98 protein-coding genes and 3 tRNA genes (2 of these 101 cut by a window edge) are annotated in these 112453 nt (G+C 62.5%); 35 read left to right on the forward strand and 66 right to left on the reverse strand.

Annotated elements, in window-relative coordinates:
• A protein-coding gene (recJ, locus tag MTP16_RS06260) for a single-stranded-DNA-specific exonuclease RecJ (RefSeq protein WP_243516872.1) crosses the window boundary here: on the forward strand, positions 1 to 1275 show its 3' portion. 465 nt of this gene lie to the left of the window's left edge; the window shows 1275 of its 1740 coding nt (coding positions 466-1740); its start codon lies off the left edge, out of view; its stop codon occupies positions 1273 to 1275.
• 86 nt (positions 1276 to 1361) lie between these two features.
• Here the strand turns inward: recJ and MTP16_RS06265 are convergent, their stop codons facing one another.
• Positions 1362 to 1721 (reverse strand): DoxX family protein, encoded by a 360-nt coding sequence (locus MTP16_RS06265; RefSeq protein WP_243516875.1) that lies wholly within the window; start codon positions 1719 to 1721, stop codon positions 1362 to 1364.
• Between the two features lie 192 nt (positions 1722 to 1913).
• Here MTP16_RS06265 and MTP16_RS06270 point away from each other — a divergent pair, with 192 nt between their 5' ends.
• Together MTP16_RS06270 and MTP16_RS06275 are read left to right on the forward strand one after the other, a co-directional pair.
• The gene (locus tag MTP16_RS06270; protein WP_243516878.1) at positions 1914 to 3074 is read left to right on the forward strand and encodes an acyl-CoA dehydrogenase; all 1161 of its coding nucleotides are present in this window, start codon (positions 1914 to 1916) and stop codon (positions 3072 to 3074) included.
• A gap of 158 nt (positions 3075 to 3232) precedes the next feature.
• On the forward strand, positions 3233 to 4159 hold the full coding sequence (locus tag MTP16_RS06275; RefSeq protein WP_243516879.1) for a helix-turn-helix domain-containing protein: 927 nt from the start codon (positions 3233 to 3235) through the stop codon (positions 4157 to 4159).
• A gap of 74 nt (positions 4160 to 4233) precedes the next feature.
• Here MTP16_RS06275 and MTP16_RS06280 read toward each other — a convergent pair whose 3' ends face one another.
• Together MTP16_RS06280 and MTP16_RS06285 are read right to left on the reverse strand one after the other, a co-directional pair.
• On the reverse strand, positions 4234 to 5067 hold the full coding sequence (locus MTP16_RS06280; RefSeq protein ID WP_243516882.1) for a hypothetical protein: 834 nt from the start codon (positions 5065 to 5067) through the stop codon (positions 4234 to 4236).
• A gap of 203 nt (positions 5068 to 5270) precedes the next feature.
• A complete protein-coding gene (locus MTP16_RS06285; RefSeq protein WP_243516885.1) occupies positions 5271 to 5624 on the reverse strand; it encodes a hypothetical protein in 354 nt (117 codons plus the stop codon).
• A gap of 333 nt (positions 5625 to 5957) precedes the next feature.
• Between MTP16_RS06285 and MTP16_RS06290 the strand changes: the two genes are divergently transcribed.
• From MTP16_RS06290 to MTP16_RS06305, 4 genes are all read left to right on the forward strand, one after another.
• On the forward strand, positions 5958 to 6674 hold the full coding sequence (locus tag MTP16_RS06290; protein ID WP_243516887.1) for a C40 family peptidase: 717 nt from the start codon (positions 5958 to 5960) through the stop codon (positions 6672 to 6674).
• A gap of 240 nt (positions 6675 to 6914) precedes the next feature.
• Complete coding sequence (locus MTP16_RS06295; RefSeq protein ID WP_243516890.1) at positions 6915 to 8639, forward strand: DUF1800 domain-containing protein; 1725 nt, start codon at positions 6915 to 6917, stop codon at positions 8637 to 8639.
• Positions 8640 to 8828: 189 nt separating this feature from the next.
• On the forward strand, positions 8829 to 10403 hold the full coding sequence (locus MTP16_RS06300) for a DUF1501 domain-containing protein (protein WP_243516892.1): 1575 nt from the start codon (positions 8829 to 8831) through the stop codon (positions 10401 to 10403).
• A 190-nt stretch (positions 10404 to 10593) separates the two neighbouring features.
• Positions 10594 to 10899, forward strand: a complete 306-nt coding sequence (locus MTP16_RS06305; RefSeq protein ID WP_243516895.1) for a hypothetical protein — start codon at positions 10594 to 10596, stop codon at positions 10897 to 10899.
• 73 nt (positions 10900 to 10972) lie between these two features.
• Here MTP16_RS06305 and MTP16_RS06310 read toward each other — a convergent pair whose 3' ends face one another.
• From MTP16_RS06310 to MTP16_RS06325, 4 genes are all read right to left on the reverse strand, one after another.
• A complete protein-coding gene (locus MTP16_RS06310; protein WP_243516898.1) occupies positions 10973 to 12103 on the reverse strand; it encodes a TonB family protein in 1131 nt (376 codons plus the stop codon).
• Positions 12104 to 12141: 38 nt separating this feature from the next.
• Positions 12142 to 13074, reverse strand: coding sequence for a TonB family protein (locus MTP16_RS06315; RefSeq protein WP_243516901.1), 933 nt, complete (start codon positions 13072 to 13074; stop codon positions 12142 to 12144).
• Positions 13019 to 15454 (reverse strand): penicillin acylase family protein, encoded by a 2436-nt coding sequence (locus MTP16_RS06320; RefSeq protein ID WP_243516903.1) that lies wholly within the window; start codon positions 15452 to 15454, stop codon positions 13019 to 13021. Before MTP16_RS06320 ends, MTP16_RS06315 begins: the two co-directional genes overlap by 56 nt.
• A 147-nt stretch (positions 15455 to 15601) precedes the next feature.
• Complete coding sequence (locus MTP16_RS06325; RefSeq protein WP_243516905.1) at positions 15602 to 16483, reverse strand: septal ring lytic transglycosylase RlpA family protein; 882 nt, start codon at positions 16481 to 16483, stop codon at positions 15602 to 15604.
• A 347-nt stretch (positions 16484 to 16830) separates the two neighbouring features.
• Between MTP16_RS06325 and MTP16_RS06330 the strand changes: the two genes are divergently transcribed.
• Complete coding sequence (locus MTP16_RS06330) at positions 16831 to 17748, forward strand: DUF72 domain-containing protein (protein WP_243516907.1); 918 nt, start codon at positions 16831 to 16833, stop codon at positions 17746 to 17748.
• 88 nt (positions 17749 to 17836) lie between these two features.
• Here the strand turns inward: MTP16_RS06330 and MTP16_RS06335 are convergent, their stop codons facing one another.
• From MTP16_RS06335 to MTP16_RS06350, 4 genes are all read right to left on the reverse strand, one after another.
• The gene (locus tag MTP16_RS06335) at positions 17837 to 18427 is read right to left on the reverse strand and encodes an arylesterase (RefSeq protein WP_243516909.1); all 591 of its coding nucleotides are present in this window, start codon (positions 18425 to 18427) and stop codon (positions 17837 to 17839) included.
• A gap of 171 nt (positions 18428 to 18598) precedes the next feature.
• Complete coding sequence (locus tag MTP16_RS06340; RefSeq protein ID WP_243516911.1) at positions 18599 to 18901, reverse strand: DUF4286 family protein; 303 nt, start codon at positions 18899 to 18901, stop codon at positions 18599 to 18601.
• A 112-nt stretch (positions 18902 to 19013) separates the two neighbouring features.
• Positions 19014 to 19460 carry a DUF6526 family protein gene (locus MTP16_RS06345; RefSeq protein WP_243516913.1) on the reverse strand — a complete coding sequence of 149 codons (447 nt, stop codon included), beginning with the start codon at positions 19458 to 19460 and terminating at the stop codon, positions 19014 to 19016.
• A 115-nt stretch (positions 19461 to 19575) separates the two neighbouring features.
• Positions 19576 to 19980: a hypothetical protein gene (locus tag MTP16_RS06350; RefSeq protein ID WP_243516915.1), complete on the reverse strand. Its 405-nt coding sequence runs from the start codon at positions 19978 to 19980 to the stop codon at positions 19576 to 19578.
• Positions 19981 to 20289: 309 nt separating this feature from the next.
• Between MTP16_RS06350 and MTP16_RS06355 the strand changes: the two genes are divergently transcribed.
• A complete protein-coding gene (locus MTP16_RS06355) occupies positions 20290 to 22809 on the forward strand; it encodes a carboxypeptidase regulatory-like domain-containing protein (protein ID WP_243516918.1) in 2520 nt (839 codons plus the stop codon).
• A gap of 40 nt (positions 22810 to 22849) precedes the next feature.
• Here the strand turns inward: MTP16_RS06355 and MTP16_RS06360 are convergent, their stop codons facing one another.
• The 11 genes from MTP16_RS06360 to MTP16_RS06410 form a co-directional block, all read right to left on the reverse strand.
• Positions 22850 to 24100: an MFS transporter gene (locus MTP16_RS06360; protein WP_243516922.1), complete on the reverse strand. Its 1251-nt coding sequence runs from the start codon at positions 24098 to 24100 to the stop codon at positions 22850 to 22852.
• Positions 24101 to 24178: 78 nt separating this feature from the next.
• Entirely contained in the window at positions 24179 to 25129 is a 951-nt protein-coding gene (locus tag MTP16_RS06365; protein WP_243516925.1) for a cation diffusion facilitator family transporter, read from the reverse strand.
• Positions 25130 to 25218: 89 nt separating this feature from the next.
• A complete protein-coding gene (locus MTP16_RS06370) occupies positions 25219 to 26046 on the reverse strand; it encodes a hypothetical protein (protein ID WP_243516928.1) in 828 nt (275 codons plus the stop codon).
• A gap of 83 nt (positions 26047 to 26129) precedes the next feature.
• Complete coding sequence (locus MTP16_RS06375) at positions 26130 to 26822, reverse strand: ClpP family protease (protein ID WP_262922661.1); 693 nt, start codon at positions 26820 to 26822, stop codon at positions 26130 to 26132.
• 115 nt (positions 26823 to 26937) lie between these two features.
• Positions 26938 to 27204 carry a hypothetical protein gene (locus MTP16_RS06380; RefSeq protein ID WP_243516931.1) on the reverse strand — a complete coding sequence of 89 codons (267 nt, stop codon included), beginning with the start codon at positions 27202 to 27204 and terminating at the stop codon, positions 26938 to 26940.
• Positions 27205 to 27207: 3 nt separating this feature from the next.
• Entirely contained in the window at positions 27208 to 27783 is a 576-nt protein-coding gene (locus MTP16_RS06385; RefSeq protein WP_243516936.1) for an RNA polymerase sigma factor, read from the reverse strand.
• 117 nt (positions 27784 to 27900) lie between these two features.
• A complete protein-coding gene (locus tag MTP16_RS06390; RefSeq protein ID WP_243516949.1) occupies positions 27901 to 30540 on the reverse strand; it encodes a T9SS type A sorting domain-containing protein in 2640 nt (879 codons plus the stop codon).
• A gap of 154 nt (positions 30541 to 30694) precedes the next feature.
• Positions 30695 to 33160 (reverse strand): TonB-dependent receptor, encoded by a 2466-nt coding sequence (locus tag MTP16_RS06395; protein ID WP_243516952.1) that lies wholly within the window; start codon positions 33158 to 33160, stop codon positions 30695 to 30697.
• 195 nt (positions 33161 to 33355) lie between these two features.
• On the reverse strand, positions 33356 to 33913 hold the full coding sequence (locus MTP16_RS06400) for a hypothetical protein (RefSeq protein ID WP_243516954.1): 558 nt from the start codon (positions 33911 to 33913) through the stop codon (positions 33356 to 33358).
• 82 nt (positions 33914 to 33995) lie between these two features.
• On the reverse strand, positions 33996 to 36410 hold the full coding sequence (locus MTP16_RS06405; protein ID WP_243516957.1) for a TonB-dependent receptor: 2415 nt from the start codon (positions 36408 to 36410) through the stop codon (positions 33996 to 33998).
• A 107-nt stretch (positions 36411 to 36517) separates the two neighbouring features.
• Entirely contained in the window at positions 36518 to 36862 is a 345-nt protein-coding gene (locus tag MTP16_RS06410; RefSeq protein ID WP_243516959.1) for a hypothetical protein, read from the reverse strand.
• Between the two features lie 142 nt (positions 36863 to 37004).
• Between MTP16_RS06410 and MTP16_RS06415 the strand changes: the two genes are divergently transcribed.
• Complete coding sequence (locus MTP16_RS06415; RefSeq protein ID WP_243516960.1) at positions 37005 to 37502, forward strand: hypothetical protein; 498 nt, start codon at positions 37005 to 37007, stop codon at positions 37500 to 37502.
• Positions 37503 to 37664: 162 nt separating this feature from the next.
• The gene (htpG, locus tag MTP16_RS06420; protein WP_243516961.1) at positions 37665 to 39494 is read left to right on the forward strand and encodes a molecular chaperone HtpG; all 1830 of its coding nucleotides are present in this window, start codon (positions 37665 to 37667) and stop codon (positions 39492 to 39494) included.
• Positions 39495 to 39587: 93 nt separating this feature from the next.
• On the opposite strand, the gene MTP16_RS06425 is transcribed toward htpG, so the two are convergent.
• The 3 genes from MTP16_RS06425 to MTP16_RS06435 all read right to left on the reverse strand — a co-directional run bounded on the left by MTP16_RS06425 (position 39588) and on the right by MTP16_RS06435 (position 44216).
• The gene (locus MTP16_RS06425; RefSeq protein WP_243516962.1) at positions 39588 to 41492 is read right to left on the reverse strand and encodes a cytochrome-c peroxidase; all 1905 of its coding nucleotides are present in this window, start codon (positions 41490 to 41492) and stop codon (positions 39588 to 39590) included.
• A 219-nt stretch (positions 41493 to 41711) separates the two neighbouring features.
• A complete protein-coding gene (locus MTP16_RS06430; RefSeq protein ID WP_243516963.1) occupies positions 41712 to 43196 on the reverse strand; it encodes an alkaline phosphatase PhoX in 1485 nt (494 codons plus the stop codon).
• Between the two features lie 99 nt (positions 43197 to 43295).
• A complete protein-coding gene (locus MTP16_RS06435; protein WP_243516964.1) occupies positions 43296 to 44216 on the reverse strand; it encodes a class I SAM-dependent methyltransferase in 921 nt (306 codons plus the stop codon).
• A gap of 106 nt (positions 44217 to 44322) precedes the next feature.
• Between MTP16_RS06435 and MTP16_RS06440 the strand changes: the two genes are divergently transcribed.
• Entirely contained in the window at positions 44323 to 45291 is a 969-nt protein-coding gene (locus MTP16_RS06440) for a YpdA family putative bacillithiol disulfide reductase (protein WP_243516966.1), read from the forward strand.
• Here MTP16_RS06440 and MTP16_RS06445 read toward each other — a convergent pair.
• The 3 genes from MTP16_RS06445 to MTP16_RS06455 form a co-directional block, all read right to left on the reverse strand.
• Positions 45288 to 45758 (reverse strand): hypothetical protein, encoded by a 471-nt coding sequence (locus tag MTP16_RS06445; protein WP_243516968.1) that lies wholly within the window; start codon positions 45756 to 45758, stop codon positions 45288 to 45290. The genes MTP16_RS06440 and MTP16_RS06445 overlap by 4 nt on opposite strands.
• A 173-nt stretch (positions 45759 to 45931) precedes the next feature.
• Entirely contained in the window at positions 45932 to 47395 is a 1464-nt protein-coding gene (locus tag MTP16_RS06450; RefSeq protein WP_243516971.1) for an SGNH/GDSL hydrolase family protein, read from the reverse strand.
• Between the two features lie 30 nt (positions 47396 to 47425).
• Positions 47426 to 48754, reverse strand: coding sequence for an OmpP1/FadL family transporter (locus MTP16_RS06455; protein ID WP_243516974.1), 1329 nt, complete (start codon positions 48752 to 48754; stop codon positions 47426 to 47428).
• Between the two features lie 151 nt (positions 48755 to 48905).
• Between MTP16_RS06455 and lptB the strand changes: the two genes are divergently transcribed.
• The 3 genes from lptB (at position 48906) to MTP16_RS06470 (ending at position 51700) form a co-directional block, all read left to right on the forward strand.
• Positions 48906 to 49637: an LPS export ABC transporter ATP-binding protein gene (lptB, locus tag MTP16_RS06460; protein ID WP_243516977.1), complete on the forward strand. Its 732-nt coding sequence runs from the start codon at positions 48906 to 48908 to the stop codon at positions 49635 to 49637.
• Positions 49638 to 49793: 156 nt separating this feature from the next.
• Entirely contained in the window at positions 49794 to 51338 is a 1545-nt protein-coding gene (locus MTP16_RS06465) for a GH3 auxin-responsive promoter family protein (protein WP_243516980.1), read from the forward strand.
• 152 nt (positions 51339 to 51490) lie between these two features.
• Positions 51491 to 51700 (forward strand): hypothetical protein, encoded by a 210-nt coding sequence (locus MTP16_RS06470; protein ID WP_243516981.1) that lies wholly within the window; start codon positions 51491 to 51493, stop codon positions 51698 to 51700.
• Positions 51701 to 51733: 33 nt separating this feature from the next.
• On the opposite strand, the gene MTP16_RS06475 is transcribed toward MTP16_RS06470, so the two are convergent.
• A complete protein-coding gene (locus MTP16_RS06475; protein WP_243516983.1) occupies positions 51734 to 52531 on the reverse strand; it encodes a TIGR00266 family protein in 798 nt (265 codons plus the stop codon).
• Between the two features lie 153 nt (positions 52532 to 52684).
• On the opposite strand from MTP16_RS06475, the gene MTP16_RS06480 reads away from it, so the two are divergent.
• The gene (locus tag MTP16_RS06480; protein WP_243516985.1) at positions 52685 to 53293 is read left to right on the forward strand and encodes a toxin-antitoxin system YwqK family antitoxin; all 609 of its coding nucleotides are present in this window, start codon (positions 52685 to 52687) and stop codon (positions 53291 to 53293) included.
• A gap of 10 nt (positions 53294 to 53303) precedes the next feature.
• Here MTP16_RS06480 and MTP16_RS06485 read toward each other — a convergent pair whose 3' ends face one another.
• From MTP16_RS06485 to MTP16_RS06520, 8 genes are all read right to left on the reverse strand, one after another.
• Positions 53304 to 53699, reverse strand: a complete 396-nt coding sequence (locus tag MTP16_RS06485) for a hypothetical protein (RefSeq protein WP_243516986.1) — start codon at positions 53697 to 53699, stop codon at positions 53304 to 53306.
• Between the two features lie 156 nt (positions 53700 to 53855).
• Complete coding sequence (gltX, locus tag MTP16_RS06490) at positions 53856 to 55412, reverse strand: glutamate--tRNA ligase (RefSeq protein ID WP_243516987.1); 1557 nt, start codon at positions 55410 to 55412, stop codon at positions 53856 to 53858.
• A 148-nt stretch (positions 55413 to 55560) separates the two neighbouring features.
• Positions 55561 to 56856, reverse strand: a complete 1296-nt coding sequence (locus tag MTP16_RS06495; RefSeq protein ID WP_243516988.1) for an erythromycin esterase family protein — start codon at positions 56854 to 56856, stop codon at positions 55561 to 55563.
• A gap of 109 nt (positions 56857 to 56965) precedes the next feature.
• Complete coding sequence (locus MTP16_RS06500; protein ID WP_243516989.1) at positions 56966 to 57157, reverse strand: hypothetical protein; 192 nt, start codon at positions 57155 to 57157, stop codon at positions 56966 to 56968.
• Between the two features lie 61 nt (positions 57158 to 57218).
• Positions 57219 to 57602, reverse strand: a complete 384-nt coding sequence (locus tag MTP16_RS06505; RefSeq protein WP_243516991.1) for a RidA family protein — start codon at positions 57600 to 57602, stop codon at positions 57219 to 57221.
• A 123-nt stretch (positions 57603 to 57725) separates the two neighbouring features.
• On the reverse strand, positions 57726 to 59561 hold the full coding sequence (gene glmS, locus MTP16_RS06510) for a glutamine--fructose-6-phosphate transaminase (isomerizing) (RefSeq protein WP_243516993.1): 1836 nt from the start codon (positions 59559 to 59561) through the stop codon (positions 57726 to 57728).
• A 77-nt stretch (positions 59562 to 59638) separates the two neighbouring features.
• Positions 59639 to 61189: a DUF4270 family protein gene (locus tag MTP16_RS06515; protein ID WP_243516996.1), complete on the reverse strand. Its 1551-nt coding sequence runs from the start codon at positions 61187 to 61189 to the stop codon at positions 59639 to 59641.
• Positions 61173 to 61985, reverse strand: a complete 813-nt coding sequence (locus MTP16_RS06520; RefSeq protein WP_196287255.1) for a glycogen/starch synthase — start codon at positions 61983 to 61985, stop codon at positions 61173 to 61175. Before MTP16_RS06520 ends, MTP16_RS06515 begins: the two co-directional genes overlap by 17 nt.
• Positions 61986 to 62086: 101 nt before the next feature.
• Between MTP16_RS06520 and panC the strand changes: the two genes are divergently transcribed.
• The 4 genes from panC to MTP16_RS06540 all read left to right on the forward strand — a co-directional run bounded on the left by panC (position 62087) and on the right by MTP16_RS06540 (position 65357).
• Positions 62087 to 62947 (forward strand): pantoate--beta-alanine ligase, encoded by an 861-nt coding sequence (gene panC / locus MTP16_RS06525; RefSeq protein ID WP_243517000.1) that lies wholly within the window; start codon positions 62087 to 62089, stop codon positions 62945 to 62947.
• Between the two features lie 93 nt (positions 62948 to 63040).
• Positions 63041 to 64087 (forward strand): lysylphosphatidylglycerol synthase transmembrane domain-containing protein, encoded by a 1047-nt coding sequence (locus MTP16_RS06530; protein WP_243517003.1) that lies wholly within the window; start codon positions 63041 to 63043, stop codon positions 64085 to 64087.
• Between the two features lie 84 nt (positions 64088 to 64171).
• A complete protein-coding gene (gene rfaE2, locus MTP16_RS06535; RefSeq protein WP_243517005.1) occupies positions 64172 to 64651 on the forward strand; it encodes a D-glycero-beta-D-manno-heptose 1-phosphate adenylyltransferase in 480 nt (159 codons plus the stop codon).
• Between the two features lie 28 nt (positions 64652 to 64679).
• Positions 64680 to 65357, forward strand: a complete 678-nt coding sequence (locus MTP16_RS06540; RefSeq protein WP_243517009.1) for a zinc metallopeptidase — start codon at positions 64680 to 64682, stop codon at positions 65355 to 65357.
• 121 nt (positions 65358 to 65478) lie between these two features.
• Here the strand turns inward: MTP16_RS06540 and MTP16_RS06545 are convergent, their stop codons facing one another.
• Both MTP16_RS06545 and ettA read right to left on the reverse strand, forming a co-directional pair.
• Positions 65479 to 67365, reverse strand: a complete 1887-nt coding sequence (locus MTP16_RS06545) for a T9SS type B sorting domain-containing protein (protein ID WP_243517011.1) — start codon at positions 67363 to 67365, stop codon at positions 65479 to 65481.
• A 147-nt stretch (positions 67366 to 67512) separates the two neighbouring features.
• Complete coding sequence (gene ettA, locus MTP16_RS06550) at positions 67513 to 69177, reverse strand: energy-dependent translational throttle protein EttA (protein WP_243517013.1); 1665 nt, start codon at positions 69175 to 69177, stop codon at positions 67513 to 67515.
• A gap of 274 nt (positions 69178 to 69451) precedes the next feature.
• Between ettA and MTP16_RS06555 the strand changes: the two genes are divergently transcribed.
• From MTP16_RS06555 to MTP16_RS06565, 3 genes are all read left to right on the forward strand, one after another.
• A complete protein-coding gene (locus tag MTP16_RS06555) occupies positions 69452 to 70768 on the forward strand; it encodes a DUF349 domain-containing protein (protein WP_243517015.1) in 1317 nt (438 codons plus the stop codon).
• Positions 70769 to 70871: 103 nt separating this feature from the next.
• Positions 70872 to 71093 (forward strand): DUF2795 domain-containing protein, encoded by a 222-nt coding sequence (locus tag MTP16_RS06560; RefSeq protein ID WP_035561220.1) that lies wholly within the window; start codon positions 70872 to 70874, stop codon positions 71091 to 71093.
• Positions 71094 to 71221: 128 nt separating this feature from the next.
• On the forward strand, positions 71222 to 71899 hold the full coding sequence (locus MTP16_RS06565; RefSeq protein ID WP_243517017.1) for an ABC transporter ATP-binding protein: 678 nt from the start codon (positions 71222 to 71224) through the stop codon (positions 71897 to 71899).
• Between the two features lie 27 nt (positions 71900 to 71926).
• Here the strand turns inward: MTP16_RS06565 and MTP16_RS06570 are convergent, their stop codons facing one another.
• From MTP16_RS06570 to MTP16_RS06580, 3 genes are all read right to left on the reverse strand, one after another.
• Entirely contained in the window at positions 71927 to 73123 is a 1197-nt protein-coding gene (locus MTP16_RS06570; protein ID WP_243517020.1) for a lycopene cyclase family protein, read from the reverse strand.
• Positions 73124 to 73268: 145 nt separating this feature from the next.
• Positions 73269 to 73982, reverse strand: a complete 714-nt coding sequence (locus MTP16_RS06575) for an LOG family protein (RefSeq protein WP_380286578.1) — start codon at positions 73980 to 73982, stop codon at positions 73269 to 73271.
• 391 nt (positions 73983 to 74373) lie between these two features.
• Complete coding sequence (locus tag MTP16_RS06580; protein ID WP_243517023.1) at positions 74374 to 75603, reverse strand: Glu/Leu/Phe/Val dehydrogenase dimerization domain-containing protein; 1230 nt, start codon at positions 75601 to 75603, stop codon at positions 74374 to 74376.
• A 242-nt stretch (positions 75604 to 75845) separates the two neighbouring features.
• Here MTP16_RS06580 and MTP16_RS06585 point away from each other — a divergent pair, with 242 nt between their 5' ends.
• The gene (locus MTP16_RS06585) at positions 75846 to 76166 is read left to right on the forward strand and encodes an ArsR/SmtB family transcription factor (protein ID WP_190926467.1); all 321 of its coding nucleotides are present in this window, start codon (positions 75846 to 75848) and stop codon (positions 76164 to 76166) included.
• A 51-nt stretch (positions 76167 to 76217) separates the two neighbouring features.
• Here the strand turns inward: MTP16_RS06585 and coaE are convergent, their stop codons facing one another.
• The 8 genes from coaE to MTP16_RS06625 form a co-directional block, all read right to left on the reverse strand.
• Complete coding sequence (gene coaE, locus MTP16_RS06590) at positions 76218 to 76823, reverse strand: dephospho-CoA kinase (RefSeq protein WP_243517025.1); 606 nt, start codon at positions 76821 to 76823, stop codon at positions 76218 to 76220.
• A 2-nt stretch (positions 76824 to 76825) separates the two neighbouring features.
• Positions 76826 to 77542, reverse strand: coding sequence for a YbbR-like domain-containing protein (locus MTP16_RS06595; protein ID WP_243517035.1), 717 nt, complete (start codon positions 77540 to 77542; stop codon positions 76826 to 76828).
• A 2-nt stretch (positions 77543 to 77544) separates the two neighbouring features.
• Positions 77545 to 77877: a preprotein translocase subunit YajC gene (yajC, locus tag MTP16_RS06600; protein WP_317244093.1), complete on the reverse strand. Its 333-nt coding sequence runs from the start codon at positions 77875 to 77877 to the stop codon at positions 77545 to 77547.
• Between the two features lie 24 nt (positions 77878 to 77901).
• A complete protein-coding gene (locus MTP16_RS06605) occupies positions 77902 to 78408 on the reverse strand; it encodes a DUF1573 domain-containing protein (RefSeq protein ID WP_243517037.1) in 507 nt (168 codons plus the stop codon).
• A 91-nt stretch (positions 78409 to 78499) separates the two neighbouring features.
• Positions 78500 to 79498: an isocitrate/isopropylmalate dehydrogenase family protein gene (locus MTP16_RS06610; protein WP_243517039.1), complete on the reverse strand. Its 999-nt coding sequence runs from the start codon at positions 79496 to 79498 to the stop codon at positions 78500 to 78502.
• Between the two features lie 125 nt (positions 79499 to 79623).
• On the reverse strand, positions 79624 to 79935 hold the full coding sequence (locus tag MTP16_RS06615; protein ID WP_243517041.1) for a YtxH domain-containing protein: 312 nt from the start codon (positions 79933 to 79935) through the stop codon (positions 79624 to 79626).
• Between the two features lie 147 nt (positions 79936 to 80082).
• The gene (nusB, locus tag MTP16_RS06620; protein WP_243517043.1) at positions 80083 to 81279 is read right to left on the reverse strand and encodes a transcription antitermination factor NusB; all 1197 of its coding nucleotides are present in this window, start codon (positions 81277 to 81279) and stop codon (positions 80083 to 80085) included.
• Between the two features lie 123 nt (positions 81280 to 81402).
• Positions 81403 to 82494 carry a Glu/Leu/Phe/Val family dehydrogenase gene (locus MTP16_RS06625; protein ID WP_243517045.1) on the reverse strand — a complete coding sequence of 364 codons (1092 nt, stop codon included), beginning with the start codon at positions 82492 to 82494 and terminating at the stop codon, positions 81403 to 81405.
• Between the two features lie 275 nt (positions 82495 to 82769).
• On the opposite strand from MTP16_RS06625, the gene MTP16_RS06630 reads away from it, so the two are divergent.
• Both MTP16_RS06630 and MTP16_RS06635 read left to right on the forward strand, forming a co-directional pair.
• On the forward strand, positions 82770 to 84554 hold the full coding sequence (locus MTP16_RS06630; protein ID WP_243519991.1) for an ABC transporter ATP-binding protein: 1785 nt from the start codon (positions 82770 to 82772) through the stop codon (positions 84552 to 84554).
• Positions 84555 to 84662: 108 nt separating this feature from the next.
• Positions 84663 to 85058 carry a VOC family protein gene (locus MTP16_RS06635; RefSeq protein WP_243517046.1) on the forward strand — a complete coding sequence of 132 codons (396 nt, stop codon included), beginning with the start codon at positions 84663 to 84665 and terminating at the stop codon, positions 85056 to 85058.
• 69 nt (positions 85059 to 85127) lie between these two features.
• Here the strand turns inward: MTP16_RS06635 and MTP16_RS06640 are convergent, their stop codons facing one another.
• Positions 85128 to 85595: a T9SS type A sorting domain-containing protein gene (locus tag MTP16_RS06640; protein ID WP_243517048.1), complete on the reverse strand. Its 468-nt coding sequence runs from the start codon at positions 85593 to 85595 to the stop codon at positions 85128 to 85130.
• 189 nt (positions 85596 to 85784) lie between these two features.
• Here MTP16_RS06640 and MTP16_RS06645 point away from each other — a divergent pair.
• The 4 genes from MTP16_RS06645 (at position 85785) to MTP16_RS06660 (ending at position 87774) form a co-directional block, all read left to right on the forward strand.
• A tRNA-Pro gene (locus MTP16_RS06645) sits at positions 85785 to 85858 on the forward strand.
• A gap of 103 nt (positions 85859 to 85961) precedes the next feature.
• A tRNA-Pro gene (locus tag MTP16_RS06650) sits at positions 85962 to 86038 on the forward strand.
• Positions 86039 to 86224: 186 nt separating this feature from the next.
• A complete protein-coding gene (locus MTP16_RS06655) occupies positions 86225 to 86932 on the forward strand; it encodes a hypothetical protein (protein WP_243517052.1) in 708 nt (235 codons plus the stop codon).
• A gap of 122 nt (positions 86933 to 87054) precedes the next feature.
• Entirely contained in the window at positions 87055 to 87774 is a 720-nt protein-coding gene (locus MTP16_RS06660) for a hypothetical protein (protein WP_243517055.1), read from the forward strand.
• Positions 87775 to 87783: 9 nt separating this feature from the next.
• Here MTP16_RS06660 and MTP16_RS06665 read toward each other — a convergent pair whose 3' ends face one another.
• Positions 87784 to 88302 carry a GyrI-like domain-containing protein gene (locus MTP16_RS06665; RefSeq protein WP_243517058.1) on the reverse strand — a complete coding sequence of 173 codons (519 nt, stop codon included), beginning with the start codon at positions 88300 to 88302 and terminating at the stop codon, positions 87784 to 87786.
• A 95-nt stretch (positions 88303 to 88397) separates the two neighbouring features.
• Complete coding sequence (locus tag MTP16_RS06670; protein ID WP_243517062.1) at positions 88398 to 90173, reverse strand: ABC transporter ATP-binding protein; 1776 nt, start codon at positions 90171 to 90173, stop codon at positions 88398 to 88400.
• A gap of 237 nt (positions 90174 to 90410) precedes the next feature.
• On the opposite strand from MTP16_RS06670, the gene MTP16_RS06675 reads away from it, so the two are divergent.
• Positions 90411 to 91415: a DUF5700 domain-containing putative Zn-dependent protease gene (locus MTP16_RS06675; RefSeq protein ID WP_243517064.1), complete on the forward strand. Its 1005-nt coding sequence runs from the start codon at positions 90411 to 90413 to the stop codon at positions 91413 to 91415.
• 43 nt (positions 91416 to 91458) lie between these two features.
• On the opposite strand, the gene MTP16_RS06680 is transcribed toward MTP16_RS06675, so the two are convergent.
• The 4 genes from MTP16_RS06680 to MTP16_RS06695 form a co-directional block, all read right to left on the reverse strand.
• On the reverse strand, positions 91459 to 95907 hold the full coding sequence (locus MTP16_RS06680; protein WP_243517075.1) for a DUF7948 domain-containing protein: 4449 nt from the start codon (positions 95905 to 95907) through the stop codon (positions 91459 to 91461).
• Between the two features lie 111 nt (positions 95908 to 96018).
• Entirely contained in the window at positions 96019 to 96780 is a 762-nt protein-coding gene (gene truA / locus MTP16_RS06685) for a tRNA pseudouridine(38-40) synthase TruA (protein WP_243517086.1), read from the reverse strand.
• A 102-nt stretch (positions 96781 to 96882) separates the two neighbouring features.
• The gene (locus MTP16_RS06690; RefSeq protein WP_243517089.1) at positions 96883 to 97098 is read right to left on the reverse strand and encodes a PID-CTERM protein-sorting domain-containing protein; all 216 of its coding nucleotides are present in this window, start codon (positions 97096 to 97098) and stop codon (positions 96883 to 96885) included.
• A gap of 73 nt (positions 97099 to 97171) precedes the next feature.
• Positions 97172 to 100387 (reverse strand): FG-GAP-like repeat-containing protein, encoded by a 3216-nt coding sequence (locus MTP16_RS06695; RefSeq protein ID WP_243517091.1) that lies wholly within the window; start codon positions 100385 to 100387, stop codon positions 97172 to 97174.
• Positions 100388 to 101096: 709 nt separating this feature from the next.
• On the opposite strand from MTP16_RS06695, the gene MTP16_RS06700 reads away from it, so the two are divergent.
• Both MTP16_RS06700 and MTP16_RS25865 read left to right on the forward strand, forming a co-directional pair.
• Positions 101097 to 101357, forward strand: a complete 261-nt coding sequence (locus MTP16_RS06700) for a hypothetical protein (RefSeq protein WP_243517094.1) — start codon at positions 101097 to 101099, stop codon at positions 101355 to 101357.
• Positions 101358 to 101436: 79 nt separating this feature from the next.
• The gene (locus MTP16_RS25865; protein ID WP_262922662.1) at positions 101437 to 101562 is read left to right on the forward strand and encodes a hypothetical protein; all 126 of its coding nucleotides are present in this window, start codon (positions 101437 to 101439) and stop codon (positions 101560 to 101562) included.
• Between the two features lie 78 nt (positions 101563 to 101640).
• On the opposite strand, the gene MTP16_RS06705 is transcribed toward MTP16_RS25865, so the two are convergent.
• The 3 genes from MTP16_RS06705 to MTP16_RS06715 form a co-directional block, all read right to left on the reverse strand.
• The gene (locus MTP16_RS06705; protein ID WP_317244094.1) at positions 101641 to 102723 is read right to left on the reverse strand and encodes a T9SS type A sorting domain-containing protein; all 1083 of its coding nucleotides are present in this window, start codon (positions 102721 to 102723) and stop codon (positions 101641 to 101643) included.
• Positions 102605 to 103102: an FG-GAP repeat domain-containing protein gene (locus MTP16_RS06710; RefSeq protein ID WP_243517096.1), complete on the reverse strand. Its 498-nt coding sequence runs from the start codon at positions 103100 to 103102 to the stop codon at positions 102605 to 102607. The genes MTP16_RS06705 and MTP16_RS06710 overlap by 119 nt, the downstream gene beginning before the upstream one ends.
• A gap of 61 nt (positions 103103 to 103163) precedes the next feature.
• Entirely contained in the window at positions 103164 to 104369 is a 1206-nt protein-coding gene (locus MTP16_RS06715; protein WP_243517099.1) for a thiolase family protein, read from the reverse strand.
• Positions 104370 to 104458: 89 nt separating this feature from the next.
• Here MTP16_RS06715 and MTP16_RS06720 point away from each other — a divergent pair, with 89 nt between their 5' ends.
• Positions 104459 to 104932 (forward strand): DUF4293 family protein, encoded by a 474-nt coding sequence (locus tag MTP16_RS06720; protein WP_243517102.1) that lies wholly within the window; start codon positions 104459 to 104461, stop codon positions 104930 to 104932.
• Between the two features lie 150 nt (positions 104933 to 105082).
• Here MTP16_RS06720 and MTP16_RS06725 read toward each other — a convergent pair whose 3' ends face one another.
• The 5 genes from MTP16_RS06725 to MTP16_RS06745 all read right to left on the reverse strand — a co-directional run bounded on the left by MTP16_RS06725 (position 105083) and on the right by MTP16_RS06745 (position 111441).
• The gene (locus tag MTP16_RS06725) at positions 105083 to 106078 is read right to left on the reverse strand and encodes a DUF4476 domain-containing protein (RefSeq protein WP_243517105.1); all 996 of its coding nucleotides are present in this window, start codon (positions 106076 to 106078) and stop codon (positions 105083 to 105085) included.
• A gap of 238 nt (positions 106079 to 106316) precedes the next feature.
• The gene (locus tag MTP16_RS06730; protein WP_243517108.1) at positions 106317 to 108227 is read right to left on the reverse strand and encodes an OmpA family protein; all 1911 of its coding nucleotides are present in this window, start codon (positions 108225 to 108227) and stop codon (positions 106317 to 106319) included.
• Between the two features lie 169 nt (positions 108228 to 108396).
• Positions 108397 to 108882: a hypothetical protein gene (locus MTP16_RS06735; protein WP_243517110.1), complete on the reverse strand. Its 486-nt coding sequence runs from the start codon at positions 108880 to 108882 to the stop codon at positions 108397 to 108399.
• A 118-nt stretch (positions 108883 to 109000) separates the two neighbouring features.
• On the reverse strand, positions 109001 to 109852 hold the full coding sequence (locus tag MTP16_RS06740; RefSeq protein WP_243519994.1) for a (Fe-S)-binding protein: 852 nt from the start codon (positions 109850 to 109852) through the stop codon (positions 109001 to 109003).
• Between the two features lie 185 nt (positions 109853 to 110037).
• Positions 110038 to 111441, reverse strand: coding sequence for a (Fe-S)-binding protein (locus tag MTP16_RS06745; protein ID WP_243517112.1), 1404 nt, complete (start codon positions 111439 to 111441; stop codon positions 110038 to 110040).
• A gap of 172 nt (positions 111442 to 111613) precedes the next feature.
• Between MTP16_RS06745 and MTP16_RS06750 the strand changes: the two genes are divergently transcribed.
• A tRNA-Phe gene (locus tag MTP16_RS06750) sits at positions 111614 to 111686 on the forward strand.
• A 284-nt stretch (positions 111687 to 111970) separates the two neighbouring features.
• Here MTP16_RS06750 and MTP16_RS06755 read toward each other — a convergent pair.
• On the reverse strand, positions 111971 to 112453 hold the 3' end of the coding sequence (locus tag MTP16_RS06755) for a P-loop ATPase, Sll1717 family (protein WP_243517113.1). 1149 nt of this gene lie beyond the right edge of the window; 483 of the gene's 1632 nt are visible here — the last part of the coding sequence; its start codon lies beyond the right edge, outside the window; it ends in the stop codon at positions 111971 to 111973.

The following is a 112453-nucleotide window of genomic DNA, read 5'->3' on the forward strand; positions in this document are numbered from 1 at the left end:
GAGCAGGTAGCCTACGCCAGCAGCCGCGGCGTCGATTTCATCATCTGCGACCACCACTTGCCCGGCGAGGAGTTGCCCGCCGCCGTGGCCGTGCTCGACCCCAAGCGGGCCGATTGCCCGTACCCCTACAAAGAGCTGTCGGGTTGCGGCGTAGGCTTCAAGCTGATGCAGGCGCTGGGCGAGCACCTGGGTTTGCCCGTGGAGCCGCTGCACGATTTGCTGGATTTGGTGACGGTGAGCATTGCGGCCGACATCGTGCCCATTACCGGCGAAAACCGCATTCTGGCCTCCTACGGCCTGCGCCGCTTCAACGAGGACATTGCCCTGCTGCGCCCCGGCCTGGCCGCCCTGCGCGAGCTGGCCACCCTGCGCGAGGGCCCATTGGGCATCAGTAGCCTGATATTCGGTTTTGCGCCCCGCATCAACGCCGCCGGCCGCATGGGCGACGCCCGCCGCGCCGTGGCCATGCTGCTGGCCCCCGACCAGCAGGAAGCCCGCTACACTGCCGAAGTGGTGGACCAAATGAACCAACAGCGCCGCGGCTCCGACCAGCACACCACCCAGGAGGCGCTGGACATGATTGCCGGCGACCCGCTGCTGCAAAACGCCCGCGCCACCGTGCTTTACAAGGCCGACTGGCACCAGGGGGTGCTTGGCATCGTGGCCTCACGCTGCCTCGACCAATACTACCGGCCCACCGTCATCCTGACGCAGCGCGACGGCAAGGCCACCGGCTCGGCTCGCTCCGTAGCTGGGTTTGATGTACACGAGGCCCTAGAAGCCTGCGCGCCGCTGCTCGACCAGTTTGGCGGGCACCGCGCCGCCGCCGGCCTCACGCTGAAGGTGGAAAACGTGCCCGCTTTCCAGCGCCGCTTCGAGGAAGTGGTGGCCGATACCCTGACCACCGAGCACCTGGTGCGGCCCGTGGAAGTGGCCGCCGTGCTGCCCATCGGCCGCATCACCGAAGAATTCTTTGCCGAGCTGCGCCGCATGGAGCCCTTCGGCCCCGGAAACCCCAACCCGGTGTTTGCCTCGCAGCGTCTCATTGCCGTGCCCCACAGCGCCCGTGTGGTGGGGCAGGGCCACCTCAAGCTGCGCCTGGCCTCGGCCGATACTCAGGGCCCAGCCGTGGACGCCATTGGCTTCGGCTTGGCCGACTACCTGCCGCAGATTGAGGAAGGCCAGCCCTTCAGTGCCTGCTACACGGTGGAGCTGAACGAGTACCGCGGCCAGCGCGCCGTGCAGCTGCGCCTGCTGGACGTGCGTTGGGAGTAGTTTGAAGGGTTGAGTTTTGAGGGTTGAATGTTGAGTTAAAAAAGTCGCAAACTGATTTTCTCAACTCAACATTCAACCCTCAAAACTCAACCTTTCATCACCTTCCACACCCACCACAGCAGCGGCAGCTGCAAGGGCAGTCGGCCCCAGGCCGCCCAGCCGGGAATGCCCAGCTTTTCGTGAATCAGGGCCATGTACACATTGGCTGGAAATACCGCTACCAGCAAGGCCAGCAAGCCCCAGCCCGCCAGGCGGCGCGTCGGCTTTAACAGTAAACCAATACCGCCCAGAATTTCGAAAAAACCACTCACGTACACCAACGCGGGCGGCTGTGGAAACTGGGGCGGCATGATGGCCAGGTAAGTGGCGGGGTGCACAAAGTGCCAAAGGCCGGCCAGCACAAAAAGCAAGGCCAGCGCATAGCGGCTGAGCAGGCGAAGGAACATAGAGCCGCAAAAGTGCGCCAGGAAAGTTGCCCCGAAGCTGTAGCGGTTTATACTGAAAATGCAGTTGGGTGCTAGAATCTTTTGCCCCGTTTTGGTTGTCGTAGGAAAGGTCGGATGCCTCTGCGGACCGCCTTGCCTAACGCCCGTTAGGGCGTACTTTTGTGCCAACTAATAAACTTTCCCACCACACCCATGCAAACCGCCACATCCTCTAGTATTTACCAACTTACCGAAGAACAACTGGCCGTGCGCGACGCCGCCCGCGACTTTGCCCAGAGTGAGCTGTGGGCCGGCGTAATTGAGCGCGACGAGCACCAGAAATTCCCCGCCGAGCAAATCAAGAAGATGGGCGAGTTGGGTTTCATGGGCATGATGGTGAGCCCCGAGTACGGCGGTTCGGGCCTCGATACCGTGAGCTACGTGCTGGCCATGGAGGAAATCTCGAAGGTTGACGCCTCGTGCTCCGTGATTATGAGCGTGAACAACTCGCTGGTGTGCTGGGGCCTGGAGAAATACGGCACCGAGGAACAGAAGCGCAAGTACCTGCCGCGCCTGTGCTCGGGCGAAATCATCGGCGCCTTCGCTCTGAGCGAGCCCGAAGCCGGCTCCGACGCCACCAGCCAGCGCACCACCGCCGAAGACAAAGGCGACCATTACCTGCTGAACGGCACCAAAAACTGGATTACCAACGGCACCACCGCTTCGGTTTACCTCGTCATCGCCCAAACCAACCCCGAGCTGAAGTCGCGCGGCATCAACGTCCTCATCGTGGACAAGGACATGCCGGGCTTCGTGCAGGGCCCGAAAGAGAACAAGCTCGGCATCCGCGGCTCCGACACCTGCTCGCTGATGTTCACCGACGTGAAAGTGCCCAAGGAAAACCGCATCGGCGAAGACGGCTTCGGCTTCAAATTCGCCATGCAGGTACTGGCCGGCGGCCGCATCGGCATCGCCTCGCAGGCCTTGGGCATTGCATCCGGCTCGCTCGAACTGAGCTTGAAGTACGCCAAGGAGCGGAAGGCTTTCGGCGTGGAAATCGCCAAGCACCAGGCCATCCAGTTCAAGCTGGCCGACATGGCCACCAACGTGGATGCTGCCCGCCTGCTCTGCCTGCAAGCGGCTGCCGATAAAGACGCCGGCAACGACTACGGCAAGTCGGGTGCCATGGCCAAGCTCTTCGCTTCGAAGGTGGCTATGGAAGCGGCCGTGGAGGCCGTGCAGATTCACGGCGGCTACGGCTTCGTGAAGGAATACCACGTGGAACGCTTCATGCGCGACGCCAAAATTACCCAGATTTACGAGGGTACTTCGGAAATTCAGAAAATTGTGATTTCGCGGGATATCCTCAAATAAGGCGCGAATTGCCTAAAATTCAGATTCATTGCACAAAACCCAGCCACTTTTTGGCTGGGTTTTTAGTTTTTGTGAATTTCAAGGTGTTATATTGCACTGCGATTTGTACCTATCCATGTAGGTCGCATTTATAAACCGCCTTTTTGGCATCTTGAATTATGGAAGATTACAATAAAGTCATTGAATCGTTGGGCGTCCGCTACATCAAGGCGAAGAATCTGGTGCTGCACCAGCCCTTCACTGTGCGCAACTCCTACGACGTTGGTAATAACCTTATCCTGCTGCACAAAGGCCACCTTACTTTCGGCGAAGAATCGATGGTAGTGGAGGAGGGTGAGATGCTCTTTATTCCCGGCGGCCGGCCCACCCGCGTGAGCTACGGCGTCGACCAGAAAAACCGCGTCATCACCAACGATGACCTCATTACCAATAAGGACAAGTTCTTTCACTCCAACGACAACCTCGACCTCATCGGCGAAGACGAGGAAAGCCACAGCTTTGTGAGCTTCGAGGCAAAGGTGTTCGACTCGGTGAACTTCTTCGCCTCGCTCGACGTGCCGGCCTTCCTCATCTCGGGGCAGCCCAAGCTGGCCAACCTCGTGATTAAAGTGGTGGAAGAAAGCATTCAGGACCTGCCCGGCCGCGAGCGGCTCATCAACATCTACACCGAGAACATTGTGGTAGAAGTGGTGCGCTACGTGCTGCGCAACAACATGTTTGTGGAGCAGCTGGCCACCAACAGCACCTACTTCAAAGACCCGCGCCTGATTGACCTGTTCAACTACATCAAGGAAAACCTGGGCGGCGACCTGTCGAACAAAGTACTCTCGGGCGTAGCCAACGTGAGCGAGGACTACGTGGGCCAGTATTTCAAGATGCTGACCAACATCAACCCGCAGGACTATATTGAGTACCAGCGCATGGAGCGCGCCGTGTTCCTGCTGCGCACCACCAAGAAAAGCATCCGCGACATCGGCAAAGAGGTGGGCTACAAAGACACTGCTTACTTCTGCCGCCGCTTCAAGATGATGTTCGGCATCCCGGCCGGCAAGATGCGTCGCCGTGAGTCGGCCATGAACATCTAAATCACCCTATTGATAGCAACGAAAAAGCCCCGCTTCACATATGAGGCGGGGCTTTTTTGTCTATTTAACGCAGGCTATTCAATGCTGCGGAAATCGTCATTTTTGCCGTGGCTGCTTTCCGAGGTGCGGGCGCCATGGTCGTCGGAAGAAGAACCGTAGCTGCTAGCGGAACGGCCGCTGCCCGAGTTGATGCCCGTGTTGCTGGACGAACTGCCGGAGGCGCCGCTGTTGTAGCTGGAGCCGCTGTTATAGCTGCTGCCGCTGGTGCTGCCGTAGCTCGAACCGCTACCGCCGTAGCGGCTGCCGCTGTTGCCATAAGCCGAGCCGCTGTCGGAACGACTGGAGGTACCCGAGGCCGACTTGCGGCTCGTAGAAGCATCGGGAGCTTGGTAGCCGTAGCTGCGGCGGCCGTAGCTGCCGGTGTCGCGCTGCTTGCCGTAGTTGTAGCTGGCGCTGTCCGACGACGAGGAAGACTTGCCTTTGCGCAGGGCCAGCCAGCCCAGGCCGGCGGCCAGAATGGCACCGCCCACTACTTTCTGGGTGGTGCTGAGCTCATTTACGCGCGAGAGGGCACGCGAGCCCCAGTCTTTCACGCCTTGCGGCAACTGGTTCACGTTGTCGAGCACGCCCGAGTCTTCAATCCATTTTTTGCCGCTGTTCAGGGCCGTGTCGAGCAAGTTGCCCTCCTGGTCGTTGGTTTGCTGGCCTTCGCCTTGGCGGTTGGTGCCGGCGTTGGCGGTAGTTTGGCTGCTAGCATCCGGGGTAGAGGACGAGCTTTGCGCGCTGGGGTTAGATGCTGATTTGCGCGAAGCGGCCGAAGCCCCGCTGGCCGTGGCCGAAGGATTTTGCGAAGTGCGGTTAGTGTCGTTCGTGTTCGACGTGCCGAACTGGTCTTGCTGGTTATCCATGATAATGAGACGGAAAGGAATGTGAGAAGAAAGGAAGAAGGTGCCCTGCCGAAGCAGGAAAGCGTGGGTTTTATTCGTAATCGACCGGTGGGAAGTTGCATGAAGCCGGCTTTATTTTGGATAAGGCCCGAATTCCATTGGCGCAAAAAAGCCTTCCTGTTTTTGGCGGGAAGGCTTCTGGTAGGAAACAAATAGTTAGAAACTTAGGCGGGCGGGCTGGCGTGGCGGGGCAAGGGCCGCAGCACGTGGTTGGGGTTGGCCAACACCACGCGGCGGGCTTCTTCGCGGGCTTCCACTTCATACTTGTTGTGGTAATAGCCCACGCGAGCCGACTCGACCAGGTATTTCCAGAGGAAAGGCAGCAGGCCGTGCTCGCGGTATTGACGCAGGTGCACGGCTTCGTGCGCCACCCACTCGGCATCGGCCAGAAACTCCTCGCGGGAGGTGCCGCTCAGGTGCACGGTTTGGCCCACCACCATGGCCACCCGCGGGGCCTTCAACACCATGCGGGCAATGCGGGCCAGGGGCGAATTAATCCAGGTGCGGAGAGTTTGCATAAAGCAAGATAGAGAAATAGCGGAACCGCGTATTTACGAACAGAATTCGGGCATGGTTGCAAGTGCAAGTAAGATTATAAGCTAATTAAGTATGATTTTATAAATAAAATTAGAATTTTTCTTCTAAAAAGTGCGGAGCTTATCGAAAGTTTAACTTAGCTTTACCCAACGACCCAGACCATCGGGAATATAAATTTCCCGATTCAACTTCTTTTTCTCTTCTCTTCACCCGGCCCATTACGGCTCTGCCTATCGCATAAGAAATCTACTAGCCCGGCTCTTCTCACTCGTTGCGAGAATCCGGATTTGTGCTTCCTCACCTAACGACGGACAATGAAAAATACGATTCTGTATTGCCTCGCCGCTGGCTCCCTTGCTCTCTCCTTCTTCTTTGAACGCGCCCCCGATGCTTCGGCAACGGCCCGTGCCACGGCGGCACCGGTCGTAGCCGAAGCATCGATGCTTCCGGCCCTGACGATGGACGAGCCCACCCTGGTAGCCCCCGCCGGCGATGGCGACCCAATCGCAAAGCCCACCGCCGCCGAACTGGCCGCCTCGCGCGACTCGCTGGCCTACCACTACTACGCCCAAACGCTGGGCCTGCACTTGGCTTTCAACGAGAACAAGGACCTGCTCCGCACCGTAACCGATTGGATTGGGGCGCCTTATTCGTACGGCAGCAATTCGCGCCGCGGCACCGACTGCTCGGGTTTCGTGACCCGCGTATTCCGTGAAGTGTACGGCATCAACCTGATTCACTCCTCGCGCGCCATGTTCAGCACCACCAAGCGCGTGGCCAAGAGTGAGATGGAAACCGGCGACTTGGTGTTTTTCCGTCGGGGCAAGGGCCCGATTTACCACGTGGGCATCTACCTGAAAGACGGCAAGTTTGCCCACTCGGCCACCAACGGCGGCGTGATGGTTAGCTCGCTAAACCAGCCTTATTACCACCGCAACTTCTACGCTGCCGGCCGCGTGCGCGCCGCCAAAGCCGCCGACGAAGCGCTGGTAGCAGCTGCTGCCGTAGCGGCCGCACCTACCGAGGAATAAGCTTTATATGCTCAATGCAAGGCAATGCGCCCGGCCCACAAGGCCGGGCGTTTTTTTTGGCCCGTTCACCAAGTAATTGGCGCCGTTGGCGGGGAAATTCATCTTGGGCTTATGTGGAAACAGCCATATTGTGATTAAACCCCGGATGCCCTTTTAAGTCTAGGGTAAGCCATTGGCTCAGAAGCAAAAGGCAGCTAGCTGCGGCGATGGTTCTGGGCTTCATTTTTCATGCGCTTGCTTATGAATCGTAGACATTTCCTCCACCGAAACGCCGCCGTACGCAGCGCCCCGGTTGCGGCCGGTCGGGAGGCGCCCGCCACCATGGTGCAAGACCCGCCCGAAACCGTGAGCCGCTACGCCAATAAGGTGCTGCCCACGTTTGCTTCGCGCCTCACCAGCACGCTCACGCCCTACACCGGCACCTGGGGCGAGGCGCAGGCCGCGCACCTGCTGCGCCGCTGCTTGTTCGGGCCCACCCGCTCCGAGATTCAAACGGCCGCTGCCTCCAACCTCACGGCCGCGCTCAATGGCCTGCTCACAGCCCCCGCCACGGCGCCCGACCCGCCCCTAAACGTGAGCACCACCGATACCAGCGTGGCAATTGGCACGACCTGGACCGGGCAGGTATTCGACCAGAATTTTGAGGGCGTGCGCCGCACCTCGCTGCGCGATTGGTGGCTGGGCCAGCTGCTGACGCAGAGCACTTCGCTGGTGGAGAAAATGACGCTGTTCTGGCACAACCACTTCGTGGTGGAATTTGGCGACATAAATGACGCCCGCATGGGCTATGAATACTGCCGCCTGCTGCGCCAGTACGCCCTCGGCAACGTGAAGCAGCTGGCCAAGGACGTGACCGTAACTCCGGCCATGCTGCGCTACCTCAACGGCAACCAGAGTACGGTGGGCGCCCCCAACGAGAACTACGGCCGCGAACTGCTGGAACTCTTCACGGTGGGCAAGGGGCCGCTCATCGCGGCAGGCAACTACACCAACTACACCGAGGCCGACGTGCAAGCTGCCGCCAAAGTCCTCACCGGCTGGCGCGACCAGAATGCGCCGGTGGGCAGCTACTTCACCGCCAGCCGCCACGACACCACCACAAAGACGTTCTCGGCGGCTTTTGGCAACGCTACCATTGCGAATAGCGGCGCTACTGAATACCAAAACCTCATCAACCTCATTTTCCAGCAGGCCGAAACGGCGCGCTTCATCGTGCGCAAGCTCTACCGCTGGTTTGTGTACTATGTGATTGACGCGCAGGTCGAAACGGATATCATTCGGCCACTGGCTACGCTGTTGATTTCCAATAACTTCGAGGTAGCGCCGGTGCTGCGCACGCTGCTCAGTTCCGAGCACTTCTTTGATGTGCTGAACATGGGCTGCCTCATCAAGAGCCCGCTCGATTTCACGGTGGGGCTGTGCCGGCAAATGCAGGTGGTATTTCCGCCCGCCTCTGGCCCGGTGGCGCAGTACGGCATGTGGAACTACCTGAACGCGGTGACGTCGCTGCAGCAGCAGGTCATCGGCGACCCGCCCAACGTGGCGGGCTGGGCGGCTTACTACCAAACACCGCAGTTCCACGAGCTGTGGATAAACGCCGTGACGCTGCCCCGCCGCAACCAGATTACCGACTTGCTTATCGGCGCGGGCTATACGCGCAACGGCGTACGGATTGTGATTGATGTGCTGGCGCTTACGCAGTCGTTCCCGGCCGCCACGGCCTCGGACTGCAACCTACTCATTGCTGAATATGTGAAACTGATGGTGCCCATCACACTCACGGCCAACCAGCTGGCGTTCCTGAAAGCGGCGCTGCTGCCCGGCTTGCCCGATTTTGAGTGGACCGTGGAGTGGCAACAGTACCTGGCCGCGCCCACCAACACGGCCAAAAAAGCGGCCGTGACCACCAAGCTGCAAGCCATGCTGCGCGCCCTGATGGGGCTGGCGGAATACCACTTGAGTTAGCGAGTAGCCGGGGCTGTCATTGCGAGGAGGCACGACGAAGCAATCCGTCCTGTCAAAACCAGACACGCTCTTTCGTGACAAAGCCCAATCCGGAAACGGTGGGCAGATACTTCATCACTTCTTAAAAGTGTCTGAGTGCTAGAGGACGGATTGCTTCGTCGTGCCTCCTCGCAATGACAATTTATCCCCATGAAACGTCGCGAATTTCTCCAAACCACGGCTGCGGCCGCTGCCAGCACGGCTTTCCTGAGCGGCTTGCCGGTGGGCGCCTACGGCTACTCACCCGAGCTGGCGGCCCTCACCAACGCCACCACGCAATCGGATAAGGTGCTCGTCATCATTCAGCTGCAGGGCGGCAACGATGGCCTGAACATGATTATCCCGCTCGACCAATACTCGGCGCTGATGGCGGCGCGCTCCAATATTGCGCTGCCTCAAAACCAGGTGCTGTCGCTCACCACGGCCACGGGCATTCACCCGGCCATGGCCTCGCTGCAGAACCTGTACCAGAACGGGAAGCTGGGCGTAGTGCAGAGCGTGGGCTACCCCAGCCCCAACTTCTCGCACTTCCGGGCCACCGATATCTGGACCTCGGGCTCCGACTCGAACGTGACCTGGAACACCGGCTGGGCCGGCCGCTACCTCGACGGCGAGTACCCCGGCTTCCCCACTGGCTACCCCAATACCCAGAACCCCGACCCGCTGGCCATTAGCATCGGCTCGGTGGTGAGCAACTGCGCGCAGGGCCCCAGCGTGAACATGGGCATGGCCATTGCCAGCACGTCGTCTTTCTATCAGCTACTTAGCGGTGGGGTGGACGCGGCCCCGAACACGCCTGCCGGCCACGAGTTGACGTTTATCCGGCAGGTGGTGAGCCAGACGCAAGTATACACCACCACCATTCAGGCGGCGGCCCGTCGGGCCCAGAACCTCTCGCCGCTTTACCCCACGGCTGGCCAGAATTCGCTGGCCGACCAGCTCAAAATCGTGGCCCAGCTGGTGGCCGGGGGCCTGCAAACGCGCATCTATGTGTGCAACCTGGGCGGCTTTGATACGCACACCCTGCAGGTGCCCGCCACGGGCGGCACCACCACCGGCGCCCACGCCACCTTGCTGGGCAAAATTGCCGAAGCCGTGAATGCCTTCCAGGACGACCTGCGCCGCCTTGCGGTGCAAGACCGGGTGGTGGGCATGACGTTCTCGGAGTTTGGCCGGCGCATCAAGTCCAACTCGGGCCTGGGCACCGACCACGGGGCGGCCGCGCCGCTGTTCGTGTTCGGCACCAAGGTGAACCCCATGGTGCACGGCGCCAACCCTACGCTGCCCGCCAACGCCGGCGTGAACGACAACGTCAACATGCTGTACGACTTCCGCAGCATCTACACCAGCATCCTGCAGGACTGGTTCCGGGTGACGCCGGCTACGCTCACGCAGCTTTTCGGCCGCAGCTTCCCCTACGTGCCCGTGCTACGGCCCGGCGCGCTGGCCACCACCAAGGCTGCAGAAGTGGCCGACTTCACGGTGTATCCGAACCCGGTGGCACGCGACGGCCGCACCACCGTGGCCTACGAATGCGCTGGCGGCCACGTGCAGGTGGCGTTGCTCGACGCCCTGGGCCGCGAAGTGCGCCGCGCCGTGGACCGCGTGCTGGCCATCGGCCCGCAGTTCCTGCCGGTCGATTTGAGCGGCCTGGCCCTTGGCGCCTACCACTGCCAGGTGCGCGAAGCCAGGCGCACGGGTTCGCGCCTGGTAGTGGTAGAGTAGTTTGGCGAGTATAAACAAATAACCGGCAATTGATTTGGCTGTATGATAAATGGTTAGCTCAATCAATTGCCGGTTGTTCTAGGGAAAAGTGGCTGGAAAGCTAGACGTAGGCAACGGTTTTGCGTAGAGGATTTTCCGGGGCCCGCGCCCTGCTTTCCTTTCATTCCCTTCTCCAATCACACTTTCTTATATGGAAGCGCAAATCGAACAACAACTGGAAAAAATTCTGCCCGAAGACCTCGCCCGGACTTTTGAGAGCGCCTACCACGTATTCCAGGGCGACCACGAGCGCATGGACGACCTGCTGAAAAACGGCGGTGTGCTGCTGCGCAAAGTGGCCCGCAAACTGTCGCCCACCCAAACCATTCTCGGCATCGCCGCCATTGCCGCGGTAGCCGTGGTGCTCATCAACCGCGCCACCGACGATGACCACGAAGGCGAAGCCCACGACGTGAGCAAGCCTAAAATTGGCGGCAAAGACCAAGACAAGAAATAGATTCGGTACCGAGCCACGAGAAGGCGACGCCCACGAAGGCGTCGCCTTTTTTGTGCCCAAACGCGGAAACTGGCTAGCGGATGTCGACCAGCACGGGCACCACCAGCCGCACGGCCACGGCCTGCCCGCGCTGCCGCCCCGGCTCGAACCGGGGCAGGCGCAGCGCCGCGGCCATAATGGCTTCATCCACGGGGCCACTAATGCTTTTGAGCATCATGGGTCGCGTCACGCGGCCGTCGGGCTCCACCACGAAACTGACTTGGCCTTCGCCGTTGGTGACGCGCTCGGGATAGTTAATTAGCTCTTGTAAAGCGGTTTGTGCGGCCGTGGGGCCGGTGCGCCCGGGCAAAGTAGGCATTTGCTCGACTTGGCTGTATACCTGGTTTTCGGGCACTGGCGGCGCGACTCCGGCCGCCGGGGCGGGCGGCCGGAACCAGATGTTGAGCGTTTGGTATACGGCCACGGGCTGGTCGTCGTAGCCCAAGGCAGGCTGCCAGCGCGGCATGGCGCGCACGAGGCGCAGGGCTTCCTCGTCGCAGCTGGCGCAGAGCGACTTCTGCACCTCGCAGGCGCCCACGCGGCCGTCGGCTTTCAGCACGGCCCGCACGGCCACATGGCCCTGGAGGTCGCGCTGGCGCACCTCGGCGGGCACGGCCAGGTTCTTCTGAATGTATTGCTCCAGCGCCGCTTCGCCGCCCGGAAACTGGGCGGCTCGGGTCACTTCATTGGCGGCAAACACGTGGCGCGGCGACAGAAACATGACCGGCAGTGTGAGCAGGGTGGCCACGGGCTGCCCGCCGTAGTAGCCCGGCACGAGGCGGGGCAGGCGCTTCACGGCGGCCAGCGCGGCGGCGTCGCAGGCGGGATTGAGCGACTGCACCACGGCGGCCTGCCGGCCCACGCCGCTCACGCCCACCACGAGGCGCACAAACACCCGGCCTTCGGTGCGGCCTTCGCCCACTTCGGCGGGCAGCTGCACCAGCTTCTGCACGGCTTTCACCAGGGCCAGGTTGCCGCCCCCGCCGGGCAGCGTAGGCATCTGTTCCACGTAGCTGAATACCTGCGTGGTATCGAATGCATACGGGCTGTAGTACTGCGCGGCGGTGGGGCGGGCAAGATGGGTGAGGAGCAGGAAAAACAACCCGCCCAATAGCCACGGTCGGCGGTGCGGTGGGCGCATTCGCTTCAGTTGGTCGGTATTCATGCGGCAAATTTATAGCCGACGTAATCAGCGGCTAGCCATTAATGAGCTGCTGAAGGTTTTTGCGGCAGCCGTCCAAACAGAATGGGCACGGTCATGCTCACCGACGCGGGAAGTCCGTTGAGCTTGCCTCCAACAAAGCGCGGCAGCTGCTTCACGGCGGCCAGGGCGGCGGCGTCGCAGCTGGCGCTTAGCCCCCGAACCACCTTCACGTCACGAATCACCCCGCTGGGGCCAACAATAAAACTCACAAACACTTTGCGCACCAACGTGTCGTTCGCCGCTTCTGCTGGCATTACCAAAGCCCGTTGAATGGCTTGGGCAATGCTGGTGCTGCTTTGGCTTTCCGGCAAGTGAGGCATCTGGTTTACCAGCGGATACACGCGTTTCAGCGTGTCGAGCAAGTCGGCCTTTGAGTCTTGCATCCGAAACGTGACGGGTACGGTCATGCCCACGTCAACCGGCTTGCCCTGCTGGGTGCCCGGAACGAAGCGGGGCAGGTCCCGCACTGCAAGCAGAACGGCTTCCTCGCAGCCGCCGCCAATCTTGCGCACAATTTTGGTATCACGAACTTCCCCGGTTTTGGTCACCATAAAGTACACCATCACAACCCCTTCGATGCCCAGCTGCGCCGCTCGGGTCGGATAGTGCAACCGGCTCTGAATGGCGCTCACAATGGCCCGGCTGCCGCCGCCACCGGGCAGCGTTGGTAGCGCCTCAACGGACGTGTATTCCTTGCCCTTGACTTCTTCAACCATTGCAGGCGCCGCCGACTGGCCGGAAGCTGTGAAGGACAGGCTGAGGGCAAAAAGCAAAGCCCCGGCCAGCATCCGGCCGCCTGGAGCAGCGAAAGTCAACATTGATTTCATCGTCAACGCAGCAAGGGTGTGATGTTGATTGATAAGGAAGCCAAGTAATTTATTGTCCCTTAAGTGCCCAAGACGTGGCCACGCGCGGGTTGGCCTCGTGCACATTTTTCAGGAATACCAGTTCGTCGAGCTGACCCACGCGCCAGGTTTCCATCATACTGTTGTAGAACGGCGAGCCAGGGTTGCCGCTCTGCCCGCCGGGGTACACGCCGTAGGCGCGCAGCTGCGGGCCCAGCTCCACCACCATGCGCCAGCTGGGGCCCGTGCGCTCGGTGGTGGCATTCACGATGCCCGCGCCGCCGCCGCAGTCCACGTCCATCACCCCGAAGCCGGGGAGCTTGAGCAGGTGCAGCACGTCGGTGCTTTTCTGGGCGGCCCAGCGCCATTTGTCGCTCTGCGGGCCGTATTTGCGGGTGAGGCTGTCCACGGCCCAGCGCAGGCTTTGGCGGGCCAGCAGGGGCAGGGTTTCGCGGGCGCGGGTGCGGCGGTCGTCAATCCAGCGGCTGCTGTCTTCTTTCAGAATCAGGGTGTTGGTGCGGTCGCGGGCGGGGTAGCGGTAGGCGGGGCCTTTGGGGTCGAGGGGAAAGTCATCGTCCCAGAGGCGCTTCACCAGGTTGTCGTACCACAGCTCAAACAAGCTCGGCCCGATGGCTCCGGCCGCGTAGTGGTAGTTCCAGACCTGTAGTGAGGCCAGGGCCCGGCCCTCGGGCGAGGAGGGCGGCAGCGTGCCGGCCAGGGCCAGCATGCGCGGCAGCATGAGTTGTGCGTTCAGGCCCAGGTCGTCGTTCTGAAGTAGGCGCAGGCTGTCGGCCGTGGCGCGGGGCATCCGGCCCAGGCGCTGGTTGATGCGAAGGCCCCGCTCCGACGAGCCGTAGTCCCAGTTCAGGTAATACGGGTAGTCTTCGGGCCGCACCGACGACTGGTTGGCCGACGACACGAAGTCCCGCGCTGGGTTCTTCACGTGCGGGTTCTGGGCAGCCGGAATCCAGCCCTGCCACTCCTGCGCTGGGTCGCGCCCGTCGAGCAGGTACTTGCCCTGCTCGCGCCATTTCAGCGGGAAGCGGCCATTGGGCCACAGGGCAATATCCTGGGCCGTGTTCGCAAAAACAAAGTTCTGCGCCGGGGCGCCGTAGCTGGCCAGCGCCGCGGTATAGTCGGCGTAGGAGCGGGCGCGGTTGAGGCGGTAAAAGGTCAGGAACTCGTTGGCCGCGTCGTGGGCCGTCCAGCGGGCGGCGTAGCCGATGGGCGTCTGGGCCATGAAGGGCGTCTGCGGCCGCTCATACACCACCGGGCCGTGGTGGGTGTAGAGCACAGTATCGAGCCGGTCGGCCTGCCCGCGCACCTTAATGCGCTCCACCACGCGGCGCACCGGCTTCCACTGGCCCGCGTGCCAGTACTCGCGCCGCCGGGCGTCCCGAAACTGAATCTGGTACCAGTCCAGCACGTCGGCGTAGGTGTTGGTCACGCCCCAGGCGGCCTGCTCGTTGAAGCCGATGATGGCCGTGGGCGTGCCGGGAATGCTCACGCCGTACACGTTCACGCCCGGCGCGGCCAGCTGCACCTGGTACCAGATGCTGGGCAGGTTCAGCTGCAAATGCGGGTCGTTGGCCAGGATGGGGAAGCCCGTGGCCGAGCGGGCGCCGCTCACCGCGAAGTTGTTGGAACCCAGCTCCCGGTCGGGCTCCTGATTGGGCGTGTAGGGCGCTTCGGCCGCCGCGAAAGCGGGCGGTACGGGCGGCACGGCCAGCGGCTGGAAATCGAGCGGCGTGCCGGCTGGCACCACCGGCGACTCCCGGGTGGGGTAGTCCGGAAACAGGTCGCGCATCACCGCCGGGCCGTACTTGCGCAGGGCGTTGCTCATGCGCAGGTCGTCGGAGCGGCCCGTCAGGTCGAAGGCCATGTACTTCAGGATGAGGGCGCTTTTCAGCGGCTCCCAAGGCTCGGGCGCGTAGTCGAGTAGCTTGTATTCGAACGGGTAGGTGGCCGGCGTGAGGCTGTTGACGTAGGCATTTACGCCCTCGGAATAGGCCCGCACCACGGGGCCACTCACCGGGTCGGCCAGGGCCGCAGCGGTTGATTTTTGCGCCCCGAAGCCCAGGCCCATGCGCCGGAAAAACCGGTCGGTTTCGAGCCGCTCCGGCCCCACGATTTCGGCCAGCCGCCCGGCCGCCACGTGGGCCACAAAATCCATCTGCCAGAGCCGGTCGCGGGCCGTGAGGTAGCCCTGAGCGTAGTACAGGTCGTGGTCGTTTTGGGCGAAGACGTGCGGCACGCGGTGGTCGTCGTAGCGCACGGTCACGGGGAACTGCAGGCCGGGCAGGGCCAGCGTTTGCTGCGCCGGGAAATCGCCGGCCTTCTCACCGTTTTGCCAAAAGCCGCGGTAGGGGCTCAGCAGCTTGCCGAGCGGCGGCAGGTTGCCGTGCTTGGTATTCAGCGCCCACACGAGCGCGAGGCTGGCAACCAAGGCCAACAGGGCTTTAATCATTTAACAATTAACATTTATCATTTAACAAGTCGCCCAGAAGGCGCAGGTAGCAAGAAGCAGCAATTAACAACAATGCCAGCAACTACCCGCACACCAGCGCCACCTGGGCGACTTGTTAAATGATAAATGTTAATTGTTAAATGAAACTCATCGCAGCGCCACCTCGCGCACCAGCCCGCCGATGCCCCAGAGTAGCAGCTGCTGGCGCACGGCTTCGGCCTCGGGCTTCTCGCCGAACTGGCCCACGAGCACGCGGCTGCGCTGGCGGCCATCAAGCAGCTCCTGGGCAACTTCCACTTTCAACTCGGGCAGCAAGGCTTTGATGCGGGCCTGCACGGCCGTAGCGTTGGCCGCGTCCACGAAGGAGCCGGCCTGAATGAGGAAGCCCGCGGGGCAAGTCACTGTCTCGGCCGCGCTGATGACTTTCGACTTGGCCGTGCCGGAGGCGGCGATGAGGGCACCGTGCGCGTCCACGGCTGCCGAGTCGGCGTTCACGGCCGGAAGGTTGAGTACCGAGTAGGTAGTGAAGGCGGCGTCGGGGTTGGGGTCGGCGGCCACGAGGCCGGACAGGTTCTCGGGGGCAGTAGCCGGGCCCAGGGGCGTTTCGTCGGCCACTACTTCGGCCACCACGGTGGCGGCGCCGCATTCGGTGATGCCCAGCGGGCGGGCGGCAATTTCCGACAGGTCGAGGATGCGCTGGTGGCGGAAGGGGCCGCGGTCGGACACGCGCACGACCACCGTTTTGCCATTTTTTACGTTCGTGACCCGCAGGCGAGTGCCGAAGGGCAGGGTTTTGTGGGCGCAGGTGTACTTGTTGCGGTTGTAGCGCTCGCCGCTGGTGGTGCGTCGGCCCTGCAAACTACTCGCGTACCAGGAGGCCCGGCCGCGCAGCACGGTGGTGCTGACGCTGGGGGCAGATGCTGCCTTGGAGCCACGGGCGGTGGCATGCGCCGGAGCGCTCAGGAAAGACAGCAGAAAGATGAAGCAACTGGAAAGGACGAGTAAAGCAGAGCGACGAAATAAAATCATGCGTTTTGCAGATGGTGAGCAAAACAAACATAGGCCTACCCGCCTAGGCAATTGCTAAGTTTTCCATCCAGCTACTAATTGCATTGGTTGAAAAATTGTCCTATTTCCATAAAACTTGCATTTAATTAACCTTCATCTTGGCCGGAAATGTAGCCGTGAGGCGGCGTGAAACTATATTTTCTCAAAACCAGCCCTAGCCATTGCGCAGGTGCGAAAATTAGATTATGCGACGGGTATAAAATTCGGGCATCGGCCCGCCAGACATCTTTGAAACCTGGTTGCACAAGTCCAGCTTTTTTCGTATGGGCCTTGCCGGCCCGCCGGCACCTGAACCGTACCTTTGCCCCATGGATTTTGGCCGCTTGCCCGACCTGCGCTACGTTGATTTTCGGCTGCCGCCCGACCACCCCGAAACGGCCCGCGTGCTGGCCAAGGCCCGTCCCGCGCAGCCCGCGCCCGCCCGCCTGCACGTGGGCTGCCCCATCTGGACCAACAAGGAATGGCTGGGCAGCTACTTCCCGGCCGGCATCAAGGAGCCCGACTACCTGCACTATTACGCCCAGCAGTTCAACAGCATTGAGCTGAATACCACGCATTACCGCATTCCTGACGCGGCCACCGTGCGGCGCTGGCGCGAAGCCGTGGGGCCCACGTTTAAGTTTTGCCCCAAGCTGCCGCGCAGCATCAGCCACGAGCGGGAGCTGTTTCAGGCCGACGACCTGGTGGTGACCATGGCGCGGGCCTACGAGGCACTGGGCGAGAACCTGGGCTGGGCGTTTCTGCAGCTGCCGCCGCATTTCGGCCCCGAGCACCTGCCGCGGCTGGAGCGTTTTCTGCTCGACTTTCCCGAAACCGTGCCCTTGGCCGTGGAGCTGCGCCACCCGCGCTGGTACGCCGACCGGGGGCTGGCCGATGCTGTGTTCGCCACCTTCGAAGCCCTGAACAAGACGCTGGTGATAACCGACGTGGCCGGCCGGCGCGACGTGCTGCCCATGCGCCTGACCACGCCCGTGGCATTTATCCGCTTCAACGGCCACGGCCTGCATAGCACCGATTACGAGCGCGCCGACGCCTGGGCCGAGCGCCTGGCCGCCTGGGTGGCCCAGGGCATCCACGACATCTACTTTTTCATCCACCAGAAAGACGTGCGCCACGCTCCGGTTTTTGCGCAGTATTTTCTGGAAAAGGTGCGCCTGTTGACGGGTATTGTAGTGGCGCCGCCTTTCATTATTCCGCAGCCGGTGCAGGGAAATTTGTTTGGGTAGAACGTGTACCCCGATGCTCCCGCTTCGGCCCGTATGAACGATTGATGTTCAAGCGGGCCGAAGCGGGAGCATCGGGGTACACGTGCTGCTACGAGCTAACCGGCTGCTGCAGCAGCGGCCCCAGCACCTGCCACACGTTTTCGGCCAGGATTTTCTGGCCTGCGGGGTTGGGGTGCACGCCGTCGGGCAGGTTGAGCTCGCGGCGGCCCAGCACGCCTTGCAGCAGGAAAGGCACAAAGGGCAAGCTGTTTTTCTCAGCCAGGGTGCGGAACAGGGCTTTGAATTCGGCGGCGTAGTGGGCCAGGCGGTGGCCGCCCAGCGGGCCCAGGTCGAAGGGAAACTCCAGGCCGGCCAGCACCAGTTGGGCCTGCGGATACTGGCGCCGCACGGCGTCGATGATGAATTGCAGGTTTTGGGTGGTTTCGCGCACCGGAATGCCGCGGATGCCGTCATTAGCGCCGAGGGCCAGCACGAACACATCGACCGGATGGCGCGCCAGCACCGAAGCCAGGCGCTGGCGCCCGCCGGCACTGGTTTCGCCGCTCACGCCGTAATTGTAGGCTTTATAAGAAAGGTGTTGCTCGTCGAGGCGCTGCTGCAGCAGCGAGGGGAAGCTTTCGGAAGCGCGCAGGCCGTGGCCAGCGGTGAGGCTGTCGCCAAAGAAGATGATGTTTTTCATACCTGCTTTTTAACAGCTTGGAGGCCGGTTTCGTGCCGGAGCGACCTGCTAAAAAGCGCGTCATGCTGAGCGCAGCCGAAGCATCTCGCGTGCGGCAGTAGCTTATTTACTCTCGCGGTAGAGATGTTTCGGCTGCGCTCAGCATGACGTGCTAATAAACCTTCGGCCGGCTTATTCCACCACCTCCAGCATGGTGCGGAAGGAGTGGTAGCGGCCGGCGAAATGCTTGTCCATATCGGCGCGCAGGGCGGGGGCGCACACGTTTTGGTAGGCTTCGAGCTGCTCCAGGCTGATGCAGTAGTACTGAGCGGCGTAGGTGACGCCGTTGTCTTCCTCGTTGAGCATGCGCAAGAGCTGGCTCTTGATGAAAAAGCCGCTTTCCATCACCTCGGGCATGTGGGTGGTGCGCATATAGTCCAGCCATTCATCGGCTACGGCGGGGTCGATGCTGCTGGTGACGTTGTAGAGAATCATGGGGGCAATGAGTGAATGAGCGAATGGCTGAATAGGGTGAATGAATCAGGCGCGTAGAATGAAGAGTGAAAATCATTCACCCATTCACTCCTTCGCCGATTCACTCATTGAATCAGACGCGCATGGTGTCGAACTGAAAATCGGTAATACGGGCCTGAATGTCTTTGGGCGAAAGCTTTTCCGAAGCGGCGGCTTGGGCCAGGGCGGGCAATTCGGCGTCGCCGGCCAGGCGCAGGCTCAGGATTTGCTTGAGTGTGAGCTGCTTTTCCAACTCGGCGAAACGCCGGCCGCTCACTTCAAAATAGCGCTGACGCACCTCAAGCCGGCAGATGCGGTCCTGCAATTGCAGGGCGTAGTGCTGGCGTAGCATCACGAGCACACCCAGTCCGATGACGGCCAGCGCGGCCACCGTGAACCACAGCCGGGCTATCTGGTCGTCATCGCCGGCCACTTTGGTGTAGCGCGTGATGGCGTAGCCGGCCATGAGCAAGGCCAGCGGCATCAGCACGAAATGGTGCCACGGGTAATACATGGGGGTGTTTTTGGTGGGCGTGGCCATGCGGGGAAAAGGCGTTTGGTGAGCGAAAGTAGGGGAGGCGCCGGAGAAGCCGGGCAACAAAAAACTCCGACCGGAGCCGGAGTCTTTTATCAGATACGACGAAGCGGTGCCGCTGTTACTTCATTTCCTTGGCGCGCTTCTTTTCGGCGCGGGCCAGGGCACGGGCGGTGCGCTCCTGCTTCTGGGCTTCTTTGGCTGCGTCGCGCTGCTGGCTAAGCTGAGCTTTCTGCGCTTTTTCCTGGGCGCGCTGGTCGCGGAGCTGCTGTTTCAGGTCGGCTTGCTGGTTGGCGTTTGTCTTGAGTTGGTTGCGCGTGTCGCGGGCGGCTTGGTCGGAGTTGCTGCTTTGTTGCTTCTGGGCTTCGTAGGCGGCTTTGGCGTCGGTGGCGCGCTGGGCCTGCTGCTCGGGCGTGAGGGGCAGGGCGGCCGGTTCGGTAGTGGGGGCCGGCGTGGTTTGGGCGCTGGCGACGGTGGCCGTGGCCAGGGCGGCGAAGAGGGCCGCGCCGAAAAGGAGGTTTTTCATGGGAAGTGGTCACGGCCAGCCAACGGCTAACTGTTCCTTCAAACGCAGGACCCCGGGCTAAGTTGGTTATTTATTGATTTTCAATTAGTTTATTGTTTTCATGCGGGCGAGGTGCTTGCTGTGGCCCAGGGGCAGGCCGATGACAGTAATACGCAGCTGTACCGGGAATATAACTGAGGGGCGGCCTGGAGCGGCGCTGCTTGCGGCGGCACCGCGCCCAATCCGGCCAGTGCCAGCAAGTCAGTGTCGTGGTCGCCCTATGCAATACCCGTATACTTGTGGCTACTCTCCACATTTTCGGCTCTTGTTATGAAACCTTGGCGCTTATTCCTGGCGGTGGCTGCCCCAGCCGCATTCGCAGCTTTTCAGTTGCCTCCCGATGATTTCGGGCAGCGACTCGCGCAGCAGCTGCGGCGCTTTTATGCCCTCACCAGCCCGGAAAAAGTGTACTTGCAACTGGACCGTGACGCGTATGCCGCCGGCGAAACCATCTGGTGCAAGGGGTACGTAACCGGGGCCGCGCCTCTGCTGGCCGACAGCCTCAGCCAAGTGCTTTATGTTGACGTGGTTGGGCCCGACCAGAAGCTGCTCCTGCACCACGCCCTGGCAGTGCAGGATGGCGGCGCCCCGGGCAGCTTGCTGCTGCCGCCCAACCTGCCCGAAGGCCTCTACACGCTGCGCGCCTACACCAGCTGGATGCGCAACACACCCGACTATATCTTCAGCCGCGTAGTGCCGGTGGTGGGCGCCGCGGGGGCCGCGGCCAAGGCTTCCGAGAGAAAGCCAATGGCTACGGCCGGCGCGGTGCAATTCTTCCCCGAAGGCGGCGAACTGGTGGCGGGGCTGCCGAGCACCGTCGCGTTCAAGGCCACCGATGCCAGCGGCCGCGGCATTGGGGTGCAGGGCACGGTGCAGGACGAGCAGGGCGCGGTGGTAGCCCAGTTGCGCAGCCAGCACCTGGGCATGGGCCGCTTCGAGCTGCAGCCCGCGCCCGGCCGTCGCTACACGGCCCGCCTCCGCTTCGCTGGCGGCCAGGAGGCCACGTACCCGCTGCCCGCGGCCCAGCCGGCCGGGTTTACCCTGCAGGTGCAGGAGCGGGCCGATGCTTTCCAGGTGCTGGTGCGCCGCAAAGCCGGCCCCGGCGAGGCGGCCGAGCGCGTGGCCCTGGCCGCCCACGTCCAGAACACCCTGGCCTACGCGGGACAGGCCGAGGTGAGCGAGGGCCGGCCCCTGGAACTGGCCGTGCCCAAAAAGAACTTGCCGGCGGGCATTTTGCACGTTACCCTGTTTGACGGGCAGCAGGTGGCCCGCTGCGAGCGGCTGAGCTTTCACGACCCCGGCCCCGGCGCCCGGCTGCGCGTGCAGCCCGACAAAGCCGCGTACGGCCCGCACGAAAAAGTCACGCTGCAGGTATCGGCCCAGGACGCGGCCGGGCGTCCGCTGGCCGGCAACTTCGCCCTGGCCGTGACCGACGCGGCCGCCCCCGCGCTGGCCCACGGCTCGGATATTCGCACCGCACTGCTGCTGACCGCCGACCTGCAGGGGCCGGTGGAACAGCCCGGCTATTATTTCGCTGACCGCAGCGCTGCCACCGGCCGCGCCCTCGACGATTTGCTGCTCACGCAGGGCTGGCGGCGCTTCGTGTGGAAGGCCGTGCTGGCCAATCAGTGGCCGGAAACCAGCTACCCGCGCGAGCTGGGGCCCAGCCTCAGCGGCCGCGTCGTAGACAAGCGCCTGGCGCCGGTGCCCGGTGCCACCGTCAGCCTCACCCGCTTGCGACCCGTGCAGGTGCACGAAGTGCAAACCGATGGGCAGGGCCGCTTTTCGTTCACCGGCTTTTCGGGGCAGGATTCGGCAGCCGTGCGCATGGTGGCCCAACCCGCGAAGGGCGTCCGGCACCCGCAATTGCTGCTCGATGACAACGTGCTGGCTGTTTCGGCCACCTCCGGGGCGCTTTGGCCCTGGGCCGCCGACAGCGCCGGGCAGGGTTTTGCATCGATGCAGAAGCAAGTAGCAGCCTACCAGGGCCGGAGCGTCCTGCTGGGCGAGGTGCAGGTGCAGCGTGCGCCGCAAGCTCCGCTAACCGACACCCGCCGCATCTACAACCGCCCCGACGTCACCATTCTGACCAAAGACATACCGGGCATTGCCACCTACCAAAATGTGTTGCAGATTCTGCAAGGCCGGGTGTCGGGCCTCAGCGTGACCGGTAGCCAGGACAACCTGCGCATCACCATGCGCGGCAGGAGCAGCACCGAGCAAACCCGCCTGGGCCCGGCGCTGCAGGCCGCTTCGAACGCAGCCGGCGGACGCATGCGCCCGGCGCCGGTGACCGAGCCCAGCAACGAGGGGACCAACTTGCCGCTGCTGCTCCTCGACGGGGTGCCCGTGAGCAGCAGCCTGCTTGCCACCGTGCCCCTCGTCGACTTTGAGGCGGTGGAGGTGCTGCGCCCGGGGTCGGCGGCCATTTTTGGCGAGCGGGGCGGGGCCGGGGCCATTTCCTTTCTGACCAAACACGGCAACCCCAACTACGTACCCGGCGCCGAACCCGCCCCCACCGTGCGCCCGCCGCTGTATGCGCCGCCGCGCCTGCAACGGGTGCGCGAGTTCTACAGCCCCGCCACGGGCGCCGCGGCCCCCGCAGACGGGCGCAGCAGCGCCACGCTCTACTGGAACGCCGGGGTGCGCACCGGCGCCAACGGCACGGCCACGGTGACCTTCGTGAGCGCCGACAAGGCCGGCCGCTTCCGCATCGTGACGGAAGGGCTGACGCAGCAGGGGGAGCCGGTGCGTACCACGAGCCAGTTTCAGGTAGGAACTCCGAAGTAGGCCCGTCCGGATTGCGCCACCACGAAGCCCGTTGCGAAGGCTATTCCTCTACATAGTCCAGGTCTTTGTGAAAGCTCTCGGGCAGGGTGCTCACGGCCCAGAAGGCCACCAGCAGCGAGAGCCCGCCCAGCACCGCCGCGCCCGGCAGGCGGCCGCCCAGGTGCGCCTCGGCCCAGCGGAAGGCCGGTACCAGCGCCACCACCGAGCCGCGGGCAAAGTTGGGCGCCGTGGTGGCCACCGTGGCCCGCAGGTTGGTGCCAAACTGCTCGGCCGCCACCGTCACGAACAAAGCCCAGAAGCCCACCGAAATGCCCATCAGGAAGCAGACAGCATAGAAAGTAGTTTGCGACACGCCGCGCAGTCCGAATAAATACACGCCCACCATCAGCCCGCAAAAGGCCAGGAAGAGCTGCAAGGCGCGGTTGCGCGAGCGCAGCAGCTGGCTGAGCGCGCCGCTGGCAAAGTCGCCAAATACCAGCCCGAAGTAGCACCAGAACACTGCCAGCCCGGCCGACAGCGGCGCCGGCCCCGGCTGCACGCCCAGCGCCTCGCCAAACTCGGGCGCGAAGGTGATGAGGATGCCCACCACAAACCACAGCGGCACCCCAATCAGCAGGCAGCGCAGGTAGCGCCCCAGCCGGGCGCCGTTGGTAAACAGGCTGAAGAAGTTGCCCCGGCTGACGTGCGCGGCTGCCTGTGCCTTCTGGAACATGCCCGACTCGAACACGCTCACGCGCAGCAGCAGCAGCGCCAGGCCCAGGCCGCCGCCCACGAAATAGGCGTTGCGCCAGCCCCACCGGTCGCCCACCCAGTAGCCGAGCAGCGCGCCGCTCACGCCCACAGTGGCCACTATCATGGTGCCGTAGCCGCGCTTGTCCTGCGGCAGGCTTTCGCTCACGAGGGTGATGCCCGCGCCCAGCTCGCCGGCCAGCCCGATGCCGGCAATAAGCCGCAGCCAGGCATACTGGTCGAGGGTTTGAACGAAGCCGTTGGCGATGTTGGCCAGCGAGTAGAGCAAGATGGAGCCAAACAGCACCGACAGCCGGCCCTTTTTATCGCCCAGAATGCCCCACAGGATGCCGCCGAGCAGCATGCCGCCCATCTGCATCGAAATCAGGTACTCGCCTTGGGTTTTGAGGGCTTCTTTGCCCACCACGCCCAGCGAAGTGAGGCTGCCGACGCGCACGATGCTAAAGAGAATCAGGTCGTAGATATCAACGAAATAGCCCAGCGCCGCCACGATGACAGCGGCGGTGAGAACGGTGGATTTGGTGGGTGGGGAGGCTTGCATGGCCGAAATGTAGCGCGGACTTTTAGTCCGCGAAGCCAACGGCATTTATGATTTACCACTCGCGGACTAAAGTCCGCGCTACTGATGCACCGCTGCCACTGCTTCTTCGCAGCCGCTGTGACAGCCGCCGGGCAGCGCGCCATCCTCCACCTGCACGGTGCTGTGGTGGATGTGAAACTCGGTTTCGAGCCCTTTGGTGAGGGCACCGAGCCAGGCGGCATCGGCGCCGCCGGGGCGCACGAGGTGGGCCATGAGGGCGGCGTCGTGGCCGGAGCTGCTGAGGCTCCAGATGTGCAGGTCGTGCACGGACTCGACCTGGGGCTGGGCCAGCAGCCAGGCGCGCACCGCGGCGGGGTCAATGCCGTCGGGCACGGCTTGCAGTCCCAGGCGCAGGCTGTCGCGCAGCAGGCCCCACGAGCTGTAGGCGATGATGCCCAGGATGATAAAGCCGATGAGCGGGTCGAGCCAGGCCCAGCCGGTGAGCAGCACGAGGCCACCGCCGGCCACCACGCCCACGCTCACCAGCGCATCGGTGAGCATGTGCAGGTAGGCGCCGCGCACGTTCACATCGCCCTTCTGCCCACTACGGAAAAGCAGGGCCGTGACGCCGTTGACAAGGATGCCGATGCCGGCCAGCGCCATCACCCAACGGCCGTTCACGGGTTCGGGGTGGCGCAGGTGGTCGATGGTTTCCCAGAGGATGAAGCCGAGCGCGGCATAGAGCAGAGCGGTGTTGAGCAGCGCCGCCTGAATGGTGGCCCCACGGTAGCCAAAGGTGTAGCGCTGCGTGGCGGGACGACCCGCCAGCCAGGCGGCGCCCCAGGCCAGGGCCAGGCTGAGCACGTCGCTCAGGTTGTGGCCGGCGTCGGAGAGCAGGGCGGCCGAGTTGGCCCAGAAGCCACCAATAGCTTCGGCTATTACGAAGGCCAGGTTAAGGCCGATGCCGATGGCAAAAGCCGCGCTAAAGGCGCCCCCGGCGGGCGGGGCGGCGTGCTGGTGGCCAGCGTGGTCGGAATGAGAGTGGGGCATGATGGAAAGCGTTGGCGCTACGTGGATAACGTAAACGGTCGGGCTTTCGGTGCGAATAGAAGGGCACTGTGAGCGTTGTCAGCGCGGCCTTACTTGTGAATGACCATTAGCCCATACTCTTCTTTTCTAAAAAGCTTCGTTTCCTGCATTGGAATATCCTCTACAATCCCACGAAAATTCATCCGTTGTACCTGCTCGATGGCGACACGAAATTTATTGCCAATTCGAAGGGAATCGCGGGGAATATTTATTTCTCTGCTCTTGACCATTCTGCCTTGCCCGATACCATCAGTGCTCCGTATGAGTGCGAATTGATAACTCGGGATTCTATAGCGGGCATCAGTTGGAAGGATGGTAGCGAAACCTTCAGCGGGTGTCGCTCTTACCGATAATGTAAACCGAGACAGAACGGAATCAGGAGGCGTCCTTTCCCAGATAGCCTGCTTAGGGTCGGAAAGCCGTATCTCAACGGTTGGTAGCGGTGGAGGCATTACCTGAAATAGGTGCTTAAACACCAATACTCGCCCCCGATAAGCCCAAAGCGTAACCGTAGACGCTGAGGGTGCAATCAGCAACCGGTGCCTCTCTGCGTCGAGCTTCACGGTGGCGCCAGTAGCTGTGAAGCGAATGGGAAGCTGCCCCTTGCCCGGCCGAGATGGCACAATCAGCGGGTTTTCACAGTTAAGAAAAAGGCGGATAGAGTCGGGTTCAACGTCCCACTTCACTTCGTGATAAGACCAAGCCGGTAACCATTTTCGCACCGCCTCTTTGGTGGTATCCGGGTCCTGCCACCACCGTTCTACCATTCGGTAGGTCAGCCGCCACGGTCCCCGCGGCCGGCTCTGCCCCTGAATATGTGATACGGGCAGCAACACACTTAGCAGCCACCAGGCTGGTAGTAACAAGCGGATTCGCATGGGTTGGCGTAAAGGTGACGCTTAAAAGTAAAGCGAAAACGCTGCCGCCGAAGCCGTGGTATTTATTGAGGCAAAAAGCTGCCTTACTGCCGCGTCAGTACCTCGTCAATCAGGCCGTATTCCTTGGCCTCGTCAGCCCGCATCCAGTAGTCGCGGTCCGAGTCGTCGTGGATTTGCTGATAGGTTTTGCCCGTGCGTTCGGCGTAGATGCCGTAGAGCTCCTGGCGCAGCTTTACCACCTCGCGGGCCGTGATTTCGATGTCGGCCGAGGGGCCCTGCACGCCGCCGCTGGGCTGGTGAATCATGACGCGGGCGTGGGGCAGGGCCGAGCGTTTGCCGGGGGCGCCGCCGCAGAGCAAAAAGGCGCCCATGCTGGCCGCCAGCCCGGTGCAGATGGTGGCCACGTCGGGCCGCACGTACTGCATGGTGTCGTACATGCCCAGCCCGGCATACACCGAGCCACCCGGCGAATTAATGTAAAGCAGAATGTCCTTGCGGGCATCCACCGATTCCAGAAACAGCAGTTGGGCGTTAATGATGTTGGCAATGTTGTCGTCGACGGCCTGACCGAGGAAGATGATGCGGTCCATGATGAGGCGCGAAAACACGTCGATTTCGGCGAAGCGCGTGGGCCGCTCCTCAATGACGGAGCGCGTCATGCCGGTGAAGTGCTGGCGGGCGCGGCCTTCGGCGCGGGTCAGGTACTGGTCCACCACGAGGCCGTTGAGGCCCTGGCCGTGCACGGCAAATTTTCGGAATTCCTGTTTGTTCAGCATGGGATGGGGAAAGTGAAAAATGTGGGCACAGGAAGTCTGGCTTCGCCGGAAATGGCGAAGGGAAATCATAACCCGTGCGGAGTGTTTGGGGGAAGTAGGCTAAGTCAGCAGTTGGTTACCACGGCTTCATTCGTTGCCAGAGGCGGGCCCAGGGACTGGCGGGCGGCCCATAGAGGCGGGTGTGGATGCCGGCCAACTCGCGCCGCAACTGGCGCCGGCCGGCCAGCCGTAGGCCCTTATATAGCTGCTGCTGAGCAGCCGTATCAGCGGCCAGCTCGCCATCCAGCAGCAGGCGCAGCTGCCAGTCCTCGGCCGGCAGGGCGGCGGGGCCGCGCATCAGCTGCTGCTCAATCAGGCGCAGGCGTTCGAGTTCGGGGCGCATGGCTTAGTATTCAATGGTTTCGGAATGGAAAGCCCGACGCACCGAGTTGCGCAGCCGCTCCAGGCACTTAAACTTCTGCACCGTGGCTGAGCGCACGGAGCGGTAGCCATTGGCCTCGGCAATCTGGGTGAGCGGCTGCTGGAAATAGTAGAAGGCCAGCAGCATGTTCTTGCAGCGCGCACCCAACTGCTCCACGTAGTCGAGCACGGCGAAGCCCGTCGCTTCCGTTTCCGTTGCGGCTTCGGCGGCCAGCTGGCCGGGGTCGTCGGGCAGGGCCTCGTGCGGGAGGCGGGCGCGGCGGCGCAACTCGTGCCGCCACAGGTTGCGGCTGATGCCCAGCAGGTAGGTGCCGGCCGTGGCGGTGAGCGTCAGGGTTCCGCCCACCGCCTGCTCGTATAGAATCACCAACGCGTCGTGAAACACGTCCTGCGCGTCCTCGGCCGTGCCGCCGCGGGCGCTCACGTGCCGCCGCACCAGCGGGAAAGCGTGGCGGTAGAGCTGAGTCAGGGCTTGTTCGCGGTTGGCCAGCAGGGCCGTGCGGAGGGTGAGAGCAGAGGAAAATTTGGGCGAGGAAACCATGGCAGGAAGAGTTGTCTCTAAGTAATCCATTTTCCGCCCAACTATCACCCCTGGTATCTAAAAAAAAGGCTTGCCCCGGTCAGGAGGCAAGCCATTCAAGTACTTAGGAAGCCGCCGCTACTCCAGCACCACGCGCCGAGTGACGGCGCCTGTGGCATATTCCACGCGCAACAGGTATACGCCGGGCGTCAGCGCGTCGGTGGCCAGCTGCATTTCGGGTTGAAGCACGGCTTGGCGGAGCACGGGGCGGCCTAGGGCGTCAAGCAAGAAAACCGCTTTGGGGCGGGCGGCGGCATCCAGGCGGAGCGTGAGCTGCCCGTGGGCCGGAACCGGGTAGGCACTTGTATTGGCCTGCACCTGTGCGCTGGGCACGTGCAGCACGTTCGCGTCGAGCAGGCGAGCGAGGCCGATGTGCAGTTGGCCGCCGATGGTCGTGTAATAACCGGGAACCAGAATGGCTCCATCGGGCTGAACGACCGGGGTGAAGACATAAAAATCGGGCTGCAAATTGGCCGCAAACCCGGTATCCAACGCCCCGTTCGGCAGCAGGCGCAACAACGTTTTAATGGCCGTCTGACCAGTGGCGCGCGTGAAGCCGCCCACCACAATTCGCCCGTTGGGCTGCACGGCCAGGCCGAAAACGGACGAAGACCCCGAGTAAAGCGGCGTAAAAGCCGTGGAAGCCACCGCAAACGTCGGGTCGGGCGCGCCCGTGGCCGTGAGTTGGCCAATGCGGGCTGTGGCCACCGTGCCCACGGCCGTGAAATTGCCGAGGAACAGTATTTTTCCGCCAGGAGTCTGCACCAGCTGATTGACGGAAGTCGCCGCCGTGCCGTTGGTGACGCTGGCGGGCGTGAAGGCTGGGTCGATACCACCATCGGCCAATAGCCCCGTCACGGTGGCGGCTTGCCCGGTGGTGCTTGGCGCTCCTACCAGCACACGGCCATCGGGGCGCACCAGCAAGCAGGTAGGCGCCGCCACGGCCGGCTGAAAAGTAGCGTCCAGTTGGCCGGTATCCGTCAGGCGGGCAAGAAACGGCTGGCCGGGCACCGACGCATTGTTGCTTGGAAGCCCCATCACCACAATGCTGCCCCCGGGCTGCACTTGGGCACTGCGCAAATACCCGTTATCGGGGGACATGCCGGAGCCGTAGGGCGAACCGGGGCCGTAGGCAGCACTCACGAAGGTAGAGTCCAAGCGGCCGTTGGCCAGCAGGCGCACCAGGTTCACGTGCTGCTGTCCGTTGGCCTGAAAGCTGAAATAGCCGCCCACCAGCACGCGCCCGTCTGGGTAGGTGTAGAAGGGAGTAACGCTGGTGCTGGGCGCGGCCGTGGCAAACGGACTCCGGGCCACAAAGCCGGCATCGGTGCTGCCATCGGCGTTGAGGCGGGCCAGGCCAACGGACGCCACGCCGTTGATTTCGGAAAACCAGCCGCTCACAAGAATCTTGCCGCCGGGGCCGGGCTGCAGGGTTACGGCCGAACTGCTGGGCTGTTGCAGCAGCGGCGCCACAAACGGCGCCGGGGCGCCCGTAGCTTGCAGCAAGTGCACGCCCGTGGGCAGGGCGGTAGCGGCCTCAATGTTGAGCAAGCCGCCGGCCGTCAGCACTTGGCCTGATGCCAGCAACTGAATGCTGCTCACGCCATCGGACGGCGTGCCGTACGTGCTGTTGACGCGCGCGGGCACTCGCCAGGCCGGGTCGAACGCGCCGGTGGCCAGCAGCTGTGCCACGTACTGCTGGGACGCACCCAATTGATATTGATAAATGCCCGGGCTTCCCACGGCCACCAGGATGCGACCATCAGGACGCACCTGCATCGTCGGAACAAGGTAATCGCTGCGTTGAGGGTACAGGTTGGTGGGCGCTGCAAAGCTCGTATCGTGAATCCCCGTCGGGCCGAAGCGCACGATTCGAGCCGCCAAACCCATAAAAATGCCGCCGCTATACCCATTGTTCGCGCCCAGCAAAACCTTGCCATCGGGCTGAAGCGCCAAGCTCGCGCCGTAAGCGTTTGACGCCGGTACCGGCGTCCCACCCGAAGGGAACCGCAGCTGAAAGCTGCTATCCTGACTGCCGTCTAAGTTGAGTCGGAAAACGTTTAGGAGCGGGCTAGTGAATGCGCATAAGAGCTTGCCATCGGGTTGTAGCACTACGGCATCTGGCGCGTAGTAACTGCTAAGGTTCAGGGCCGCGAACCGCGTGTTGAAGGCCGTATCGGGGGTGCCATCGGCATTAAGGCGCATAACCGATACGGTGGTGGTGAAGCCGGGCCGCAACAGGCTTTGTCCTCCCACCACTATTTTGCCGTCGGGCTGCGCGGCTACGTTATAAATAATGCCCCAGCCGCTGGTGCGGGGCGCAAAGCTGGCATCGCGCGTGCCGTCGGCGTTGAGGCGCACCAACTGAAAATACGTGGTGCTGCCGTAGGCCACGCTGCCGGCCACCACCCAGATTTTGCCGCCCGGCGCTTCGGCCGCGCCTCTCACTTCCGTCCAGGTAGCTGCCGCCAGGTTGGCCTGAAACTGCGTGTCGAGTTGCCCATTGGGCAGGTAGGCGGCGATGCCGGGCACGTCCTGGTGCTCGGCCCGCTGCACGCCAAACACCAACCGGTTGCCGTTGCTCAGTTGCAACGCGGCCGCGGCCGAAGCTGGTTCGTAGAGGCGTTGCGGCAGAAAGCTGGGGTCAATTCGGGTCTGGGCGCTGCTAGCCCAGGAACACCCGATGAGACACAGAACGGTGAGTAGAAAAAATCGCATAAAATAGAAGAGAGTAATTCAATATAAAGCTACAGCCGGAGCAGCCGCTCCACAAAATTCAAACGGGCCCGGCCGGGCTACAGCCGCCGTGGCAAGTAGCTCAACCGAGCCCGTTTGAAGGCTTCACGGGGCTAATTAATTTGCCCTCTTGCTATCATTTAAAAGACAGCGGCACCACCAGCCGCACGCTCACATTGCGCCCCTGGTTGAACACGCCGGTGCGCCCGTTGGCGGCGTTGTAATCGGCATATTTCAGGCGGCTGAGGTGGCTTTGGTAGCCCACGTCGAACAGGTTGTTGGCCGTGACGAAGAGCGAGAACAGGGTGCGGCCGCTGGCCGAAGCCACGTCGGTGCCCACGCCGGCGTTGAACAGCGTGTAGCCCGGCGTGGCGGTTTCGGTGTCGAAGGCCGAGAAGAAGCGGTTTTGGGCGAAGGTGCGCTCCATCTGCAGGCGGGCGTAGGGGTTGGTGAGGCGCTTGCCCTGGCGGCGGAAGTTGGCCCGCAGTTCCGACTGCAGCCGGTCGGCCGGGATGAAAGGCAGGTAGCGCTGGTCAGCTTCTACGTTCAGCTGCCGGGCGCGCACCATCGAAAACGCGTTTTCGAAGTGCAGCCAGTCTAGCGGGTGGGGGTGAAAGTCGAGGCTCACCTCGCCGCCGTAGAGGCGGGCCTGGCCTTGCTCGTACTTGTAGGCGCCGGTGTCGTCGCGCAGCGAGTCGGCCCCGCTGGCCGTGAGCAGGCGGCGCGTGAAAATGTAGTTGCTTATGCTGTTCTCAAACGCATCGACGCTGAAGCTGACGTGCTCCGAGGCGTAGCTCACGCCGACATCCACCTGCAGGCTGGTTTCGGCGGCCAGGTTTTCGTTGCCAATTTCGTAGCGGATGGTGCCCTCGTGCTTGCCGTTCGAGCCCAGCTCGGCAATGTTGGGCGCCCGGAAGCCGCGGGCCAGGTTTGCTTTCACCGTCAGGCGCTCGCTGAGGCTGTAGGCCAGCCCCAGGCTGCCGCTATAGTTGTGAAAATTGCTCTCGAAGCCCGGAAACTTGGTTTCGGCCGTGGGGTTGGTGCTGGGCCGCTCATTGCCGTCGAGCGAGAGGCGGTCGGCTGAAATCTGCCGAATGTCGTAGCGCAAGCCGCCGCTGATGTCCAGCGCGCCGATGGTTTTCTTGGCCACGCCAAACACGCCGCCCTCGTTCACGCGGTAGGCCGGAATCAGGAATTCCACGCCCAGGTTGCGGTTTTGCTGGTGCAAGCCGGTGCTGCCCAAGGTCAGGTTCCAGCCATTTTTCTCAGGCAGGAAGTAGCGCAGGGCGTAGTCCACGGTCCGCAGCTGGAAGTAGAGCGAGGTTTCCGCCGGGTCGAGCGCGCTGCCGTACTCGCGGCGCAGGTTCTGCTGGTAACTCACCTGCAGCGTGAGGCGGGCGCCGTTTTCGCCCAGAATGAAGTTATTATCCGTCCCGATGCGCAGGTGGTTGATTTGCTGCTGGGGCACAGCCAGGCCATAGCCGTGCAGGTCGGCGTCGGTCACGGGCACGCTCACCGTCGAGTCGCCGCTGGGCACGTCTTTCAGGAAGCGGCCGGTTTGCGGGTCGCGGGCGCCCTCGGTAAGCCCCACGCGCTGGTTGAAGCTGCTGAAGGTGAAGTGCGAATAGCCCCAGCTTTTGTTTACGCCCACGTAGCCGTTGGCGTCCCACTCATTAAAGCCGGAGTTGTACACGCGGCCGTCGTAGCGGTTCTGGTAGTTGCCGGCCACCTTGCGGGTGCCGCGCACCAGCCAGTTCAGGCCGTTGAGGTTGCCCGCGTTCAGCAGCGAGTAGCCCTGCTGGTGGTTGTTGGTCTGGTAGTTGGCCGTGGCCGTGCCAATAATGCGGCCCTCGGCCACGGGGTCGGGCGCCACGAAGTTGATGACGCCGGCCATGGCATCGGACCCGTACAGCAGCGAGCCCGGCCCCTTGATAATCTCGGCCCGGTCGATGCTAAACTCGTCAATCTCAATGCCGTGCTCGTCGCCCCACTGCTGGCCTTCCTGCCGGGCGCCGTTGTTCAGCGTCACCACGCGGTTGTAGCCCAGTCCGCGCACTACGGGCTTGCTGATGGCCGCGCCGGTTGTAATCTGGGCCACGCCCGGGGTGTGCGCAATGGCATCCACAATGTTAGAGCCGGAGGTCTGGTTGAGTCGCGTGCGGTCAACCACCGTCGTTGGCACCGGTGAGCGCCGCAGCTGCGTGGCCTGGCTCACGCCCGTGACCACCACCTGGCCAATTTCGGTGGCCGCGGCCGTCAGCTTGATTTCCAGCGGCTGCCCGCTGCCCGTGTCCACGGTCTGCGTCACCGTATTGTAGCCCAGCGAGCGCACCTGCATGGTGAAGCGCCCGCGAGGCAGGTTGGCAAAGCTGAACGAGCCATCGGGCCCGGTGGCGGCGCCCTGCTTCAAATCGGTGAAAATGACGTTGGCGCCGGGCAGTGCCTCGTCCGTGGCGGCGTCGGCCACGCGGCCGGTGAGGGGCGGGGCCGTGGCCCGGCCGCGGGCGGCCACCGCCGGCGTGGCCACGGGCGCGGTTTGGGCCGCCGAAACAAAAAAGCCGCCCAGTACCAACGAAATGGTCAGCGGAATGCGGTTAATCATAAAAGCAAACGTAAAACTGCCGCATGAACGGCAAGTGAGGCCCAAAGGATGGGCGAGGAAGCAATCAAACCTGTTCCGAAGCCCGGCCGGGCCCCGCGCTTGCAGACGCGCGGCCCGGCCTGCCAGATTTCCCCGCCGCACTCACAACGGCCAAGGAAACCCGGTGTCTCCGAAAAAGGCTTTGCCGAAGGCGCGCTACTGCACCGTCACGGGGAAAGTCACTTCCACATCGGTATCGCCGGGGCCGGCGGTGCCGTCCTTGGTACCGGGCTGGTGGCGCAGGGTCACCACCAGGCTGCCCGTGCCGGCGGCGTTGGTTACCAAGCGGGTGACCAGGCCCACGGGCAGGTTTTTCGAGTCGGTATCGGTGCGGGTGATGGCGAGCAGGCTGGCCGGCGTGGGCGTGTACACGAACAAGTGCTCGTCTTTTTCCTTGGCAATCTCCTCGGAGGTGTTCACCACCGGGTTCTTGGTTTCGTCGAGCAGCGTGATGGCGCCGGTGTAGGTGGTGTTGGGCCGCAGGTTGAGCGTGCCAATGGTGGGGGCATTGCCGCCGGTGCCGTCCACGTCGCGCCAGGTTACGGTAGCCGCCGCGCCGCCGCCAGTGGGTGTCAGCACGTAGGTCACCGTCGTGATTTGCTCGTTGTCCTCGTCGGGCGTGGGCTCATCCTTGTCTTTTTTGCACGAAGCAAAAACGAGCGGAGCGGCCAGCAGCAGGGCGGCCAAACGGAAGCGGGATTGGAAAATGGTCATGGGAAAGAGGTGAAAATGTGAAAAACGTGATTGATTGAATGCGTAAAAAGTTGAAATGGCAGGGCTTGTGCCAGCGCAAAGGCTACTTCCGGGCCGCGCCAAAAGCCAGCGGCACGCGCAGGCGCAGCGTCACGTTGCGGCCCAGCTCGTCGAGGAAGTAGCGGTAGCGGTTCAGGTAGTCGCGGTAGCGCTGGTCGAGCAGGTTGGTGCCCGTCAGGCTGATGCTCAGCGGCGTGTGGGCGCCCAGCCGGAGCGCGCCGCCCACTTCGGCGTCCAACAGCCAGTAGCCGGCGGGCGGGTCCTGGTAGTCGCGCTGCTCGTTGTCGCGCGGCACGCGGGTCTGGCGGCGCACGGCCTGCGCACCCACCTGGGCATAGAAGCCACTGAGCCTGTGCGCCGCCGGGCCCGGGGCCTCGTAGCGCAGCCAGCTTTCCAGCCGGTCGGCGGGGGCTAGTATTAGGTAGTCGTCCAGCCGCAGGTCGCGCTCCACCACCGTGGCGGCTTTCAGACCCAGCGTGAGGGGCCGCGCCAGCCGGTAGGCCACCAGCAAGTCCAGGCCCCGAAACCGGGCATCGGTCTGCTGGTAGCGGTAGGAGGGAAACAGGCCCCGGATGTCGAGCACCGGCGCAATGGGCGTCTGGTAGATGTAGTTATCGATGTGGTTTTGGTACACGGTCAGCTCGCCGTTGAGGCGTGGGTGGTCGTGCCAGGTCAGGCTCAGGGCCAGCGAGCGGGCCGTTTCCGGCCCCAGCGCCGGCGTGCCGGGCGGCCGGGTGATGTCGTAGCCTTCCTCGTAGATGCCGTTGTGCACGCCCTGGCTGGCGCGCTCGTTAGCGGCGGGGGCGCGCTGCATCAGGCTGGCGTCGGCGCGCAGGGTGAGGTGCGGCCCCAGTTCGCGCACCACCCCGCCCGACAGCGCCGGCGTAGTGAAGGCAAACTGTTCCTGCACCACATCAAACGCCCCACTCACCCGCGTGGGTCGGCAGGTATCGAGGTGGCGCCGGTCGAGGCGCAGGCCGGCCTCCAGCAGCCAGGCGCCGGGGTGCCAGCGCCCAATGGCGTAGGCACCGCCCACCGCGTTGGTGTAGTACGGAATGAAAAAGCGGCTGCCCGGCCGGTAAGTATTGTCCTGATACGTGCCGCTCAAGCCCACTTCGCCGCCAAAGTTGCCGTGCAGGTGGGGCTCCCAGCGCAGGTCGGCGGTGGTGGTTTGGTTGCGGTAGTCGAGCTCGGGCAGGTTGCGGGCCGCCACGTTGTCGTTGCGCGGCCGGTACTTGTCGTACTCGCCCCGGCGGTCGCTCTGCTGGGCCAGCGTCAGGTTCAGCCGCCCGCCCCAGCCATTCAGCTTGTAAAAGCTGCTGAGCTTGAGTAAGGTGTGCTGAATCTGCTGGTAAGGCCGGTCCAGGTCGTAGCTGAAGGAGGCCGGCAGCGGTGGCACCGACTCGTCCCGCGCCGCCCGGTTCCAGTTTTCCGGCACCGGGTATAGGCCCAGCTTGGCATTGTACTGGCTCAGAAACACCTCCGTACCCCAGCGCGCCTTGCGCCAGCCCACCGCGCCCGAGTAGTTGTACTCGGCCAGCGCGGTGGAGCTTATCCAATAATCCGGCGTGCGCGACAGGCCCGCTCGGCGCACGGTGCCCTGCGCCCGCCACGCCAGCGCCGGCAGCTTTTTCGGCGAGCCCTGCGCCGTGGCCGACGCCGCCCCCAGGCCGTTGTTGCTGGCCCCCACCAAATGCACCTCGCCGGTGGTGCCGGCCGAATCGGGCAGGGCCGCCGGCTGCACCAGCACCACCCCACCAATGGCGTCGGCGCCGTAGCGCACGCCGGCCGCACCCTTCACCACCGCCAGCTGCGAGGCCACGAAGGGGTCGATTTCGGGTCCGTGGTCCTGGCCCCACTGCTGGCCTTCCTGCCGCACCCCGTTGTTCAGCAAGGCTACGCGGTTGGAATGCAAGCCGTGTATCATGGGCTTGAACACGTTCGGGCCGGTCTGGATGGCCGCCACGCCGCTCACTTTCAGCAGGGCCTCGCCCAGGCCCTGGCCGCGGGTGGCGGCCAGGTCGCGCCCGGTTAGCGCGGCCGTGGCCTGGGTGGCAGTGGCCGGTGCGGCCTGTCCGCGCACCACCGCGCCCTGCAGCTGCACGGCATCGGGGTGCAGCTGGAAGTTGCGCACCTCCGAGGTGGCCACGCGCATCTCCAGGGCTTCGGGGCGGTAGCCCACAAAGCTCACCTCCAGGTGATAGAACCCCGGGCAGACGTGAAAGTGATAGTTGCCGAGGGCGTCGGTGGGGCTCACTTCGCCGGTTTCGAGCAGGCGCACGGTGGCGCCGGGCAACAGCGTGCCCGTTTCGTGGTCGGCCACGCGGCCAGCCAGGGCCAGCGTGCAGTTGGCTTGCGCGCCCGCTGTTTGCGCCCGGCCCGGCTGGGCCAGTAGGCCCGCTAGTGCCATGCCCAGCCACACCGCAGCGCGGCCCGGCAGGCAGGAAACAATACCCATGAAAAATGCAGGTGAGCCGCCCGCAGGCGGCGTAAGCGCAAGCCGGCCCCAGACCGCGGCGCAGTCGGGGCAGGGCGTAGCTTAAAATCGGAAAGCCAGGGTGCCGCTTAGGCGGCCGGCGGGCCACGCAGCTGAGCCGGCTCCCGCGCAATCCAGGGGGCCGTGGCCACCGTGGGCACAGGCAGGGTAGCAAAGCACGGGCGCGCAACCGGCACCGGCACCAGAATGGGCGCCCCGGCCACAAACGGCACGTTGTAGAAGTCTTCTACCTGGCAGTGCTTGTGCTCTTTGCTGATGAGGGCTTTGCCCTTGTGCCGGAAGGCCGGAGCCTGGGCGGGCTCCTCAGTGGTGTGCTCGTGGCCGTGCAGCGCTAGCACCCACGCCTCCGGCAGCAGCGTCCGCACGAGGCAGAGCAGCAACAGTAGGGCGAGGTGAGAACGCAGGGCTTGCACAATGCAAAGATGGGGGAAAACGACGAAAGCTGCCTGTTCGAAAAAAAGTTGCTAAATTTTGGGCTTGAGGCAATCCAACCTGCTACGCTATTACGTAGGGCCCTCGGCTTCTGGCTCAAAGCCACTTGTTAACGACCTTTTTGTGATAATTACCAGCATTCCGGACCTTTCGCTGCAATATGATGAAGCCCTGAGCTTGTTGCGCGTGGAATGGGCCGCGGGCGAAGACATGCGCAGCTTCCGCAGCAGCGCCGAATTGCTGCTGCAACTGGTGAATAAGCACAGCATTCGCCACATGCTACTGGAAATGAACACCTTTCCGGATATCTCGGTGTACGACCAGGTATGGCTGGGGGTGAACTGGATGCCCGTGCTGGTGAAGCTGCCCCTCGAGCAGGTGGTGGTGGTCATCAGCCGCCGCCGGGTACACAACCAACTGGCCATCGATTCGCTGATTGCCTTGTTTCGGCCGTTCATTCGGTTCGACATCCAGTTTTTTTCCACGGTCGTGCCCGGCCTGCACTGGCTCAGCGACTATTCCGGCCGGGTGCCCGGCCTGATGGCCGAGTGGGACGCCGTGCACGGCACCGGCCCGGCACCCGGCAACGTGAGCGAGCCCCGGCCCATGTACATGCTGTAGAGGGCTGCCGGCACGCGCGTACAGCGCAATGGCAACGTCCGGCCTCGCTGTCAGATTGACAGCACCATACCCCTTGGAACGGGCTTTGAATGCCGGGTAGGATGCGCCAGGGCGCCCCGCGCCCCGCCATTCCGTCTGTTTTCAACCGTTCCACTTTATATCATGCAAGAAACCGGCTCCATCTCCATCCACACCGAGAACATCTTCCCCATCATCAAGAAGTTCTTGTATTCCGACCACGAAATCTTCCTGCGGGAACTGGTCAGCAATGCCGTTGATGCCACCCAAAAGCTGAAGAGCCTGGCCCAGCTGGGCGAGTACCAGGGCGACCTCGGCGAGCTGAAAGTGCGCGTGACCGTGGACAAAGAAGCCCGCAAAATCACGATTTCCGACCACGGCCTGGGCATGACGGCCGAGGAAATCAAGAAGTACATCAACCAGATTGCCTTCTCCGGTGCCACCGAGTTCGTGGAGCAGTACAAGGAGAAGGACGCCAACGCCAAAGACCAGATTATCGGGCAGTTCGGCCTGGGCTTCTACTCGGCCTTCATGGTGGCCAAGGAAGTGGAAATCTGGTCGAAGTCGTACAAAGACGACACCCTGACGGCCCACTGGACCTGCGATGGCAGCACCGAGTTCACCCTCGAAGAAACCGAAGGCGAGCACGCCAAAGCCGAGCGCGGCACGGACGTGGTGCTGCACGTGGCCGAAGATTCGGACGAGTTCCTGGAGGAGGGCCGCCTGCGCGGCATCCTGGCCAAATACTGCCGCTTTCTGCCCATTCAGATTGAGTTTGAGGGCGAACTCATCAACGACACGAACCCCATCTGGACCAAGCAGCCCAGCGAGCTGACCGATGAGGACTACAAGAAATTCTACCAGGAGCTCTACCCCATGAGCGCCGACGAGCCCCTGTTTTGGATTCACCTGAACGTGGACTACCCGTTCAACCTCACGGGTATTCTGTACTTCCCGAAGGTGAAGGACGAGCTGCAGTTCCAGCGCAACAAGATTCAGCTCTACTCGCGCCAGGTGTTCATCACCGATGAGGTGAAGGACGTGGTGCCCGAGTTCCTGATGCTGCTACACGGCGTGATTGACTCGCCCGACATCCCGCTGAACGTGAGCCGCAGCTTCCTGCAGGCCGACGCCGCGGTGAAGAAAATCAACACCTACATCACCAAGAAGGTGGCCGACAAGCTAAGCAGCCTGTTCAAGCAGGACCGCGCCGGCTACGAGGAGAAATGGTCTGACATCGGCCTGTTCGTGAAGTACGGCATGCTCTCCGACGACAAGTTCTATGACAAGGCCAAGGACTTCGTGCTGCTCAAGAACGTAGACGGCAAGCTGTTCACCCTGAACGAGTACACCGAGCACGTGCAGGCCAACCAGCAGGACAAGAACGACAACACGGTGGTGCTTTACACCAACGACGCCGAAGCCCAGCACAGCTTTGTGGCCGCCGCACAGGACCGGGGTTACGACGTGCTGAACTTCGACCAGGTGCTCGACCCGCACTTCGTGGGCCTGCTGGAGCAGAAGCTCGAAAAAACCAGCTTCAAGCGCGTGGATGCCGACACGGTGAGCAAACTCATCGAGAAGGACGACGCCACCGAAAGCGTGCTGAGCGAAGACGACACCAAGAAGCTGGAAGAAACCTTCACGTCGGCCATCTCCAACCCGGCCATGCATGTGAAGGTGGCCGCCCTCTCGCCCCAGGACGCCCCGGTGGTCATCACCCAAAACGAGTTCATGCGCCGCATGAAGGACATGCAGCGCACCGGCGGCGGGGGCGGCATGCAGATGTTTGGCGCCTTCCCCGAGTCGTACGACGTGACCGTGAACGCCAATCACCCGCTGGTGAGCAAGGTGCTGGCCGACGGCGGTGACCAGCTGGCCAAGCAGGCGTTTGACCTGGCCCTGCTCTCGCAAGGCCTGCTGAAAGGCGAGGCGCTGACGGCCTTCGTGAAGCGCAGCACCGAACTGCTGTAAGAACGTGTACCGCGAAGCTCCGCTTCGCCTCGCGTTGAACGAAAACGCCTGAAGCCGCTCAAGCTTCAGGCGTTTTTTGTGCCTGCGGCAATCCTAGTGCTGCCCCGCCGTATCGGTCAAAGCCACCAGAAAAGCTTTCAAATCGGCCACGTCGCGGGGCGTCAGGTGCAGCTTGTCGGGCGGCAGGGTCTGATTGTCGACGGCTATGCCCAGGCCCAAGCCGCCTCCCTCGTTGTAGAAATGCAGCACTTCTTCCAGCGTGCGGTACTGGCCATTGTGCATGTAGGGAGCGGTGAGGGCCACGTTGCGCAGCGTAGGCGTTTTGAAGGCATGGCGCAGTGGGGCCAGCTTGGTGTGCACGTAGCGGCCTTCGTCGGGGTCGAGACGGCGGGAGCCGGGCCGCTCGGGCACGCCCAGTACCTCGGCCTCCGAGTCCTGGAAGGCGGGCGGCGCAGTGCCGTTGGTGAGGGGCAGAAAGTGACAGGTGGCGCAGCGGGCCCGGCCGGCAAACAGGTTGAAGCCCCGCACGGCGGCGGCATCGAGCACGGCGCCCTTGTCGCCGCGCACGTAGCGGTCGAAGGGCGCGTTCAGGCGCACGAGGCTGCGCTCGTAGGCCGCCAGCGCGTTCTGGATGCGAACGGGGCTCACCAGCGGGCCACCGGAGGCCTCACTCTCTGGAAACGCCTGGCGAAACTGCGCGGCGTAGCGCGGCTGTCGAGCCAGGCGGCCGGCGGCAGCATCCAGGGAGCCGTGCATTTCATCGCGGCTGCCCACCACGTCGATGGCCTGATTTTCAAGGGTGGGGGCGCGCATATCGGCAAACTGCGCAGCCTGCAGGCCGGCGTTGAGGATGGTGGGCGTGTTGCGGCGCAGGGTGCCGCCGCTGAGCGTGGCGCTCAAGGCCAGCCCGTCGGTGAAGGCACGGCCCGGCTGGTGGCAGGAGGCGCAGGAGCGGCCGCCGCCCCCGCTTAGCACGGGGTCGAAAAACAGCTGCCGGCCCAGCGCCACCTTGGCGGATTTGCTGAACCACTGCCGGTTGCCGGTGTAGAAGTCGGGATTGAAGGCGTCGGTATCAAACAGCGTAGCCGCTTCCGGGCGCAGCGCCCGTAGTTCGCCGGGAAACGGAGCGATGTCCAGTTGCCGCTCCAGCGCCAGCAGGCCGCGCCCCAGGGGGTTGGCCAGGTTGCGCACGAAGGCCAGCCGGTCGAACGCCGCGAAATCTGGCTGGCGCTGCAGGGCGGCGCGGGCGGCGGACAGCTGCGCCAGCGGCCCGGCCTTGTCATTTGTCGTCGTGGCGTAAAGGCGCAGCGGGGCTTCGAGGGCAGCCAGCGCGGCGGCGGCTTCGGGCAATGTAGCAGCGGGCGAGAGCGGTGTGTCAAAGCCCGTGATGCCCAGCGCCACCACCCGAAACACTTGCTGCCGCAGCGCGTCGAACACGTGAGCATCGGTGAATTCCTGGTCGGCCCAGGCCAACTGCAGGGCCCGCACCTGCCGGCGCAGGCGGCCCACCTGCCGCCGCAGCTCGCCCCGCGCGGCTGAGTCCTGCGCCGCCGGGGCCGGGCTGGGGTAGAGTAGGGGTTCGATGACTTGCAGGCCAGCCGGCTCAAACATCTTGGTTTCCTCAACTTCTACTTCGGCCACCGGCGCTCCGTTCACCAGCTTGCTGGTGGCCGGCAAGAAGTATTCGGTGAAGGGCTCCACCTGCTTGTAGGCCAGTCGGCAGCGCCGAAACGCAAGCCGCAGCGAATCGACGGGCAACGGCTGGCTGATGGGCCGTTGCGTCAGCGGCAACAGCTCCTGGTCGATGCGCTTGACCAGCGACTCTAGGTCGCGGGCTACGGCCGCTTTCAACCGGGCGGGACGGGAGTTGGCCTGCTCGGTCGTCTGGCCGGTAGGGGAGGAGTCGGGCGGCGCGGTCTGCTGGCCGCCTTCGGAATGGCAGTAGCTTAAGCCTACAACCAAGCACAAGCCGGCGAAAGCAGCGAAACGGTTTTTCATCAAAAAAAGGAGGTGGCTCACGGGGCCGAACGACGTAGGGGCGGGGCTTGCCCCCGCCCGGGCGTTTGCGCCGTCTCAACGATTTCGCTCAACGATGGGCGGGGGCAGGCCCCGCCCCTACGTCGTTCAGCGCACTCGGCCGGCGTAGGAGCCAAAAGCCAGAAAACACCCCCCGCCGAAGCCGGCAGAGGGTGTTGGGAATATTTCGCAAATGGCTGCTTATTTGGCCACGCCGCGCAGGATGACCACCTGGCCGCCCTCGTTGTTGGTGTTGGCCGCCGCGCCCGAGCCGTCGGCATTCTTAAACTTGTTGTCCTGCCAGGTGTGGGGGTGCAGGTTGAGCAGGAAGGTGTTGGGCGTATTCACCAGGTCGCTGATGTCGTACATGGCGCCGTATTCCCAGGAGCTTTTCAGCACCACGTTGGCGGGGTTGTACTTGGCGTTGAAGGTGGCGTCGGTGCGGCGGTGGTCCATTTCCAGCATCACCTTGGCGCGCTGGGTGGGCGTGTTGATGTTGTGCTGCCACACGCGGCCGTCGTGGTCGTTGTTGATGTAGAACGAGTCCCCGTCCTCCTGAATGTACACGTAGTTCTCGGTCACGCACAGGTTGTCCGGGTTCACGATGTAGCTGCCGGGCGTGTCGGCGCCGTCCACGGCCACGGCCAGCTTGGCGGGGCCCACGGGGTCGGTGGCGTTCAGGTTCAGCTTGTACACGCGGCCCCACATGGTCTTGCCGGCCACGGGCGTCAGCTTGTCGGCGGCGCTCACCCCGGTGGCCGTGAAGTACAGCTCGCGGTTGTTGGCGGCGCTGCCCTTGCGGTAGTCCAGGTCCTCCACGCGGGCCAGCTGCAACACGCCGCTGCTGGTCGAAAAGGCGGCAATCTGGGCGCCGGTCATGGTTTTGGCGTTGGGCACTTCCACCCACTCCACGTCGTAGCTGGTGCCTTGCACCATGTTGGTTTCCACGGGGTCGCCGCCGGTGCGCTTCAGCATGTAGAGCTTGCCGTTGTCGAGGTCGCCGGGCGTGTCGCTCACGTAGAGCAGCACCTGGCCGTTGGTGTCGTCTTCGCCGATGGCAATGACGGTCTTGCCGGGGTAAGCTTGCTTGTTCAGCGGCACGGCGTTTTCCATGCTGGCTTTGCCCAGGGCGGGCTTGCGGCGGGTGGTGTTGGCTTTGTCAATGACGCCCAGCGGGTCGATGGCGTGCACCATGCTTTCGGCGCCGCTTTCGCCGGCCGTCAGGAAGGTGGGCACCGAGAAGCCGTGTTCCTCCGGCGTGGCCAGCGTGGCCGAGCACAGGCGGGTGGTGCCGCCGTTGTAGTCCACAATGTACTCGCCGCGCACCGGCTTAAACGTCTTGTCGAGGTACACCCGCGACACCGACTGCGAAATCTCGTGGTTGTTAATCAGCACGAAGCCACCCTCAGCGGCCGGATTTTTGAGCAGGCCGGCCCCGTCGGGCTGGGGGCCGAAAACGAAGTTGGGCGAGCCGGCCAGCACGTCGTCGGACGAAATGAGCGGCAGCACCTGCAGGCTCTCGAAGCCCGGCATGGCCTTCACCAGCGCCGGGTTCACGGAGTAGGCTTTCAGCTCTACCGCGCTGCTAGGCTGGGTTTCGTCTTTTTTATCGGAGCAGGCAGCCAGCACTGGTAGCAGGCCCAAAGTAGCCAGGCGGGCCGAGCGCAAAAGGGTAACGTTTTTCATGCGAAGCAAGGAAATAACATCGAGGATTTGATGCCTCAAAGTTCCTGGCGTCGTGTTATGCCAGCGTAAAGGGCTGGTTATGAAAAGGAGCGAGGCAGGTTAAGCCGCCTTCATATTCCGGGCCACCACAAACATGCGGTCGCCAAACCGCCCGGTCAGCTTGTTTAAATAATAAGTGGGGTATTGCCCGGCCAGCTTGCTCACTTTCTCCACCACGCTGCCCCCCAGCCGGATGTTCTTAGGCGGCTTCACCGGATTCAGCAGTTCCACCACTTCAAAGCCCTGCTTTTTCAGCATTTTGGTGATGGTAGCGGGTGTGAACTCAAACAGGTGATAGGGCGGAATGTCCATTTTGCGCTCCTTGCCCAAGGCGCCGTAGGCCGCGAAGCCCAGGCGCACGGCGGGCAGGTTGAGCGTGGCCGGCAGGGCCAGCACCAGCAGCCCGCCCGGCTCCAGAATGCGGTGGAACTTGGCCAGCGTGGCGCTGGGCGAGAGCAGGTGCTCCAGCACGTCGCCCATATAGGCGAGGTCGAACTGGTTTTCGTGGAAATCTTCGGTGGTTTCGATGTTGCCCGTCACCACGGGCAGGTGCAGCTCGCGGCGGGCAAAGTCGGCGGCGTGCTCCGAAATTTCGAGACCGTGGGCATCCCAGCCCAGGCGCTCTAGGCTTTTGAGGGTGTAGCCGGGGCCGCAGCCCACGTCGAGGTAGCGGAAATTGCGGCCGGGGTATTTGGCTAGGATGTAGTCGGTGAACTTGTCGGGCCGCACCTGGTTTAAGGCATCCTGCTTCTGGCCTTCTTCAATGAACGTGACCTCCTGCTGGGTCCGGTCGTAGTTGGGGCGCTCCGTGAAATAGTCCTTGCCGTAGAGCCGTTCCAGCTGCGCGGGCGTGGGCTGCGGGTCCAGAAACATCAGGGCGCAGCTGCGGCACTGGGTGCCTTGCAGCCGTTGGCCTTCAAATTCGTAGTAAAAGGGCAGCTTCTTAAAATCAGTGCTGCCGCACAAGTCGCAGGTACGCATAGAAGTAGCGCGAACTTTGTAGTTCGCGTTGCCGCACGGTCAATTTCGTACACAACAACGCAAGGACGCGAACTACAAAGTTCGCGCTACTTTGCCCAAGATTTTTATGCTCGACGTTCTTATCATCGGGGCCGGCCCCGTGGGCCTGGCCTGCGCCCTCGAAACCCAGCGCAAAGACCTGAAAGTGGCCATCATCGAAAAGGGTGCGCTGGTCAACTCCATCATCGGCTACCCCACCAACATGGAGTTCTTCTCCACGCCCGACCTGCTCGAAATCGGCGGCTACCCCTTTCCCACGGCCCACTACAAGCCCCTGCGCGAAGACGCCCTCGATTACTATCAGCGCGTGGCGCGCAGCGAAAAGCTCGACATCCGCCTGCACGAAACCGTGCTGAAGCTGGAGGGCGAGCAAGGCAATTTCACCATTACCACCAGCAAAGGCGAAATTCCGACCCGCAACGTCATCGTGGCCACCGGCTTCTACGACCTGCCCAACCCACTGGGCGTGCCCGGCGAGGACCTACCCCACGTCAGCCACTACTACAAAGAGCCTTACCAGCACGTGCTGCAAAATGTCGTCGTCATCGGCGCCAAAAATTCCTCGGCCAAAGCCGCCCTGCAAATGACCCGCGCCGGCGCCAAGGTCACGCTCATCGTGCGCGGCCCCGAAATCAGTTCCTCCGTGAAGTACTGGATTCGCCCCGACCTCGTCAACCGCATTGCCGAGGGCCGCATCACGGCGCACTTCAACACCTGCGTCACCGCCATCCGGCCCGACGCCGTTGACGTCCTCACGCCCGACGGCCCGCTCACCATTCCCACCGATTTTGTGTACGCCCTCACCGGCTACCACCCCGACGAAGCCCTGCTCGGCCGCCTTGGCGTAGAGCCCGACCCCGCCGACGAGGCCCGCGCCCCGCTCTTCGACCCTGCCACCCACGAAACCACGCGGCCCGGTCTGTTCGTGGCCGGCACCGTGTGCGGCGGCCGCGCCACCAGCCGCTGGTTCATCGAGAACGGCCGGCACCACGCCCGGCTTATTGCGGCGCACTTGGCGGCGCAGGTAGCGGCTTAGTTGGCGTAAGTCACGTTATCCACGATGGTGGTGCCGTTGCTGGTGCGCGTCGAGCGCAGCTGCAGGGCATCGGCCGTGAGGCGCACAATGTCGAACGTGGTGCCGCCGATGGTCAGTTGGCTTTGGTCCGCATTCATGTTCCAGGGGTAGGTGCCCACCACCGTTTGCGAGTTGCCGCCGCTACAAGCCGAGGGCCCTTCCGTGCGAATCTGCACCCCGTTGGTGTTGAACGCGTACCGGTCGTCGCGCTCACACGTCGTCGGAAAGGCCGTGGCCAGGTAATCGGCGGCCGCGGCGCTGCCTGTGGTGCGGGTATAAGCCGTGATGTGCCAGGGGTCGCTGGTCAGCAACTGCGTTTTGCTCGTGGGGGCCGGCGTTTCCGAGTCCTTTTGGCAACCGGTGAGCAGGGCGGCTGTCACGGCCGAAAGCAGCGCAATCTTCTTCAGGAACGAGTAACGTTTGGTCATAGATTATGACGTTTAGGGCGTAAAAAATAGGGGTTGCGCAAAACCATTAAGCCTGCAAATTAAGACGGGCGGTCCCAAAACGGGGCTGGCTTCCTAACCTGATAACTAAAAAAAAGCGCCAGCCCGAACCGGACTGGCGCTTTTTGCTGCTTGCGAACGGAGGCTGGCCCAGCTTAGGGGAACAGCACGCCGCGGTAGCTGTTGGCATCGACCTGCCGGAGCGAGCTGCCGTATTTGGCGTTGATGACCTTCATCATCTCGTTGGCAATCACCGCGTAGCCGCGCGGCGTGGGGTGCACGCCGTCGAGGCTGAACAGGTTGCCGGAAATGAAGCCGGCCGTGTTGTTCACGCCGTTGGTCACGTAGCCGCCTTGGGCCACCCCGCGGAAGAAGGCGTTCGAGTCGAAAATGGCCAGCTGGCGGGTGTTAGCCGCTGCCGTCAGCGTCGCGTTGAAGTTGTTCGTGGCCGAGGTGACGTTGGTTTGCTCGGTGCCGTCCAGCACCAGCGTGCTCGGGAAGGGGTTCTCCGTCGCTTGGCCAAACCCTTTGGTGGTATCGGTCACGCCAATAGCGGTCAGGAAGCCGCTGAAAGCCGGGCCGGTGGGCGCCGCGCCCGTGGCCTGCCGGTAGAAGTCGCGCCAATACTTGCCGCTCGGGCGGCCGTACAGACTCACGTACGGCGAAGCCGTGAGGGTGAGCAGCAGGTTGCCGGTGCCGTTGGCATCGCGGACGCTTGCTATCGTGGTGCTTACGCGGGTGTTGGCTTGGCCGGGGGCTAGCACACCGGTGGTGTACACGAAGGGTGCGGCCGTTGGTACCTTGTTGAGGTCCAGGTTGGCGCGGAACGACGGGCCCACGGCCGTGAAGAACGGAATGTTTGTTACGTCCGGGATGGTGGCCACCACGCCCTTGGCGCCGCCAGCCGTCAGGGCATCCAGCACGTAGCTGGTGTTCACGGCGAAAGTAGTGGCTGGGGTGATGCCGCTGCTGGCCACTGCGCCGCCGGCGGTGGCGTAGCCCAGCACGTCGTTGTTGCCCAGCCACTCGGTGAAGAAGGTGGGCTTGATGCTGGCCACCGTGGCCTGCACGCGCTGCAGGTAGGTTTGCAGGGGCGTGGCGTCGGGCGTGATGCGCTCGAAGTAGGGGTTGCCCGCGAGGCTGCCGTAGCCCGGCGTCAGAATGTCGGACATGCGAATGCCCGGCACGCCCAGGTTGTTGATGGGGTCCAGGAACTTGGTGTACGGCGCCGAGGTGGCCGTGGAGCGGCCGCCATTGCCCGCCACCGTGCCCGTGATGGGCGAGCTCAGTGCCGTGGCCGTGGCGGGGGTGAAGCCCAGCAGCTGCACGTAGCCCGAGCCCTTCGATTGGGCTTCGGTGAACAGCGGCTGCACAAAGGGGCCGCCGCCCACCTGGGCAAATTGCTGAGCCAGAATGCTGGGATAAGAATTCAACTGGCCTTCGCGGTACAAGCCGTTATCGGAGAAGCCGGCCGTGAGGGAGTTGCCCACGGCGATGTAGCGCGAGAAATCGGCCGAGCCGGCCGAAGCCGTCGGTTGGTCCAGTTCGGGCTGGCAGCCGCCCAGCACCAGGCCCAACAAGGCCAGCGCCGGCAGCGAAGAGGTAGTAAAGCGTTTCATGATAATGCGTCGGGGGGAAGCCGGTGGGAATTAGAATTTAACGTACAGCCCCACGCCGGGCACGGCAATGGTGGTTTTGTAGGTGCCGGCCACGCGGTCGGTGGTGCCGTTGTTCAGCAGGTCGGCCTGGGTCTGGCTGCGCTTGAGGAAGTCTTCGAACAGGAACGAGGCGTCGATGCCGAAGCGCTTGCCGAACTCGTACGAAGCACCGGCCGTCAGGCCAATGCGGTCAGCGTCGGGCGTTTCGGGCGTCACGTAGCCGTCCTTCACGGCCGCTTGGTCGAAAAAGCCGCCGGCGCGCACCGTCAGGCCATCGGTCACTTTGTATTGGGCGCCGAGGCGGAAGCACAGGGCGTCCTGATAGTAGCGCTTGGCCGACGAGGAGCTGCTGCCGCCCAGCAGGCCGGGCGTGCCCGTTACGGCCGGGGTGGTGGGGGTAGCGGCGCGGTCGCCGTAGCCGTTGTTGCCGCTGAAGGTGAAGTCGAGCGTGCGGTAGGTATTCCAGAACACCAGGTTGGCTTCGGCCGAAATGGTCAGTTTCTCGCTCGGCATCACGGCGATGCCCGCGCTGGCGGTGGCCGGCAGCGGCAGCGTGGCCGAGAACTGGGTGGCTGTGAAGTTGCCGCCCGTCGAGTAAACCACGTCGCGCAGGCGCACGTCGCCGCCCTCAATCTTGGCGTCCACCTGGGAGCGGTAGCTCACGCCCACCGCCAGTTGGTCGCTGGGCTTGAAGTAGATGCCGGCGTTGTAGCCGAAGCTCTGCTTAGCCTTGCCGTTGAGGGTGACGTGGGGCGTGGGGGCGCCGCTCTGGGCCGAAAGGGGCACGTCGCGCTGCAGGTCCACGTCGCCGTAGGCCAGCATCACCAGGCCCGCGCCCACGCTCAGCTGCGGCGTGATGGCGTAGGAAGCCGTGACCTGCGCGAAGATGGCGCGCAGGTTGATGTCGGTCAGGCTGTAGCGGCCTTCCCAGTTGTTGGCGTAGTGCAGCTCGCTGCCGAAGGGCGTGTAGGCGCCGATGCCGATTTTCCACTTGCCTTCCTTCGGGCCGAAGCCGGCGTAGAAGTTGGCCGGCGTTACCAGGGTATTGCGCAGGCTGGACTGGCCGCCGCCGCTTTCGGGCACAAAGGCGTTGCGGGCAATGGCGGCATTCACGCCCACCTGCACGCCGTTTTCGCGCACCATGGCCAGGGCGCCGGGGTTGTAGAACATGGCGGCCTGGTCCAGCGTCAGGGCCACGCCCACGCCGCCCATGCCGTTGTTTTTCTGCCCGTTGAGGTTCACCTGAAAGCCGCTGGCAGAGGCAGCCGACGTGCCGACCAGCAGCGCGCCCCCCGCGAGGAGTAGTCTTTTAACCGTCATATAAAGTAAAGTTTTGGGGTGGGGTTGATAACAAGGGTTAAAAGTAGCGCAAAAAATCAACCCAACTGTTCGGCAAGCCGCATATTTAAGCGGTTTCCGTCGTTGGGAAGCAATTAATCTTCCCTTCGCCTTCGCCCGTACCTTTGCTGCTATGATTCTTCGCGCCGACCACCTCGTCAAAAAATACAAGGCCCGCACCGTGGTCAACGACATGTCGGTGACCGTGGAGCAGGGCGAAATCGTGGGCCTGCTCGGGCCCAACGGCGCCGGCAAAACTACCTGCTTCTACATGATGGTGGGTATGGTGAAGCCCAACAGCGGCCGCATCTACCTCGACACCACCGAAATCACGACCATGCCCATCTACCAGCGGGCCCGCCTGGGGGTGGGCTACCTGGCCCAGGAAGCCAGCGTGTTTCGCGACCTGAGCGTGGAGGAAAACATCATGGCCGTGCTCGAAATGACTCCCATGAAGAAGGAGGCCCGCCAGGCCAAAGTGGAAGAGCTGCTTGACGAATTCAGCCTGGGCCACGTGCGCAAAAACCTGGGCAAGGTGCTGAGCGGCGGCGAGCGGCGCCGCACCGAAATTGCCCGCGCCCTGGCCGTCGACCCCAAGTTCGTGCTTCTCGATGAGCCCTTTGCCGGCGTCGACCCCATTGCGACCGAAGAAATTCAGGGCATCGTGGCCAAGCTCAAGCACCGCGGCATCGGCGTGCTCATCACCGACCACGACGTGAACTCCACCCTCAGCATCGTGGACCGCGCGTATTTGCTTTTCGAAGGCAAGTTGCTGAAAGCCGGCACCGCCGAGGAGCTGGCCAGCGATGAAACCGTGCGCCGCGTGTACCTGGGCAAAAATTTCGAGCTCAAGCGCAACATCTAGATAGAAAGGAGCAAAACAGAAAAGACGGTCATGCTGCGCGCAGCCGAAGCATCTCGCGTGCGGTAGTAATCCAATTGACAGGGTTTACTATTGCACGCGGAATGCTTCGGCTGCGCGCAGCATGACCGATTTATTGCCCAGTTAGAAACCCTGCCTATGCTCGACCAGCTACTCGCCCGTGCCGTTCAGTGGAGCAGCCTGCCCCGCATCGCCCGCGTGCAGGAGCAGCCCGACGCCCTGCAGGCCCACTTGCTGGCCCACCTGCTGCGCCGGGCCCAGGGCACCGAGTGGGGCCGGCGCTACGGCTACCGCGAGCAACTGTCGGCCGCCGAGTTTGGCCGCCGCGTGCCGGTGAGCACCTACGAGCAGCTGTACCCCGAACTGGAAAAGGTGTTGCGCGGCCAGCCCGACGTGCTGTGGCCCGGCTGCCCGCGCTGGTTTGCCAAAAGCAGCGGCACCACCAACGCCCGCAGCAAGTACATCCCCGTCACGCGGGAGGCGCTGCAGGAGTGCCACTACCGCGCCGGGCGCGACATGCTGGCCCTGAGTACGCATTTCTACCCGCAGGAACGGTTGCTGGCCGGCAAAACGCTGTCGTTGGGCGGCGCGCACGCGGCCAACCCGTTCCGGCCGCAGGAGCCCGCCTCGCGCGCCGGCGACGTGTCGGCCGTCATCATGGCGCAGCTGCCGGGCTGGGCTGAGGGGCTGCGTACGCCCCCGCTGCACCTGGCGCTGCTGAGCGAGTGGGAAGAGAAAATCGAGCGCATTGCCCGGCACGTGCTGCACCAGGACGTGCGCGTGCTGGCCGGCGTGCCCACTTGGATGGTGGTGCTGCTGCGCCGCGTGGTGGCCCTGGCCGGCGCCGAACACATCACGCAGGTGTGGCCGCAGCTGCGCCTGTTTCTGCACGGAGCCGTGGCCTTCGGGCCCTACCGCGAGCTGTTTCGCCAGCTGATTCCGGATGCGCGCATGCGCTACCTCGAAATCTACAACGCCTCTGAAGGCTACTTCGCGCTGCAGGACCAGCCCGACAGTGAAGACCTGCTGCTGCTGCTCGACCACGGCATCTACTACGAGTTCCTGCCCGCCGACCAGTGGGAGGCCCCCGACCCGCGCCCCGTTCCCTTGGCCGATGTAGAACTGCATAGGCCCTATGCGCTGGTCATCAGCACCAACGCGGGCCTGTGGCGCTACCTGGTGGGCGACACCGTGCGCTTCACCTCGCGGGCACCGTATCGGGTGCGCATCACCGGGCGCACCAAGCACTTTCTCAATGCCTTCGGCGAAGAGGTCGTCATTGAAAACGCCGAAGCCGCCGTGGCCGCTGCCAGCCAGGCCACGGCAGCGGCCGTGCGCGACTTCACGGCCGCGCCCGTGTGGTTCGCGGCCGACAACGCGGCCTCGCGCGGGGGCCACGAGTGGGCGGTGGAGTTTGCACCGGGCGCCGCACGCCCCGACCTGGCCCGCTTCGGGGCCGTACTCGACGCCACGCTGTGCGAACTGAATTCCGACTACGCGGCCAAACGCCACCGCAGTCTGGCTTTGGTGCCACCCCGGGTGCACGCAGTGCCCGCCGGCACTTTTGAGGCCTGGCTGGCCGGGCAGGGCAAGCTGGGCGGCCAGCACAAAGTGCCGCGCCTGCTCAACACCCGCGACGTGCTGGAAGCCGTGCTGCAAACGGCTGCGCAGCTAATCGGCTAGGGTTCGTAAGTGGCTATTGCTTAGCCTCAACCGGAGTTAGTGGAATAAAAAAAGGCGTTTATCAGCAGCAAGCACATTTTTCAGAAAATTCCAAATCAACGAATTAGCGGAATTCAAGGATATGATGTAATATTACCTTAATATTCCTGCTTATGCCCGCACTCGCCCGTATTCCCGCAGACCGCAAATCGGCCTATAAACGGCCTTACAAAACCCGTAGCCAACGCCGTGAGCGCGACCGACGCAAGCACGACGAGAACAACGACTACAAGTTTTTATTGCGCGTTGGCCTGGCCATTGGGGCTTTGATTGTAGTGGCCGTAATATGTGCAGTGCAAGGCATGAGCGAGCCGACCATCTAGGCGGGAACACGGCGCCGGCCTGAAGCCGCGGCCTTACTCGTCGAGCATACTGCCAATCAGGCCGCCGCCGAGCAGCCCGCCCAGCACCGAGCCGCTTTCCTTCTGCGCATTGCCGCCGGAAGGAGCCAGCGCCTGAATCAACTTTTTAACGGGCATCGATTGGAGCCACACGCGGCCGGTGCCGCGCAAGGTGGCCAGCAACAGGCCCTCGCCGCCGAATATCATCGACTTGAGGCCGCCGGCCCGGGCCACGCTGAAATCAATGCCGGGCTCGAAGGCCACCACGCAGCCCGTGTCCACGCGCAGCATGTCGTTGTTGAGCCGTTTTTCGATGATGGTGCCGCCGGCGTGCACGAAGGCCTTGCCGTCGCCGGTAAGGCGCTGCAGGATGAAGCCCTCGCCGCCAAACAGGCCAGCCCCGAGTTTTTGGTTGAAGTGCAGGCTGATTTTGGTGCCGCGGGCCGCGGCCAGGAAGCCGTCTTTCTGCACGATGAGGCCCGTAGGCATGTCGCCCAGGTTGATGGGAATGATGGTGCCCGGGTAGGGCGCCGAGAACGCCACCCGGCTTTTGCCGTAGCCGCCGCGGTGCGTGAAGTGCGTCAGAAACAACGACTCGCCGGTGATGAGGCGGGTGCCGGCCGAAAACAGCTTGCCCATGAAGCCCTGCTCGGGCTCGGAACCGTCGCCCATCTTGGTTTCGAAAGCGATGCCTTCCTCCATGTACACCATGGCTCCGGCTTCGGCAATGACGGTTTCGTTGGGGTCCAGCTCAATTTCCAGAACCTGGATATCGGACCCGAGAATGCGGTAATCGACGTCGTGGGAATGCATGGCGCAGAAAGAAAAGGTTGATGCAGCCAAAGATAGGAGCGGGCCCGAAGCGGTGCCGAAAAAACTTCTGGCCGAGAGCAACAATATTTTAGGCTGCTTGCGTTAACGAAGTGTTTCAACTAAATTTATAGTTAAACTTAACGCTCTCTGCTCATGCGCCTTTCCCGCTATCTGCTTCTATGCTGCCTGACGGCACTTCTAGGTGCTTGTGCCAGCTCAAAGCCTTCTTCCCAGGCCGGCCGGCGCGGCTTCTGGCGCCCCAACCATTTCGACCGTCACGGCCTGGAAAACGGCCGCTGGCGCACTTACTACGACGATTATAAGAAGCAGCCTTTCACCACAGGGCGCTACCGCCACGGCCGACCCGTGCGCACCTTCAACTACTACAACCCCACGGGCCAGCTCGACCGCACCGAGCAATACCAAAAAGACGGGCTCTGCGAGGTAACCTATTGGCACCCCGATGGCCAAGTGGCCCGCAAAGGTTCGGCCCAGTGGGTAACCGGCAAAGGCCGGGCCCCGCGCTTCTTCTGGTACGGCACCTGGACGAGCTACAACCCCACCGGCCAGGTGACTGACGTACAAACATATAACGACGGCACCATCACGCGGGCCGAGAAGTATAAGGACGGCCAGCTCACCCAGGTCGACGTCTACGAAGGCAACAAAACCACGCGCACCGAAACCTACCAGAACGGCCAGCTGATACGGGTCGAAACCTTCGAAAAAGGTCTGCGCACCGGCAACACTCAAACGCTGTAATCCGAGCGGACTACTCGTCGTCCGGCAGCTCGCTGCGAGTTTCGGCCACTTCTTTGTCGGGGTCTTCTACCGATTTTTTGCGCTTGGCCTCGCGGCTCGTGCGGCGCATGAAGTCCTCGTCCGATTCTTCGGGTTCGGGGTTGTGCTCGGCGTCGGCAATGGGGAAGGCCTCATCTTCCAGTTCTTCGGGTGTGGGCTTTTCGCCAAACTGGCCGGCGCGGTCCACCAGTTTTTTGTCGCGCACGTGGCGGCCCAGAAACTGGTTGATTTGCTCGATGCTGTAGTTGGAGGTGATTTCGCCCAGCGGGTTCACGCCAATCTCGAAGCCCTCCAGCTCTTTGTGGACGCGGGCTTTCTTGTCGGGGTCGGCAGCGGTTTTCTTGGGCTTGACGGGTTTCTTGGCCATAACGAAAAGAATTGGGCAGATGCTATTGCCTGCTTTACGCGAATTCGCCCGATTGGGTAAAATCCCCACAAAAAAAGGCGGACCCATCGGTCCGCCTTCTCTGTGCCCACCGGGGCAAAATTGCATCTGGTAAGTCTCCGAAGAAACCTGCCGCAGCTACGCCGCCACGGGCAGTCGCTCCACGGCCTTGCGCAGCCGCTCGGCCACCTCGCCCGAGCCCAGGATGGCCAGGGTTTCGAACAGGTCGGGGCCGGCGGCGGCGCCGGTCACGGCCACGCGCAGGGCCTGCAACACCTGGCCGGGCTTCATGCCCTGGGCCTCCACGGTTTGGTTGAAGATGCTTTTCAGCACTTCGGCGTTGGCGCTGGGCTCCGAGTTGGCGGGCAGGCCGTCGGCGTAAGCCGTGAGGGCGGCGGCCACCTGGGCGTTCCACTTCTTGCTGATGACGGCCTCGTCGTACTCCGTGGGGGCCTGGAAGAAGTACTTGGCCTCCTGCCAGAAGTCGTTGGGGAAGCTCACGCGCTCCTTCATCACGCCCACAATTTGCTCGGCTTTCTCCGGCAAGCAATCAATGCCGTGCTCCTGCAGGGCCGTGAGCAGGTAGGGCGCCAGTTCGGCGTTGGGCTTGGCGCGCAGGTAGTGCTCGTTGAACCACTTCACCTTGTTCTGGTCGAACTTGGCCGGCGACTTGCTCACGCGCTCAATGGAGAAGGCCTGAATCAGCTCGTCCATCGAGAAAATCTCCTGCTGCGTGCCGGGGTTCCAGCCCAGGAAGGCCAGGAAGTTCACCAGCGCCTCGGGCAGGTAGCCGTCTTCGCGGTAGCCGCGGCTCACGGTGGGCTCGCCGGTTTCGCCGTCGATGCCGTGCCACTCCAGCGGAAACACCGGGAAGCCCAGGCGGTCGCCGTCGCGCTTGCTGAGCTTGCCGGTGCCGTCGGGCTTGAGCAGCAGGGGCAGGTGGGCAAACTGCGGCATGGTCTTCTCCCAGCCCAGGTAGCGGTAGAGCAGCACGTGCAGCGGCGCCGAGGGCAGCCACTCCTCGCCCCGGATGACGTGCGAGATTTCCATCAAATGGTCGTCCACGATGTTGGCCAGGTGGTAGGTCGGCATGCCGTCCGACTTCATCAGCACCTTGTCATCGATGGCCGAAGAGTGCACCACCACCCAGCCGCGAATCAAGTCCTGAAAGCGTACTTCCTCCTTGCGGGGCACTTTCAGGCGAATTACGTAGGGCGCGCCGCTGTCGAGCAGCTGCTTCACCTCGTCTTCGGGCAGGGTGAGGGAGTTGCGCATCTGGGCACGGGTGATGCTGTTGTACTGCGGGTTGGGCACCTTGGCGGCCTGCAGGCGGGCGCGCATGGCGTCCAGCTCCTCGGCCGTATCGAAGGCGTAGTAGGCAAAGCCGTCGGCAATGAGCTGGTCGGCGTACTGCTTGTACATGGGCTTGCGCTCGCTCTGCTTGTACGGGCCGTGGGGGCCGCCCACGCCTTGCCCTTCGTCAATCACGATGCCGCACCAGGCCAGGGCTTCGAGGATGTACTCCTCGGCGCCGGGCACGAAGCGGTTTTGGTCGGTGTCTTCGATGCGCAGCAGCATCTTGCCGCCCAGCTTGCGGGCCAGCAGGTAGTTGTACAGGGCCGTGCGCACGCCGCCAATGTGCAGCGGGCCGGTGGGGGAAGGCGCGAAACGCACCCGAACTTCTCTTTCAGCCATAACAAATGAAAAGCGCGCCCCGAGGTTCGGAACGCGCTGCAAAGGTAAGGACATGAACTGTAGCGAGGACGCTGCGAGTCCGTGCCTAGGTCAAGGCGAAAGTGTCGATGGGGCTGGCGAGTCAGGGGCTCGCTGCCCCCACGCTACGTCACTCGCCCCACGGGTATAGGTCCGGCGGGCTGTGCTGTTCGCCCTCAATGACCAGCGGGTGCAAAGCCCGGGTGTGGTCGATGAATAAAAAGGCATCGTAGCGGTCGGGCAGGAGGGAAGGCACGTAGTTGCCAAACCGCTCAAACTGCGGCTGGTACACCACCCCAATGGCCCGGTGCCCCACCGATTCAGCCAGCCGGGCATCGTGCCTGATTTCTGACGAAAGCAGCAGCGCGTTTTCACCCCCCAGTTGGCGATGCAACAGGTCCTCCCAGGAATTGCGCGTAGCGGGCGGCACCGTCATGCGCTCCCACGGCGCACCCCATTCCTTGCCGGCAATCACGCTGCCTTGGTACGAGCCAAAGCCCACACTGAACACGTTCTCGCGGCCCAGCTGCTCGCGCGCCAGCTGGCCGATGTTGACCATGTCTTCGCGCCGCATGTCGGTGTGGCGCGCATCGCCAATGTGGGTGTTGTGGGCCCACACAATGGCCTTGCTCTCAGGGCCGTGCAGGTCCAGCAAGCGAGTGAGGGTTTCCATCATGTGCTCGTCGCGCACGTTCCAAGAAGCGCCGCCGCCGCGCAGCATGGCCTTGTAGTAGCGCTCGGCGTTCACGGCCACCAAGGCATTTTGCTCGGCGGCAAAGGCTTGCTCGCGCTCCGATAGGGTTGCGTAAGTGCGCGTGGCCGCCTGGCGGCGCAGGGTGCGCAGCAAGCCGTTCACTTCGTCGTGGCAATCTTCCGACACAAATGCTACGGCGCGGGCGTATTCCTGCGGGTCTGAGCTGTAGGGTTCAAAGCAGCCGAAGGCCTGGCGGGCGGCGGCCATGGCGCCGTCGCCCTGCTGCTCGGCGTAGTGCAGCACTTCCTGTAACGATTCCCAGAGGCTGTACACATCCAGGCCGTAGAAGCCCACGCGCTGCGCCGCGGGGTGTGCTTGGTTATGACGCTGCAGCCATTCTGTAAGGGCCGCCATCTCCCAGTTGCCCCACATCCAAGTGGGCCAGCGGTTGAAGGTTTGGAGCAGTTGGGCCGCCGAGCCATGCGCGGCCTGGTCCTGCTTAATAGCTGCATTCACTTCGAAGCAGTCGGGCCAGTCGCCTTCCACGGCAATGAAGGAAACACCTTTTTCCTGTATCAGCCGCTTGCTGAGAGCCGCACGCCAGGTATAGTATTCGTGGGTGCCGTGCGAGGCTTCGCCCAGCAGCACTACGCGGGCGTCGCCGATGGCAGCCAGCAGCGGGTCAAGGTCAGCGGCAGAGCCGAGGGGATGGGTAGGAAGGGGCGACGCCATAGCCGAACAACCAAAAAGCCAGCCCGCAACAGTTGCGAACTGGTTTTTTCTACGCGGCTATGTACCAAGGTGTTAACGCTGAGCTTGCCGGGCGGAGCGGCTTCCGGAGCTAGTCCCGGTTCTTAAAACCCAGCCACAGCACCAAGCCCAGCAGCGCGATGCCGCCGCGAATGGCCCAGGCTACGGCAGGTCCCCACTGCTCAATCCAGGTGAGAAAAACGTAGTGCAGGTTGGGGTTAATCAGCGGCAGCACCAGCGAAATGAGCCCAATGATGAGCAGGCCGAGTCCAAGTTCTTTCATGCGAAGTGAAGAGGTTAAGGGTTGAGAATGAAGCATTCCCAACGCTCGCTTCGCCCCGATATTATGCGCCCACCGCGATGCAGGAAATCTCTACCTGCACGTCGCGCGGCAGGCGGGCTACTTCCACTGTCTCCCGGGCCGGGGCGGTGGCCTCGTCGAAGTACGAGCCATATACCTGATTGATGGTCGCAAAGTCGCCGAGGTTCTTGACGAAGATGCTGCACTTTACCACATCGGCCAGCGTGAGGCCGGCGGCCATGAGAATGGCGCTCAGGTTTTTCAGCACCTGGTGGGTCTGAGCGGTGATGTCGCCGGGCACGAGCTGCCCGCTGGCGTCCAGCGGAATCTGGCCTGAAACGTACACGGTGTTGCCCGCCTTCACGGCTTGCGAGTAGGGGCCAATGGGCGCGGGTGCCTGGTCGGTAAGAATAATCTGGTGAGCCATGTCGGAGGATTGGTGATGTTGTGAGTTGGTGGTTTCAGGGCCGCAAATAACGCGAAAAGCCGCCCCTGTTTCCAGGAGCGGCTTCTCATAAGCGGGCTTTCAAACCCGCCTATTCATAATTCACTATTCCACCGTCACCGATTTGGCGAGGTTGCGGGGCTGGTCCACGTTGCAGCCGCGCAACACGGCAATGTGGTAGCTCAGCAGCTGCAGCGGAACCACCGACACGAGCGGCATCAGCACTTCGCTGGTGTGAGGCACCTCAATCACGAATTCGGCCATGGCCGGAATCACTTTGTCGCCTTCGCTCACCACGGCAATGATGCGGCCTTTGCGCGCCTTCACTTCCTGGATGTTGCTTACTACCTTCTCGTAAGAGCTGTCGCGGGTGGCGATTACCACCATCGGCATGTTCTCGTCGATGAGGGCGATGGGGCCGTGCTTCATCTCCGCAGCGGGGTAACCCTCGGCGTGGATGTAGCTGATTTCTTTGAGCTTCAGCGCGCCTTCCAGGGCTACCGGGAAGTTGTAGCCGCGGCCCAGGTACAGGAAGTTGGTGGCGTCCTTAAACTCCTCGGCAATCTCGCGGATTTGAGCATCCAGCTCCAGTGCCTTGGTCACCTTAGCCGGAATGGTGTCCAGTTCCACCATCAACTCGCGCAGCTTGGTGTCGGTGAGGGTGCCGCGCTTCTGGCCCATAATCATGGCCAGCAGCGTGAGCACCGTTACCTGAGCCGTAAAGGCTTTGGTGGAAGCCACCCCAATTTCGGGGCCGGCGTGGGTGTAGGCGCCGGCGTCGGTGGCGCGGGCAATGCTGCTGCCCACCACGTTGCACACGCCGAAGATGGTAGCGCCCTTGCTCTTGGCCAGTTCGATGGCCGCCAGCGTGTCGGCCGTTTCGCCGCTCTGCGAGATGGCAATCACGATGTCGCGCTCCGTGATAATCGGGTTGCGGTAACGGAATTCCGAGGCGTATTCCACTTCCACCGGAATGCGGGCCAGGTCCTCAATCAGGTACTCGGCCACCAGGCCGGCGTGCCAGCTTGTGCCGCAGGCCACGATGATGATGCGCTGGGCATTCACAAACTTTTGCTCGTAGGCCCGGATGCCACCCATGTTCAAGTGGCTGGCGCCCAGTTCCAAGCGGCCGCGCATGGAGTCGAGAATCGAGCGCGGCTGCTCGAAAATTTCCTTCAGCATGAAGTGCGGGTAGCCGCCCTTTTCAATGCTGTCTAGTTCCATTTCCAGCTTCTGGATGTAGGGCGTCTGGCTCACGTCCTCTTTCGAGCGGATATCCAGCTGACCATCGCGAATCACCACAATTTCGTAGTCGTTCACATACACCACTTCGTTGGTATATTCAATGATGGGCGTGGCGTCGGAGGCAATGAAAAATTCGCCTTCGCCAATGCCAATCACCATCGGCGAGCCCTTGCGGGCCGCAATGAGTTGGTTGGGCGCATCCTTGCTGAGCACCACAATGGCGTAGGCGCCCACCACTTCGTGCAGGGCCAAACGCACGGCTTCTTCCAGCGAGCAGCTGTTCTGCTTCTGAATTTCCTCAATCAGGTTCACGAAAACTTCCGTGTCCGTGTCGGAATGGAACACGTGGCCTTGCTGTTGCAAGTGCGTTTTCAGCGCGGCGTAGTTTTCAATGATGCCGTTGTGAATGATGGCAATGCGCTCCGACGTAGAGTAGTGCGGGTGAGCATTCTCGTCGTTGGGCTCGCCGTGCGTGGCCCAGCGGGTGTGGCCCATGCCCACGGTGGCATGGGTGTCTTTCTCGGCAATGTAGGACTCCAGGTCGCTCACTTTGCCCTTCTTCTTGTACACATTAAGGTCGCCGTTGAGCAGCGCGACGCCAGCGGAATCGTAGCCGCGGTATTCGAGGCGGTGTAGACCTTTGAGAATGATGGGGCAGGCCTCGCGATGGCCCAGATAAGCAACAATGCCGCACATGGCAGGAAGGGTTAAATTCGGAAAAAAGAAAAGCAAAAATGGCCAGAAGCATTCACTGGCCCCGCCGCAGGCCGGCGTTACCGCTGACGCGAGTAGTACACGCGCAGGCGGATGTTGTTGGCATCGAGCGCCGCCCGGTTCAACGATAAGTTACTCAGGGTTCGGATGTTGGGCGTTAGCACCAAGTACTTCGCCTTCGTGGCCGGGTCGCTGTACAGGTAGTTTTGCAGGAACGAAGTAATGGGAATGGTGTAAGACGACTGCCCGCTGGCGTCCGCCAACACCCCCGCGGCCGGGTAGCCCGTGCCCAAGGGGTTTTGACCGTCGGCCTGCACTACTCTATCAACCGACAAAAAGTTTACCGTACGCTGCAAAATTGAATTATTGGCGTCCGTTTCCACCCCAAACAGCTGGAGCGGGCTGCTGTATAACACGTTGGTATACGGCTTGATGGGCACCAGCAACTCGGCCCTGTTGATAACCACGCCGCTGGTGTCGTTCGATTGAGTGAGGGATTTCAGCGTGATGCGCCCCTGCAGGGTGAGGCGCGTGCTCAGGCCCGTGCCCTCCTGAACGTAGCTGGTGCCACTCAGTGCCGCCGCTGGCACGGCCCCGGAAGGGGCCGCCAGTGCCGCCAGCGCCGGGGGCAGCACGTTGGCGATGGTGGTAAAGTAGCGCGGGTCACGCGACGATGCCAGCCCCATGCCGCTGTAGGTCGGGCCGAAGTAAATGGAATAAACGTGCCTCGGGTTTCGGACGCCAGGAATGTGGTAATACACCACAATGCGCGACTTATAGCCCTTGCTGAAGCTCACGATGCTGCCGGCATGGGCGGCATTGGGCAGAACGGCAATGCCTTTCAGCCTCGTGTCGAGCTGGGTCTGCGAAAACCCGGCGGTCTTCAGGTCACTAAACAAAACGTCGGCAAACGCCGAGGGCACGGCGGATACGGCCGGCCGGGTGCCGCTGGCGGGCACAGCTGTGCGCTGTAGCAGCAGGCGCACCGTGGGGTCGGGCACGATGGTGGTCACGGCCGGCGTGGCGGCCCTAGTGGTGGTCGCCGTATCGCCCGGCGTCACTATCTGCACTTGCCTGCGGTCGAGGCGGCTGGTCAGGTTTAGGCCCAAAGGCGTCGGGTCCAGCGCTACCGTGCTGTTGCTGTCGTAGCCCGACTGCCGCTCGTCGAGCGGAGCCACCAGCTTGAATACATCGAACCGCACCGGCGTTGCCGTGCTGCCGTACACGCGGTCGAACCCCGCCACCAGCACCACCGAGTCGAGCAGGGGAGAGGTGAAGCTAGCGGGCAGCGAATCGCTCGGAATCCCGTTGCTGGCCCTCACAACGGTGTTGACGCCGGCGGCGTCGATGACATTGGAATAAAAGCCGGCCGTGGTGGTCCCGGCCACGTTGTCGGCCAGGCGGCCCACCAGGAAATTGCTGGCCTTGAGGGTTTGCACCGGCGAGAGGCGCACGGTGGCCACTTCCAGCGGAATGTCTTTGTAGGTGGTGTTGACGGCCGTTGTTTCCGGCAAATCCACGTTCAGGTCGGTGCCTTTGTCGCAGCCGGCGAGCGCCGCCAGGGCGGCCACGGCTACGAGGGGCGCACAGCGGCTAGTTAGCCAATTCATTGTACAGCGCTAGGTAAGAAGAGTGCAGGTTTTCATCGGTGGCTACCTGGCTGAGCTTGTGGTTGAGGGCGTATTCGTGGAACATGCCGTTCATGTTTTCGCTGAAGTCCTCGTCGGACCGCACCACGGTGTCGGCATATTCCATGCCCATTTTGATGAAGCCGCTGAAATCGGCCGACTTCAGCGAGGCCAGCATCTGGTCGTCGATGTCGAGCATCTTCGCTTTCTCCAGAATGTTGCCCTCGAATTTGTCGTTGAACTCGTTGTTGTAAATCGAGAACACCGACTTGGCGTCCTTGAACACCGGGTCTTTCTTGTAGGTCGTTTTCAGGTACAGCGGAATCAAACCGGTCATCCAGTCGGAGCAGTGTACGATGTTGGGCGACCAGCCCAGCTTCTTCACCGTTTCGAGCACGCCCTTGCAGAAGAAGATGGCGCGCTCGTCGTTGTCGGCGTAAAACTTGTCGTTTTTGTCGACCAGGGCCGACTTGCGGTGGAAGTAATCCTCGTTGTCGATGAAATAAACCTGCAGTTTGGCCGTCGGGATAGAAGCTACCTTGATAACCAGCGGCTTTTCGTCGTCGCCCACGGCAATGTTGATGCCGGAGAGGCGCACCACTTCGTGCAGCCGGTTTTTGCGTTCGTTGATGATGCCAAAACGCGGCACGAAAATGCGAATTTCGCAGCCCATCTCCTGCATGCTGGCGGGTAGGCGCCGGAGCATTTCAGCTACTTTCGTAGTCTGCAGAAACGGGTCGATTTCGGTGGCCGCGTAAAGGATTCGTAGCTTCGACATAAGGAATTATTGAAGAGAATGGGACAAGGCCATACTATGGGTGCACAAAATTAAACAATTTTGAGCGGAAAATCAATACAACACGCCCCGGGCCTCGCCCAATGCCTCCCTTCTCTATGCAGATACTAACAACTGCCGCTGCGTTGCATGCCTACACCGAACAAGCCCGCCAAGCCGGCCAGCGCGTGGGCCTGGTGCCCACCATGGGCGCTTTGCACGACGGCCACCTGCAACTGGTGCAAGCCGCCCGCGCCGCCTGCGACGTGGTGGTAGCCAGCATCTTTGTGAACCCCACGCAGTTTAACAACGCCGAGGACTTCCGCCTCTACCCGCGGGTGCCGGAGGCCGATGCGGCCCTGCTGGGGCCGGCCGGCTGCACGGCCCTGTTTGCGCCTTCGGTGGAAGAAATGTACCCCCGCCCTGCGGTGCTGCGGTTTGACTTCGGCGACCTGGAGCGGGTGATGGAAGGCGCGCACCGCCCCGGCCATTTCAACGGCGTGGCCACGGTGGTGAGCAAATTATTTCACATGGCGCGGCCCCACCAGGCTTTTTTTGGCCAGAAGGACTGGCAGCAGGTCGCCATCATCCGGCAACTCGTGGCCGACTTATCATTTGACCTCGAAATTGTGACCTGCCCCACCATTCGGGAAGCCGACGGGCTGGCCATGTCCTCGCGCAACCGCCGCCTCGACGCCACCGCCCGCGCTGTGGCGCCGCTGCTGCACCGGGTGCTGGAAACGGCCGCCGCGCAAGTGCGCCAGGGCGTGCCGCCTACGCAGGTGAAAGCCGCTGCTGATGCCGCCCTGGCCGCCGAGCCGCTCCTGACGCCCGAGTACGTGGAAGTGGCCGACGCCGAAACCCTGCAGCCGCTGGACGCCTATGTGCCCGGCCGCGCCGTGGTGCTGTGCCTGGCGGCCCACCTGGGCGGCGTGCGCCTGATTGATAACGTGGTGGTGGACTAGCGCCGCCGGATTGCCAAGGCGCGGGGCGCAAGTCGCTTTACCTTTGCAGGAATTTTCTGGCGGGCGCTCTTTTTCGCCCATTCGACTTTCTCATTGAAAACGGTTTTCACGGTTCTTAAGTACGCGCTGCTGCTGAGCATTTCAGGCGCGCTGATGTGGTACGCGGTGCGGGGGCAGGACCTCTCGCGCATTGGCCACTACATTGCCACGGCCAACTATTTCTGGCTGGCCGTCACGCTGTCGCTGTCGGTGCTGGGCTATTTCAGCCGGGCCTACCGCTGGCAGATGCAGCTCAAGGCCGCGCAAAATCCGGCCCCGTACTGGCACGTGTACCACGCCAGCATGGTGGGCAACCTGGCCAACCTGGTGCTGCCGCGTATGGGCGAGGTCATCCGCTGCTCGGTGCTGCGGCGCACGAGCGGCGTGCCGGTGCAGGTGGCCATTGGCACGGTGGTAACGGAGCGGGTGATTGACGTGCTGGTGCTGCTGGGCCTGCTGAGCACGCTGCTGCTGCTGGATTTCCAGACGTTCTGGAAGTTTGTGACCGTCGATATTCTCGGCAGCCGCTACGATTCGCTGGCCCGCAACCCGCTGCCGCTGGCCATTGCGGGCGTGGTGGGAATTATTCTGCTTGTGGTCACGGGCTTTGCGCTGTTTCGCAACCTGGAGCGGCTGCGGCAGAATGCGTTTTTCAACAAGGCCGTGCTGTTTGTGAAAGGCTTGCTGGCGGGCGTATTCAGCGTGCTGAAGCTGGAAAATAAGTGGTTATTCCTCCTGCACACGTTGTTCACCTGGGTAGTGTACTACCTGATGGACTACCTGGCCTTCTTCTGCTTTCCCGAAACCTATAACCTCGACATGCGCGCCGGCTTGGCCGTGCTCACGTTTGGGGCGTTTGGCATGGCGGCGCCGGTGGCGGGCGGCATCGGGCCGTTTCACGTGCTGGTGCAGGGCGTGCTCATCGTGTATGGCATCAGCAAAGAAGCCGGCATTGCCTACGCATTGGTGGTACACGGCGCCCAGACGCTGCTGGTGGTGCTCATGGGCGGCATCAGCTTCATTGCCGTGGCCGCCGCCGACAAAGGCAGCGTAGCCGCCGAAGCCGAAGCCATTGCCGACGAGCCGCTTACCAGTGAGTAAGCGGACTGGTGGGTGAGTGGGTTGGGGGAATAGAACACCTGCCTGCTGCTCCACCAACCCACTCACCCACCAACCCATCAGAATATGTGGACGAAAGATAAAATTCTCAGCCGCGAACAACTGCCGGCCACCGTGGCGGCCTGGCGCGAACAGGGCCGCAAAGTGGTGTTCACCAACGGTTGCTTCGATTTGCTGCACCTCGGCCACGTCGACTACCTGGAGCAGGCCCGGAACCTGGGCGACGCCCTGGTAGTGGGCCTGAACACCGACGCTTCGGTAGGCGCCCTCAAGCCCGGCCGGCCCATTCAGGACGAGGACGCGCGGGCGCGCATTCTGGCGTCTTTAGCGTTTGTGGATGCCGTGGTGCTGTTCGGCGAGCCCACGCCGCTGGCCCTCATCGAACTCGTGCAGCCCGACGTGCTGGTGAAGGGCGATGACTACGCCATCGACGGAATTGTGGGGCATGAGTTGGTGTTAAATAGGGGCGGACAGGTGCTCACCGTGCCATTAGTGCCGGGCTATAGCACCTCGCGTATCGTGGAGCGCATTTTGCGTACTACGTAGCAGTATTCACCCTTTTTCTCTTTCAGCCATGTATTTCCTGTTGATTTTGCTGATGCTCGTTAGCTTCGGCATTCAGTGGCGTCTGCGCAGCAAGTTCAAGCAGTACGCGCAAGTGGGCCTGCATGCCAATTTGACCGGCGCCCAGATTGCCGAGCTTATGCTGGCCGACCACGGTATTACCGATGTGCGCATCATCAGCACCGACGGTAGCCTCACCGACCACTACAACCCCACCGACAAAACCGTGAACCTGAGCGAGGGCGTGTACGCCGAGCGCAGTGCCGCTGCGGCCGCCATTGCCGCCCACGAATGCGGCCACGCCGTGCAGCACGCCACGGCCTACTCCATGCTGCAGTTCCGCTCGGCCATGGTGCCCGCCCTGAGCGCCGTGTCCACCTATATGCCGTGGATTCTGCTGGCCGGCGTGTTCATGATTAACCGCTCGCTGATTCCGCTGGGCGTGGGCATTGCGTTGTTTTCGCTCACCACGCTCTTTTCCTTCGTCACCCTGCCCGTAGAATTCGACGCCTCGCGCCGGGCCCTGGCTTGGATGGACAAGCGCGGCGTGGTGACCACCCAGGAGCACGCCATGGCCAAGGACGCCCTCTGGTGGGCGGCCATGACCTACGTGGTGGCCGCCATCAGTTCCCTGGCTACACTGCTTTACTACGTAAGCATTTTCATGAGCGGCAGCCGGCGCAACTAAAGCCGCGCATTTCATTGAAAAAGCCGCTGCTTCGGTTGAGGTAGCGGCTTTTTCGCGTTCAGGCTCCGTGGTAGTATCAGATGTGCGGGTTTAAGATTTCGTTGGATTGGCGGTGTGGGATTTAACGAATTACTTCCACATAGCCTTTCAACTGCTGGCCTGAGCGGCGGTTGCGTAGCAGGTAATAATAGATGCCCGCGGCTTGATTCGGGGCATTCCAGCGGTTATCGTATCGCTCCTGCCGGTACACCAGGCCACCCCAGCGGTTGTAAATACTTATACTCCAGTCGGCTGCCTGCAGGCCGGCGAGGCGAAAGGCTTCGTTGGCCGCGTCGGCATTGGGGGTGATGACGTTGGGGACCTGGCAAGCTATTGCTACCGTTGTATCGGCGCGGGTGCAGCCCTGATAATTGCTTACCTCTACCCAGTACGTGCCCGGTGTGCTGACATTGAGCTGATTACCGGTTGAATTGTCCGACCAGCGAGTGGTGCTGCCGGCCGGTTGCGTGGGCAGGGAAAGCAAGGTTGGGCCAGCGCATAGCCACACTGTGTCGGGAAGTGCTACGTTGGGCACCGGGGAGATGATGAGGTTTCGAAAGGAGAAGTAGTACTGGCCCCGCAGGGTGGTCGAAAGCTTGATGCGGTAGGTGCCGGCTACCGGGTAAGCCCGTGCGGCCGAGGGCCCCTGCACCGAATCGGCCGCGCCGGTCAGCGGGTCGTAAAAGGTCCAGGTAAGGGGGCCGGTGCCGGTCGGGATTTCGTAGGGCGCAAACGACACCGTCGCTCCTGCGCAGGCGGTTTCAGCCATGTAATCGAGGGAGGGCGGCTGCAGGCGCACGATGTTCTGCAGGTTATGGTCGCTAATGCCCGTAATGTTGTTGACCGCCACCGTCGGTAATCCGACGGGACGGTAATTCACGTCCAGCCCCCGTCGGTTGGGACGGTCTATTATGCCGAGGGTGTTGCCGGAAATAGCATAGATGCGACCATCGGGGCCAATTTCGATATCTCCCATCGCCCGAAAATCAGGGTCGGTGAGCAACGATTTGCGGATGACAAATTTGGAATTGCGAATGGCTGCCGTTGACCCCGCCCGTAAGTCGTACTGGTATAGGATGGCAGCATCAAAAGCATTGCCGGGGCCAAGAAGCCTTCCTTGGGTCTGGTAAAGCTTAGAAGCATCGGCCGAAAACTCAAAGTCGTAGATAAACGAGTTGGCTACGTCGGTGTCCAGTACTTGCGCATTGCTCAAAAGCCCGGTGGCCCCGTCAAAATCAAACAGTTCGACGGGCGCATAAAGCCCGGCCCGCACCAGATGCCGGCCATCCGGCGCAAATTTCATCATGCTGATGTTTGTGCTTGGGCGGCTACCGGCGCTGGCCACGGGCGTTGCATTAACACCAGCCGGGGTCACCAAAAAGCTGTAGAAAGTGCTGTTGCCCAGCCCATGTACCACTACCCACACATCGCGGCGGTTGCTGTGCTGCATGCCCACCACGCCCTCGGTGATTTTGCTGCTAAGGGTAGGCGTGGGCAAGCGCACATTGCGCACAGCCGTGACGCCGCCCAGCCCACCCCGAAGCGACATATCGACTTCGGTGTAGGACAGACCTCCGTTGAGTAGATTTTGCTGGGCGTCGGTGGTGAAGACGTAATAAAGCGACTGGCTGCCGGGGCGCTGCACAATCAGCGTGCTGTGATGGGCACCGAATCCGGCGTTGAGTTGGGCAACGGCTCCGTCGCAGGTGCTACAGGCGTTGGTCATGGGGTTGTGCTGGCTGTCCCAAACCGTGTTGCCATTGGTGTAGAACAGGAGCCGGCCACTGGCGTCGGAAATAGCGGAGCAACCGCCGGCCGAGTGCCGGAAGCTGGTGGCGAAAAAGGCCGGTCCCGAGGGCCGAAAGTTCAGCCCGTACAGAAAGTTGAAAGCCCAGTTGTTATTCTCGCCCTGCGCACACGCCTGCCCACCACCCGTCAACAATAGCAAAAGAAGAGTAAGCAAACGCATGGGCAGTAGCACGAAGAGAGAACAAACTTCTTGGAACAATTGGGCAGCGCAAAAATTGAGCCCATCGCAGCCGGTGCCCCAGCTAAAACGAGCACGCCCCGCCGAATGAACGACGGGGCGTGATTAGTATCAGGCTTCCAGGGGTTGCTATCCCAGCTTCTTGTACCGCACGCGCTTCGGCTCCACGTCGCCCAGGCGCTTGCGCTTGGCTTCCTCGTAATCAGTGAAGTTGCCCTCGAACCACACCACCTCCGAGTCGCCCTCGAAGGCCAGGATGTGCGTGGCCAGCCGGTCCAGGAACCACCGGTCGTGCGAGATGATGACGGCGCAGCCGGCGAAGTTTTCCAGCGCGTCTTCCAGGGCCCGGATGGCGTTCACGTCCAGGTCGTTGGTGGGCTCGTCGAGCAGCAGCAGGTTGGCGCCTTGCTTGAGCGTCATGGCCAGGTGCACGCGGTTTTTCTCGCCGCCCGAGAGCATGGCCACCTTCTTTTCCTGGTCGCCGCCGCCAAAGTTAAATTTGCTCACGTAGGCGCGGGAGTTCACCGGCCGGCCGGCCAGCAGCATGGTTTCGGTGCCGCCCGTGATGGCGTCGAACACCGATTTGGCTGGGTCCAAGGTGTCGTGCTGCTGGTCGATGTAGGCCGTTTGCACCGTGGGGCCCACCACGAAGGTGCCCGCATCGGGCTGCATTTGCTCGGTGATGAGGCGGAAGAGCGTGGTTTTGCCTGCGCCGTTGGGCCCGATGATGCCCACGATGCCGCCCTGCGGCAGCGCGAAGCTCAGGTTTTCGAACAGCAGCTTGTCGCCAAACGCTTTGGTGATACCCTCGGCCTCAATCACCTGCGCGCCCAGGCGCGGGCCGTCGGGGATGAACAGTTCCAGCTTCTGCTCCTTGTCTTTGGCTTCCTCGCTGGCTAGCTTGTCGTAGTTGGCCAGGCGGGCCTTGCCTTTGCTCTGGCGGGCTTTGGGCGACATGCGTACCCACTCCAGCTCGCGCTGCAGGGTTTTGGCGCGCTTGCTTTCCTGGTTTTCCTCCTGGGCCAGGCGGGCCGTTTTCTGCTCCAGCCAGCTGCTGTAGTTGCCCTTCCACGGAATGCCCGAGCCGCGGTCCAGCTCCAGAATCCAGCCGGCCACGTTGTCGAGGAAGTACCGGTCGTGGGTCACGGCAATGACGGTGCCTTTGTATTGCTGCAAGTGCTGCTCCAGCCAGTACACGCTTTCGGCGTCGAGGTGGTTGGTGGGTTCGTCGAGCAGCAGCACGTCGGGCTCCTGCAGCAGCAGGCGACACAGGGCCACCCGGCGCTTCTCACCGCCCGAGAGGTTGCCGATAATGGCTTCTTCGGGCGGCGTGCGCAGGGCGTCCATGGCGCGCTCTAGCTTGCTGTCGAGGTTCCAGGCGTCGAGCTGGTCCAGCCGTTCCTGCACCTTGCCCTGACGCTCCAGCAGCTTGTCAAAATCGGCGTCTTCGGCCCCAAAGGCTTCGTTGATTTCGTCGTATTCCTTCAGCAGGGCCACGGTTTCGGCGGCGCCTTCTTCCACCACCTCGCGCACGGTTTTGGTGGGGTCGAGCTGGGGCTCCTGCTCCAGGTAGCCCACCGAGTAGCCCGGCGAAAACACCACTTCGCCCTGGAACTGCTTGTCGACGCCGGCAATGATTTTCAGCAGGCTCGACTTGCCCGAGCCGTTGAGGCCGAGCACGCCAATTTTGGCCCCGTAGAAAAACGAGAGGTAGATGTTTTTGAGAACTTGCTTCTGGGGCGGGTAAATCTTACTCACGCCGGCCATGCTGAAAATAATGGTCTGGTCGCTCATGGGAGTCGGGGAGGGGCTGGTGGACGAATTGCAGCCGCAAAGAACGACACCCGCGGCTTGCAAGCCATGCGCCGTCCGTGGGGTTTTGCCGGCCTTGCGTCGAGTAGTGCCGGCCATTGTGCTGCGTTTCGGGCACGTTTCCTGACCGCTACATCTTATCATCACGTTTTTAGCGTAAACTTGTATTCCCTTCCCTTTCCCGTTTCAGCCACTTTCTCTTTTTCACCTTCCTGCCCACCCCTCGCACTCCTACCCACGAGCTTACACATTTAGTATGGAACCAACCGACCACTTGCTGGCCGAAGCCCAGCGCTACGGCTACGTGGAAGCCGGCGGCGTGTGGCTGCGCCCCGTGCTTGCCCAGCCCGCCCGCCAGATTGGCCTGGTCAAAGAAACGGACGACGCGGCGCTGCTCTATTTCGCCCAACGCTTTGAAACGCTAAGCGCCAAGATTGATGCCTTGCTGGCCAAAATGGAAGCCAGCGATAACAAAGGCTCCTTCCTCATGAAGGCCCTGCACCTCAAAGAGCAGCTGCAAACCTTCGACGGCCTCGGCGATTTTGAGGCCCTGCACCGCCGTCTCACCGACGCCGAAGACGCCATTGGTGTAACGGTGGCCCAGAACCGGGAGAAAAACCTGGCTACCAAGCTCGGTTTCATCAAGGAAGCCGAGGCCCTGCGCGACACCGTGGAGTGGGTATCGGCCAGCGAAAAGGTAAAGGACCTGCGCCAGGGCTGGCTCAAAACCGGCCCCGTCGACAAGGGCATGACCGAGCAGCTGGAAAGCCGTTTCCAGGCCGCCATCCAGGAGTTCTTCGACCGGCGCAAGGCGTTCCAGTCCGACAAGAAAGCCATGGTGACGCGGGTGCAGAACCGTTACCGCGACCTCATTCAGCAGGCCGAAAGCCTGAAAGATTCCGACCAGTTCGAAACCACCTCGCGCCAGCTCAAGCAGCTGCAGCAGGCGTGGCGTGAAGTGAACGGCACGCTGCCCAAAAAGCAGGCTTCCGAACTCTGGACGCGCTTTCGCGCCGCCAACAACCACTTCTTCGAGCGCCTCAAAACGCACATTGCCTCCCAGCAGGCCGCCAGTGCCGGCACCGCCGCTACGCCCGACGTGCTGCTGGCCCGTAAACGCGCCCTGGCCGAACGCGCCGAGGCGCTGATGAGCGTGCCGCCGCAGGAGGCTATTCATCAGGCCAAAGCCTTGCAGGCCGAATGGAAGCAGGTGGGCACCGTGCGGGGCGAAGAGTCGGACCGCATCTGGCAGCGCTTCATGGTGGCTTGCGACAAGATATTCGAGCTCAGTGCGTTGGAGTACCACCTGCGCAAGCGCGCCGCCACCGAGCCCGTGCCTACCGCCCCGGCCGAGCGCGCCCGCTTCCGGGCCAGCACGTTGCGCGAGTTGCTCAAGGACGACCACGCCGAGCTCGAAACCTTGCGCGACAACCTCGACAAGCTCAGCCCCAGCGCGGCCAACGAGTCGTTCCGGCAGATGCTGCAAACCAAAATCCGTTCGTTTGAGCGCAAAATCCGCACGAAAAACGACCTGATTGCGCTGTTTACCCAGCAGGCGCAGGCCGCTGGCTAACTTTGGTCGGGCTTTTGCGTTGTCGCAAAAGCCCCGGTTTAGAGGACCTTGTTTCTTAACTGGAAATTGTTACCTTCGCCAACCTTTTTTTATCCGACTCCCTATGTATTGGACACTCGAACTGGCTTCTTACCTGGAAGATGCTCCCTGGCCGGCCACCAAAGACGAACTGATTGACTTTTCCATCCGCTCGGGTGCGCCCATGGAAGTGGTAGAAAACCTCCAAGCCCTGGAAGACGACGGCCAGCCCTACGAGAACATCGAGGAAGTGTGGCCCGACTACCCCACCAAGGAGGACTTCATGTTCAACGAGGACGAGTATTAATGGCGCTTGGTGCTTGGTTGTTGGTGCTTGGCTATTTCCAGGATTAACTACCAACAATGAGCCAAGCACCAACAACCAAACACCAAGCACTCCAAATAGAAAATTTGGTTGCGGGCTACCCCGGTAGGGTGTTGGTCCGCAACCTTTTTTTGTGCCTGCCGGGGCCAGCCTTTGTAGCGGTGGTGGGTCATAATGGCAGCGGCAAAACCACGCTGTTTCGGGTGCTTACTGGCCAGCTGCCCTACCAAGGCAGCGTGCAGTTGCTGGGGCAGGAAGTGCGCGGCCTGCAGCGGGCCGCCTCGGCAGGCTTGCTGGGCTACCTGCCTCAGCGCGGCAGCATCGACTTTGCCATTTCCGTGCGTGAGCTGGTGGTGATGGGCCGCTACCGCCACCACGGCCTGCTCAGCGCGTATGCCCCAGCAGATTATGCGCTGGCCGATGTGGCCCTGGCCCGCGTGGGCATGGCGCACCTGGCCGGGCGCGACTTCACCCAGCTATCGGGCGGCGAGCAGCAGCTGGTGTGGCTGGCGCAGCTCAGCCTTCAGGATGCGCAGGTGTACCTGCTCGACGAGCCCACCCAGCAGCTCGACGTGTACTACCGCCGCCAGGTGTTCAGCCTGTTGCACGGCTGGGCCAGCACGCAGGGCAAAACGGTGCTCTGCAGCACGCACGACCTCGACAACCTGTCTGATTTGACCGGTTTCTTGCTGAACCTGTCAGAACCGCAGCCGCAGCTACGGCCCATCAACGCGGCTTCTGTGCAGGAAGCCCGCCACTGGCTGGAACAAGCGCCCATTTTGCGCTGAATGAGCTGCGGAAGAATCCGGGCACACTTAGGCGCGCCGGCCCGGCCGCCCGCGCAGCACGTGCGCAATGGAACGCATGAATGGCCCCGGCGACACCGAATTCATGATGCGGAAATTGTCGGCCCACGAAGTCGTCTCGTCCAGAAAGCGGAAAATGCGCTCCACGGGGTTGCGCTCGAACAACTGCCGGAAAATGTCGCGCGTGCTCTCGCCGCGCCGCTTCATAATATCGAGCAGTAAGGTGTCGAACAGCTTAAATTGCCATTTATCGCCGGTGGCATCCACCGGCGGGTGGCCGGTGCCGGCCAGCGCCGCCACCAGCCGCGCCGAGTGCTGCTGAATGCGTTTAAAGGCATAGCCGGTGCTGGGCTTGGCGCGCCCGCCGCGCGTGCCGAGGTTGATAATGTGCGGCCCGTGGCGGGCCGGTAGCGGGTGGTCCGTCATCGGGATGGCACCGACTTCCTCGGCGGTTATGCGGTAGGCTTTTAGGCCCAGCGTATTGGTCAGATAGTCTCGAATGGCGGCCTCGTATTCCGTTTTCAGCAGCACGTTTTCGGAGAACAGGGTGTACTCCACCAGTGCTTTGCGGGCCGTGTAGGGCAGCACGTAGATGAACCGTGCCTCGTGTTGCTGCTCGCCGCGGAAGTCCATGAACTCCATTGTCGTCGGGTTGAACACATCCGCATCGGTTTCCACTTCCCACCCCACAAAGTGCTGCAGCAGGTAGCGGTGCTTTTCCGGCTGCCGGAGCTTCGCCAGGTCGGGCGGCCGGCTATCAAAGCCGTAGCGGGCCGTGAACGCTCCGGTGGCCGTAGTGGCCCGGACGCCGCTAGCCGTATTCTCCAGCGCCGTCACGTGGCCCTGCTCGAAACGGAACTGCGGATTATCGGCCAGCGCGCGCCGCACGAAACGGTAGTAGTCCAGCCCGTTGATGGTCTTGTAGCGGTAGCGCCCCAGGTCAATAATCTTGTCAAAGCCGGGACTGCGGAAGGCAATCTGGCTCCACTCATGTGCTACGACACCGTCAAAAACCGTGGGCACATCGGTCCAGAACGACCAGGTGCGGTCATTTTGGTCTTTGGCTTCGGGTTCGATGAGCAATACTTTTTTTGTGGCCAAGCGTGGCTCCTGCGCCATGTGAAACGCCAGACTCAGGCCCGCTGCGCCGCCGCCCACAATGAGGTAGTCAAAATCAGAATCAGAAGCGAGGGGAGGAGCAGGCATTGTGAAAGGGCAACGGAAGCGGCGCAAGCTACCGACAAAAAAAGCCGCTCCCGAAGAAACGGCTTTTGCTGTCAATGGTTTCGAAGCGGAAGGCTGTTGCCTACAAAACCCGTGGAATTCGGGAGAAATCCGACAAATCTGTGGTCTAGAAATTCGGCGACAGCAGGTACTTGTGGTAGAAGTCGTCGATGATTTTCACGGCTTCGCTGGCGTCGTCCACAATCTGCACCAGGTTCAGGTCCTCGGGCGAGATGTTGTGCTCTTCGTGCAGCATCACGTCCTTAATCCACTGAAACAGGCCGTTCCAGTAGGCCGAGCCCACCAGCACGATGGGGAAGCGGCTGATTTTCTTGGTTTGAATCAGCGTCATGGCTTCAAATAGCTCGTCGAGCGTGCCAAAGCCGCCGGGCATGCCCACGAAGGCCTGCGCGTACTTCACAAACATCACCTTGCGCACGAAGAAGTAGTCGAAGTCGATGCACTTGTCCTGGTCGATGTAGATGTTGTGCGTTTGCTCAAAAGGCAGCTCAATGTTGAGGCCCACCGACTTGCCGCCTTCGGCGCGGGCGCCCTTGTTGCCGGCTTCCATGATGCCGGGGCCGCCGCCCGTGATGACGCCGTAGCCGTGGCGCACCAGCTTGGCCGCGATTTCCTCGGCCATTTGGTAGTAAGGATTCTCGGGCTTGGTGCGAGCCGAGCCGAAGATGCTTACGCACGGGCCGATTTTGGACATCTTCTCGAAGCCCTCCACAAACTCGGCCATCACCTTGAAAATCTGCCAGCTGTCGGCAATTTTAATCTCGTTCCAGTCCTTGTCGACGAAGGCTTTGCGCAGGCGTTGCTCGTCTTCCAGGGCCATGGCGCTTTCGCCGTTGGCACTCTGGCGCATTTCCGTGATGGAAGTTAGCTTGTCGTCGTTGACGTTGGGTTGCTTGATGGTTTTGCCGCTGCCGGCGTTCAGCATGTCGTCAGCAATTTTGGTTTTGCTGGTTTTGGGTTTTTTCAGAGTAGACATATTGTCGAGGTGGGAATTCCTACAAAAACAAAATCGCCCCGGAAGCGGGGCGACCAAAAGTAGGGCGTCAAAGTTATCAAATTGTTAGCAAATAAAAATGCTACCGTTGGGGCGGTGACAATTGTCTGTCATCCTGAGCAGAGCGAAGGACCTTCTCACGACATAACGATTTATGCGAACGTGGGAATGTCCTTCGCCACACTCAGGGCGACAGGTGATTACAAATGACAAAAACTTATACCAGCTGCCGCAGCGCCATCTCAAACGAGCGCTGCGCAATGCCGGTAGGCGCCGCATTCTCGGCGTGCGTGCGCTCCAGGGCGGCCCCGATGATGCGCGAGGTATCGGCGAAAATGGCTTGGTCGGTGATTTCGGCGCCGGTTTCCATCAGGTAGGCAAACACGCGGGCCATGCCGCAGTTGGCAATGAAATCGGGCACCACGGCCGTGCGCTCGTCGGCGAACAGGCCGGTGGGGCCGAAGAAGATTTCGGGGTCAGCAAACGGCACGTTGGCGCCGCAGCTAATCACCTTGAGGCCCCCGGCTACCAGTTGCTCCACCTGCCCGCGCGTTACCAAGCGCGACGCAGCGGCCGGAATAAAGATGTCGGCCCCAACCGACCAGATTTTCTCGTTGATTTCGGCAAACGGCAGCAACTGGTCGGCCGTGAGGGCGTTGCCCTGGCGGGCCAGCAGCAGCGCCCGGATTTCTTCCAGGCCCAATCCCTCGGCGCTCAGCAAGCCGCCGGCCCGGTCGATGATGCCCACGATGCGCACGCCCTGCCCGGCCAGGTAGTAGGCCGCCGCCGCGCCCACGTTGCCCCAGCCCTGGATGATGGCGCGCTGCCCGCGCAAGTCGGTGCCGGGCCAAAGGCGGTAGTAGTGGCGCACGGCCTCGGCCACGCCGTAGCCGGTGATGAGGTCGGCCACGGTGTATTTGCGGGCCAGGTCGGGCGAAAAAGCCGCGTCTTCCACCACTTTGATGACGCCCTGGCGAAGCTGGCCCAGCTTCTGGATTTTTTGGGGTTCGGTGGCGCGGTAATGCCCGTTCACCACGCCCTCCTGCGGATGCCAAAGACCGTATTCCTCAGTAATAGGAATAACCTCATGTATCTCGTCTACGTTAAGGTCCCCACCAGTGCCGTAATAGTTTTTCAGCAGTGGGAACACGGCCCGGTACCAGCGTTCGAGTACGCCGCGCTTGCGCGGGTCCTGCGGGTCAAAATTGATACCCGATTTTGCCCCACCGATTGCCGGCCCTGATACCGTGAACTTGACCTCCATCGTTTTTGCCAGGCTTTCCACCTCGCGCTTGTCGAGGCCCTTGCGCATGCGCGTGCCGCCGCCGGCGGCCCCGCCGCGCAAGGAATTGATGACGACCCAACCCTCGGCTTCGGTTTCAGCGTCTTGCCACTCGAAGACGATTTCGGGGCGCTTGTTTTCAAATTTTGTGAGTAAGTCAAGCATCGATTGAGGTCAAAAAAGCATCTTTCAAAACACAGCTGTAAAGGTATGGGCCAATTGCTGCCCCCGCCGAGGATTCGAATTGCATTCCGAATAGAATAAAACCTTCGAATACTTAAGTATTATAGTGGGAAATAAAGCGGTTTTCCCCTCTTTTGCGTAGTGGTGTCGGAACTACCTCGATAACACGACTGTATTTCAGTTATCCTACTCTTCCATTTTCCCGTTCACTTTTTATCGACTTCATGAAACCATTGCATTCGCGTGTTGAAGCGCAACAGTTGGACCGTGCCGCGGCTATGCTCAAGGTTCTCTCGCATCCCAAACGACTGGCTATAGTTGACCTGCTGGGCAAAACCAAGGGCAAGGACAGCCAAATGTCGGTTACCGATATCTACCAAGCCCTCGACCTGCCGCAGGCCATTGCCTCGCAGCACCTCATCACCCTCAAAGACCGGGGCGTGCTGAAATCAAGCAAGGTGGGCACCAAAATTTATTACTCCCTGGCAGTGCCGCAGCTGCTCAAAGTAATTGACACCCTGGAAGATTATTCGGGCCGATTGTAACTCAAAAGAGCAAGTTTGTATAGGAGGCTGTTTCGGAAGAAGCAGCCTTTTTTATGCCCCCGCCGGCTGGCTGAACGCCGCATGCAGGGCCAGCACCTGTGGCAGCAGCGGCTGTGCGTCGTCGTTGGTTAGCACATGGTCGGCCCGCTGCATTTTCTCTTCCTCGCTCATTTGCTTGGCCATGATGGCCCGCACCTCGGCCAGGGAGCGGTGCGGGTCGCGCCGAAGCACGCGCGCCTCCCGCACGGCCAGCGGCGCATACACCATGATGACGCGGTCAAGCTGCTTGTAGGAGCCGGCTTCGAAGAGCAGGGCGGCCTCCTTGAGCACGTAGGCGTGGCCGGCGGCGGCCTGGGCGGCGGCCCACTGCTCAAAGTCGGTGCCCACGTGCGGGTGTACCAGCCCGTTGAGCTGGGCCAGCAGCGCCGGGTTGTTGAACACCGTACCGGCCAGCGCCGGGCGGTTGAGCCGGCCGGCGGCATCGTAAGTGTCGGGGCCGAAGGCGGCGCTGAGCTGTTGGCGCAGTTCGGCGCCGTTCTCCATCAGCCAGCGGGCGCGCGAGTCGGCGTCATAGGTAGGCACGCCGAGGGCCTGAAATAAGCGGCTGGCAATGCTCTTGCCCGAGCCGATGCCGCCGGTGATGCCAATGCGCAACATAGTCAGGGTTTGGGGGCTTTGGGGGCACGCGGCTGGGCCGAAGCGGACGGTTGGATGACGCGCACGCTGGAGACGGACGGCCGCACCTGCGCGGGAGCAACAAGCGCCACTTCCGTACCGTCGGTATCGGGCGTGCCCGGCGGCAGGGCGACGGGGTAAGGGCTGGGCAGCGCGTTAATCAAAGTGGCTGGCCCGCGAAATGCCGCGACGGCTGGAGTCAGGTGCGCGGCTTTTTCCTGGGCAGAATCCGAAACCAACACCAGGGGCAGGCGGCGCGTGGCGTAGCGGTCGAAGGTGAGGCGCAGGGTGTCGCCGGCCCATTCGTTCACCTGCACGCCTTCCAGGGCGATTTGCAGGCCACGGCGCCAGGCCTCGGGCGGTAGGTAGCGGGTGCCGGGCAAGGGCACGGGGCGCAGGTCGGCCGGGTGGGTGCCCCAGCCCATGTTGGCCCGCAGCAAGCGCCAGCCCTGGCCCGTGACCGTGACCGGCAACGCCGTCGGCAGCGGCCGTAGCGGTACGTAGCGGGCCGAGTCGTAGTGCCAGGCCAGCGGGCAGCTCACGCGGGTGGTGTAGGTCTTGTTCAGGGCATTCATCTGCCAGAACAGGCCGGCGGCCAACAAACAGGCCGTCACGGCGCGGTAAAAGCTGGGCTCCTGCCCCGCGAAGGGCCGCACAAACCAGCGCACGAGCCGGCTGGCCCGGGTGAGGGGCCCGGCCATGGCTAGCTAGCGGCAGGAGTTTCGGTGGCCGCAGCGGTGGCTTTGCTACCCACCTCACGGGCAATGGCCGAACGGTCGAAGCGCAGCTTCACGCCGCGGTCTACCTCCACCACCACGGTTTCATCAGTCAGGTCGACCACCAAGCCGTGCAGGCCGCCGATGGTGACAACGCGTGAGCCCTTTGCCAGCGACTGGCGGAAGGCTTTGGCGTCGGCCGTGCGCTTCTGCTGGGGCCGAATCATAAAGAAGTAAAACACCAAGCCAATGGCAATGGGAATGATGAGCTGGGTAACGTCCATTCCAGTGGCGGCTTGCAAGAGCAAAGTCAACAGCATGATGCTAAAATAAATAGATGCGGATTAAAGTGGCTTTTTGTCGCCGGCCGTCAGCACGTTGCCTTTGATGAATATGGTGGTGATGGTGGGCTGGGTGTTGGCCCGTACCGCCACCTGCTTGCCGATGATGCCTTGTTTGCCGCGGCTGTCAAACTGTACCTCAATCTTGCCCTCGGCGCCGGGGGCAATGGGCTCTTTGGTCCAGCTGGGCGTGGTGCAGCCACAGGAAGCAGTGGCGTCCTCTATCAGCAGCGGCGACTTGCCGGTGTTGGTGAAGGTGAACGTATGATTGACCTTGCTATCGGGTTGAATGTCACCGAAGTCAAACTCAGGCTCGGCAAATTTCATCACCGGCGCATTGGGGTTGACGGCCTCGCTTTCATTTACCACATTGGGGTTGTCGATGGTGGGGTTGGCAGCGTCGGAAGTCACGTTGGCGGCCGCGTTCATGCCTTCGGTACCGGCCTCTGTTTTGTCGCGGTTGCAGGCGCCCAGCAGAAGCGTGGCCGCCAGGAGAATCTGGTATTTCATAGGATGTAACTGATAATCGGTATTGGGTAGTCAGTAGTCAGACAAGAGTTTATCCGATTACTGACTACTCAATACCGATTACTTTAAAAAACTACAGCTTGGCGATAATGCTTTGAGCAAACTGGCTGGTGCTGGCTTTGCCGCCCAGGTCGCCGGTGCATTCTTCCTTGTTCAGCAAAGTGGCTTCCAGGGCTTTGTCGATTTGTTCGGCTTTGGCGTGCTCGCCCAAGTGATGCAGCATCATCAAGGCCGAGCGGAGCAGGGCGGTGGGATTGGCTTTGCCCTGGCCGGCGATGTCGGGCGCCGAGCCGTGCACGGCTTCAAAAATGGCCATGTTGTCGCCGATGTTGGCGCCAGCCACCACACCCAAGCCGCCCACGAGGCCGGCGCAGAGGTCCGACAACAAATCGCCGAACAGGTTGGTGGTTACAATCACGTCGAACTGCTCGGGCTTGCCCACGAGCTGCATGCACATGTTGTCGATGATTTTGTCCTCGAACACAATCTCGGGGAACTCCAGGCTGGCTTCTTTGCAGGCGTTAATCATCAGCGTGCCGGCCATCTTGATGATGTTGGCTTTATGGGCCAGCGTCACCTTTTTGCGGCCGTGCTTGGCGGCGTAGGCGAAGGCGGCGCGGCAAATTTTGCGCGAGCCCTCCACCGTGACGCGGGCAATGGCGTCGGCAATGCCAAGGCGCTCATCCCACAGCTCCAGGCCGGAGTACAGACCTTCGGTGTTTTCGCGGAAGAGCACGAGGTCGATGCCCTCGTAGCGGGTCTGGATGCCGGACGTGGTTTTGCTGGGGCGCACGTTCTGGTAGAGGTCGTACTTCTGGCGCAGCGTCACGTTGATGCTGCGGAAGCCTTTGCCCACCGGCGTGGTGATGGGGCCTTTGAGGGCCACCTTATTCTTTTCCAGTGATTTGAGCAGCGCGTTCGGAATCAACTCGCCCGATTGGTCAAACGTGGTCTGGCCCGCGTTCTGCTCTTCCCATTGTACCGGCACCTGCGCCGCAGCGAAAATATCGGTTACCGCTTTCGTGATTTCGAGGCCTATGCCGTCGCCGGGAATGAGGGTTACTACGTGCATCGTACTGGGTAATGAGTGATTGGGAGTAAGCACAAAGGACGGAATGGATGAATGAGCGAAGACTGAAATTTATCGGTCGTTCCCTCATTCACCCATTCCGTCAAGCACTTAGCGACCCGAAAAAATTAAGCGCCCTTGCGGGAATTGATTTGGTTGATGAGCTGGTCGACGTCGCCCAGCAGTTGCTCGGCTTTGGATTTGGCGTCGGAAATCACGCGCTGGCCTTCGCTTTTGGCGTAAGACTGGCCTGCGCCTTCGCGGCTGGTCACCAAGCTGTCGGTGAGGTCGGCCAGCACGGAGCGGTACTTCTCCAGCTGGTAGCTGAGCCAGGAGCGGGTTTCGGTGCCGGGTTCGGGCGCATAGAGCAAGCCAAGGGCTGCGCCGGCGAGGGCGCCGCCTGCAAAGCACAGGATGCCGGTGGTGGTTTTGCTAGCCATGGTTATCGGAGAGGGAGTAAGGTGAGAATGTTTTCAGGGCTGCGTACGAAGAAACGCGGCTGTAGATGCAAAAGTGGCTATATCGGCCCAATGTTCAGCCGCCAGGCATGCATAGGCCATAAAGTTGCTGCTCCGCCGCGCTGGCCGCTACTGGTTGTCCAGCAGGCCGCGGCCCGATTTGCGGATGTCGCCGCTGGCGGCCAGGTCCGTCGCCAGCTTGTCAAGAATACCGTTCACGAACTGCTTGCTCTTGGGCGTACTGTAGAGCTTGCTGATTTCAATGTATTCGTTGATGGTCACTTTCACCGGAATGCCGCGGAAGAGTTGCATCTCGGTAAGGGCCATTTTCAGGATGATTTTGTCGAGCAAGGCCACACGCTCCACGTCCCAGTTCTGCACCGAGCCGGCGATGAGCTTCTCCATCTTGTCATCCTCGATGAGCGTCTGCTTGTAGAGCGTTTCGGCAAACTCGCGGTCGTCCTGCCAGTTGGCCGAGAGGTTCATCAGTTCCTGCTTCTCGTCGGCTTCGAAGGGCAGCATTTTCAGCGTCTTCAGCACCAAGTTGCGCACGATGGGCCGGTTTTCCTCCCAGTTCAAATCCGCTGCTTCGAGCTGGCGCGGCAGGGCTTCGCCTTTGAAGACGAAGTCCTTGTAGATGTGGCGCAGGATTTCGAGGTCGGTGTTGTAGTCCAGCTCGGGCGCGTCGGTGTCCTTGCCGTTGAGGTAGGCTAAGATGGTTTCGTCGGCCTTCATTTCCTGCCAGGCTGCCGTGAGGGCTTCGAGTTCCTCGGCGCCTTCCCAGGCCAGCTTGCGGCGGATGGTGGTGCTTTGCAGCTGCTCGTTGGCCATCAGCTTGGCAATGGCCTTGTTCTGGTGCAGGCGGCTGGTATCCAACGCGTTTTCGCTGGGGCCCAGGCGGCGGCGCTCCTCGCGGCTCTGCTCTTCCTCCAGCACGCCCAGCAGGGCCTTGGGCAGGTTGAGCAGGTGCAGGTACTGGTCGTGAATGCTTTCGGCGCCCACCAGCAGCTGGCCGGCGTAAAGGTCGGCGTCCTTCTTCACCTGGTTCTGGAAGGAGTTGATGGCGTCGGCCACGGCCTTGTCCACGGCTTTGTCGTCCGTCTTCTCAGGGGCGTTGCCGGTGCGGTACCAGTCGCGGAGCTGGGCGTCGCCCAGCTTGCGCTGGCCTTCCAGCTTGCGGCGGTCGGGGGCCTCTTTGGCCGTCAGGTCGGGCTCGAAAGCAGCCGCGATGCGGTCCTGCGCCAGCAGGAAATCGGCTCCCACCGCCTGGTGGTAGGAGTAGAGCGACTGCATGACTTTGATACGAAGGAGGCGGCGGTTGAGCATCTTAGAAGTGTTGAGTGTTGAATGTTGAGTGCTGAGTTGAAAGTTGAGTATCGAATTTGACAGGCGACCAAACCATTGAAAGTCTGCCAATTCAACACTCAACATTCAAAACTCAACCCTCCTTTAGTAGGTCGACTTCACCCGGCCCACGCTGGCGATGCGCTCCTTGGCCTGCTTGATGGCGGCGGCCTGCGGGTGCGTGCCTTCTTCTTCGGCTTTTGCCAAAACCTGGAGGGTGAAATCGTAAATTTTTTCGGTTTGCGTGAGGGCGCCCTGGCGGCTGGCGCCGGTCACCTCGGAGTACACGTTGATGAGGCCGCCGGCGTTGATGAGGAAGTCGGGGGCGTACACAATGCCGCGGCGCACCAGCTCGGGGCCGTGCTGGTTTTCAACCTTGAGTTGGTTGTTGGCGCAGCCAGCCACTACCTGGCACTTGAGGCGGGCAATGGTGTCGTCGTTGAGGGTGGCACCCAGGGCGCAGGGCGAGTAGATGTCCACGTCCTGGTCGTAGATGGCTTCCAGGCCTACGGCTTTGGCGCCGAAGCGGTTGGCGGCATCCAGGGCGCGGTCTTCGTAGTAATCGGTTACGATGAGCTTGGCGCCCTCTTTCTGAAGGTGCTCCAGCAGGTAGGTGCCCACGTGGCCCACGCCCTGCACGGCAATGCGCTTGCCGGTGAGGCTTTCGGAGCCGAAGGCTTTTTTGGCGGCGGCTTTCATGCCCATGTACACGCCGTAGGCCGTTACCGGCGAGGGGTCGCCGCTGCCGCCCATGCTTTCGGGCAGGCCGGCTACGTGGGTGGTTTCCATGCGGATGTATTCCATGTCCTTGGTGGTCATGTTCACGTCCTCGGCCGTGATGTACTTGCCGTTCAGGTTCTTCACGAAGCGCCCGAACTTGCGCAGCAGGGCTTCTGTCTTCAGCGTTTTGGCGTCGCCGATGATGACGGCCTTGCCGCCACCCAAATTCAGGCCCGAAATGGCGGCCTTGTAGGTCATGCCGCGTGAGAGGCGCAGCACGTCGTTCAGCGCTTCCATGTCGGAAGCGTAGTGCCACATGCGGGTGCCGCCGAGGGCCGGCCCGAGCACGGTGTTGTGGATGCCGATAATGGCCTTCAGGCCCGTCTCGTGGTCGTTGCAAAACACGACTTGCTCGTGCTGGTGCTCGGCAATCTGACCAAAAATGGATTCAGGCGCCAGAATTTGGGTTTCAATCATGGGAGTGAATTGAAGGTTGGTGGGAATTGTGAGAATGGATGGTTGGGAACAGTGCGGCGTAACTTTGTTGGGTGACGGTAGTCGTTTGTCATCCTGAGCACAGCGAAGGACCTTGTCACGTCCGCACTTTTAGGCAGTACGTTAATTGGTTACTGCCAGTCGTTTCAACGTGACAAGGTCCTTCGCTGTGCTCAGGATGACAGATGGAGCTGCCGTCATTTCAGGCCGCAAAAGTACCGCTATTTTCCCGAACCGGCCCTTCCCCAGCTATGCCCCTGCGTGCCCTCTCCGCCGTTAACCCGTTCATCTTCCGCTACAAGTGGCATTTCCTCGCCGGGGTGCTGTTTGTGGCCTTGAGCACCTTGCTGGCCATTTTTCCGGCCCAGCTGGTGCGCTACGCCTTCGATTTGGTGAACGAAGGCATCGACCTCTACCATCTCTACGCCGGCACCGAAGCCCAGAAGGGCGTGTACCAGTTGTTTGGCCGCAATGTGCTGTTTTATGGCATGCTCATCATCGCGCTGGCGCTGGGGCGCGGCATCTTTTTGTTCTTCATGCGGCAGACGCTCATCGTTATGTCGCGCCACATCGAGAACGACCAAAAGAACCAGATTTACCAGCACTACCAGTCGCTGCCGCTCAGCTTCTACCGCCGCCACAGCACCGGCGATTTGATGTCGCGCATTTCGGAAGACGTGAGCCGCGTGCGGATGTACCTCGGGCCGGCCATCATGTACTTCCTGCAACTGGTGCTGCTGTTCTTGCTCATCGTGCCGCTCATGCTCATGGTGAACGTGAAGCTGACGCTCTACACGCTGCTGCCGCTGCCCATTCTGTCGGTCAGCATCTTCTACGTCAATAATTTAATTGAGCGCAAGTCCGACGAAATCCAGCGGGCGCTGTCGGGCATGACGACGTTTGTGCAGGAGGCTTTTTCAGGTATTCGGGTGCTGAAATCCTTCGTGCGCGAGGCCGACTCACACGAGCAATTCGCCAAGGCCAGCAACGACTACAAGGAGAAGTCGCTGAGTCTGAACTTCGTCAACTCACTGTTTTTCCCGCTCATCCTGTTCCTCATTGGCCTAAGCACGCTCATCACCGTGTGGGTGGGAGGACAGGAGGTGATTCGCGGCACCATCACCACGGGGACCATTGCCGAGTTCCTGATTTATGTGAACTTGCTCACCTGGCCGGTCACGGCGCTGGGCTGGACGTCCTCGCTGGTGCAGCGCGCCGAGGCCTCGCAAGCCCGCATCAACGAATTTCTGGACCAGAAAACTGACATCATCTCCCGTCAGAACGTTGAGCGCGAATTGGCCGGCGACATCGTGTTCGAGAACGTCTCGTTCACCTACCCCGATACCGGCATTCAGGCCCTGAAAAACGTGAGCTTCCGCGTGCGGCCGGGCCAGACGCTGGCGGTCATCGGCAACACGGGCTCCGGCAAAAGCACGGTGGCCGCGCTGCTCTGCCGCCTCTACGACGTGACTTCGGGCGATATCAAAGTGGATGGCACTGACGTGCGCGACTATTCGCTGCGCGCCCTGCGCGGCCAGATTGGCTACGTGCCCCAGGACGTTTTTCTGTTTTCTGACACCATCCGCAACAACATCAACTTCGGCCTCGACCAACCCGATGAAACCCGGATGCTGCAAGCCGCCAAAGACGCTGACGTGTACGAAAACATCCTGGCCTTTCCCGAAGGCTTCGATACCAAAGTAGGCGAGCGGGGCATCACCCTTTCCGGCGGGCAGAAGCAGCGCGTGAGCATGGCCCGCGCCTTGGTGAAAGAACCTAAGATTCTGATTCTCGACGACTCGCTTTCCGCCGTCGATACCAAGACGGAGAATGCCATTCTGGGCAGCCTGCAGCGCATTATGGCGGCGCGCACCAGCCTCATTATCTCGCACCGCGTGAGCTCGGTGAAGTTGGCCGATGAAATTCTGGTGCTGGATGACGGCGTGATTGTGCAGCACGGCACCCACGATGCCCTGATGGCCGAAACCGGCGGGCTGTACCGGGCGCTGTATGAGCGGCAGCTGCAAACCGAGGAGGCATAATATGGAGGATTGATGGATTAGTGAGCTCGTGGATTTACAGTTCACCGCGCACGATTTAAAGCCATTCTGCAAATAATCTACCACTCCGCAAACCCACCAATCCACCAGATGCCCCAACGCCTCGCCCTCGTCACCCTGATTGTACGAAATTACGATGAGGCAATTGCCTTCTATACCCAAGTGCTGGGCTTCAACCTGGAATCTGACCTGGATATGGGCGAAGGCAAGCGCTGGGTAATAGTCACGCCACCCGGCACAGAGGCCAGCAGCGGCCTGCTGCTGGCCGAAGCCAAAACCGAGGAGGAAAAAGCCGCCGTGGGCCAGCAAGGTGCCAGCCGCGTCTGGCTGTTCCTACACACCGACGACTTCTGGCGCGACTACCCGGCGCTGCAGGGCAGGGGTCTGAAGTTTCTGGAAGAGCCGCGCAGCGAGAGCTACGGGCACGTGGCAGTGTTTGAAGACTTGTACGGCAACAAGTGGGACCTGCTGGAACCGTTGGGTTAATCCGGCTGCGTACGAAAAAAGGCCGCCCTGCTTAGCAAGGCGGCCTTTCCTTTTCTGCATTTTTTAACGCTACTGCCCGATGATGACGCGACGTATGCCGGTTTTCTCATACGCCGTGCAGTGCACAATGTAGGAGCCGGCCGGGAGCTGGCTCACGTTGAGCACGGCGGCAATCTGGCCGTTGAGCATGGTGTGGGTAATGACGGGGCGCCCGCCCACGTCGGTCACTTCCACGCGGGTGGGGCCGGGGTTGTCGGTTTTCACGGTGAGCTTGCCAGCCACGGCGTCGGCCTTCACCTTAATGGCGTTGGGGTTAGCAGCCGGCGTTTCGGGGGCGGGGGCGATGAGGGCAGTGCCAGCCGGCGTGGTGGTAGGGGCAGCCGCCGGAGCCGGGGCAGCCACAACGCCGCTGGGCAAAATAGCTTCTTCTTTGACCGGGGCGGCTGCGCTGGCGGCGCCGGTAGCGGCTGGGGTTTGAGCTTGAGCGGCCACTGATACCAAGGTGCTGGCCAGCACGAATAGTAATAACTTTTTCATAAGTTGGATAGGAGCAGGATGAAGTAAAACGACTACTGTAAAGCTACGCAATTATAGGGCCGATTGGGTTTGGCAGTTGCCTGACGCAAAGCCGGAACGTGTTTTTTGTTGCCGTATTGCAAAACTTTATTTGACCTTGGCTTGCATTAGAAACAAATAAAACCCTACCTTTGTCGCTCCAATACCAATCGGGGTGTAGCGTAGCCTGGTATCGCGCCAGCATGGGGTGCTGGAGGTCGTAGGTTCGAATCCTGCCACTCCGACGGAAGAGCAGCCGCTCGAATAGCCTCCGAACTTTCGGGTTCGGGGGCTTTTTTCGGCCGCTCAATTGGAAATAGAAAACAGGCCGCCCCATCGGCCTGCTTTCGGGGTGTAGCGCAGCCCGGTAGCGCGCGTCGTTCGGGACGACGAGGCCGTAGGTTCGAATCCTGCCACCCCGACCATTTCCCGACTACTTCAACGCCCCCGCCCACCCGGCGGGGGCGTTGTGCTTTAGAAAGGTACGAGTGCAGCGCAAGGTGCCGCTTGCGGCATTGTTTAAGCGGGTGACCTTTGAAAAAAGTTTGGGAAGCGTATTGAAAGTGCAACGGGCGGCAACACCTTTGTTCCCGATTCACTCTTTCTTCCTCATGAAAAAATCAATACTTCTACTGACGGTACTGGTTGGCACCGCTTCGGCCGCACAGGCCCAATCCGTTATTGGCAAAGGCACGGGGCTGCTGAGCGGCAGCGTGGGCTACCACGTCGATACTGATGAGTATCCTGTTCCAAGCATCAACGGCACTTACTCGACTAACACGGTCCGACTCAGCACATTCAAGCTGGACGTGGCCGTGGGTGGATTCGTGGCCGACAACCTGGCCCTGGCCTTGCAGGTCAGCCACGAAGTGACGGGCGGGTCGTTTAAAAACTCCTCGTCTTCTAATCCGACAAGCTCTGGGCCGCCCACGACCTCCTTGCTGAGGGTAGGCCCGATGGTGCAGTACTACAAAATGCTGAGCGAGCAATTCGGCCTGACGGCCACCGTGGGCAGCGGCTACGAGTCGGATGTGATATCGAAGCAGTATCCGCAGTACATCAACGGGTACCCAGTTCCCTATTATTCGACCTTGAAAGCCTCCGGGGTTTACGGTGCCCTGACGCCGGGCATCGTCTTTTTTCCGGTGCCTAAGTTTGGCCTGACCGCCACAATGGGCACGCTGGCTTACAACCGGCTCACGGTGAAAAACGACCAGCCGGGCAACAAGGCTCCGGACGAAACGGCTAGCTCCCTTGATGCCGGGTTTGGCATTAGCCAGCTGCAATTCGGCGCCAATTATTACTTCGGGCGCAAATAACGGCGGACTCGTCAACCCAATAGAAAGCCTTGGTTGCAGCAGCGGCCGGGGCTTTTTGTTTTATTCACGCCTTCAATAGATTAGCTGCGTATATTCAGCATTCATTCAATCAATTGAGCGCGATGAAAAGAACCCGTACGCTGCTGGCCCTGCTGGGGGCCGCCGGGGCTGCCGTTCCCACCCGTGCGCTGGCGCAGTGCCACGCGGCCTTTTTTCCCTACTACGCCTCCCATCACCACCAGCAGCGCGACTCCTGCGCGGTCAGCAAGCCATTTGTTCCCATTCGGCTTGGCGGCTCGATGGGGCTGCTGGGCGCTTCGGACCAAGCCGGCGCCCGCTACCTGGGGGCGGAGCTGGAAGCGCACTACTGGCTGCTGTCGCGCTGGAGCGCGGGGCTGCGCAGCAGCGTAACGGGCCAGATGCCTGCTCCCGCCGCGCCGGCTGAGGTGTATGCCGGAGCCACGCAGCCGCGCCTGCTGCTGTTCAGCGCCACTTGGCACAACCAACTGCTGCTGGCCGAAAGCCCCCGCTGGCGGGTGGCGGCCGAGGTGGGCGCCGGCCTGGGCGGGGCCAGCCTCTACGACAAGGCCCAGCAGGTGCAGCAAAAGGGGCAGGGCTGCGGCTGCACCACGGCTAAGCGCCTCGACACGGCCGTGGCGCCCGTGACGGAAATGGGGTTGGCAGCGACTTATAAGCTGAAGCGGGCCGACGGGCCGTGGCTGACTCTGCGCGGTGGGCACCGGCAGTGGCACGGCAGCGCGCCCTTCGGCACGCCGGGGCAGTTTTCGGCTTATCTGCTGAGTGTGGGCGTGAGCGTGCCTGACCTCACGCGGAAGCGCTGAAGTGGCTGGCTATTTCACCCCCACCCAGACTTCAGAGGCGTCGTCGGCCCCAAACTTTTCGAGGTAAAAATTGCCGGTGGGGGTGAGTTTTTGTTCTTTGATGGCGTCGAAGGCGGCGGGGTAGAGCTTGTTGGGCGCCATCAGGTAGCTCACGCCGCGCAGGCGGGCCGCCAGCACACGCCGCCCGGCGGGCACCACGCGGTAGCGAAAGCCAGCGGGCAGGGCCTGGGCGGTATCGGCCACGGCCAGGCCGATGAAGGCCTGGATGGTGTCGCGGGCCGTTTCGGGGCTGCGGAGGTAAAGGTTGGCGAGGTCGCCGCGGAGGCGGGCCTGAGCGTCTTTGGCCTGGCGAAACAGCTGGCCGAAGGCTTCGCTGTTGGGCGGGCCGCGGAAGGCCTGCCCGGCCAGGTACACCGGGGCGGCCGTGGTTTCGAGGGTGACGGTGGGCGTGCGGGTGCCGCCGAGGTAGGCATAGAAGCCCGCTGCGAGCACCGTGAGCAGGATGATGGCGAGGAAGACGTAGCGCATATTTTTAGTGATGAGTGGATAGTGGTGAGCAATTAGTGGTGAATGGAGGCCGCGAAATGCGTGTTTACACTTCGACACTCACCACTATCCACTCATCACTCACCACTAACGACGTACTGCATGCGGTAGAGCTGGGCGTAGTAGCCGCCCTCGATGCGCAGCAGCTCCTCGTGGGTGCCGGTTTCTTTGATTTCGCCCTTGTCGAGCACAATGATTTTGTCGGCTTTCTGGATGGTGCTCAGGCGGTGAGCGATGACGAGCGAAGTGCGGTCCTGCATCAGCTTCTCGATGGCCGACTGGATGAGTTCCTCGGTTTCGGAATCGACCGAGGACGTAGCCTCGTCGAGCACAATGACGCGGGGCTGGTACACCATGGCCCGCACGAAGCTGATGAGCTGGCGCTGGCCCACCGAGAGCGTGGCGCCGCGCTCCATCACGGGGTAGCCCAGGCCTTCGGGCAGGCGCTCGATGAAGCGGCGGGCGCCCACGAGGTCGGCCGCTTCCCAGATTTGGGCGTCGGTGATGGCGGAGTTGCCGAGGGTGATGTTGTCGCGGATGCTGCCGGCAAACAGGAACACATCCTGCAGCACCACCCCAATTTGGCGGCGCAGCAGGCCGAGGTCGTACTCGCGCAGGTCGCGGCCGTCGATGCAGATGCTGCCTTCCTGGATGTCGTAGAAGCGGCTCAACAGGTTGATGATGCTGGTTTTACCGGCGCCGGTGGCGCCCACGAAGGCAATGGTCTGGCCGGGCTGCACGTGGAAGCTGATGTCCTTGAGCACCCAGTCGGGCTCGTTGTAAGCGAAGCGCACGTTCTTGAACTCGACGTCGCCCCGAATTTCGGCCGGCGCGAAGGTGCCGGTGGGAGCAATCAGGTCTTGGTTGTCCAGCAGCTTGAGCAGGCGCTCGGTGCTCACCAGACCCAGTTGCAGGGTGTTGAACCGGTCGGCAATCTGACGGATGGGGCGGAAAAACAGGGCGTTGTACATGATGAAGGCGATGAGCGCGCCCTTCGAGATGCTGCCCTCAATCTGGCCCTGGGCGGCGTACCACACCAGCAAGCCCACGCCGATGGCGGCCAGCACCTCCGCCACCGGAAAATAGATGCTGTAGTAGAGCACCGAGCGGATGTTGGCGTCGGTGTGCTCCTGGTTTATCTTTTCAAACTTGCGAAACTCCCGCTCTTCGTTGTTGAAAATCTGGACCACGTTCATGCCCGTGAGGTGCTCCTGCACGAAGCTGTTGAGCTTGGCCACAGCCGTGCGCACGTCCTGAAACGAGCCCTTGATTTTCTCTTTGAACACGTAGGTGCTGAACAGCAGCGGCGGAATCACAGAGAGGCTCACCAGCGTCAACCGCCAGTCTATCCAGAACATGAAGGCCATGATGAAGAGCAGCTGCAAAATGTCGCCCACCATGGCGGCCAGCCCCTCGCTGAACACGTCGGACAAGGTTTCGACGTCGGAGATGTTGCGCGTCACGAGCACGCCGATGGGCGTCTGGTCGAAGAACTTGAGCTTGAGACTGAGCAGGTGACGGTAGAGGTCGGTGCGGATGTCGCGCACGATGTACTGGCCCAGCCAGCCGCCGTAGTAGGTCTGCAGGTAGCTCACGCCGGCGTGGGCCACCAACAGCACCAGCAGCAGCAGAAACATGAAGTTCAGCCCCTTCATGTCGCCCTGCTCGATGCTCACATCGACCATGCGCTGGATGAGGAAGGGGCGCAGCGTGCCCAGCACGGCCGTGGCAACGGTGAGCCCGATGAGGCCGAGGAACACGCGCCGGTAGGGGCGCACGTAAGCCAGCAGGCGGCGCAGCACGGCCCAGTCGAAGACCTGGCCGGTTTTGGTGGCGGAAGTGGTGGGGTCCATAAGTGGGGCAAAGGTCGGGAGGAAACGGCGGTTGGCGCGCGGGAGTTGGCGGGCAGGTATTGGTAAGAACGGGCCCGCTCAATTGTTGCCCACCTTCAGGATTATTGAGCGCCTTGTTCCCATCTTTGATAACCTCAACCATGCTGCACTACCATGCGATTTTCGACGCTACTTGTTCTTCAATGCTGCCTCCTTGCATTTAGCCTGCTACTAACGAGCCCTAGCCGGGCCCAAACCGTGAACGTGGACGCCGTGACGCGCTACTGGGAAATCACCGACGGCTTGCGGCAGAACCGGCCCATTACCGATGCGGTGTGGCGCGACTTTCTGGAAATTCCGGGCAATAAGGTGTACGCTCGGGGCATCTTCTCCGACGAAGACCTGGTAGCCTACCGCCGGGCCATGGAGGTGGTGTACATGCCCCGATACGATTCCATTCGGCAGGTACGGCTCAAAAAACAGTCGTGGTACTACGTGCTGGTGAACGACTACAAGGAACGCGAGGTCGAGCACCGCGCCTTCATTGCCAAGGTGGCCCAAAGCCCCGAGGCCATCGACCTGATGTACCGCAAAGCCTACGAGTACCTGCCCGCCCGCAACCACACCAAGGTGCCCAATCTGAAAATTTACTATGAAGCCCTGGGCAACGATGCCACTTCGCAGCCAGAGGGCCTGTTCTACAGCCTGCGGGCCACCTTCGACGCCCGTGAGGTGCAGCCCGGCCTGCTCGAAGGCCACGAAATGCACCACCAACTGCGCACCGGCCGGGACTTTGGTTCCATTGCCGACGACGACCTGGGCCTGCTGGAAATCATGGCCAGCACCCAGAGCGAGGGCCTGGCCGACCTCATCGACAAGCCCGCCACCCTGGCCCTGCCCGGCGACAGCCACGGCATCCGCGAGTGGGCCCTTGACCCCGCGCCTGCCTTCCTGCACAAGCTCGATTCCACCGTTCAGGCGCGGGCCCGGGGCGGTGCCCCCGCCTCCGGCCGCTACTACCGCCGCCTCTCCAACGGCTCGAACGGCCACGTGCCCGGCTTCTTCATGGCGCGCACCATCCAGCGCAACGGCTACCTCAAGCCTCTCATTGAAAGCGCCGACGACTTTTTTGCTTTCTTCTACCTCTACCAGAAGGCCGCGAAAAAGGACAAGGAGCACGCCCCGGTTTTCTCCGACGCGGCCATGCGCTACCTCCGGGCGTTGGAGGCCCGCTACCCCAGCAAGAAAGGGACGTCACGTTGAGCGGAGTCCACGCACGACGTCCCTTCCAGAAGCCGATTCGCCCCTACCGCACAATTTCCACCCAGCCTTTCACCCGCTCGCCGCCGTCGGCCCGGCTGAAGAGGTAGTAGTAGAGCCCGGCGGGCAGGCCCGCGCCGTCCCAGTTGTTCTGGTAGGTAGGCACGTCGAACACCCGCTGCCCCCAGCGCGAAAACACCTGCAGCCGGCCCGGGCAGCCGCCCAGGCGCGGGGCAAACACTTCGTTTTGCCCGTCGCCGTTGGGCGTGATGATGTTGGGCAGCAGGGCGGCCTGCACTTCCACCGGCGCCAATGCCACCTGGCGCTGGCAGGGGCCCGGCGGGTTGGTGGCGGGCAGCGTGGCCCGCGGGGCAAACCGCCCGCCCGCTGTGTAGGTATGCTCCACGGTAGCGCCGGTGGCGGCGGGGCTGCCGTCGCCGAAATCCCACTGCACCTGGCTGGCCGTGGGGCCGGCGGCTGTGAAACGCAGGTGAAGCGGCGCCACTTGGTTGTCGGCGCAGTCGAGCCCCGTCCAGGTGGCCGTGAATCCGGGCGCGGCCGGAATGGTGATGCGGTAAGGCGCCGTGGAGCAGCCCCCGGGCAGCTCGTAGTACAGGGCCACGGTGCCCGGCGTGGTAGGGGGAGTGAAGACGCCGGCGGCCGTCACGCCCGGCCCGCTCCAGGTGCCGCCCGGGGGCGAGGCGCGCAGCTGAAACGGCGCCTGGCTGTTGCAGAGCGTGGTGTCGGCCGGTACGCGCACGTTGGGCACCACGCTCACCACCACCGTTTGCGACACCACGATGGGGCAGCGCACCTGCGGAAAGTCCCAGGTGTAGGTGAGGGTGTAGCGGCCGGGGCCCACGTCGCCGGGGTTGAAGCGGTTGCCCACCACGCCCGGCCCGCCAAAGGTGCCGCCCGCCGGTGAGGCCGAGAGCACCACCCCGTGCGGCGGCGCCGCCAGGCAGATGCTGACATCGCCCACGGGCGCAAAGATGACCAGCGGCAGGGGCAATACCCGCAGCCGCAGCTGGCCCGCGTAGGCGCAGGAGGTATCAGCCGGCGTGGGGCCGGTATATGAAAGCGTCTGATTACCGGCGAGCGCCGCCGAGGGCGTGAACACGAAGCCCGCACCCACGGAGCCCGTCACGCCTGGGCCACTCCACACCCCGCCGGTAGGCGTGGCGCGCAGAGGCTGCGGGCCGGCCACGGCGCACATCACGGTATCGGGCAGGCTCAGGGTGGCCTCGCCGGCGCTGCGCACGTTGACGACGCGGCGGGCCCGGCCGGGGCAGAGCGGGTTGTTGCCGGGCGGGCCGGTGTATAGCAAAGACTGCGGCCCTATCAGCAGCGGCGAGGGCGTAAATATAAAGCCCGTGGCTACCGAGCCCGTCACGCCCGGTCCGCTCCACTCGCCGCCGGCTGGGGTGCCGCCCCGCAACCGGATGGGCCCAGCGGAGATGCAATACGACGTGTCGCGCGGTACGCGGGCTGTGCCCCCGGTCGGCAGCACCGTGATGCGCAGGGTATCAGTGGCGGGGGCGCAGTCGGGGTCGCCCTGCACCGAATACACCAGCACGTGCGGCCCGCCAATCAGCGCCACACTGGGCGTGAACACAAAGGTGCCGATAGAGCCGGCTACTCCCGGCCCCCGCCAGATGCCGCCCGGCGGGTTGCCGCCCAATGAAAAAGGCGGGTCGTTGGCGCACACGCGCCGCGGCGGGCTGGGGGTGATGGCGGGCACCACCTTCACCACCATGGTCAGCGTGGCCGTCACGGGGCAACGCCCGCCAACTACTTGGTACACGATGTTGTGACTCCCGATGCCGGCCAGCAGAGGGTCGAACGTAGTGGTGCCCGGCACCACGCCCCGCCCCGTGAACGTGCCCCCGGCCGGTGTGCCCGTGAGCGGCACTGGGGCCGCGGTAGCGCCCGGCCGTAGGCAAAAGACTTGCTGGGGCGCCGTGAGGGTGGCCGTACCCTGGGGCAGCACCGTGATGCGCCGCGTGCTAACCCCCGTACAGCCGTTCACGGCCACTGGGCTGGTGTAGGTGAGCACCTGCTGCCCCAGCAGCGCGGCTGAGGGCAAGAAGAAAAAACCGTTGGCAACGGAGCCCGATACGCCCGGCCCCGTCCAGGTGCCGCCCTCCGGCGAGCCGCTGAGCGCCACCGCCCCGCCCCGCGCGCACACCGAGAGCGTGTCGGTGCCGGCCGGCGAAGTATTGGCTTGAAAAGCAAACTTGAACGCCGCATTGTTGCAGTGCGGCGAGCCGTTGGTGCTGGTGTAGGTGCCCGCCCCGGGCGGCACCGGAATGCCCGTGCCGCCGCTCTGGTCGCAGGCGCACACGGCCTGGTAGAGCACGTTCTGACTGTCGAAGCGCGAGGTGCCGCCGTCCACATGGTCGTCGGCCGTGGTGCCGAAGAAGCTGGCGTAGTCGAGCACCCGGGCACCGTCCGAGAGCTGCATCAGGTAAAAATCCACGCCGTCGGTGGCGCGCTGCAGGGCATCGGGGGTGGTGGGCAGGCCGGTGGTACTGCCGTTGTTGGGGTCGAGGCCGCCGCCCCAGCCGGCCAGCGCCATCCGCCCGTAGCAGTCCACCCCGAAAGCCGTGGGCGAAATGTCGGTGGTGGCGCGCCCGCTGCCAAATACGGTGGCAAAGCCCGCCGTGCGCAGGTCGGGCTGCAGTTGCTGAATGAACTGCTGCCCGTGCGCCACGTGGTAGCGCGTGGTGTCGAGGCCCGGCCAGTCCGGCCCCAGCGTCTGGCCCAGCACGTACACCCGCCCGCCCGGCCCCGAGCGCACAAAAAAGGCTTGGTCGTAGCCGCTGGTGCCCAGGTAGGAGGCCTGCGTGAGGGCCCCGGCACTGGTCACGCGGGCAACTAGTCCGTCCACGTTGCCGGCCAGGCTGGCCCGGTAGCCATTAGTAGCACCGCTCAAGGTCGCGCTGGTGGTGCCGCCGGCTACCAGCAGGTCGCCGCCCACGTCCTCGCGCTGCAGCGAATAAAGGGCGTCGGCCCCGGCGCCGCCTACGGGCGTGGTCCAGCGCACCCGGCTCAGGCTGGAGTCGAGGCTGGTGACGAGGCCGTCGGAGCTGCCGCCGCGGTAGGCGCCGGCCGCCAGTCCGGGAAAGTCGGCCGAGCCCGTCACGCTGGCCACGTACACGTTGCCTTGGGGGTCGAGGGCCAGGTCGCCGCGGAAAGCGTCGCCGTAGTTGTGGCGCAGGCGGGGCGTGGCCGCGGCCGGGTCGAGCAGGCCGTCGGTGCCGGTGCCGCCCAGGTAGGTGCTGGCCCGCAGGTTGCCCCCACTGGCTCCCAGCCGGGTCAGCACCAAATCGGAGCCGCCGGTGAGCACGAAGGGCGAGGCGAGGCCAAAGGGCGCCACGGCCGGCCCGCCCCGCAGGGTACGGCTCAGCGCCGACGTCGTAGTAGGAAAGTCGGTCGACGAGGTGGTGCCCATCAGCAGCAGCTCGTTGCGCGCGTTCACCAGCAGGCTGTGCGGGAATTCGAAGTTATTGCCGCCCAGATAAGTGGCCCAGGCCCGCGCCGTGGCGCCCGTGGCCCCGGCATTGAACTTCATGATGGCGATATCGATGTTGCCGCTGAAGGCCGTCTGGTAGGCGCCCGTCGTCACGGGGTAGCCGGGCTCAAACACCACCCCGGCCGTGTAGAGGTTGCCACGGGCGTCGTGGGTAGCCGCGAAGCCCCAGTTCTCCACCGCCGAGCCCGTGTAGGAAGCAAACTGCACGGCTGGGTCGATGGTGAGCGGGCGTTGCGGGTCGTAAGCGCCCAGCCGGAAGCTCACCGTGGTGCCGCGCAGCTCGAAGGCGCAGGCCACGGGCTGGGGCTGGCCGGTGGCCGGGTCGGTTTGCCAGGCGCGGGGCCGCGCTTCGGTCAGCAGGCCGGTGGAGGTTTGCACCTCCAGGCGGCCGGTGGCGGGGTCGAGGCGCAGGGCGTCGGCGCCGCGGTAATTCCACTGAGCCAGCGCCGGGTCGGCGCCGGGGGCCAGCAGCAGGTCGTATTCAAATTGCTGCGCCGTATTTTCTTTCAGCACCATATCGATGCCGGGCCAGAGCTGGTGGTAGCGCAGGCCGCGCCAGGCACGCAAGTCGTGGGCCCAGCGGCGGGCGTCGGCGCCGCGCAGGTAGTGGCGCCGGCCGGGGGCCGCTTGCTCCGCCGCAGGCTGCAGCTTCGCGGCAGGGGAGGGGGCCACAAATTCCAGCCGCAGGCCGTGAGCTTTTACCTGCCCGCCGGGCAAGCCCGTGGGCGGGGTGCCGGCCTGTGGGCCGTGGCCGGGCAGGCCGGCGGTGAGGGCGTAGGTGAGGCCCGTGGGCTCTACAAACAGGCGCGCGCCGGTTGCCACTTGTGCGGCATAGCGTGCCCGGGCGTCCCATTGCCCTTTGTTCTCAATGAATTCCAGCGCGGGTTTGGCCTGCTGCGCCCGCATGGGCAACGACAGCAACGCACCCGCCAAAAACAGCCAGGTAAAAAGTAGACGCATAAGCAAATCCGTGGAAGAAGGATAGAAGTAAAGCTAGACTACAGCGCACAAATCTCATGCGCTTGCGCCAACTTTTTATCCTTTATTTCCAACGGCTTGCGGTCGGGTTGCTTATTCCGGCTCCGGCACAATGCCCGGCTCGTAGGCCACCTTGCTCAGAAAAAGGCCCCGCGCCGGGGCCGCGCCGCTGGCTTCCACGCGCCGCCGCGCCCACAGCAGCTCCTGAAACGCGCGCGGCGTCATCCGGCCGCGGCCCACATCGAGCAGGGTACCCACCACCAGCCGCACCATGCCGCGCACGAAGCGGTTGGCCCGGATGCGAAACACCAAGCCGCCCGGCGCGGGGTGCCAGGCGGCTTCGTAGAGGTAGCACACGTAGTGGTTTTCGCCGCCTTTCACCTTCGAGAAAGAAGTAAAATCGAACTGCCCTATCAGGGTAGCAGCGGCCTCGTTCATGGCCGCTACGTCGGGCGTGCGGTCCAGGTACAGGGCGTGGTCGCGCCGGAAGGGGTCGGGCGCGGGCGTGGCCACGAAATAGTCGTAGGTGCGCTCCTCGGCCGAGAAGCGGGCGTGCGCGTCGTTGGCCACGGGGTGCAGGCGCAGGGCGCCAATGTCGGCCGGCAGGGCCCGGCGCAGGCGGTAGAGCAGCACGTCGAGCGGCAGGCTTTCGGGCAGGTCAGCATCAAAATGGGCCACCTGGTGGCTGGCGTGCACGCCGGTGTCGGTGCGGCCGCTGCCCACGCAGTAAGTGGGGCGGCGCAGTATCTGGGTCAGGCAGCGGTCCACCTCGGCCTGCACGGTGGGCTGGCCGGGCTGAATCTGCCAGCCGCGGTAATGGGTGCCGTCGTAGGCAAGGTGCAGGAAGTAGCGCATGGGGCGCAAAAGTACGGCTCGGTCCAACGAGTCAAGCCGGCAACAAAAAGCCCCCGCCGCCACAAAGGCAACGGGGGCTTCTTCGGTTACGGGTGAGGCCGGCTAGCGGGCCACTTGCCGGCGCTCCCGAAGCTTCTTCAGGCCCAGGGCCACGCCCGAGGCCAGCAGCAGCGAGGCACCGCCGTCGAGGGGCACGTCGGTGGGGGTGACGGGGGTGACGGGCGTGCCCGGGCCCGGGCCGCCCGAGCCGGGCTGGGCCTGGGCCACGGCGCCGGCCATCAGCAGGAGGGCCGCGCTCAAAAGGAAGGATTTATACATGGGTTCGGAAGTTAAAAGAATGAAAGAGCCGCCAGGGGCCGCCCAAAGCAGGCGGCCCCGTTGCGACGAGTATTTATTCCACCACCAGCTTCTTGGCGATGACGCCGGCACTGGTTTTCAGGTGCAGGGTGTAGACGCCCGTGGCAAGGTCAGCCAAGGGCAGGCGGTGCGCTGTGGTACCTTGGGCGGGCAAGGTCAGCGTGCGCACCGGGCGGCCCAGTACGTCCACCAGCTCCGCCGTAACGGCGGTGCGGCCGAGGGCGGCAGGCAACTCGACGAAGGCGGTGCCGGTGGCGGGGTTGGGGTAGAGGCCTACCTGGGCGGCCAGCGCGGCCGGGGCCGTGGCCAGCACGGCCTGGGGCGCAAACACCAGCTCGAAGCGGCTGGTCAGCAGCGCCGAAGCGTTGCTCACCGTGAACGAGTAGCTCGCCTGGGCGCGCAGGTCAATCACGGCGCCGCTTTGCAGGTCGCGCAGGTACACGGGCGTGGTGCCCAGGTTCAACAGTTGGACGGCGCTGAGCGTGTAGGCGCCGACAGCGGGCACGCCCACGGCCAGCGGCACCACGCGCTGGGCGGTGCCCAGCGGCGCGCGGCCGTCGATGGACAAGCGCTGGGTGGCGCTCAGGCTCGTGCTCAGGTTTAGCCCCGAGGGGTTTGGCAGCTTCTCGGCGTCGTAGCGGGCGTCGAAGTTGTCCGTCGCGCCCTGCTCGAAGTACACAAAGGCCGCGTCGTTGACCGCACTGCCCGCGGCTTGCAGATTGAGCTCCACCAGCGGGCGGGTTTCGGTCGTGCGCTGGTAGGTGGTGGGGGTGTAGGCGGTCGGGCGCTGGCTGTTGCGGAAGGTCACCGCGCCGGCGGTCTGGCCGGTGGCCACGCGCACGAAGAAGCCCTGGCCCACGGGCAGTACGGGGCTGATGGTGCCGATGCCGTTGTTGTAGAAGCTGTAGACGCCGGTGTAGGGGTTGGCCGGGTCGTTGCTCTTGTACACGTACATCGTGCTGCCCACGTTCGGGTGGTCGTTGTCTCCTAACCGCGACCAGTCCAGAGGCGCGGGGTAGGGGTTGCCGAGCAGGGCGTAGCCCGCGTCGGGGGCCGTGGCGTCGGCATTGCGGGCTACGTTCACGGTCATGTCGCCGTTGTTGAGCGCGCCGGTGAAGTTCCAGGTCTGGCCGCCGCCGATGAGGACGGTGTAGCCCCGACCCACGGCCAGCGGGTCGCTGGTGGTGTTGGGCGAGAACCAGCCCTTGTCGAAAGCGTTCAGGTTGTTGTTCGTGGTGGCCAAACGGCTTTGGTCGTAGCCGTACACGGTGGGGAAGGACTGCACGAGCAGCGGCGTGGCCGAGGTGTTGTAGGCCGGGTTCACCACGGGCGTGAAGCCACTCGTCGTCAGGCTGGCCACCGTGGCATTGCCCACCGCCGCCGAGACGTGGCGGTAGCCCAGGTTGGGGTTCAGGCTCGGGTCGATGTAGCGCTGCACCGTCACGGTGCCGTTCACCACGTTGCCGCCGTTGTTCACCACCATGGCCGTGCCGCTGGCGTTGGACTGCAGGGTGAAGGCGTTACCGTTGGTCGTGAAGTTGCCGTCGAGCGTGAGCACGCGCTGTACCGTCGCGCCGGCCGAGGTGGCCAGCAGCGCGCCGTTGGCGCCCACCGTCAGGTTCCAGAAGCGGGCCGTGCCGCTGCCCACGATGCTACTAAATGCCGTGGCGCCCAGGCTCACCGTGCCGCCCGTGGGCTGGAACGTGCCGTTGTTGGTCAGGTCAGCCGCGATGGCCATCGTGCCGCCCGTTTGGGTGAGGGCGGCCCCTGCGTCAATGGTCAGGCTGCGCATGACAGCCGTGCCGTTGGTGATGAGCGGGAAAGTCGGCACCGAAGCGGGGATGGTTACATCCAGCGTGCTGGCGGGCACGCCTGCCGTCCAGTTGCCGGCCGTATACCAGTCGTTGTTCACCGCCCCCGTCCAAGTCGTGGCCGCGGCCACAACGCTAAAGGCCAGCCCGTTGCTAGTGCCGCCGCTCGTCGTCACCGTTACCAGGCCGCTGCTGGCGCCGATGGGCACGGTGGCCGTCACGGTGGTGGCATTTACTACGGCGAAGGTGGCGGCCGCCGTTCCGTTAAAGCTCACCCCAGTGGCTCCCGTCAAGTTGGAGCCCGTGAGCGTCACACCCGCGCCCACCGGCCCACTGCCGGCGCTTATGCCAACGAGGGTGGGTGCGGCGGGCACGGTCGTGGTGTTCAGCAGTACCCCAACCGTACTAGTACCTGCCGCAAGCAGGTCCGGCTTGCCGTCGCCATTCACATCGGCCACCGCAACGTCGCAATGCCGCACTGGCCCCGCCGGGCTAATAGGCCCTCCTGTTGTGCTGTACAAACTGAAGGCGCCGAAGGTGCCATTGCCGTTGCCCACTAGCACCGAGGCAGAATTGGTGTTTGAATTGGCTGTAATCAGGTCTAGATTGCTGTCGCCATTTACGTCGGCCGCGACAATTTTTTTGGGGCCATCTCCCGTGATGCCGAAAGCACAGACGCAATTCCCCGTACCAAAATTAGCAGGGGGGCCAAAGCTGCCCGTGCCCGTACCCAATAACACCCCGGCCGTGGAATTGCCCACGTTAGCCGTAAGCACGTCCAACTGACCATCGTTGTTTACGTCGGCTATAGCCAGCCCTTGAGGAACACTGCCTACTCCTGGCACTACTCCTGTAACGAAAGTATTTCCTCCGCTAAAGCGGCCCGTGCCCGTACCCAGCATTACCTTGACCGTATAATACGAGTTGGTAATAACCACGTCTAGCTTACCATCGTTGTTCACGTCGGCCACCGCCAAGTGTTCGGGACTGCCCTGATAGTACTGGACCACTGCTTGGAAGGTGCCATTGCCATTGCCCAATAGCACCGAAACGAAGCCGTTGTATTTATCAGTTGTAATTACGTCCAGATTGCCGTCGCCATTTAGGTCAGCCACCCCCAAGTCATCAAGAATACTATTCGGTCCTGTGCTGAATGAAGTAATGGCGCCGAAGGCCCCATTTCCATTGCCCAATAGGACCGAAACAGAGCTGTTGCCATTATCGGCTATAATCAGGTCCAGCTTGCCGTCGTTGTTCACGTCGGCCGCTACAATACCACTGGAGGGGAAGTTGGTTGCGATGCCGTACGTCACGGCGGGCGCAAAGCTGGCCGGCGTCTGAGCCTGCACCGCGCCGGCCGTAGCCAGTCCCAGCGCCAGTGCTACCACAGGGCTTGCCAGCCGCGCGGGCAGGCACCGAAAGGAGGATAATTGCTTCATGCGGAATAAGTAAAACAGTAGTTAATCTGATGCCGAGCATCCGCGCAGCCTGATAAAGGTCGGCAGCAAAGATTAGGTATTGAATGAAAGAAACATGTTTATTTATCGCTGTCCCGGCGCGGGTGGGACACCCCGCGGCCTCGGCAAGGGCGCAGCCACCGTTATTTGGGCATTATGCCGCGCCGGCGAAGACGCCCTTGCCATTAGTAGGGTGTTGTCATGCCGCTTCGGCAAAAGGCGCTCTATCGGCATTAGGGCATCATGCTGCTTCGGCGAATGGGCTCCTGATTCCGGCAAAGCATCCTGCCGTAGCAGCGAAGGCGGCCCTGCCCCGAGCAGCTGGCCCCTTGGTTCCCACACCACGGGCCTTGCGGCAGCTAAGTTGCTGGCGTTCCAGGTGCAGCCGACGCATATATTGATAAACAATCGTGTCTTTGCGGGGCGTTTGTGCCTGCAATGCACCGTCCCATTTCCCGGCGCGCAATCTACCCATATTCGAACCGACCTCCTTCTTCGTCCCCTATTTTTTCGCCACCAAGGACGTGACCCTGCCGCGCCTGCATAACTTCTCCGTCGATGCCATCCAGCGCCTCGGCCTCGACAACCCCAGCGGCGTGTTCACGGCGCTCACGGCCCGCTACACCGCTTTGTTTGGCGCCTAGGCCACCGATGTTGGTACCAGCCAGCTCCGCACCCACGCCCAGCAGATATGGAACCCCTCGCCGACCTGCAGCACCAGTTCGACGAAGACAAGGAACTGCTCAACTACGAGTCCACGAAAATGCCCACCATCCGCCATGATTTCTTTCCCAACGGCCGCAAGGAGTACGCCCAGACCACCCTGCTCACCGCTGAGCTGCTGCTGGCCCGCGCCGCCAAAGCCGCCACCCACGCCAAAACCCTGGGCGCCGACTTTGGCACCACCCGCCACACCGGCTTCCGTGACGCCTTCCGCGACGGCACCGGCTAGGGCGACGAGAAAAATGCCCAAGCCCGCGCCCAGGCCCAGGGTCACCGCCGGGCCCTCACCCTGGTGCCTCACCTATACCGTGAAGCTGGTGGCCGCCCAATTCCCGCGCAACGAGGCCCGCGACGCCGACTGCTTGCGTCTGGGCCTACTGAAAGCCCCAGCTAAAGCCACTAAGACCGAGAAGAACGCCAAGGCCAACGCCTAGCTTATCAGTCGTCGCCCGCACGAAAAAGCCCCTACCGGGTGTCCGATAGGGGCTTTTTGCTGTAGGTACGAGGGGCTGCTACTGCACCACCACGCGCTTGGTAACGGTGCCCGCACTCGTGGTCAGGCGCAGCGAGTACACGCCCGGCGCCAGCCCATTGGTTAGAACCTGGAAGCTGGGGCCGGCCACGGCGGGGCGGCGCACCACCTGGCCCAGCGCGTTGAGCAATTCGGCCGAGGTGGCGGCCCTGCCGGCCGGCAGCGTCACGGCGAAGGCCTCGTGGGCGGGGTTGGGGGCGAGGGCGATGTCAGAGGGGGAGGCGGGGCGGGCGGTGGCCAGCGGGGTGTAGGTGCCGGTGTTGAGGAGGACGGAGACAGTGTTGGAATTAGTATTAGCCGTGACGATGTCCAGGCGACCATCGCCATTTAAGTCGCGAAGTGCCAGGCTGCGGGGATTGGCCCCGGTGGAATAATCCGTCTTAAGCCCGAAAATGCCACCCGGTAAGCCCAACAGGACTGAGGCAGTACCGGCGGAAGTGCTGCTGGCAACGATGTCCAGAAGCCCGTCACCATTCACGTCTCCCAATGCCAAACCAGAAGGATATGGCCCAGTGGGATAATCGACTTTGGGACTGAAGCCCCCACCCGACGAGCCCAGCAACACGGAAACGGATTGTCCCTGCAGATTAGCCGTGACCACATCCAGGCGGCCATCGCCATTCACATCGCTCAGCGCCGGACACGTGGGCTCGGACCCTGTTGGGTAATCGGCAGCCGCGCCAAAGCCCCCGGTAGCCAACCTAGGCAAAACCGATATGGTGGCGGCGTTCGCCGTAATAAGGTCAAGTCGGCCGTCGCCGTTCATATCGCCCAGCGCTGCGCGGGTGGGTCTTTCCCCCATCGGATAATTAACCGCAGGGGCAAGATTACCGCCACCAAGGTTCAGCAAAACCGAGACATCGCCGGGGGTGTAAATGTTGGCGCTGACATTAACCGCAATAACATCGAGCCGTCCATCGCCATCGACGTCGTCCAGCGCGACATCAGCTACTGATTTTCCAGTGAAATAATCGGCCTGAAGGCCGAAACCGCCACTTGGCAACCCTGGCAGTATCGACACGGCGCGCGTTAAAATTAGCCACGACAACATCGAGCCTTCCATCGCCATTGATGTCGCCCAACACCAGCTGGTGAGGAACGGAGGTGGTTGTGAAATCAGCTTTGGGACCAAATCCTCCGCCTGCCTGACCCGGCAACACAGAAGCCATAGCGGTGGTCCCGCTGCCCGTCACCATGTCCAGCCGTCCGTCGCCATTGACGTCGCCCAGCGCTACACAGTTAGGAGCTGTCCCCGTGGGAAAGTCGATTTTGGGCGCAAAGCTTTGCCCCCAGGCCACCGGCCCCGCCGCGCCCAGCGCCAGCAGCAGCGCCGTGCGTAGCTGAAGAAACGATTCGCGGTAGAAGTAAAAAAGTGTTTCATGCTGGGAAAAGAAAAAGGAATGTTGAGGTAGCGAAAGATACGCTGTTTCAAGACATAACAAAGCCCGCCCAACTACGCAATGCGCAGCCGGACGGGCTTTGTTTTCAAGGATTTGGCGAAAACTATAGCTTCTCGTAAACCACGGCCGCGCCCTGGCCCACGCCCACGCACATGGTGGCCAGGCCGTAGCGCATGCCCTCGCCGCGGCGGTGCATCTCGTGCAGCAGCGTGGCCGTGATGCGCGCACCCGAGCTGCCCAGCGGGTGGCCCAGGGCAATGCTGCCGCCGTTCACGTTCACCTTGGCCATGTCCATGCCCAGCTCGCGCACGCAAGCAATGCTCTGCGCCGCGAAGGCTTCGTTGAGCTCAATCAAATCGATGTCAGCCATCGTGAGGCCGGCGCGCTGCAGCACCTTATGGGTTGCCGGAATGGGGCCCAGGCCCATCACCGCCGGGTCGACGCCCGCCACGGCCGAGGCCACTACCCGCGCCATGGGCTTGAGGTCGTAGCGTTTCAGGGCTTCCTCGCTCACCACCAGCACGGCCGCCGCGCCGTCGTTGATGCCGGCCGAGTTGCCGGCCGTCACCGTGCCGCCCTCGGGCTGGAAGGCGGGCTTGAGCGTGGCCAGCTTCTCAATGGACGAGAAGCGCGGCTGCTCGTCGGTGTCAAACAAAGCCGTGTCGCCCTTCGGGTTCGGGATGAACACGGGCACGATTTCCTTGCGGAAGCGGCCCTTTTCCAGCGCCCGCGCATACTTGCGCTGGCTCTCGAAGGCGAAGGCGTCCTGCTCCTCGCGGGTGATGCCGTACTGCTTGGCCACGTTCTCGGCCGTCTGGCCCATGGCAAAGGGGTAGTGCAGCTTGCTCAGCTTGGGGTTCACAAAGCGCCAGCCCAGGGTGGTGTCGTGGGCCGTGAGCTCGCGCCCGAAGGCCGACTCCGACTTGGCCATCACAAAGGGCGCGCGCGTCATGCTTTCGGCGCCGCCGGCCAGGTACACGTCGCCCTCGCCGCACTTCACGGCCCGGGCCGCGTCCATGATGCTTTGCAGGCCCGAGGCGCAAAGGCGGTTCACGGTGTTGCCGGGCACTGTTATCGGAAGGCCGGCCAGCAGCGCCGCCATGCGGGCCACGTTGCGGTTGTCTTCCCCGGCTTGGTTGGCGGCGCCGATGATGACGTCCTCCACAGCGGCTTTATCAACGGATGGGTTGCGGCGCATCAGTTCACGCAGAACGTGGGCGGCCAAATCATCGGGGCGGACGCTGCTCAGCGCGCCGGCAAATTTTCCAATCGGGGTACGCACCGCGTCCACGATATATGCAGTTGGCATTAGGGGTAACAATAGCGGCGCAAGCGCCGGATGAGACTAAATTTGTGGCCCCGGCACCCGCCCGGACCTTTTTCTTTATTACAACAAAGATGATACAAAGAATTCAAAGCGTATTTCTGCTCCTGCTGGCCCTAGCCATGCTCAGCGTGCTGGCCCTGCCGCTGTGGCACAAAGTCGACGGCCTCACCCACCAGGAGCTTACCCTCACGGCCTTCGGCTTCCAGGCCGAAGGCTGGCAACTGCCGGCCGGCCAGGGCCCGGTGTGGCTGATTGGCGCCTTGGCCGCCGCCTCGGCCGCCGTGGCTGCGTTCGAGATTTTTCAGTTTAAAACCCGCGCCCGGCAGCTCATGCTCGGTGCCCTCAACCTGCTGCTCATCGTGGCCACGCTGGGTGCCATGTTCTACTTCTCCAGCAAGGGCGAGCAACTGCTCAACATCAAGCTCGAAGGCCAGTACCTGCCCGGCTTCTACTTGCCCACGCTCGCCCTGCTCCTCAACCTGCTGGCCAACCGCTTCATTCGCCGCGACGAGCAGCTGGTGCGTAGCATGGACCGCCTGCGCTAAGCAAAAGTTAACAACAACAAAAAGGCAGCCGTGGTATCCACGGCTGCCTTTTTGTTTGTAGCGCGAACTCTGTAGCTCGCGTACCTAAACGATACCCGAACAGTGCGAGCGGCGCGGGGCACGCGAACTACAAAGTTCGCGCTACGGCCATTACTGCCCGCCTTCGCGCACGGCTTGCTCTACGGCCTGCGCGCCGGCTTCGGTTTCGAAGGCGTCGTACACGCGGTCGAAGTTTTCGGGGTCGTTCACGTGCGAGTAGGCGAATTTGGCGAGGTCAATCCGGCAGGCTTCCGAGTTGAGGCCGCGTAGCAGGCGGTTCAAGTCATCGGCCCGCAGGGCGCGTTGGTTCAGGCCGTCCTTGGCCGCGTTCAGCTTGCTCACTTCCGTAATGCGCTGCTGCATGGTTTGCACCAGTGCATTCACATCAGCAGGGGCCATCATGCGGTAGCTGCTGGTGGCGGTGCCGGGGTAGGCGCCGCCAGGGCCGTTATTATAGCCGCCATTAGCGCCGTTGTTGTAACCTCCGTTGGGGTTGCCGTAGCCACCATTATTGCCGCCGTAAGGGCCATTGCCGTTCGGCGCGTTGTAGCCACCGTTTGGGTTGGCGTTGGGATAACCGTTGTTCGGATAGTTGGGATAACCGTTGTTCGGATAATTGCCATTAGGGCCGCTGGGGTAGGCCGAGCCGGGAGCCGGGCTGCCGTAGCCGCCCTGGCCATAGGGCTGCGGGCTCTTGTATTGGCCCCCGTAGCCGGGGCTGTTGTAGTAGCCGCCGTAGCCGCCGCGTGCGGGGCCGTATAGCGCTACCGCGCCCACCTGCTGCAAGCCCAGCGGACGGCCGGGCCGGGCAATGAGCTCATACGACGTTTCAACGCCGGGCTGCAGCCACACTTGGCTGCGGAAGCGCACCACCCGGCCATAGCCGGCAGGCACGGTGAAATCGGCCCAGTGCTGGCCGGGCATCAGCTGGTCGACGTGCACCTGCCGGGCGCCGCCCCGCGTCACCAAGCGGCCATCCAGCACGAGGTCAAACGGCACGCCCCGCTCCGATACGAAGTTGACATTAGCGGCCGGCGGGGGGGAGGCCAGGGCGGGGGCCACCGCCGAAAACAAGCTGGCAATGATGAAGAGTAGGGCCTTTTTCATGGCGTTTGCAGAAAAGAATCCGCGGTGAGGTCAGCGGGTATTTCGCTATTTCCAAAAGGTGTGCCACGTTTACAGCAGCATGGTATAGAGGCGGAGCCTGCCCCTGCCGGATGCCTGCGCCGCCCGAACGGCTTGGCGTCGCAACGGGCAAAACAGGCCCCACCTCTACGCCCGTTAACGCAAAAAAGCCCCCGCAACCGAGGCTGCGGGGGCTTCTCAAACGAGCGAAAAGCTGAAGTTACTTCGCTATTCGCGTCACCTTGAACTCGGTGCGGCGGTTGCGCTGGTACTCAGCTTCCGTCTTAGCGTTGGGCACTACCGGGCGGGTTTCGCCGTAGCCTTTGGCCGTGATGCGGCTCTTGCTGATGCCCTTGCTCACGATGTAAGCCACAGCCGCTTCAGCACGCTGCTGCGAGAGCTTCATGTTGTAAGCGTCTTTGCCGCGCGAGTCGGTGTGCGAGCTCAGCTCGATGCTGATTTTGGGGTTGTCCACCAGCGTCTGCACCAGGGTGTCGAGGCGGATGGCGGCATCCGGGCGGATGTTGTACTTGTTGTAATCGTAGAAAATGTCCTTCACCTCGATGGCCTTGGCCAGGATGATTTTGTTCAGCGTCAGGGTCACCGGCAGCTGAATGTCGTTCATCGGGTTGGGCAGGGCATCCTGGCTGGGCTTGCGGCCCACGGTGCTCAGCGTGGTGCGCGAGCTGAAGTCACCAGCGCGTTCGGCGAAGAAGGCGTAGTTGCTCACCGAGTCCAGCTTCACGTTGAACTTACCGGCGGCGTCGCTGGTCACTTTCTGCGACTGGCCGTTGGGGCCCGTGATGGTCACGGTAGCGCCGCCCACGGGCGTAGAGGTGTTGGATTTGTCGTCGCGCTCCAGCACGGTGCCGTCGGCGTAGAAGGTCACCAGCTTCAGCGGCTTCTTCTTGAACGTGTAAAAGTCGTCGGAGCCTTTGCCACCAGCGCGGTTCGAGCTGAACAAGCCCATGTCACCGGCCATCGGCACGGGGGCGAAGTCGTCGCCTACACTGTTCACTTCCGGGCCCAGGTTCACGGCCTGACCGCCTTTCACCATAAACAAGTCGAGCTTGCCGAGGCCGGGACGTCCGTCCGAAGCGAAGTACAGCGTGCCATCGGGGGCCACGCCGGGGAAGTTGTCGTTGCCGGCCGAGTTGATGCTCTCGCCCAGGTTTTCAGCCGGCGAGAAGCGGCCGTTGGCGCCCAGCGTGGCTTTGTAGAGGTCGTTGCCGCCCTGGCCGCCTTTGCGGGCCGAGGAGAAGTACAGCGTGGTGCCGTCCGGGGCAAATACCGGCGAGAAGTCGTCGGCGGTGCGGTCGTTGATGTTGGCGAGCACGGGCTCCGTCCAGGCGCCGTTGCGCAGGTACGAAATCCAGAGGTCGTCGCTCAGCAGCGTGGTTTTGTCGCCGCCTTCGGGACGGTAGTCGTTTTTCTTGCCGCTGTTCGAGCGGGCAAACACCATCGTCTTGCCATCGGGGGTGTAGGTGGCGCTGGCTTCGTGGCGGTCTTCGGTGTTGAATGGGCCTTCGAGCTTGCGGGCGCTGCCGCCGCTCATGGCAGCTGCGTTGTCAAACTTGATGGCGTAGAGGTCGTAGAAATTCTCGCCGTTGCCGAGGTATTTCTTGCCTTCGCGGTTTGAGGCAAACACGAAGTCGGAACCCGGGCCGGCCATCATGGTGCCACCGAAGTCGGAGCCCGCCGAGTTCAGCGCGTCCACCGGCATCACATCGTATTTGCTCTTCATGCTCGCCATGGCTTTGCTGGCGTTCACGTTTTTAGCTTCGGTTTCGGCACGGGCGGCCAGGGTGCGGTTGCCACCGCTGCTGGCGTAGGTGCTGAACTGCGCAGCGGCTTCGTCGTACTTGCCGTTGGCTTTTAGGGCCTCGGCGTAGCGGAAGCCGGCATCGGCGTTTTTCACCCCACCGTCGAGGGCCGCTTTGTAAAACGGCTCGGCCAACTCCACACGGTTGGAAAGGCGGTAGGCCTCACCGATGCGGAAGTTGTTCAACGACGCGTTTTTACCCTTGGCAATGTCAGCTTGATACAGCGGAATCGCCGTTTCGTACTGGCCCCGGGCAAACTCTTTGTCGGCCTTGCTCATGGCGCCGCTGCTGGCACAGCTGTTCAGCATCGCTGTTGAACTGGCCGCAGCGCAGATTAATAATAGTTTCCTCATAGGTGGTGTGGTGGAGGGGTGGTGAGGGAGAAGGAGCCGAAAAATATTCCCGGCTAGGCATTTTTGGGTTAGCAATAATACTACGTTTAGGTAGGATTCACGCAAGGCGCTCTTTTTTTTCTTCCTAGCTAAAGTAGCGGGCCAGCCAGGTTTCTGCCGCCGGACGGGGCCACTGGGTATCTAGTTGGGCCTTGGTAGCCAGCGTGTTATCAAAATAAAACGTATCTGGTTCCACGGTGCCGGCGGCCACAGCGGCCTTTATCTCGTTGTGTTTCAGGAGGTGCACTACCCCATCCATTAAGAAGGCTAAGTGCGACTTGTCGAGCAAGGCCACGCCAAACTGCTGCTCAAGCTGGGCCACAAAACGCACCGACGCATCGATGGAGCAGCCGCTGGCTCCGGCCACGCCCTCGTCGAGGCCAATGACCAAAAATTGCTGATGTAGTATTTCGGCCGAAGCTAAGAGGCTGCGGCCGTGGCTAGTCCACTCCTCTGAAAAACGGGCCAGGTGCGGCAGGGCCGCCACCACCTCCGGCCCCGTGAGCGGGCGGGCGGCCTGGTAAATCCATACCCGGGCCGTGGCCGGAAGCTGGTCAAACGCTACGTGCATAAGTCGGCAGGCTGGCGGGCCGCCACGTGGCGGCCCCGCGCGGCCAAAGGTATTAGGCAAACGGAATACCGGCCGCGTCTATTGCCTAAATCTTGGTGGGAAACGACGGCTGAAAGACCTAGGCGTTGATGCCTTCGGCCGAAGCCACCAGTTCAGCCAGGTCGAACACCTGCACCTTACTTTCCTGCTCTTTGTTTTTCACGCCGTCGCTCATCATGGTCATGCAGAAGGGGCAGCCCACGGCAATGATGCTGCCCTGCAGGTCGTGGGCACCGGGCGCGGCGGTTTCGGTTTCCACGCCGCCCAGGTTGGCCAGCGCGTCGGCCCTGCCGGCCAGGGTGGCCAGGGCTTCTTCGGTGCGTTCGATGTTGATGTCTTTTTTGCCGGGCTCGGGCTCTTTCCACATCTGGGCGCCGCCGGCGCCGCAGCACAGCCCGTTGGCGCGGCTGCGCTTCATCTCCACCAGGTCAGCATCAAGGGCGGCCAGCACTTCGCGCGGGGCTTCGTAAATGTCGTTGGCGCGGCCCAGGTAGCAGCTGTCGTGGAAAGTGATGCGCCGGCCCTTGAAGCTTTCGCCGCCGCTCACGCCCACCTTGCCTTCGTTGATGAGCTGCTGCAGGTAGGTGCTGTGGTGAATGACCTCGTAATCACCGCCCAGGGCGGGGTATTCGTTCTTGATGGTGTTGAAGCAGTGCGGGCAGGCCGTCACGATTTTCTTGATGCCATAGCCATTCATCGTCGTGATGTTCTGCATGGCCTGCATCTGGAACAGAAACTCATTGCCGGCGCGCTTGGCGGGGTCGCCGGTGCAGCTTTCTTCCAGGCCCAGCACGGCGTACTTGGTGCCCACGTGGTCGAGGATGCGCACGAAGGCGCGGGTCACGCGCTTGTACCGGTCATCAAACGCGCCGGCACAGCCCACCCAAAACAGGATTTCGGGCGACTCGTTGCGGGCTGCCAAATCGGCCATGACGGGAACGTTGATTTGCTTTTTAGCGGGAGCTTCGGGATTCATAACTATAGGGGAGAAGAACGTCATGCTGAGCGAAGCCGAAGCAACTCTACTGCGCAACTATCTTATTTCAATTTGATTACTTACACGGTAGAGATGCTTCGGCTTCGCTCAGCATGACCGTGATTTTAGGTTTGTTTTCCTTAAGCTACCGCGGTGGCGCCAGGTTTCTCCGCCGCAAATAAGTCATCGGCCCAGTTGAAGCGGTCCGACGGCGAGAAGGCCCAGGGGGCGCCGTTGTTTTCGATGTTAGAGAACATCACGTTCAGCGAGTTCGGGGCGGCCGATTCTTCCAGCACCAGGAAGCGGCGCATCTCGATGATGCTTTCCAGGGGGTTGATGTTCACGGGGCAGCTTTCCACGCAGGCGTTGCAGGTGGTGCAGGCCCAGAGCTCCTCGGGCGTCACTTTGCCGCGGAGCAAGGTGGCCTCCATCAGGTCGGTCACGGGCTCGTGCTTGGCTTCGGGGCCGTACTGGTTGGGGCGGAAAATGAGGGGCGACTCGTACTTCTCCTCCATCCGGTCGCGCGTGTCCATGATGATTTTGCGCGGCGAGAGCAGCTTGCCTGTCAGGTTGGCGGGGCACACCGAGGTGCAGCGGCCGCACTCGGTGCAGGAGTAGGCGTTCAGAAGGTTGGTCCAGGGCAGGTCTTCCACGTCTTTGGCGCCGAAGGGCGTGGGCGCCAGGGCCGAGCCATCGGGCGCGGTCGGGGCAGGCGGCACCACGAAGCTCGGGTCCATCATGGCCTTCACCTCGTTGGTGATGCTTTCCACGTTCGAGAACTGGCCCTGCGGCACCAGGCGCGAGTACCACACGTTCGGGAACGCCATGATGATGTGGAAGTGCTTGGAGCTGGGCAGGTAGTTGAGAAACAGGAAGATGCCCGTGATGTGAATCCACCAGCCCAAGCGCTCCAGCACGTGCAGCGTGCCCTCGCTGCTCGGCAACAGGCCCACCAGCAGGTTGCTGACGGGGAAGGTGCCGGGCAGGTCTTCGCCGCGTAGCTGGTGCAGCTTCAGGTCGGCGGTGTTCATGAAGAACAGGGCCAGCATCAGGGCTACTTCGATGTAAAGGATGATGTTGGCATCGAGCTTGGGCCACAGGCGCAGCTCGGGGCCGCTGAAGCGCTTGAGCGGCGGGTTGCTGTTGCGGCGCCACCAGAAGGCGGCCACGGCCACAATCACCAGCGCGGCCAGGATTTCGTTGGTGGCCATCAGCACGTCGTACACCGGTCCGAGGAAGCTGAGGGCGCGGTGGAAGCCGAAGATGTTGCCAAACAGGCCGTCGATGACGATTTCAATCACCTCGATGTTGATGACCAGAAAGCCCACGTACACCACCAGGTGGAGCAGGGCGGGCGTCATGCGCTTGAACATTTTCTGCTGCCCGAAGGCCACCAGCAGGGTTTTGCGGAATCGCTCGGCGGCGTGGCCGCTCATGTCACGGTCGCGCCCGACGAGGATGTTGGCGCGGATTTTCCGGACCTGCCAGGCGAACAAGCCGAATGCCGCCACCAGGAGCAGCAGGAAGAGGATGGATTGCAACATGCGGTAAAGGTAAGGCGGGAACGTTTGGGGCCGCAAGATACTCGGCATGCCGAATAGTTTTTAGAAAAAACCGCTGGCTTCCACACTTTTTTTACTGCATTTCTTGCGTCATTGTTTTGCGTTCGTACCTTTGCGGTCCCCAAAGCAACCTAAAAGGCGTCGCGGGGGAAACGGCAACATAGCTCAGTTGGTAGAGCACAGCACTGAAAATGCTGGTGTCGTTGGTTCGATTCCAACTGTTGCCACAGAAAAAGCCCCTCACGATTTCGTGAGGGGCTTTTTGTTTGTTGGCGTGTGAAGGAGCGCTAAGAAGGCCCCGGCTACTTTTGAATTTGCCCCAATCCAGTAATTCAGCAGCCTCGACAGCCACTTCGGTTACTTCGGCTTCTGCTACAGCCAAGGCTATCAGTTCAAGGCCGATGAGTGCGATGATGGCACGGTGGCGGTAGGGATGTTGAACATGCCTAATGCTAGTCGGGCCGAGTGTACGAAGCATCAACAACAGAATTATCTAATGGATTGGGCAATCCTATTCTGTTTTGAGCGCGATTTTGAGAGCAGCATGGAACATCAAGTGAACATAACACTTGGTATTCTCCGTGATATCAGCAGGGTCAAGCGACTTGCTAGATGTATGAGTATAGATGGTAGCGTCACTTGGACTAAGTTTGACGCCAAGAACACCAACTCTATATAAAATGGTTACAATGGATTTTAACGCATCTTGAAAGGTATAATTAACTCCAAGCACATAGTCATTCGCTATTTTATATGCTTGGGAAGTGTTGTCTCTAATTTCGGCTAGTAATGTGCGTTCTAAGTCGGTTACACTTAAGTCCGAGATTTTAAATGAAGGAGGCCCTCCTTTCAGGAATTCACAGAGTGGCTTAATAGAACCAAAATTTTCGGCCCATTCATCATCAATTGCCTCCAATCGCTCACGCGAATATTCTTGTTCCGCTTGGTTGAGAATGGCGCGTGTGATAATAGAGTTGCCATTCGCTTTCTCAAT

This window comes from Hymenobacter monticola (assembly GCF_022811645.1).
Classification (GTDB): domain Bacteria; phylum Bacteroidota; class Bacteroidia; order Cytophagales; family Hymenobacteraceae; genus Hymenobacter; species Hymenobacter monticola.

Excerpts from the sequence above, each read along its gene's own strand:
- MTP16_RS06265 (WP_243516875.1), bottom strand. The coding sequence starts at position 1,721 with ATGTTCCTTCGCCTGCTCAGCCGCTATGCGCTGGCCTTGCTTTTTGTG.
- MTP16_RS06270 (WP_243516878.1), top strand. The coding sequence starts at position 1,914 with ATGCAAACCGCCACATCCTCTAGTATTTACCAACTTACCGAAGAACAA.
- MTP16_RS06275 (WP_243516879.1), top strand. The coding sequence starts at position 3,233 with ATGGAAGATTACAATAAAGTCATTGAATCGTTGGGCGTCCGCTACATC.
- MTP16_RS06280 (WP_243516882.1), bottom strand. The coding sequence starts at position 5,067 with ATGGATAACCAGCAAGACCAGTTCGGCACGTCGAACACGAACGACACT.
- MTP16_RS06285 (WP_243516885.1), bottom strand. The coding sequence starts at position 5,624 with ATGCAAACTCTCCGCACCTGGATTAATTCGCCCCTGGCCCGCATTGCC.
- MTP16_RS06290 (WP_243516887.1), top strand. The coding sequence starts at position 5,958 with ATGAAAAATACGATTCTGTATTGCCTCGCCGCTGGCTCCCTTGCTCTC.
- MTP16_RS06295 (WP_243516890.1), top strand. The coding sequence starts at position 6,915 with ATGAATCGTAGACATTTCCTCCACCGAAACGCCGCCGTACGCAGCGCC.
- MTP16_RS06300 (WP_243516892.1), top strand. The coding sequence starts at position 8,829 with ATGAAACGTCGCGAATTTCTCCAAACCACGGCTGCGGCCGCTGCCAGC.
- MTP16_RS06305 (WP_243516895.1), top strand. The coding sequence starts at position 10,594 with ATGGAAGCGCAAATCGAACAACAACTGGAAAAAATTCTGCCCGAAGAC.
- MTP16_RS06310 (WP_243516898.1), bottom strand. The coding sequence starts at position 12,103 with ATGAATACCGACCAACTGAAGCGAATGCGCCCACCGCACCGCCGACCG.
- MTP16_RS06315 (WP_243516901.1), bottom strand. The coding sequence starts at position 13,074 with ATGTGCACGAGGCCAACCCGCGCGTGGCCACGTCTTGGGCACTTAAGG.
- MTP16_RS06320 (WP_243516903.1), bottom strand. The coding sequence starts at position 15,454 with ATGATTAAAGCCCTGTTGGCCTTGGTTGCCAGCCTCGCGCTCGTGTGG.
- MTP16_RS06325 (WP_243516905.1), bottom strand. The coding sequence starts at position 16,483 with ATGATTTTATTTCGTCGCTCTGCTTTACTCGTCCTTTCCAGTTGCTTC.
- MTP16_RS06330 (WP_243516907.1), top strand. The coding sequence starts at position 16,831 with ATGGATTTTGGCCGCTTGCCCGACCTGCGCTACGTTGATTTTCGGCTG.
- MTP16_RS06335 (WP_243516909.1), bottom strand. The coding sequence starts at position 18,427 with ATGAAAAACATCATCTTCTTTGGCGACAGCCTCACCGCTGGCCACGGC.
- MTP16_RS06340 (WP_243516911.1), bottom strand. The coding sequence starts at position 18,901 with ATGATTCTCTACAACGTCACCAGCAGCATCGACCCCGCCGTAGCCGAT.
- MTP16_RS06345 (WP_243516913.1), bottom strand. The coding sequence starts at position 19,460 with ATGGCCACGCCCACCAAAAACACCCCCATGTATTACCCGTGGCACCAT.
- MTP16_RS06350 (WP_243516915.1), bottom strand. The coding sequence starts at position 19,980 with ATGAAAAACCTCCTTTTCGGCGCGGCCCTCTTCGCCGCCCTGGCCACG.
- MTP16_RS06355 (WP_243516918.1), top strand. The coding sequence starts at position 20,290 with ATGAAACCTTGGCGCTTATTCCTGGCGGTGGCTGCCCCAGCCGCATTC.
- MTP16_RS06360 (WP_243516922.1), bottom strand. The coding sequence starts at position 24,100 with ATGCAAGCCTCCCCACCCACCAAATCCACCGTTCTCACCGCCGCTGTC.
- MTP16_RS06365 (WP_243516925.1), bottom strand. The coding sequence starts at position 25,129 with ATGCCCCACTCTCATTCCGACCACGCTGGCCACCAGCACGCCGCCCCG.
- MTP16_RS06370 (WP_243516928.1), bottom strand. The coding sequence starts at position 26,046 with ATGCGAATCCGCTTGTTACTACCAGCCTGGTGGCTGCTAAGTGTGTTG.
- MTP16_RS06375 (WP_262922661.1), bottom strand. The coding sequence starts at position 26,822 with ATGCTGAACAAACAGGAATTCCGAAAATTTGCCGTGCACGGCCAGGGC.
- MTP16_RS06380 (WP_243516931.1), bottom strand. The coding sequence starts at position 27,204 with ATGCGCCCCGAACTCGAACGCCTGCGCCTGATTGAGCAGCAGCTGATG.
- MTP16_RS06385 (WP_243516936.1), bottom strand. The coding sequence starts at position 27,783 with ATGGTTTCCTCGCCCAAATTTTCCTCTGCTCTCACCCTCCGCACGGCC.
- MTP16_RS06390 (WP_243516949.1), bottom strand. The coding sequence starts at position 30,540 with ATGCGATTTTTTCTACTCACCGTTCTGTGTCTCATCGGGTGTTCCTGG.
- MTP16_RS06395 (WP_243516952.1), bottom strand. The coding sequence starts at position 33,160 with ATGATTAACCGCATTCCGCTGACCATTTCGTTGGTACTGGGCGGCTTT.
- MTP16_RS06400 (WP_243516954.1), bottom strand. The coding sequence starts at position 33,913 with ATGACCATTTTCCAATCCCGCTTCCGTTTGGCCGCCCTGCTGCTGGCC.
- MTP16_RS06405 (WP_243516957.1), bottom strand. The coding sequence starts at position 36,410 with ATGGGTATTGTTTCCTGCCTGCCGGGCCGCGCTGCGGTGTGGCTGGGC.
- htpG (WP_243516961.1), top strand. The coding sequence starts at position 37,665 with ATGCAAGAAACCGGCTCCATCTCCATCCACACCGAGAACATCTTCCCC.
- MTP16_RS06425 (WP_243516962.1), bottom strand. The coding sequence starts at position 41,492 with ATGAAAAACCGTTTCGCTGCTTTCGCCGGCTTGTGCTTGGTTGTAGGC.
- MTP16_RS06430 (WP_243516963.1), bottom strand. The coding sequence starts at position 43,196 with ATGAAAAACGTTACCCTTTTGCGCTCGGCCCGCCTGGCTACTTTGGGC.
- MTP16_RS06435 (WP_243516964.1), bottom strand. The coding sequence starts at position 44,216 with ATGCGTACCTGCGACTTGTGCGGCAGCACTGATTTTAAGAAGCTGCCC.
- MTP16_RS06440 (WP_243516966.1), top strand. The coding sequence starts at position 44,323 with ATGCTCGACGTTCTTATCATCGGGGCCGGCCCCGTGGGCCTGGCCTGC.
- MTP16_RS06445 (WP_243516968.1), bottom strand. The coding sequence starts at position 45,758 with ATGACCAAACGTTACTCGTTCCTGAAGAAGATTGCGCTGCTTTCGGCC.
- MTP16_RS06450 (WP_243516971.1), bottom strand. The coding sequence starts at position 47,395 with ATGAAACGCTTTACTACCTCTTCGCTGCCGGCGCTGGCCTTGTTGGGC.
- MTP16_RS06455 (WP_243516974.1), bottom strand. The coding sequence starts at position 48,754 with ATGACGGTTAAAAGACTACTCCTCGCGGGGGGCGCGCTGCTGGTCGGC.
- lptB (WP_243516977.1), top strand. The coding sequence starts at position 48,906 with ATGATTCTTCGCGCCGACCACCTCGTCAAAAAATACAAGGCCCGCACC.
- MTP16_RS06465 (WP_243516980.1), top strand. The coding sequence starts at position 49,794 with ATGCTCGACCAGCTACTCGCCCGTGCCGTTCAGTGGAGCAGCCTGCCC.
- MTP16_RS06470 (WP_243516981.1), top strand. The coding sequence starts at position 51,491 with ATGCCCGCACTCGCCCGTATTCCCGCAGACCGCAAATCGGCCTATAAA.
- MTP16_RS06475 (WP_243516983.1), bottom strand. The coding sequence starts at position 52,531 with ATGCATTCCCACGACGTCGATTACCGCATTCTCGGGTCCGATATCCAG.
- MTP16_RS06480 (WP_243516985.1), top strand. The coding sequence starts at position 52,685 with ATGCGCCTTTCCCGCTATCTGCTTCTATGCTGCCTGACGGCACTTCTA.
- MTP16_RS06485 (WP_243516986.1), bottom strand. The coding sequence starts at position 53,699 with ATGGCCAAGAAACCCGTCAAGCCCAAGAAAACCGCTGCCGACCCCGAC.
- gltX (WP_243516987.1), bottom strand. The coding sequence starts at position 55,412 with ATGGCTGAAAGAGAAGTTCGGGTGCGTTTCGCGCCTTCCCCCACCGGC.
- MTP16_RS06495 (WP_243516988.1), bottom strand. The coding sequence starts at position 56,856 with ATGGCGTCGCCCCTTCCTACCCATCCCCTCGGCTCTGCCGCTGACCTT.
- MTP16_RS06500 (WP_243516989.1), bottom strand. The coding sequence starts at position 57,157 with ATGAAAGAACTTGGACTCGGCCTGCTCATCATTGGGCTCATTTCGCTG.
- MTP16_RS06505 (WP_243516991.1), bottom strand. The coding sequence starts at position 57,602 with ATGGCTCACCAGATTATTCTTACCGACCAGGCACCCGCGCCCATTGGC.
- glmS (WP_243516993.1), bottom strand. The coding sequence starts at position 59,561 with ATGTGCGGCATTGTTGCTTATCTGGGCCATCGCGAGGCCTGCCCCATC.
- MTP16_RS06515 (WP_243516996.1), bottom strand. The coding sequence starts at position 61,189 with ATGAATTGGCTAACTAGCCGCTGTGCGCCCCTCGTAGCCGTGGCCGCC.
- MTP16_RS06520 (WP_196287255.1), bottom strand. The coding sequence starts at position 61,985 with ATGTCGAAGCTACGAATCCTTTACGCGGCCACCGAAATCGACCCGTTT.
- panC (WP_243517000.1), top strand. The coding sequence starts at position 62,087 with ATGCCTCCCTTCTCTATGCAGATACTAACAACTGCCGCTGCGTTGCAT.
- rfaE2 (WP_243517005.1), top strand. The coding sequence starts at position 64,172 with ATGTGGACGAAAGATAAAATTCTCAGCCGCGAACAACTGCCGGCCACC.
- MTP16_RS06540 (WP_243517009.1), top strand. The coding sequence starts at position 64,680 with ATGTATTTCCTGTTGATTTTGCTGATGCTCGTTAGCTTCGGCATTCAG.
- MTP16_RS06545 (WP_243517011.1), bottom strand. The coding sequence starts at position 67,365 with ATGCGTTTGCTTACTCTTCTTTTGCTATTGTTGACGGGTGGTGGGCAG.
- ettA (WP_243517013.1), bottom strand. The coding sequence starts at position 69,177 with ATGAGCGACCAGACCATTATTTTCAGCATGGCCGGCGTGAGTAAGATT.
- MTP16_RS06555 (WP_243517015.1), top strand. The coding sequence starts at position 69,452 with ATGGAACCAACCGACCACTTGCTGGCCGAAGCCCAGCGCTACGGCTAC.
- MTP16_RS06560 (WP_035561220.1), top strand. The coding sequence starts at position 70,872 with ATGTATTGGACACTCGAACTGGCTTCTTACCTGGAAGATGCTCCCTGG.
- MTP16_RS06570 (WP_243517020.1), bottom strand. The coding sequence starts at position 73,123 with ATGCCTGCTCCTCCCCTCGCTTCTGATTCTGATTTTGACTACCTCATT.
- MTP16_RS06575 (WP_380286578.1), bottom strand. The coding sequence starts at position 73,982 with ATGGCCCTGGAAGACGAGCAACGCCTGCGCAAAGCCTTCGTCGACAAG.
- MTP16_RS06580 (WP_243517023.1), bottom strand. The coding sequence starts at position 75,603 with ATGCTTGACTTACTCACAAAATTTGAAAACAAGCGCCCCGAAATCGTC.
- MTP16_RS06585 (WP_190926467.1), top strand. The coding sequence starts at position 75,846 with ATGAAACCATTGCATTCGCGTGTTGAAGCGCAACAGTTGGACCGTGCC.
- coaE (WP_243517025.1), bottom strand. The coding sequence starts at position 76,823 with ATGTTGCGCATTGGCATCACCGGCGGCATCGGCTCGGGCAAGAGCATT.
- MTP16_RS06595 (WP_243517035.1), bottom strand. The coding sequence starts at position 77,542 with ATGGCCGGGCCCCTCACCCGGGCCAGCCGGCTCGTGCGCTGGTTTGTG.
- yajC (WP_317244093.1), bottom strand. The coding sequence starts at position 77,877 with ATGCTGTTGACTTTGCTCTTGCAAGCCGCCACTGGAATGGACGTTACC.
- MTP16_RS06605 (WP_243517037.1), bottom strand. The coding sequence starts at position 78,408 with ATGAAATACCAGATTCTCCTGGCGGCCACGCTTCTGCTGGGCGCCTGC.
- MTP16_RS06610 (WP_243517039.1), bottom strand. The coding sequence starts at position 79,498 with ATGCACGTAGTAACCCTCATTCCCGGCGACGGCATAGGCCTCGAAATC.
- MTP16_RS06615 (WP_243517041.1), bottom strand. The coding sequence starts at position 79,935 with ATGGCTAGCAAAACCACCACCGGCATCCTGTGCTTTGCAGGCGGCGCC.
- nusB (WP_243517043.1), bottom strand. The coding sequence starts at position 81,279 with ATGCTCAACCGCCGCCTCCTTCGTATCAAAGTCATGCAGTCGCTCTAC.
- MTP16_RS06625 (WP_243517045.1), bottom strand. The coding sequence starts at position 82,494 with ATGATTGAAACCCAAATTCTGGCGCCTGAATCCATTTTTGGTCAGATT.
- MTP16_RS06635 (WP_243517046.1), top strand. The coding sequence starts at position 84,663 with ATGCCCCAACGCCTCGCCCTCGTCACCCTGATTGTACGAAATTACGAT.
- MTP16_RS06640 (WP_243517048.1), bottom strand. The coding sequence starts at position 85,595 with ATGAAAAAGTTATTACTATTCGTGCTGGCCAGCACCTTGGTATCAGTG.
- MTP16_RS06655 (WP_243517052.1), top strand. The coding sequence starts at position 86,225 with ATGAAAAAATCAATACTTCTACTGACGGTACTGGTTGGCACCGCTTCG.
- MTP16_RS06660 (WP_243517055.1), top strand. The coding sequence starts at position 87,055 with ATGAAAAGAACCCGTACGCTGCTGGCCCTGCTGGGGGCCGCCGGGGCT.
- MTP16_RS06665 (WP_243517058.1), bottom strand. The coding sequence starts at position 88,302 with ATGCGCTACGTCTTCCTCGCCATCATCCTGCTCACGGTGCTCGCAGCG.
- MTP16_RS06670 (WP_243517062.1), bottom strand. The coding sequence starts at position 90,173 with ATGGACCCCACCACTTCCGCCACCAAAACCGGCCAGGTCTTCGACTGG.
- MTP16_RS06680 (WP_243517075.1), bottom strand. The coding sequence starts at position 95,907 with ATGCGTCTACTTTTTACCTGGCTGTTTTTGGCGGGTGCGTTGCTGTCG.
- truA (WP_243517086.1), bottom strand. The coding sequence starts at position 96,780 with ATGCGCTACTTCCTGCACCTTGCCTACGACGGCACCCATTACCGCGGC.
- MTP16_RS06690 (WP_243517089.1), bottom strand. The coding sequence starts at position 97,098 with ATGTATAAATCCTTCCTTTTGAGCGCGGCCCTCCTGCTGATGGCCGGC.
- MTP16_RS06695 (WP_243517091.1), bottom strand. The coding sequence starts at position 100,387 with ATGAAGCAATTATCCTCCTTTCGGTGCCTGCCCGCGCGGCTGGCAAGC.
- MTP16_RS06700 (WP_243517094.1), top strand. The coding sequence starts at position 101,097 with ATGGAACCCCTCGCCGACCTGCAGCACCAGTTCGACGAAGACAAGGAA.
- MTP16_RS06705 (WP_317244094.1), bottom strand. The coding sequence starts at position 102,723 with ATGGAAGGCTCGATGTTGTCGTGGCTAATTTTAACGCGCGCCGTGTCG.
- MTP16_RS06715 (WP_243517099.1), bottom strand. The coding sequence starts at position 104,369 with ATGCCAACTGCATATATCGTGGACGCGGTGCGTACCCCGATTGGAAAA.
- MTP16_RS06720 (WP_243517102.1), top strand. The coding sequence starts at position 104,459 with ATGATACAAAGAATTCAAAGCGTATTTCTGCTCCTGCTGGCCCTAGCC.
- MTP16_RS06725 (WP_243517105.1), bottom strand. The coding sequence starts at position 106,078 with ATGAAAAAGGCCCTACTCTTCATCATTGCCAGCTTGTTTTCGGCGGTG.
- MTP16_RS06730 (WP_243517108.1), bottom strand. The coding sequence starts at position 108,227 with ATGCTGAACAGCTGTGCCAGCAGCGGCGCCATGAGCAAGGCCGACAAA.
- MTP16_RS06735 (WP_243517110.1), bottom strand. The coding sequence starts at position 108,882 with ATGCACGTAGCGTTTGACCAGCTTCCGGCCACGGCCCGGGTATGGATT.
- MTP16_RS06740 (WP_243519994.1), bottom strand. The coding sequence starts at position 109,852 with ATGGCCGATTTGGCAGCCCGCAACGAGTCGCCCGAAATCCTGTTTTGG.
- MTP16_RS06745 (WP_243517112.1), bottom strand. The coding sequence starts at position 111,441 with ATGTTGCAATCCATCCTCTTCCTGCTGCTCCTGGTGGCGGCATTCGGC.